Raw genomic sequence first — 113981 nt, forward strand, 5'->3', positions numbered from 1 at the left:
TCAAGGTCGTCACGCGCGGTGACTTCGCCGGGTACCTCGACCGGTTCGACCACCGGCCGAGCCCGCTGGAGCCCGTCGTGCTGACGGACTTCGCCGACGGCGCCCAGGGCTGGGGTCCCATCGGTGAGGGCACGGCCACCGGCACCGGGGGCACGCTGACGATCGACGCCGCCGCTCCCGACGGCGGCTGGTTCGGGTTCGGTCCGTCCGTCGGTGACTGGACCGGGCGCACCGAGCTGCGGTTCGACGTCGTGTCCACCACGGGCTTCGACACGAAGGCCGCTCTGCAGGTGGGCTCCTCGTGGACGTGGTGCGAGACGTCGCAGGTGGGGTGGATCTCCGCCCCGACGTCCGACGTGCTCGTCGACCTGGCCACGCTGAGCGCCGAGTGCGGTGCGCAGCTGGCCGACGTGAAGAAGGTGAACCTGTACTTCAACGCAGGCACCCACGTGATCGACGACGTCGAGCTCCGCTGACGGACCACGCGTGGGCCTGCTCCTCCGCTCCACGGGGCCCGCGCGTCTCTCCGCTGACGTCCGCACTCCTGAGGCCCCCTCCCCCTCGAAGTGCGGACATCAGTGCGTCCCACCCAACAACGTCCGCACTCCGGTGGGCTCAGGCCCGATCGAGTGCGGACGTTGCTGCGTCAGCTCGCCGGGAGGAGCAGGCCGTCCCGGACCAGGCCGCGGGCCGACGGGAGGACGTCCGCGGCGACCGCGTCGGCACCGACCTCCAGGAGGGCACCCAGGGCGTTGACGATCTGGCCGACCGTGAGCTCCCCGTCGCAGACGCCGACGAACCCCGCGAGGGCCGTCCCGGCCTGCACCGCGCGGCCGAAGCCGCCGCCCTGGCGCAGCAGCACGACCTGCGGGTCCGGGTCGCCCGGCGTCAGGTACCGCTCCTCGGTGACGTCGGGGGCGACGACGAGCCGCTGGTCGGCGAGGTCCTCGTCGGACATCGCGAGCCAGTCCTGGGCGGCGAGCGAGGCGGCGACGGCCGGTCCGAGCGGCTGCCTGACCGTCCCGGTGACCTCTTCCAGCCGGCGCAGCGTCGGCGTGCCGAGCGGCTTGCGCAGGGTGACGAAGCCGAAGCCGATGCCCTCGACGGCCCGGGACGCGAAGTCGTCCAGCCACTGCCCGTAACGGTCGGCCCACGCCGCCCGGTCCCGGTCGGGCGTCGTGCCGCCGTCGCGGATCCACGTCTCGGCGTACTGCGCGGGGTCCTGCAGCTCGCGCTGGACCACCCATCCGTCCAGGCCGGAGGCGTCGAGCCACGCGCCGACGCGCTCGTGCCACTCCTCGCCGCGGCGCACCTCCCAGTTGCCCAGCAGCTGCGCCACCCCGCCGGGGGCGAGCGTCGCGCCGACGCCCTCGATGAGCTCCCGCACGATCGCGTCCCCCGCACGGCCTCCGTCGCGGTACTCGTACGACGGCATCCCGGGCGTCCGGGGCGTGATGACGAACGGCGGGTTGCTGACCACGAGGTCGAACCGCTCGTCGGCGACGGGCTCGAGCATCGACCCCTCGCGCAGGTCCAGCTCCACCCCGGCGAGCGCCCCGTTGAACCGCGCGAACGCGAGCGCTCGTCGCGAGATGTCGGTGCCGACCACCCGGCGCGAGTGCCGCGACGCGTGCAGCGCCTGGATGCCGCAGCCCGTGCCGAGGTCGAGCACGAGGTCGCGCTCGTCGCGCACGGTGACCTGCGCCAACGTGGTGGACGCCCCGCCGACGCCCAGCACGTGGTCGGTGCGCAACGCCTGCCCGGTCGCCAGCTCGCCGAGGTCGGACGCGATCCACCAGTCGACCTCGCCGCCACCGTCGACGGCCGTGTACGGGCGCAGGTCCACGCGGGCGCGGACGTCGTCGCCGTCGACCTCGACCAGCCCGAGCCGCGACGCACCGTCCACCGTCAGGCTCGGGAACGCCCGCTCGAGCGTGCGCCGGGGCGTCGTCGCGCCGAGCAGGAACGTCCGGATCAGCGCCGCGACGACCTCGTCGGCAGCCGCCTCGGTCGCCCGCAGCGCCGGCACGGGCTCCTCGCGGTGCAGCGCGTCGGCGGCGACCGCCCCCAGCACCTCCTCCACCCCGGCGACGCCGTACCCGGCGGCGGCCAGGTCGGCACGGAGCGCGGCCACGAGCCGCGCATCGGTCAGAGGCGCCCCGGGCGCAGGTTCCAGAACCACGCGCCCATCATCCCCGCAACGTCCGAGCATCCGGTCGCCAGGACGCTCACTTCCTCGGACGTCCCTAGACCGACCGCAGGAGGTCCAGGTCCACGACGAGCGGGCGGTGGTCGCTGCCGACCTGGGCGGGCGGGCCGGACGGGACCCGAGCGTTTCCCGACGCCAGGTCCGGGGACCGCAGGATCGCGTCGATGCGCAGGCGCGGCTCGATCGCGGGGAACGTCGGGTCCCCCAGGGGGTCGACGTCGACCAGCACGGTGGTCAGACTCGTCCAGGTGGGCCCGCCGGGGGGCTCGTTCAGGTCTCCCAGCACGACGGTCCGCATCGTGGGCACGTGGTGGACGAGGACGTCCGACAGGTGGGCGGCGCGCTCGTCGCGGACCAGCGAGAGGTGCACGACGACGAACCGGATGCCGTCGACGGTCGCGACGGCGACGCCGCGGCCGGTGCGGCCGGACAGGTTCGGCAACCGCACCGCCGAGTGGCTGGTCACCGATCGGCCGCGCGCGACCAGCAGGGCCGTCGTGCGGGCACCGCGACCGTTCACCACGGCCCGCATCCCCACGTCGCGCGCGAACCGCCAGGTCCGGAACCAGCCGAGGGGGCCTCGCGGCGGCTCCTGCAGGCCGAGCACGTCCGGCGCGGCAGCCCGCACGACCTCGACGACGTCGGGCCGGGAGAGCTGCAGGCCCTTGACGTTGTACGTCATGACCCGAAGGCGGTCCGCGCGGGAAGCCGTGGTCACGTCACCCTCCACACGACGTCCGCACCCGTACGCGCGGCAACCCACCGGAGCGTGGGCGCCAGCCGGCCGCGATCGCGGACGTCCGCGTTTGTGCGGGTCGGAGCCGGTCGGAGTGCGGACGTCGTCATGTGGACATCTTCGCGCGGGAGCGGGTGGTTCAGGGGCTGAGCAACCAGCGGACCTCGCGGCGGAGCAGGTCGACGCGCGACGGGGAGTCGTAGGAGCGGACGTCGTGACCGAGGGCGTCGTAGACGATCCGGCCCGGTCCGGGCGCGACCCACACGACGGGGTGCGCGGTGCCGTCGTGGTCGGCGACGAGGAGCACCTGGACGTCGGGCGACACCCGCAGGGAGAGGTACTGCTCGTCGTCGGCGGTGACCTCGGCCAGTCCGGCGGTGATCTCGTGGGAGCCCACCACCCGGAAGGTCGCGGTGCTGTGCGGGGGGTGCCAGGTGGTGCCCTCGACCCAGCGCCCGCCGAGCAGCGGCTCCCAGGCGGGTGCGTCGAGGAACGTGTTCGTCGCCTGGTGCAGCCCGAGCACGGGTACGCCGGACGCCACGAGTGCGGAGAGCCGCGCGTGGAACGGGAGCCAGTCGTCGTCGGTACCGTCGAAGTCGGGGTCGGGCCGGCCCCGGCCGGACGCGACGACCACCAGGTCGGGCTCGATCCCGTCGAGGGCAGCGGGCAGCGTCCCCCGGATCGTCACGTCGACCCCGTCGTCGCCCAGCAGCTGCGCGACGCGGTGGGCGATCGCGGCCGTGTCGTGCCAGGGGTCCTCGTACCGTCCGTGCCCGGCGAGCACGAGCGCGTGCGTCATCAGTCCTCCTGGGGGGTCAGCGCGTACCGGGCGTTCGACCACACCACATAGAGCAGCGGCGCGCACGCGATGAGCACCCCGATGCCGGGCTTGACCAGGAGGACGGCGACGAGGACGGCGAGCACGAGGACGTTGAGCGCCGACAGGTACCACCGCCGCAGCGCCACGACCGCGGCCACCCGCAGCGACGCACCGGCCAGGGCGTAGGGCAGGACCGCGACGACGAGCACCGCGAGCACGACGAACATCGGCAGCAGCGGTCGGGCGAACGCGATCTCGCCGGCGAGCGCACCGACGACGTTGACGGCGAGCACCCCGAGGATCGCGGCGCCGCCGGCCCAGAGCGCGAGCCCGCGCCGGAAGCCCTGGCGGTACGCGGCCACGAACGCGGCCGCCGGCCGGTCGTCGGCGGCGAACGCCCCGAACGCCCCGAGCAGCGCCGGACCGCAGACGCACGAGAGCACGGCGAAGAACGGCAGCGCCGCCAGCGGGTCCTCCACCAGCATGAGCGCGAGCAGCAGCGGCGCGCACGCCACCGCGAGGAGCAGGTTGACGACGAGCCCCGTCCAGAGGCCACGGAACCCGCGCTCGTAGGTGGTGACGGTCAGGGTGCTCATCCCTTCAGCCCGCTCGTCGCGATGCCCTGGATGAAGTACTTCTGCCCGATCAGGAAGATCACGAGGATCGGCACGACGGAGATCACGGAGCCGGTCATGATCATCGCGTAGTCGCCGTCGAAGAGGCCGACGAACGACTTGAGCCCCAGCTGCACGGTCCACAGCTCGTTGCTGGTCAGGTAGATGAACGGCCCCATGTAGTCGTTCCAGGTGGCGACGAACGTGAGCAGCGCGAGGCTGGCGAGCGCCGGCTTGGACAGCGGCAGGATGATCCGCCGGTAGATGCCGTACTCGGACAGGCCGTCGATGCGGGCGGCCTCGCAGAGCTCGTCGGGGATGGTCAGGTAGTACTGCCGCAGCAGGAACACCCCGAACGCGCCGAACGCCTGCAGCAGGATCAGCGACCAGAACGTGTTGACCAGCCCGGCCTTCTGCAGCATCACGTACTGCGGCACCATGTACGCCTGCCACGGCACGGCGATGGTCGCGATATAGGCGACGAACAGGGCGTCGCGCCCGCGCCAGCGCACCTTGGAGAACCCGTACGCCGCGAAGCTGCCGGTGAGCACCTGCAGGAACGTGATGACGAGGGACAGGAACAGCGAGTTGCGCAGGTACGTGGTCATCGGGATGCGCGACCAGATGTCGACGTAGTTGTTCCACTGGAAGTCGCGCGGGATCCACTGCGTCGGGACGGTGAAGACCTCGTTGTTGTTCTTCAGCGAGGAGGAGACCATCCAGACGAACGGCACGAGGACGCCCAGCGCGATGACCGTGATGAGCACGTACATGACCGCGGTCCGCACGGGGTGCCGCTCCGGGCCGACGGGTGGGACGGACGGCGGGTCCAGGGACACCGTGGCCGTGGGGGCTTCGACGACGCTCATCAGCGGTCCCTCCGCTCACCGAGGCGGAACTGCAGCACGGTCACCAGCAGGACGATGACGAACAGCACCAGGGAGATGGCCGACGCGTACCCGAACTCGCCCTGCGCGATGCCTTCCCGGTAGATCAGCTGCGAGAGCACCAGGGTGGCGCGACCAGGGCCGCCGTCGGTCATGACGACGATCAGGTCGAAGACCTTGAACGAGCCGACGGTCAGCAGGATCAGGACGAGGAATGTGGTGGGGCGCAGGGTCGGCAGCGTGATGTGCCAGAACCGCTGCCACGCGTTGGCGCCGTCGACGCGGGCGGCCTCGTAGTACTCGACGGGGATGGTCTGCAGGCCGGCGAGGAACAGGATCATGTAGTAGCCCATGTCCCGCCAGACGCTCGTGATGATGACGGCGGGCATGGCCCAGTCGGAGCTGGAGGTCCAGCCGGGCGGGTTGGCGACGCCGAGGGTGGTGAGGAGCTGGTTGACCGGACCCATCGTCGGGTTGAAGAGCATGTTCCAGACGACCGCGACGGCGACCAGCGAGGTCACGTACGGGAAGAACGCGGCGGTCCGGAAGAACCGCACGCCGCGCAGCTTGCGGTTGAGCACCAGGGCCAGCCCCAGCGAGCACAGCAGCGTCAGCGGGACGTGGCCGATGCCGTAGTAGAGGGTGTTGCGCAGCGCGATCCAGAACGTGTCGTTGCCGAACATCTTCTGGAAGTTGTCGAGGCCGACGAACTCGGCGGGGTTGTACGAGTCCCACTCCATGAACGCCAGCCCGAAGGCCGCGACCACGGGCACCAGCGTGAGCAGGGCGAAGCCGAGGAAGTTCGGCAGGATGAAGCTGATGCCGATGAGGGTGTTGCGGCGGGACTGCCGCCCGGTGGTGCCGGACCCCGCGGACGACGCCGTCGGCGCAGTCGGTGGCGCTGCGGTGATGGCCATGGTGCTCCTTCGCCTGCTCGCGCGGGCCGACCCGTGGGAGTCGGCCCGCGCGGACGGCTGCTAGTCGAGGACGTCCTGCTTGACGCGGCTCTCCATGGCCGCGATGCCGTCGTCGACGGACTTCTCGCCGACCATGATCAGGTCGTGCTCCTCGTTGAGGATCACGTCGACGTCGGCCGTGATGTCCGACGGAGCCATCTCGAGGGCGACGTCGTCGGGTGCGAAGGCCTCCTTGGACAGGTCGTCCGTGGGCATGCCCTCGAGCGCGAAGTAGGCGGCGGTGACGTCGTCGCTCTGCAGGGCAGGCACGACGCCGATCGCGGAGATCGCCTCCGCACCCTTCAGCGACGCCGCGAACGCCAGGAACTTCTTGGCGGCGTCCTTGTTCTTCGCGGCCTTGTTGACCGCGAACGCGGTCGGTCCGCCGAAGGTCGTGGTGGTGTCGCCGTCGTCGACCTGCGGCATCGGCGCGATGCCCCACTCGACGGTGGACTTGGCGTCCTTCTTGGCCTGCAGGATCCCGGAGATGTACCAGGTGCCCATCGGCATCATCGCGGTGGCCTGCGTCTCGAACATCGTCCGGTAGCTGACCTGCTGGGTCTTGGCCGTCGAGTAGTCGAGGGCGTAGCCGTCCTTCTGCAGGCCCACGTTCAGGTCGTACTGGTCCGTGAGGAACCCGTAGTCGCCGCTGAGCAGGTCGCCGTCGTTCTGCGCCTGCGCGATCGCCTGCGTCACTGAGCGCCAGACGTGGTTGTACGTCCCGTAGACCTTCTGCCCGGCCGCGTCGGTGCCGGTGAGCTTCTGCGCCAGGTCGGCGTACTCGTCCCACGTGACGTGGTCGGGGTAGTCGAGGCCCGCCGCGTCGAACAGCGCCTTGTTGTAGTACAGGACCCAGAAGTCCTGCCGGTACGGGACCGCGAAGAACTTCCCGTCCTGGTCGTACCCGTCCGTCCCGGCCAGCTTGCCGTCCGGGTAGTCGGTGACCAGGTCGGTGACGTCCTCGAGCTGGCCGCGGCCGGCCCAGCGCGAGTAGTCCGTCAGGGTCTTCATGGTGAGGACGTCGGTGGTGTCGCCACCGGCCAGCATCGTCGTGACCTTCTCGGGGTAGTCGTCCGCGAGGATGTCGACGGGCGTGATGGTGATGTCCGGGTACTCCGCCTCGAACGCGTCGAAGAGGGCCTGGAACTCCGGCGTCTGGTCCATGCTCCAGACGGCGACCGACAGGTCCACCGGTCCGGACTCGGTGGCCTCGTCGTCGGGTGCGTTCCCGCTGCCGCTGCCGCACGCCGCGAGCGTCAGCGAGAGAGCCGCGGCGGCGCCGATGGCGGCCAGGGCCTTCCTGTTCATGGTGCTCTCCTCTTCGGTCAGGTCACGTCGGGCGCCGTCGCCCGCGTGCTACTGCTGGTGGGGCAGGGTGCAGGTGGTCGTACGGCCGTCCGGCCACACGACGGTCAGCTGCTGGTCGACGACAGCAGCGGTCGGGGGACTTCCGGGGTGCTCCGCCAGACCGACGACGGTGAGCCACCACGCGCCGAGGACAGCGGGGGTCGACGCCCACGGTGTCGCGGTCCAGATGCCGAGCGGGCTGGCATCCCTGTCCACCCGGACCTCCGTGGTGGCCCCGTCGGCGACGAGCACCGAGGTGAGCGCACCGCTGCGGACGCCGTCGGGCAGGAACGTCGGCTCGCCGGAGACGGGCCAGCCGGCGCTGCGGAGCGTCAGGCTCGGGTCGGCGTCGTCGACGCGGACGACCCGGACCTCCCACGCGCCGCGCGCGACGGACACGGTGGTGAGGGTGCCGACCACGACGGAGGTGCCGACGAGGCCGGAGCCGTGCGTCGCCACCGTCGGGTCGACGTCGACGCGGTGCGCCTCGCTGCGGGAGGACACGACGCCGACGCCGTCGACGACCTCGCAGGTCAGCACGGTCATCCCCGACCGGTGGGTGGACCGCCCGTCGGCGTCGACCAGCACGACGGACTGGTCGAACGGCTCGGCCCACGCCTCGTCGTCGAGCAGCGGCGCGGTCGCGGTCGAGTACCCGAGCCGCGCGTACAGCGGCGAGTCGCCGTCGAGCGACCCCTCGAGCGCGTGGTCGGTGCCGTGGTTGACGACGCGCACGATGCCGTCGTCGTACGTCCCGCTGACGATCCAGCCGGGAGCGGCGACGGCGACCAGGTCGTCCGCCACCTCGACCGGCAGCGGCTCCTCGGCGGCGGTCCACACGGGGTGGTCGGCCGGCAGGGCGAGCCCGAGCATCCCCTTGGCCGCCCAGTACGGCGACCCGGTGCCGGAGTAGCTCTGCGCGAGCGGCCGCCAGGGCCCGTGCCAGCCGAGGGTCAGCAGCCCGTCCTCGTCGGGGGCGCCGTGCTGCACGAAGTGGGTGACGATGCTGGAGGCGGCCCGGCGCAGCTGCCCGGGTGACGTGCTGGGCACCTCCGCGATCGCGCCCGCCCAGTAGGGTGCCGCGGCCGCGAACCTGTACGTGAGGCTGCGGCCCTGGATCAGCGGGCTGCCGTCCGCGCCGACGAGGCGGATCGCGTCCTGCAGGTAGCGGTCGAGGCGCGCGACGTCCCTCGCCTGCCGGTCGGGCGCGACCGACGCGCCCTGCATCCGCGCCCAGAGCACGGGGTACAGGTGCATCGCCCAGCCGACGTAGTGGTCGTAGGAACGCTGGTCGCCGTCGGAGAACCAGCCGTCGGCACGCGCGAAGGACTCGTGCAGCGCGAGGTCCTCCTCCAGGTCCTCGGCGGACCACGGCCCGCCGAGGGACCTCAGGAACGTCTCGACGACGACCCGGAACCAGAGCCAGTTGTTGCGGGGGTACCCGCGGTCACCGACGACGGACGAGAGGTAGTCGACGACGCGCTCCTGCACGCCGGCGTCGAGGCCGTCCCAGATCCACGGGCGCGTCAGGTCGAGGATGAGCGCCAGCGACGCGGCCTCGACCTTCGCCTGGCCGTGCTCCTCCGGCCGCACCCAGCGCTCCGGCGACGACGGGTCGGTCCCCGCGGCGAGACCCGAGGCGTAGAGCTCCGCGAGGTTCAGCGGGTCGGCGCCGCGCTCCCCCGCGAGGCGGAACCCGGCCAGCAGGAACGTCCGCGCGAAGCCCTCGAGCCCGTCGACCGCGGTGCCGTACCCGCCCGGCGCCCCGGGCAGGGTGATCAAGGCGTGGCTCGGCGACGCGTACGGGCGGACCGCGAGCAGCATCTCGTCGGCGAGCGCCGCCCACTGCTCGCGGCTGCGGATCTCCCGCGCGCTCATGCGCCCACCACCAGGTGCTCGCGGGTCACCGGCGCGAGCACGGGACGTCCGAGGATCAGGCGCTCCAGCTCGTCGAGGGTGTGGTCGCTCATGCGCCGCGCCTCCGAGCCCAGCGACCCGGCGATGTGCGGCGTGAGCATGACGTTGGGCAGGTCGTAGAGGATCGAGGTGGCGGGCAGCGGCTCCGGGTCGGTGACGTCGAGGATGGCGGAGAGCCGTCCGCTGACCGCCTCGCTCTCGAGGGCCGCGGTGTCGACGAGCACGCCGCGCGCGGTGTTGATCAGGGTCGCGCCGTCGGGCATCAGGGCCAGCTCGGCGGCGCCGAGGAGGTGGCGCGTCTCCTCCAGGGCGGGCGCGTGCAGGCTGACGATGTCGCTGCGGCGCAGGAGCTCGGGCAGGTCCACCAGCTCCGCACCGGTGCCCACCAGGTCGTCCGCCGTGATCGTGGGGTCGGCGACCAGGACGGCGTCGGTCTCCAGGACGTCGAGCAGCTCGACCGTGCGGCGACCGATGCGGGACCAGCCGACGATGCCGACGGTCCGGCCGCGGTTGCTCAGGTGGCTGAGGTTGCCGTGCTGGTCGGCGAACGACCAGCGGTCGCGACGGGTGCGGGCCTCGGCAGCGAGGAACGGTGCGCGCTTGCCGGCCAGGATGATCGCCGCGAGCGTGTACTCGGCGACCGGCCGCGCGTTCTCGTCGGCGGCCGACGTCACGACGATCCCCCGCGCCCACGCCTCGTCGGGCACCAGGCCGCGCACGGTGCCGGCCGCGTGCAGGATGGCGCGCAGGCGGGGTGCGGCGGCGAGGTCTGCCGGCGTGATCGGCGGTGCACCCCAGGACGTGATCACGACGTCGGCCTCGGCCAGCCGCGCGCGCGCCGCCGGGCTCTCCAGCTCGTCGAGCCGCAGTGGCTGTCCGACCTCGGCGAGCTCGTGCAGCCGGTCGACCTGCTCCGCGTGGAACTGGAGCTCGAAGGTGCCCTCGCTCATGAGCAGCAGGACGTGGGGTCGCGCGGCTGCGGGGGTGCTGGGGTGCGTCACGCGTCGTCCTTCCTCATCGAAGTCGCGTCCGGGTCGATGTCGTCTTTGATCGGTTCGACCCGCGTGCAGGAGTTAAACGCACATAATTGATCCTCGTCAAGCGCTTCCCCGCCAGGTTATGATCATTTTCGATCAGCGCCGATCCGGATCGAGGAGTCATGACGACAGCAGTACGCGGCGGGCTCCCTCTGCCGACCGACCGCACCTTCTGGGCAGCCGTCGACGACCGTGGCCTCGTCTCGCGCGCGCAGGCCGAACGCGGGACGTCCTGGCCGCAGCCGCTGGCCAGCCAGTACGCCCGCTACCGCCGCGACGGCGACCGGGTCGAGTACGAGGCGCAGGTCTTCGGCCGCGAGGACCGGCTCACCCGGGCGGTCGTCGCGGCACTCGTGACGGACGACCGTGCATGGGTCGACGAGGTGGCGGACGGTGCCACCCTCCTGTGCGAGCAGAGCTCCTGGTGCTGGCCCGCGCACGACGTCGCGGCCGCCGCCCTGGGGGCGGTCGTCCCGGTGGTGACCGAACCGGTCCTCGACCTCGGTGCGGGCGAGGTGGCCGCGCGGCTGGCGTGGATCGACCACGTGCTGGGCGACCGGCTCGACGACCGCGTCCCGGGACTGCGCCGCCGGATCCGGCACGAGGTCCGCACGCGCGTGCTCGACCCGTTCATGGCACGCGACGACTGGGGCTGGCTGGTACCGCCGCTGAGCAACTGGACCGCGTGGATCCACGCCAACGTGCTGACGGCCGCCCTGGCGTTCCTGGAGCCGCCGGAACGCGACGCGGTGGTGGCGCGGGTGGCCCGCGGGCTCGGGGACTACCTGGCATCCCTGCCGGGTGACGGCGCCATCGACGAGGGCTACTCCTACTGGTGGCAGGGCGCCTGCCGCGCGCTCGAGGCCCTGACCCTGCTCGAGCACGCGACCGGGGAGGACGCCTCGACCTGGCCGGTCGTGCGCGCGATGGTCGACTACCCGCACACGATGCACCTGGGCGGGCGCTGGTACCTCGGCGTCGGCGACGGCACCGCGACGCCCCCGACCGACGTCCCGTGGCACGTCCTGCACGCCTGGGCGCTGCGGACCGGCTCGTCGGCCGCCGCCGACCACGCGGCGGCCGAGCACGCCCGCGCGGCCCTGCCCGTCCGCGGCGGCATCGGTCGCACGCTGGAGGCGCTGGTCTACGACGCCTGGCCGTCGTCGACCCCGGGCTCCCCGCTCCCCGCGCACGTGTGGTTCCCGAGCACGCAGGTCGGGCTTGCACGCGAGACAGCCGGGTCGGCGCACGGGCTGACGGTGACGCTGAAGGGCGGGCACAACGCCGAGTCGCACAACCACAACGACCTGGGCGCCGTCGTCGTCGCGGTCGACGGCGTCCCCGTCGTCGTCGACCCGGGCCGCCCCACGTACACCGCGCAGACGTTCGGCCCCGACCGGTACGACCTGTGGACCATGCAGAGCTCGTGGCACTCCGTGCCGGAGGTCCGCGGCATCCCGCAGCACGACGGCCGCCAGGTCCGGGCCACGGACGCGTCCGCCGACCGCGACCGCATGCAGCTCGACCTCGCGGCGGCCTACCCGACCGACGACCTGACCCGCTGGACCCGCACCGTCACGCTCGACCGAGGGACGTCGCGCGTCCACGTCGCCGACGACTGGGACGTCGCACCCGGTCCCGGCGGGAGCGTCGTGCACTGGGTGCTGGCCGGCACCGTGGAGGCCACCGCACCGGGACTCGCCACGATCCACCCGCTCGATGGCGCGCGCCCGACCCGCCTGACCTGGGACCCTGCCACCGTGACCTCGACGCTGACCGTCCGGCCGCTGGACGACCCGATGCTCTCCGACGTGTGGGGCGACCACCTCACCCGCCTGGACCTCGCCGTCGACGACTCCGCAGGGCACGGCTCGCTCGTCGTCACGGTCGAGATCGCTGCGGAGGCAGCCCGATGACCTCGCTGCCGGTCACGCGCCGCGACCAGCTGCTCGACGTGCTCCGTCGCGAGGGCACGGTCCGCATCAGCGACATCGCCTCCGCGCTCGGCGTCACCCCGGTGACCGTCCGCCGCGACATCACGCAGCTGGCCAGCGAAGGGCTGGTGCGCCGGGTGCACGGCGGCGCGACCCTGCTGTCCACCCCGGACAGCGAGGAGGGGACCCCCGTCGTCGCGACGCTCGGCATGGTCGTCCCGTCGCTCGACTACTACTACCCCGGGGTGCTCCAGGGCGCCCGCGAGGCCGCCGCGCGCCTCGGGGTCCGGCTGGTGCTGCGCGGGTCGTCCTACGAGGTCGAGGACGACGAGAGGCAGGTCACCGGCCTGGTCGAGACCGTCGGCGTCGACGGGCTGCTCATCGCCCCGAACCTGTCCGGGGCGGGTGGCGACGCCCTGCTGGCCAGGCTGGCCGGGCTGGACATCCCCGTGGTCCTGCTCGAGCGCACGGCGACGGTCCCGCCGCACGGCGCACCGATGGAGTCCGTCGTCTCCGACCACGCGCTCGGGGCGAGCATCGCGGTGCACCACCTCGCCGCCCTGGGACACCGCCGGGTGGGGCTCGCGTACTCGCAGGCCAGCCCCACCGCGCCGAAGGTCCGGACGGGCTGGCTGAGCGCGTGCGAGACGCTCGGGCTGGACGCCGCACCGGACCTGTCGATGGTGAACTACCGCGACCCGCTGTGGCGCGCGGAGGTCGACCGCATCCTCGACGCGTGCCTCGCGGCCGGCACGACGGCGCTACTGGTGCACTCCGACCCGGAGGCGATCTCGGTGGTCGAGCGGTGCGAGGAGCGCGGCATCCACGTACCGGGGCAGCTGTCGGTGGTCGCCTACGACGACGAGGTCGCCGGGCTCGCGAACCCGCCGCTGACGGCCGTCCGCCCCCCGCGACGCTCGATCGGCCGGACAGCCGTCGAGCTGCTGGTGGACCGGTTGGGCGAGCCCGCCCGGGCCGTGCACCGGGTGACGGTCACGCCCGAGCTGATGATCCGCGAGTCGACCGCTCCCCCGTCGTAGGACGACGGGGGAGACGGTCGAGCTCTGCCGGACACGTCAGGCGAGCGCCTTCTCGGCCTCGCGCGTCAGGTCGTTCTTGTCCGCACGTGCCGCCCGGAGACGGGACGCCACGACCGCGCCACCGGCGACGAGCGCGGCGACGACCGCGATCGACAGGCGGACCGTCTGGTTCGCCTCGTCGCCCACCGAGATGGCGACGACGGCCGGCGCGATGAGCAGGGCCACGAGGTTCATGACCTTGATCAGCGGGTTGATCGCCGGACCGGCGGTGTCCTTGAACGGGTCGCCGACGGTGTCGCCGATGACCGCCGCCGCGTGGGCGTCGGACCCCTTGCCGCCGAAGTTGCCGTCCTCGACGATCTTCTTCGCGTTGTCCCAGGCGCCACCGGAGTTGGCCAGGAAGACCGCCATGAGCACGCCGGTCGCGATGGCCCCGCCGAGGAACCCGGCGAGCGGACCGACACCGAGACCGAAGCCGACGGCGATCGGCGCGAACGCCGCCAGCAGACCGGGGGTGGCCAGCTCGCGCAGGGAGTCCCGGGTGCAGATGTCGACGACCTTGCCGTACTCGGGACGCACCTCGTACGTCATGATCCCGGGGTTCTCGCGGAACTGGCGCCGGACCTCGAACACGATGGCTCCGGCAGCGCGGGTCACGGCGTCGATGGCCAGGCCCGAGAACAGGAACACCGTCGCGCCACCGAGGATCACGCCGACGAGGGTGACCGGGCTGATGATGCTGTAGCTCAGCATCGCCTGGGTGAGCTCGTCGCCCGCCTCGCCCGCGGTCTGCAACGCGTTGAACACCGCGTCCGCGTACGAGCCGAACAGCGCGGTCGCGGCCAGCACGGCCGTCGCGATCGCGATGCCCTTGGTGACCGCCTTCGTGGTGTTGCCGACGGCGTCGAGGTCCGTGAGGATCTGCGCGCCCTCGGGTGTGACGTCGCCGGACATCTCCGCGATGCCCTGCGCGTTGTCGCTCACCGGCCCGAACGTGTCCATGGCGACGATGACGCCGACCGTGGTCAGCAGGCCGCAGCCCGCGAGCGCGATGAGGAACAGGGACAGCGACACCGAGCCGCCGGCCAGCAGGAAGAGCCCGCAGATGGCCGCCGCGATGATGCCGGCGGTGTAGACGGCGGACTCGAAGCCGACCCCGATGCCGGACAGGACCGTGGTGGCCGCACCGGTCAGGGTGGTGCGGGCGACGTGGAGCGTCGGCTTGCTCGTCGTGCCCGTGAAGTACCCGGTCACCCAGAGGATGACACCCGCCAGGACGACGCCGATGGCCACGGCGACCGAGGCGATCACCCGCGGGTCACCGCCGTGGGTCGCCAGCGCGTCGCTGACCCCCGTGATGCCCGCGAAGGTCGACGGCAGGTAGACGAACGCCGCGATCGCGGAGAGTGCGACACCGACGAGCGCCGAGATGTAGAACCCGCGGTTGATCGCCGCCAGACCGCTCTCCGCGCCCCGCACCCGCGTGATGAACACGCCGAGGACGGCGACGACGGCTCCCATGGCCGTGACGATGAGCGGGAACACGAGCCCCTGCTCACCGAACGCGGCCTTGCCCAGGATGAGGGCCGCGACGAGCGTCACGGCGTAGGACTCGAACAGGTCCGCCGCCATGCCCGCGCAGTCGCCCACGTTGTCGCCGACGTTGTCCGCGATGGTGGCCGCGTTGCGCGGGTCGTCCTCCGGGATGCCCTGCTCGACCTTGCCGACCAGGTCAGCGCCGACGTCGGCGGCCTTGGTGAAGATGCCGCCGCCGACCCGCATGAACATGGCGAGCAGAGCGGCGCCGAAGCCGAAGCCCTCGAGCACCGCGGGCGCATCCGCCCTGTAGATCAGGACGACCGACGCGGCGCCGAGCAGGCCGAGGCCCACGACGCTCATGCCGACGAACCCGCCGGTCCGGAACGCGATGCGCGCGCCCTCTGCACGCCCTCCCGGCTCCGACGCGGCTGCCGCCACCCGGACGTTCGCCCGCGTCGCGAGCCACATGCCCAGATACCCGATCGCGGCCGAGAACGCCGCCCCGAGCAGGAAGAAGACCGACCGGCCCAGCTTCACTCCACCGTCACCGGGCAGCAGGAACAGCAGGGCGCAGACGACGACCGCGAAGAGGGCCAGGGTGCGGAACTGCCGGCTCAGGTACGCCGACGCCCCTTCCTGGACCGCGCGCGCGATCTCGCGCATGGACTCGGTCCCCTCACCGGCCGCGAGCACCTGGCGGCGCAGCACTACGGCGATGAGCAGGGACGCGACCGCAACGGCCGCGATGACACTGACGATCGTGATGCTCGTGGACCCGAGCTCGACCATGCATCCTCCTCGGACATCAGCGAGGCCCCCCTGACCACGCCTGTCATGCAGCCCCGTTGCTGCGCGACTGGGTGAGTCTAGCCAGCAGATGTGACGTGGATCGCACCACGACGCGGGCGTGACCTCACGCGCCGACCGCGGGACGATCAGGAGACCCCAACCGTTCGCGCCCCGGGTGCGTCTGAGCAGGTGAGGGCAGTTCGCAGCGACCGAGGGGGACGACGATGAGCTGGGAGGCGGATCTCGACCGGCTGGTCTCCGAGCGCGGCTCGGCGCTGGTCGCGTACGCGTACCTGCTCGTCGGCGACATGGCGTCGGCCGAGGACCTGGTGCAGGACGCACTGGTCCGCACCTACTCGCGGCGCCGCACCGAGGAGATCACGTGGGTCGAGGCCTACGTGCGGCGCACGATCCTGCACACCTACCTCGACGGCTACCGGGCCCGGACCCGCTTCGCCGCGGTCACCCCGCTCGTCGCGACCCCCGACGCGGTGGACGACGACGTCGCGGCGGCCGGTGACCGTGCCGACGTCGCCCGGGCGCTGACCGTCCTGTCCCCCCGCGAGCGCGCCTGCGTCGTCCTGCGGTTCTACGACGACCTCACGCTCCCCGAGATCGGTCTGCGCCTCGGTGTCTCCCCCGGGGCCGTGAAGCGCTACCTGTCCGACGCCCGGCACCGGCTGGAACCGCTGCTCGGCCCACAGCCGGGGCTCGGCACCGAGGACGTCGCCACGATCACGAGGGGAGGTGCGCGATGAACCGCGACCTCGAGTCCGCACTGGGCGAGCTGGCGGACCGCGTCGAGCAGAGCCACCGCTCCGGGCGCGCACCGCTGCCGCTCGACCTCATCGCGGCACGCGCCCGCCGGCACCGCCGGACGCGCGCGGCCCTGGTGGCCACCGGCGCGGCGGCCGCCGTCGTCGTCGTCGCCGGAACCGCGTTCGCGGTGCTGCCCGACCGCGCGCCGGCACCCCCGGCCCACACGCCGACACCCACCGTGACGACGTCGCCCACGCCGACGACGACCCCGACCCCAACCCCGACCCCGACCCCGACCCCGACGGTCGCGCCCGTCGTCCTGCCCACCGGGAACCCCGCGCTGCCGTTCGGTGCGTGCGGCGCCCTGGCGGATGCCGCACCGGCGTACCCGGTCGACGACCGGGTGGTCGCGCGGGTGGGACCCGACGCCGCCGCGCTCGCCTCGGGTGCGTTCCTGGCGGCCGGGGGCGTCGTCGACAGGGACCTCGACGGGGACTTCCTCGCGTATGCCGTCCCCGACGACGGCCCGCGCGTCGCAGTCGTGCAGGACGGTGTGGTCGTCGGTACCACCGGCTTCTCCCCGGAGCCTGCCGACGTGATGTCCGGGCGCAGCGGCAACGACGGCGAGACCACGTCGTTCCGGGGGCTGCTGGACCTCACGGTCTGCGACCCCGGCGACGGCGGTCCGGCGACGGTCGGACGTCCGCTGCCCGCGGGGACCTACGAGCTGCGACCGTGGGCGAGCGTCGTCACCTACGACGGCCGCCAGGAGGCTCCGGCGGAGCTCTTCGCGGACTCCCTCACGCTCGACCAGGCAGCCGCGCTGGGTGGTGACCGGGCGACGGCGGTGGGCGAGCCCACGACCGTGACGGTGACGGGTGAGGCCGAGACGCAGCTCCCCCTGCCCGGCGCGGACGTGCCGCTCGACCGCACGACGTCCGCCGGACCTCCCGCGTGCGGCGCGCCGGCTCCGGCCGCGCCGGTCCGCGGGGCGATGCTCGACCTGCAGGTGGCGCCCGTCGCGACCACCCTCGCATCGGGTGCTCCCCTGACCGCGACGGCCACCGTGGAGTACACCGGCCCCGGCAGGCTGCGGGTGTTCGGCTACTACGCGGTCGAGTACTGGATCGTGCAGGACGGGGTCGTCGTGGGTACGACGGTCCAGGCGAACGACGCGTTCAGCCGGCTCGACCTCGGCGCGGGCGCGCCGCTCGGGTTCGCCGCGGACGGCCGCGTCCTGACGTCGTGCTTCGACGACGGAGGATCGCCGCTGAGCACCGGCGACCCGCTGCCGGCCGGCGAGTACACCGTCTACCCGGCATGGATCTTCTCCGACCCGGTCGCACGCACCGCGACCGAGACCGTGGAGCTCCCCCGACCGGGCGACACCTACTCCGTCACGCTGGGTACCCCCATCCCGGTGACACTCACCTGACCAACGGTTCGCACCTCCCGGTCGTCCAAGAAGATGACGGCACCACTCAGGAGGTGGCATGACGGCCTGGGAACAGGTTCTGGACGAGCTCGTGCGGGCTCGGGGGCGTGCGCTCGTGCGGTACGCGACGCTGCTCACCGGCGACGAGCGTGAAGGTGAGGACCTGGTCCAGGACGCGCTGGTGCGCTGCTTCAGCCAGGGCCGCCCTCTGCGGGAGACGGCCGCGGCCGAGTCGTACGTGCGGCAGGCGATCCTCACGATCTTCCTGGACGCCTACCGTCGCCGGGCCCGGTGGACCGCGGTCCGCCACCTGCTCGCGCGGGAGGACGACACCGCCGACCACGGCCCGTCGAGCACGGCCCGGCTCGACGTGCGGACCGCACTCCTCACGCTCCGGCCTCGGCTGCGTGCCTGCGTGGTGCTGCGGTTCTACGACGACCTGACCGTGCCCGAGATCGCCCGCCGGCTCTCGATCTCCGACGGCACCGTCAAGCGGTACCTCTTCGACGCGATCGGCCAGCTCGAGTCCTTGCTGGGACCGCTGCCCGACGCCCACACCATGGACATCCAGCTCGTCCCGACAGGAGTGACCCGATGAGCCCCGACCTGACCCGTGCCCTGCACGACGCCGTCGACACCGGCCCCGACGACTCGCCGTTCTCGGTCGACGCCCTCACCGGCCGCATCCGGCGCCGCCGCACGGTGCGGGCCGCGAGCCGCGGCGGCGTGGCGGTGGGGGCGGCCGGCGCGGTGGCGCTCGGCGCCGTCTGGATGGGTGGCCGCGCACCCTCGTCGGCCCTGCCTGCGGCGCGTCCCGATGCCGCGCAGGGCACCTGCGGATCGCCCGTGGCGGCGTTCCCGCCGGCGACCGGGAGCCCGGTCACCTTGCTGCCCGGCACCAGCGACCCGTTCGCCTCGGTCGGCGCCCTCGCACCGGGCGAGTCGGCCGCACGGCTGACCGGGCGCACGTTCGTCGGGCAGGTCGCCGTCGCGCTCTCGCCCGAGCAGTCCTTCAACGCGAGCGCAGTTGCCCAGGGCGAGACCGAGGCGGCGCTGCAGCAGCTGCAGGCTGCCCTGGCGCTCGCGCGGCGGCAGGCCGCCGCGGGACGCCCGACCCTGGACGCCCAGGGGATCGCGGAGCTGGAGGGCCGCGTCGCGCGGGCCGGCGAGGCCAACGCGGACGCCTCGGCGGTGCTGCAGATCGTCGGTCCCGACGCGATCTACCGGCGCGACCTGCAGCTGCTCCTGGCGCACGGCTCGACCGTCGTCGCGGTCGGCGGCCACGAGAACGACGACGGCGAGATGTTCGTCCAGGGCGAGACGGCGCTGCGCACCCTCGAGCTCGGCCTGCAGGGGTGCGACGAGAGCGGCGACCTCCCGCCCGGCACCTACGACCTCTATGTCGCATACGACACCGACTCCGCCGGTGGCGCAGAAGCCGATCGCATCCCCGAGGACCGTGCCCTGGCCGGACCGTGGACCGTAGACCTCCTCGCGGCGGAGCCGCAGCCCACCGGCCTTCCGTCCGAGTTCCCCACCGACGAGCTCCCTCTCGCCGGGGGGCGCCTCGTGTCCGCGGAGCGCCTCTCGCCGTCGCCCACCAGCGGCTGGCGCGTCGTGGTCGAGGTGGACGGGGACGACGCCCTGCGGCAGTCCGTCGAGCTGCTGGCCCTGCCCGGCCACGACACCACGCGGACGGTCGAGCAGGCGGTGGACGGGGCGACGGCGACCACCTCGCTCGAGGGATCGATCGCGGGGTGGGACGTCACGATCGCGGCCGAGCTCACCGAGGCCGGCGACCAGTCGATCACCTACACGTTCGTGCCGACTACGCGCTGAGTGCCGCCTCGATCGTGTCGTGCACGGTGAACACCTGGAGCAGCGCGGTGATGCGGAAGACCTTCAGCAGCCGCTCGGAGTCGATCACCAGCTGGAGCTGACCGCCCGCGAGCCTGACCTTCTTCAGCGTGCCGACGAGGACGCCGAGGCCCGTCGAGTCCATGAACCGGACCGCACGCAGGTCGATGACCAGATCGGTCCGGTCCCGTTCGAGCAGCTCCGAGAGCTGGTCGCGCAACGCGTCGGCAGACGACACGTCGATCTCGCCGTCCACCTCCACGACGGTCCGGGAACCGACATCCCGGCTGGTCACGCGCACATCCATCGGGTCCCTCCCTCCGTGCATTCAAACAGACGCGCGCCCGTTGACGAAGGACACGCGGTCTCCTGGCCTGACCTGCGCGAGCCTGCCGTGCGCGAACCGGCGGACCACCGCGACCACCGGGTACCCGCCCGTGACGGGATGGTCGACGCCGAACACGACCGGCTGCCCGTCGGGCGGCACCTGCACGGCGCCGAGGACCAGCCCCTCCGACGGCAGCTCGCGCCCCCGGTGCTCGGGGGTGCGCGCGAGGGCCGGACCCGCCAGGCGGACCGCCACCCGGCTCGTCGCCGGGGTCACGCGCCAGTCGCTCGCCTGCAACCGCCCCAGCACGTCCTCGAACCAGTCCGCGTGCGGGCCCGGCACCACCGGCAGCTCGACGCGGTCCGGCGGGGCGGACACCGGCGCGAGGTCCACGACCGGCCAGTCCGCCGGTGCCGGGCCGACCGCCAGGACGTCACCCGCCCGCACCGGATCCGGCCCGAGCCCGGCGAGCTGGTCCGTGGACCGGGAGCCCAGCACGGTCGGCACGTCGATCCCGCCGCGTACCGCGACGTACGTGCGCAGGCCCGACGTGACCGTGCCGAGCCGCAGCTCCGCACCCGACCGCAGCTCCAGCACGGCCTCGTGCCCGACCGGCCGGTCGTCCAGCCACGCCGGCCCCCGCGCTCCCGCGAGCGCCACGGTCACGTCCCCGACGGCCCGCAGCCGCAGCCCGCCGAGCAGGACCTCGAGCCCCGCGGCGCCCTCGTCGTTGGCGACCAGTCGGTTGGCCAGCCGCAGCGCGCCCGCGTCGGCGGCGCCCGACCGGCCGACGCCGACGTGCGCCCAGCCGGGCCGCCCCAGGTCCTCGACGAGCGTGAGCAGGCCCGGGTCGAGCACCTCCAGCGCGCCCGTCATGAGGCCGTGAACCGCACGTGCGTGCCGGGCTGGAGCAGCGCCGGCGGATCGCGGTCGACGTCGAAGAGGGTCTGCCCGCACCGGCCCAGCAGCCTCCAGCCCCCCGGGGTTGCCGCGGGGTACACCGCGCTGTACTCGTCGGCGATCGCCACCGAGCCCGCCGGGACGCGCTCGCGCGGGCTGTCCAGCCGCGGGACGCGCAGCACCGGGTCCAGGCCGACGAGGTACGCGAAGCCCGCCATGAACCCGCCGAACGCCACCGTGTACCGCGCCCCCGTGTGCCGCGCGACGACCTCGTCGACCGTCAGCCCGGTCAGCCGCGCCACGTCGGCGAGGTCGGGGCCGTCGTAGTCCACCGTCAGGCGGACCTCCGCGGCCGTTCCCTCCACGACCCGGGCGGTCCGCGCACCCCACCAGCGCGCCACCGGCAGCACCCCCGGGTCCACGCCCTCGCGCACCCGCAGCAGGAGCGTCCGCGCCGCCGGGACCTGGTCGACGACGCCCGCCGCGTCCGGGTCCGACACCCGCGCCGCACGGACCGCGTCGTCGAGCGCACGGACCTCCGCGAGCCCGGCGAGCTCCACCAGGACGGCGTCGTCCCCGTAGGGCACCACCCGGGGTGCGCGTGCATCGGTCATGGAACGATCCTGCCGGACCTACGGCACGACGACGCCCCGGCGGAGCTCCGCGACCGCGGTGGCGTTGGTGGGCAGACCGACGCCGGTGTCCGCACCCGCGGTCGCGATGGTGACGACGGCATAGCCGGTGTAGGTGCCCGCAGGCAGCGCTCCTCCGTCGCACGACGTGCGGTCCGACCTGAGCGACAGGACGTGCGCGGCACCGGGCACGAGGGACGAGATGCTCCTCTCGCGCACCATCTCCCGCGCCATCGTGTCGAGCGCGATCCGCCCGGTGGCGTCGTCGACCAGGATCACGCGCTGGTCCATCACCTGCGCCGTCGCCGAACCGGACCAGACGGCCTCGAGCTCGACCGACAGCTCGCCGGGGTCGCTCACCACGCCCCCGGTCAGGGCGACCCTGGGGTCGTTCGTACCCATGACCGACTGGTCGGCGTGGCACCACACCTCCCGCGCGTTCCCTGCCACGACGAGCGGCTCGCCCGGGCTCAGCGCGACGACGTCGCCGGTCACCGGGTCGGTGACCACCGCGTACACCGTGTACGTCCCGTCGGGCAGGGCCTTGAGCGCGTCAGGGCCCCCGCACGCGACGGTGCTCAGGTCCGCACCGGCCCAGCCGAGGGCGTGCTCCTCGAAGAACACCGGATCTGCGGCCGCCACGACCACACCGTCCCGTGCGGCGACCACACGGACCGGTTCCAGCGGCCTGGACGCCTCGCCCGGCCAGGACTCGACCGACACCGCGACCGGGCCGTGGGTCTCCGCGGAGTACTGCTCGAATGCCACCCCCAGCTCCGATCCGAACGGCGTCGACGGACGCCGCACCGTCCAGCCGCACTCGCCAGGGGCGGCGGCGGCATCGGCCGTGGGCAGGACCGTCGCCACCTGGTCCGCGGGGAGTCCCACGGGAGGCGGTGGGGCTGCCGGACCTTCTCGGCGCAGGACACCCGGGGCCTGCGTCGCGACGACGGCGATCGCCCCGGCGAGGCCCAGCCCCACCGCCGAGCGCGCCGCCGTGCGACCGGCACGACGTCGACGGATCCGACGGCCGAGCCCTGTGGGCTCGAGAGTGCCGAGGGGAGCGTGCTCGGCTACGTCGCGCAGGGCCGAGGACAGGTCGAGGCTCATCGGACGCTCCTGGTGGTGATCGGGTGGGACTCGGACGACGGTCCGGCGACCGGGCCCAGGACCCGTTCGAGCGCGTGCACGCCGTCGCTGAGGTACCGCTTCACGGTGCCGTCGGAGAGCTGCAGGCGGTCGGCGATCTCCGCGACCGTGAGGTCCTCGAAGTACCGCAGGACGACGCACGCGCGGACCCGCGGGGCCAGCCCGGCGAGCGCTGCGACGACGTCCCGCCGAGCGTCCACGCCGTGCCGGTGGTCGTCGGTCACCTCCGGGGACGCCACCAGGTGCCGCAGCCCCAGCCAGCGTCGGCGGCGGCGGTATCCGTCGATGTAGGCCGACAGCATCGTCTGGCGGACGTACCCCTCGACCGCAGCCGGTTCGCGCAGACGCGCACTGCGCGCGAGCACCGACACCAGTGCGTCCTGCACCAGCTCCTGCGCGTCGGTCTGGTCGCCGGTCAGCAGGTACCCGTAGCGCAGCAGCGCAGGCCCGCGGTCCCGGACCAGCGTCTCGAGCACGTCCTGCCAGTCCACCCGGGTGCCCGCCTCGCTGCTCGGTCCGTGCCGGCCGATGCGCCCGACACCGACCATGACGGACGGGCGTGCCGTTTCGTTGGGGCCGGATCCTCTCAGGCCACGAACGGCAGGACCGCCACGCCGTTCTCGGCGAGGGCCGCCCTCACCGTGCGTGCCAGCGCTGCGGCCCCCGGGGTGTCGGAGTGCACGCACACCGACTCGGCGTCGACGCGCACGTCCGCCCCGTCGACGGCCCGGACCACGCCCTCGGTCGCGAGCCGCACGACGCGTGCGGCCACCTCGTCCGTGTCCGTGACCAGCGCACCCGGCTCCGAGCGCGGCACCAGCGTCCCGTCGGCGCAGTAGCCGCGGTCGGCGAACGCCTCCGTGACCGCGCGGAGCCCCCGTGAGGTCGCCGCGGCCAGCACCGCGGACCCGGGCAGCCCCAGCACGGGCAGGTCCGTGATCGCGGCGACGACCGCCCGCGCGTGCTCCTCGTGGTGCACCACCGTGTTGTACAGCGCACCGTGCGGCTTCACGTAGGCCACGCGCGTGCCCTCCCGGAGCGCGATCGCCTGCAGCACCCCGATCTGCTGCGCCACGTGGGCCTGCAGCACGTCCGCCGGCACGTCGAGGAATCGGCGACCGAAGTTCGCACGGTCGAGATAGGACACGTGCGCGCCGACGGCCACGCCCCGGACCGCCGCCGCCCCGCAGACCGCGGCCATGATCCGCTCGTCGCCCGCGTGGAAGCCGCACGCCACGTTCGCGCTGGTCACGATGTCGAGCAGCTGCGTGTCGAGCCCGTCGACGCCGGGCGCCCAGGCGTCGAGCTCCTCGCCGAGGTCGCAGTTGAGGTCGATCCGGTCCGCCATGCACCGATCCTGCCTCCTCGCGGCGGCCGGGGTCAGGCCGGGTCGCCGCGGTGGGTCGCCCGCCGGGTGGCCAGGTCGACCGCGTGCCGGGTCTCGCCGGGCTCGTGCGGCTCGATGTCGAGCGCCCGGTGGATCGTCAGACCCTCGATGAGCGCGTCCAGGAGCCGCGCGGTCGCGGGGTCGAAGTGCCGCTCCAGAGCGTGCCGGCTGCGGGCCATCCACTCGTGGGTCAAGCGCCGGTAGCGGGGGTCACGCGCGGCCAGCGTGTACAGCTCGTGGGTCAGGACCAGCTCCTGCGGGTCGACGAGCACGTCGCTGTCGATGAGGTCGACCACGGCCTGACGGGCCTCGTCGACGGTGCTCGCCCGGGCCATGTGCTCCTCGAACCGGTCGCTGACCCGGTGCGCGAACCGCTCGAAGGCTTCCCGCAGCAGCTCGTCGGCGTCGGCGAAATGGTAGGTGATCGAGCCCAGCGGCACGTCCGCGGCCGCGGCGATCCGCCGGGTCGACGCACCCGCGACGCCGGCCTCTCCGATCACCTGCAGACACGCGTCGATGATGCGGTCGCGCCGCGCGGGGTCGTACCGGCGCCGTCGTCCACCCGATGTCTCGCCGTCCACGTCAGCGCACCGAGCCGATCTGTCGCTCGCCGGAGCCCACGAACTCATGCATGTGGTCGATCGTACACATGCAGTGTACGATCGACCACATCCCACCCGCTCGGAGCCTGGTCCAGCCACGCTCACTCCCTCGCCGGAGCACCATGTCCTCCTCCTCCTCCGTCGCGCCCGTCGCACGCCGCGCCCGCGCCGCCGTCTCCGCGGTCTTCCTGGTGAACGCGGTCCTGTACGCCAACCTCGTGCCCCGCCTGCCCGAGGTGAAGGACGAGCTCGGGCTGAGCAACGCCGCCCTCGGCGCGGCCATCGCCGCGATGCCCCTGGGCGCCCTGATCGCCGGCCTGCTCGCGCCGCTGCTGATCCAGCGCCTCGGGTCGGCTGCCGTCGCGTCGTTCGGCCTCGTCGCCCTCGCTGTGGCCGTCGCCGCGATCCCGTTCGCGGGCGGGTGGCCCGTGCTCGCCGCACTGTTCCTGCTGGCCGGTGCGCTCGACGCGATCATCGACGTCGCCCAGAACGCGCACGGCTTCCGCGTGCAGCGTCTGTACGGGCGCTCGATCGTCAACGCGTTCCACGGGCTGTGGAGCGTCGGCGCCGTCCTGGGCGGCCTGGTCGGCTCGGCCGCAGCGGGCCTGGCCATCCCGCTCCCCGCACACATCGCGACCACGTCGGCGATCTTCGGCATCGTCGCCGTCGTCGCCTACCGGTTCCTGCTGCGCGGCCCCGAGGACGCCGAGCGGGCCGAGGCCGTCGCCGACGGGACCGCCCCCGGGTCGCGGGCGCTGCGGCACGTCGCAGGCCGCACCGTGCTGATGCTCGCCGTGCTCGGCCTCCTCGCAGCGTGCGGGGCCTTCGTCGAGGACGCCGGCTCCTCGTGGGGTGCGCTCTACCTGCGCGGGGAGGTCGGCGTCGGGGCGGCCGCCGCGGGACTGGCCTTCGTCTCCCTGCAGGTCGCCATGACGATCGGACGGCTCACCGGTGACCGGGTGGTCGACCGGTTCGGGCAGCGCCGCGTCGCGCGCATCGGCGGTGTGGCGATCGCGGCGGGCATGGGCCTCGCGCTCGCCGTCCCCTCGCTGTCCACCACGCTGGTCGGCTTCGCCCTGGCGGGCCTCGGCGTCGCCACCCTCGTGCCGGCCGTCATGCACACGGCCGACGAGCTGCCCGGGCTTCCCGCCGGGGTCGGACTGACCGTCGTGAGCTGGCTGCTGCGGGTCGGCTTCCTCGTCTCGCCCACCGTCGTCGGGCTCGTCGCCGACGCCGCAAGCCTGCGCGTCGCCCTGCTGGGCGTCGTCGCCGCGGGTGTCGTCGTCGCGATCGTCGGCCGCGTCCTCGTCGCAGGCGCCTCCACCGAACCCGCGGACGAACCCGTCGCGGCCCCGAGCGGCCTGCCGCGGGCCTCCTGAGCGCGACCGTCGACGCCGGGCGGCGCGAGCACTCGGCGACCTCCCGTGTGCGCAGGCCGTCGGGATCGCGGACCCGACGGTGTCGGCACCGGCCACGCCGTCGTCCCGCCGGTCCGACCCGATGCGGGCGTGACGCCCGACGCCGGTGCAGCGGCCGGCCGGCGGCGGGGCCGGTGCGAGGATGGGCGCGTGGTGGAACCCGGCGCGCTGCTCGACGTGCTGCTCGCCGCCGGGGGCCGCTCGGACCGGATGACCCACGTCCGGCACCTGCCCGCGCGGGCGGGCACGCAGGCGGACTGGCCGGCCTGGGCGGACGCCGACCTGGTGCAGGGCTACCGCGCGCTCGGCGTCGACCGCCCCTGGCTGCACCAGGTCGAGGCGGCCGACGCCGCCTGGTCCGGCCGGCACACCGTCCTGGCCACCTCGACCGGGTCCGGCAAGTCCCTCGCACTCTGGTTGCCCGCCCTGTCCACGGCACGCGCCGTGAGCGCCGGGTCGCTCCTCGACCCCGGCCGGATCGAGTCCGTGACCCGGCGCGCGACGACCCTCTACCTGTGCCCGACCAAAGCGCTCGCCGCCGACCAGCTCGCCGCCCTCGACCGGCTCCTCGTGGCCGGCCGCACCCGCGACGTCCGGGTGTCCACCTGCGACGGCGACACCTCGCTGGAGGAACGCCGCTGGGTGCAGGAGCATGCCGACGTCGTCCTGACCAACCCGGACTTCCTGCACTTCGCGCTCCTGCCCCAGCACCGGCGGTGGGCCCGGCTGCTCGGGTCGCTGCGGTACGTGGTGGTCGACGAGTGCCACGCGTTCCGCGGGGTGTTCGGCGCGCACGTCGGGCTGGTCCTGCGTCGCCTGCGCCGGCTCGCCGCGTCCTACGGTGCGACGCCGACCTTCCTGCTCGCGTCGGCCACGACCTCCGACCCCGCCGCGAGCGCCGCGCGGCTGATCGGTGTCGACCCGTCCGAGGTCACGGCCGTCACCTCCGACGCCTCCCCCGCCGGGCGCAAGACCTTCGTCCTGTGGCAGCCGCCCGAGCTGCCCGGCTCCGACGCCCCGTGGTCCGCCCTCCTGCCGCAGGACGACCCCTGGGCCACCCCGATGGCGCTCCCCCGCCACGTGACCCGCAGCGCCGATGACCTGAGCCCTCCCGGCCCGGACGACATCTGGGCGACCGGCGCGGACCTCGCGACGCCGTCCCCCGCGTTCCCCGGCGCCGAGGACCCGGTCGCCCTGTCGGATGCCCTTGCCGGTCTGCTGGGTGCCGTCGAGGGGTCCGGTCCGCTCGGGACGGGCGAGCGGGTCGTCGCGGAGCCTTCCGACCGGCCGCGCCGCACCGCGACGGCCGAGATCGCAGACCTCCTGGCCGACCTCACCGCCGCAGGCGCCCGCTCGCTCGCCTTCACACGGTCCCGTCGCGGCGCGGAGTCCGTCGCCGCCACCACCCGAGCGCACCTGCTGGAGATCGACCCGACGTTCGCGACGTCGGTGCAGGCCTACCGCGGCGGCTACCTCCCCGAGGAACGCCGCGCGCTGGAGGCCGCGATCCGGTCCGGCGCCCTGCGTGCCCTGGCGACGACGAACGCGCTCGAGCTGGGTGTCGACATCTCCGGGCTCGACGCCGTCCTCATCGCCGGCTGGCCCGGCACCCGGGTGTCGCTGTGGCAGCAGGCGGGCCGCGCCGGACGCGCCGGCACCGACGGGCTCGTCGTCCTGGTCGCCCGCGAGGACCCGCTCGACACGTTCCTGGTGCACCACGCCGAGGCCATCTTCGACGCACCCGTCGAGGCGACCGTCTTCGACACCACCAACCCGTACGTGCTGGCGCCCCACCTGTGCGCCGCAGCGGCCGAGCTCCCCCTGCGGCACGAAGAGCTGGACCTCTTCGGTCCCCGCACCGCCGACCTGCTCGCCGAGCTCGTCGAGCGCGGGACCCTGCGCCGGCGTCCGTCGGGCTGGTACTGGACCCACAACGAGCAGGCCAGCCGCCTGACCGACCTGCGCGGCTCCGGCGGTGACCCCGTACGCGTGGTCGAGTCCGTCACCGGCCGCCTGCTCGGCACGGTCGACGCCGCCTCCGCCGACTCCACCGTCCACGACGGTGCCGTCTACGTGCACCAGGGCGCGTCGTTCGTCGTCGACGAGCTCCGGCTCGAGGACGGCGTCGCCCTCGTGACCCGTCGCGACGTCGACTACGGCACGTGGGCGCGCTGGGTCACGACGACGGAGATCCAGTCCGTCGACGCCGAGGTGCCCTGGGGGCCGGTCACCTGGGGGTTCGGGTCCGTCGACGTGACCACCCAGGTCCTCGGGTACCAGCGCAAACGCATCCCCGACCTCCAGGTGCTCGGCACCGAGGAGCTCGACCTGCCCGCCCGCACCCTGCGCACGACTGCCGTCTGGTGGACGGCCCCCGCCGAGGTCCTCCTCGCCGCCGGGGTCACCGTCGAGGCCACCCCCGGCGCCCTGCACGCCGCCGAGCATGCGTCCATCGGCCTCCTGCCCCTGCTCGCGACGTGCGACCGCTGGGACCTCGGCGGGCTGTCGACCGCGCTGCACGTCGACACCGAGCAGGCCACCGTCTTCGTGCACGACGCCTACCCCGGCGGGGCCGGCTTCGCGGAGCGTGGCTTCGCGCTCGGCGCGACCTGGTTGCGGGCCACCCGAGACGCCATCGCCGCCTGCCGCTGCTTCGCCGGGTGCCCCGCGTGCGTGCAGTCGCCGAAGTGCGGCAACGCGAACAACCCGCTCGACAAGGCGGCGGCGATCCGCCTGCTCACCGCCGTCCTCTCCCACGCCCCGACCGCCTGACCGTGCCCGGCCGACCGTCACCGGCGGGCCGATGCCGGGCCGGCCCGCGCGGACGCGGTCGCCGACCCCGCCGCACCAGACACCACCACGCGCACCCTGACGACACCGCCACCCTCGTCCGTGCAGGACGAGAGCCTCGCACCGTTGCGGCGGACGGCCTCCGCGACAGTCACGCACGGGTCGCCCGGCTCCCCGGCCAGCAGCCGGCCCGCCCCGGCGAGCGCGCCGAGGTCCGCAGCCGTCTGCGCGTGCCCGCGACCGAGCTGCGCGGAGGCCAGCAGCCCGAGCATCGCCGCGACCACCAGCGCGACCGCGACGAGCGCGAGCAGCAGCACGGTGCCCGACCCCTGATCGTCCCTGCGCGCGAGGGGCAGCCGACGCCAGATCGTCACGGTTCCACCCGCGCCACGGCCGTCGCTCGGGCGCGCAGCGGCGAACCGCCCCACGACGCCACACCGACCGGCGACGACACCTCGACGGTCACCCACTCGTCGGCACGTGCCACGGCGATCCCCGCGTCGGCACCGGCGAGGCGCCGCGCGGTCGTCACGACCTCCCCGTCCGACTCCCCGAGGGCGGCGGCACGGGCCCCCGCCCGAGCGGCGTCGGTGCACCGCGTCTGCGCGATCGCCGCCGACGCGACCGTGAGCAGCGCGACCAGCAGCAGGGCGACCGCGGGCAGCCCGATCGCGAGCTCGGCGGTGACGCTGCCGCGATCCCGCCGGCTCGCGTTCGTCACAGCGACAACGCCTGCCGGATGATCCCGAGCAGCAGACCCTTGACCTCGTTCCCCTTGAGGATCACGACGAGCAGCCCCGCGAAGCCGACCGCGGCGAGCGTCGCGATGGCGTACTCGGCGGTCGCCATCCCCGCCTCCGCCAGCCCGGCCCGGCTCCGCCGACCCCGTTCGTGCCACGCCAGGACGGCCCGCCGGACCCGTCGGCGGCGGCGACCGGCCGGCGAGCGCCGGACCTCGGGCAGGGCCCGGCGACCGGCCGACGAGCGTCGGACGTCGGGCAAGGCGCGCACGGGCCGCGTGGAGCCGGGCCGGCTCGCCGGGCAGGTCGCGTCGGGGCCCGCCGAGCAGCTCGAGTCGGGGCCCGCCGGGCAGGTCGCGTCGGTGCCTGCCGAGCGGCTCTCGTCGGGTCCCGCTGGGTCCCTCTCGTCGAGTGCGGTGCCGGGTGGGCGGGCGAGCCGCAGCGCCGCGCCCCCGGGCGTCGGGTCGTCGTCCTGCGGGTCCGTCCGGACCGCCTCCTGGTCCGTGGTGTGGTGCGTCATGGCCTCTCCTCTCGCGTGGGCGCCGCTGTCTGTGCGGTGCCACGTCAGCGTCGACCGCGGGGCTGTGGCGCGGGCGTGGCCGAGGCACATCGGTGGGACGGGTACCGACCCGCCGGGGCTGTGGACGTCTCGAACGACGACGACACACCGACGACGGAAGCGTCCCGAGACGCGGCGGCCACGCCTCACCGGAACGGTGCCTCTCGAGGCACCGGCGGGGACGAGGGCGGCTCCGCCGGGAGTGTGTCGGACGTGCCCTCTACAGTGCAGAAGATGGGAGAGACCGGGACGGACTGGCGGGTGCTCGATGGCGTCACGACGGCGTGGTTCGATGCGCCCTCGCTGACCGAGGGGGCCGCGCTGGCCGGGCGCATCGTCGAGCTCTCGGCCGAGATCGTCGTCGACCTGCGTGCTACCGGCATCCGGGTCCGCCTCGACTCCGACGAGCACGCCGAGGCGGTGTCGACGGCCGCGCGGGAGCTCGGGCTCCCCGCGAACCCTGGCGCGCTGCAGGCCCTGAGCGTCGTGCTCGAGTCCACGGACCCGCCGGTGGTGACGCCGTTCTGGCAGCGCGCACTCGACTACGCGCCCGGGCAGGACGGCAGTCTGGTGGATCCGGTGCGGCGCGACCCTGCGCTCCTGATCCGGCAGTCGATCGAGCGACGCCCGTTGCGCAACCGCATCCACCTCGACGTGGTGCGACCGCCCGCGGGGGTCGAGCAGGCCGGGCTCGGTGAGGCGTTCGGCGCGTACGGGCTCTGCCACGCCGACCCCGACGGCAACGAGGTCGACCTGGTGCCGGGCGACGCGCTCAGCGAGAGGACCGAGACGTCCGACTGGCACGCGGTGTTCAGCGCGGTGGCGTGCTACCGGGCCACCTCACCGACGCAGCAGCGCGACCTGACCGTCGCGGCGGCGGCGCTCGCCGACGACGCCGGCTTCCCGTTGCTGGTCGACCTCCGTCCCGGGCTCGTGATCCTCGACAGCGGCAAGGACCAGTGGGTCGACGACGCTCACGGCCTCGACCTCGACTTCACCGACCTCGCCGCACACCTCCAGACAGCTGCGCGCGACCTCGGGGCCACGGCGGACCACGGGCTGCCGCGCTTCGTGCAGCTCTTCTTCGACGCTGCCGACGTCGCCGCCGTCCGCGCGTTCTGGGTCGCCGCGCTCGGGTACACCCCCGACCGCCGAGACTGGAACAGCGACATCAACGACCCGCGGCGATTGAACCCGGAGCTGGTGTTCCAAGAGATCGACACGTCGGAGACGGAGCGGCGCCGGCAGCGCAACCGCCTCCACGTCGAGCTCGCCGTGCCGTCGGACCTCGCCCAGGCCCGCCTTGCCACGACCGTGGCGGCCGGTGGCCGGCTCCTGGACGAGTCGGAGGGCCGCTGGCGCGTCGCCGACCCCGAGGGCAACGAGCTGGTGGTCGTCAGCGGGCCCTGAGCGCGCGCTCGACCGAGCTCCGCGCTCGCGGGTGCCGGGAGCCGGGTGCCGTCCGGCTCGCCGTCACCGGAGCAGGTCACCCGCGAGGCTGAGGATCATCGGGACGAGCCCGAGCAGGACGAACGCAGGTAGGAAGCACAACCCGAGCGGCAGGACGAGCTGCACGCCGAGCGCACCGGCGGCGGTGTGCGAGCGGGTTCGGCGGTCCCGGCGGAGCTGGTCCGCGCGCCCGCGCAGGGCCGGACCGGGTGCGGTCCCGGTGCTCCAGCTGGGTTCGAGTGCGCCGACGACATCCGTCAGGACCGAGCCCGCCCACGCCGACTGCCACGATGCTCCGAGCAGCAGCGCCGACCCACCCCGCGCCAGCTCCTCGCCCTGCTCACCGCCCACGGCCGCGCCGACGGCCGACAGCGCCCGTGGCAGGGACGTCCCCGTGCCGATCGCGACGTCGAGCAGGTCCAGCAGCAGCACCCCGTCGATCGCCCTGGCCGCGACCACGGGACCTGCCGGTCGAGCCCGCTCTCGCGAGGCCGATGCCCCACGGACCCACCACCACGGGCTGGTCGCCGCACCGCACGAGAGGGTGACGAGCACCGCGAGCTCGACGGGCGTCACGAAGGTGTCCGTGCGACGGCGGGCGAGCCGGGGGCACGCGTGCGAGCCCGTCCCGGTCGAGGCGAACCGGCGGGGTCGTCACCGGCGCGACCCGCCCGTGAGAGGAGCGCGGACGTCCACCAGCGCCCCGACACCAGCAGGGCGACGCCGAGCACCGCCGACAGCGTCCCGAGGCCACCGGAGAGGACCACACCCACGGGGTCGGCGCCCAGCAGAGCGCCCAACGCCACGCCGAGCAGAGGGAGCCAGGCGAGCACCTGCGCCGTGGAGCGCGGTCCGGACAGGGCCGCGCGGCGTTCGCCGTCGGCTTCCTCGTCGGCCGCGACGGCGGAGGCGATCCGTTCGAGCACGCCTGCCAGCGGCGCACCGAGCTCGTCGGAGAGCCGGGCGGCGGCGAGCACCGCACGGGCGCGCTGCACCGCCCCGTCATCGCTGCGTCCGCGCACCCTGCTCCGGCCGCGTCGACCAGTGACTGTGCGGACGTGGCGGGTCCCCACGCGTGGGCGAGCCCGTGTCTGCGCCGCTCCGGACGTCGCCGCGAGCAGCGCGTCGATGCTCGGCCCTGGTCCGTCAGCCACCGTGCCGAGCGCCCGCGACCACGCCTCCGCCGGTGCCGCCCCGGCGCGGAGCTGCGCGCAGACACCGAGCAGCACGGCTGCCAGGTCGGGTACCGCCGGCGAACGCGCGGGCCTGTCGACGGGCCGCTCTCGCGCCCCAAGCCCGACGCGGCGACCACCGAACCCCGCCGTCACGACGACCGCGAGCACGACGAGCACCCCGACCACGACGCTCACCGGGGCCGTCCGAGCTCAGCGCGCGACACCGGAAGGCCGAGACGGCCCGCGAGCGCCGGCCATGCCGACCCGGACGTGGTGGCACCCGACGCGTCGACACGGATCGCGCACGCGACCTCGAGGTCGCCGGACGCACCCCGTCGCACGACACCGACCTCGGCGACATACCGCCGGTTTGCCCGGCGCAGGTGTAGCACGGCGTCGAACGCACTCGCGGCCTGCGCAGCGACAGCCTCACGGGACATCCCGGCCAGCGCCGCGAGCGCCTCGAGCCGCGCCGGCACGTCGGCGGCGGCATTGGCGTGCACCGTGGCGCACCCGCCGTCGTGGCCGGTGTTCAGCGCGGCGAGCACCTCCCGGACCTCGGCGCCACGGCACTCCCCGAGCACGATCCGGTCGGGTCGCATGCGCAGCGCATGCCGGACCAGGTCGGTCAGGTCCACCCGCCCGGCGCCGTCGACGTTCGCGTGCCGCGCGAGCAGCCGGACGACGTGCGGGTGTGCTGGAGCCAGCTCGCCCGCCTCCTCGACGACCACGAGGCGTTCGTCGTGCGGGACGAGCGAGAGCAGCGCGGCGAGCAGGGTCGTCTTCCCGGAGCCGGTCGCCCCCGAGACCAGCAGGTTCGCCCGGGTCGCGACGAGTGCGCGGACCACGGGCACCAGCGCGGGTGCGAGCGTCCCCGACGCGACGAGCTGCTCCACGGTGAACGCGCGGCTCCGGACCACCCGCAGGCTGATCAGTGCGCACGCGCCCGCGACGGGAGGCAGCACCGCGTGCAGCCGGGTGCCGTCCGGCAGCCGGGCGTCGACCGCGGGCGAGGCGTCGTCGAGCCGCTGCCCGCCCGCAGCCGCGAGCCGGACCGCGAGCGCTCGGACCTCGTCGGCACCTCCGAGGTCCACGTCGACACGGCTCAGCCGGCCCGCCCGCTCCACCCAGACGTCGCGCGGCCCGTTGACGAGCACGTCGGTGACGTCGGGGTCGTCGAGGAGCACCTGCAGCCGACCGGCTCCGAACAGCTCGTCGCGCACGGTCCGGGTCACGGAGCGCAGCGCGCTGGAGCCGAGCACCGCTCCGGCGTCGCGCGCTGCCGCCTCGACGGCGACGCCGAGGGCACCGTCGGACGCGGTGGGGGAACCGAGCCGGGTCCGGACCGCGTCGAGGAAGTCCGGTCCGACGCCGCGGACGAGAGTGCTCACGCCAGGTTCCCGTGCAGGGCTGCGACGATGCGAGCGGCGGAGCGCGCCGTCCGGCCGGTGTCGGGCACCCCGCCGCGCTCGAGGGCAGACCTCAGCGCGCGGTCCGTCGGAACACTCAGGAGGACGGGGAGGTCGACCGCCTCGGACAGCTCGGTGGAGCCGAGCCCGCCGGGCGCCGGGCCGCGGACGAGCAACCATGTCGGGACGATCGGTGGGCCGAGGTGCGCACGCATCGCCAGGACGCCGGCGACCGTCCGCAGGTCCCGCGGCGCCACGACGAGCACCGCGTCGCACGCACCTGCGAGCGACTCTCCCGCCACGACCGCGGCGCGGTCGAGGTCGAGCACGAGCGCCCCTGCCTCGGAGGTCAGCGCGTGCAGGACGTCGGCGACGACAGCCGGTTCGGGCGCCCCCGGCCGGGCACGGTCCGCGCTGAGGACAGCGCACGCACCCCACCGCGGCAGCAGCGCGAGCACGTCCGCCCCGGACACCTCGCCGCGCGCGTCCGCCAGGTCGGGCCAGCGGACTCCGTCGGCGGACTCGAGCCCGAGGAGCACGTCGATCCCGGCGGACGCCCGGTCGAGGTCGACCAGCACGGTCGCCGTCCGTCGGGCGAGACGACGGGCGACGGTCGCGGCGAGCGTCGACGCGCCGGCGCCTCCACGCCCACCCACCACCCCGACGACGAGTGCGCGCTGCGGGGTCGAGGCAACCGACGGCCAGGTCGGGAGGACGGGACGGGCACCGGCGAGGGGGGTCATCGGTGCCTCCTCTCCGTCGGTGCCGACCTGACCGCCGGCGCACCCCGAACACTGCCGCGCGTCGCGGCGCCGACTCCGCCGCTGCCGCGTTCTGTGGACGCCGATGGGGTCGGCGGGGCTGTGGTCGGCTCGGGAGGCGCCGCGCCACGTCGCCACTCGTCGGCCATCGCCCGGCGCGCTTCCCCCCGGCCCGCCTCGTCAGCCGCGCCATGTCGGCCCCGCCCACTAGGCTCACCGCGAGCCGCCAGGCACCCGGACACGGGGCCGCCGACATCGACGACGACCACCGCGGAGCAGCATGGACGAGGACCCGACGCAGCCTGACGTGCTGCGCGAGGCCGCCTTCTTCGACCTCGACAAGACGATCATCGCGACGTCGTCCGCCACGGCCTTCTCCCGCCCGTTCCTGGCCCAGGGCCTGCTCACGAGGCGCTCGGTGCTGCGGACGGCGTACGCGCAGCTGCTCTACCTGGTCGGCGGCGCGGACGAGGACCAGACGGAGCGCCTGCGCGCGCAGCTGTCGCGGATGGTCGCCGGGTGGGACGTGTCGCTGGTGTCGTCGATCGTGGCCGAGACGTTGCACGAGTCGATCGACCCGACCGTGTACGCGGAGGCGGTCGCGCTCATCGAGGCGCACCACGCGGCCGGCCGGGACGTGGTGGTGGTGTCCGCGTCGGGCGCCGAGGTGGTCGAGCCGATCGCCGCGATCCTCGGTGCGGACCACGTCATCGCGACCCGCATGAACGTGGTCGACGGCCGGTACACGGGCGAGATCGACTTCTACGCCTACGGGGAGAACAAGGCGTCGGCCATCCGGGACCTCGCGCTGGTCGAGGGCTACGACCTGCAGTCCAGCTACGCGTACTCGGACTCGATCACGGACGCACCGATGCTCGGTGCGGTCGGCCATGCGTTCGCCGTGAACCCGGACCGGGCGCTGCGCCGGCTGGCGGTCGAGCGGGGGTGGGGGACGTTGTCGTTCGTCCGGCCGGTGCCGCTGTTCCCGCGGCGGGCACGTATCGCGACGGCGGGCGTCGTGACCGTCGTCGTGGTGGGTGTCGTGGTCACGTGGATCGCGGTGCGCCGGCGTCGCCGGACCCGCTGAACGCGTCCCGCATCACGGACAGTCGTCCCAGCATCCGGCGTCGGGGTCGGCGTGGCCTGCGGCGTCGTCGCCACGGGTTCCGCTGGTCCGGGATGTGAGGTACGACAGGTCTCACAACTGCATGACCGTGAAGGTACCCACGCGCAGGAGAGCCCACCTATGGGCAGGTCGACCGGGCTGGACCCGTCGCGACCGACACCGGTGCACGCTTGATCACCTTTTCGGTCGGCTGTTGGCGACGGCGCCCCCAGGGGCGCCGTCGTTCGTCATGACGTCGGCAGGGAGCCCGCCAGCACGCCGTCCGCGATCACGCGCGCCTCGGCCGCGCCGGCCGACACCGCCTGCCCGTACGCGCGCACCCAGGCAGCCACCCCGGAGGGCGTCCCCGTCGCGAAGCCCGCTGCCGCACCCAGGTACGGGTTGAGCGCCGCGGCCCAGGCGGTCTCGGTGACGAGCGACCCGGTCGGGTCGAGGCCCCGCGCGGTCAGCAGCAGCCGCGCCACCGCGCGGGCGACGACCCCGTTCGCGGCGGCGAACGGTCGCAGGGTGAGGAGCTCGCCGTGCACGACGGCCGCGAGGACGAGCGCCGGGGCGGTGGACTCCTGCACGGTCCGGCCGAGGAGCTCGACGCGGGCGGCGAGCTCCTCACCGACCAGCCCTGGCCCGAGTCCACGCAGGTCACCGGGCTGCTCGGTCGTACGCAGCCGGCCGACCGACGCATCGGGAAGCCACCCACCGGTCGCGGCGACGTGCACCTGCGCGAGCAGCTGGCCCAGGGGCGGGAGCGCGACGGAGCCGCGGTCGCCGAGTGCCGGCATCCAGCGCTCCACGAGGGCGGTCGCCCGGAGCGCACCGACGACCACGGGTTCGCTCCCGCCCTCGGTGGCCAGCGACCGCACCAGCGACAACGGCACGCGGACGCCCTCGATCTCGCACGACGCGCGGGTCGCCCGCAGCCCTGCCTCGGCCCGCACCTCGCGCCACCGGCGGCGGTAGGCCTCGTGCCAGCGCAGCTCCTCGCACGCGACCCGGGCGTGGTCGACGGCGGCGGCAACCCCCGGCAGGGCGAGCAACGGGGCAAGAGTCACGCCGTCACCCTAGTAAGCGCGGCACAATGTCCGGATGGTCTCCCCGAGCGTCTCCTCGTCCATCACGGCGCGCCTGGAGGTCCAGGCCCGGCCGACCGCCGTCAGCGAGCTCACCACGGCGATCGAGAAGGCCGGCGGCATCGTCACCGCACTGGACGTCACGGCGTCGGGGCACGAGCAGATGACGGTCGACGTCACGTGCGCGACGCGCGGCGAGCAGCACGCCGCGGACATCGTCGAGGCGCTGAAGAACCTGCACGGTGTGGTCGTCGACCGCGTCAGCGACCGCACGTTCCTCATGCACCTCGGCGGCAAGCTGTCGATCGAGTCGAAGGTGCCGCTGCGCAACCGCGACGACCTGTCGATGGCGTACACGCCGGGGGTCGCGCGGGTGTGTGAGGCCATCGCGGCCCACCCGGAGGACGCGCGCCGCCTGACCATCAAGCGCAACACGATCGCGGTGGTCACCGACGGGACCGCGGTGCTGGGGCTCGGCAACATCGGGCCGCTGGCCAGCCTGCCGGTGATGGAGGGCAAGGCGGTGCTGTTCAAGCGGTTCGCGGGGATCGACGCGTTCCCGATCGCGCTGGACACCACGGACGTGGATCAGATCGTGGACACGATCTGCGCGATCGCGCCGGTGTTCGCGGGGATCAACCTGGAGGACATCTCGGCGCCACGGTGCTTCGAGATCGAGCGACGGCTGCGGGAGCGGCTGGACATCCCGGTGTTCCACGACGACCAGCACGGCACGGCGATCGTGGTGGTGGCAGCACTGACGAACGCGCTGAAGGTCGTCGGCAAGGACCTGGAGACGGTGCGGATCGTCCTGTCGGGTGCAGGTGCGGCGGGCACCGCGGTGCTCAAGCTGCTGCTCGCGGCGGGCGCGAAGGACGTCGTCGTCGCGGACATCGAGGGTGTCGTGCGCGCGGACCGGCCGGGGCTGGACGAGTCCCTGTTCTGGACGGCGTCGATGACGAACCCGCGCGGCATCTCGGGCAGCATCCCGGACGCGCTCCGGGACGCCGACGTGTTCATCGGGGTGTCCGCCCCGGACGTCATCACGGGGCACGACGTGTCGACGATGGCGACGGACGCGATCGTGTTCGCGCTGGCCAACCCCCGGCCCGAGGTCGACCCGGACGACGCGGCGCAGTACGCGGCGGTCGTCGGCACGGGTCGCTCGGACTTCGCCAACCAGATCAACAACGTGCTCGCGTTCCCGGGTGTCTTCCGCGGTCTGCTGGACGCGCAGTCGCACCGGATCACGAGCGCGATGCTGCTGGCGGCGGCGTACGCGCTGGCGTCGGTGGTCACGGACGACGAGCTCAACCCGACGTACATCGTGCCCAGCGTGTTCAACCCGGAGGTCACGACGGTCGTCGCGGCCGCCGTGACGAAGGCCGCGCAGACCCCGATCGAGGTCTAGACCCGTCGGGTGAGCTCGACGGCGGCCCGCTGCGTCGCCCGCACGAGCCCGTCGGGCACGTCCCCGTCGGCGAACGTGACCGCGAGCCCGGCGATGGGGTGGCCGGTGTGGTCGCGCACCACCGACGCGACGGACGCGAACCCGGCGGTGACGTCCCCCCGCTCGGACGCCCAGCCGAGGCGGCGCACGTCGGTGAGGATCGCGCGCAGCTCGGACAGCCGTCGCGGGCCGACGCCCGTGCGGTCGACGAACGCCTCCCGCCCGGGGAACAGCGCCCGCACCTGCGCCGGCGGCAGGTGCGCGAGGATCGCGCGCCCGCTCGCTGTGAGGTGCGCGGGCAGCCGCACGCCGACGTCCGTGACGAGCGACGGCCGTCCGGCGGCGCGCTCCTCGACGACGTAGAGGACGTCGCGCCCGTGCAGGACGGCCAGGTGCGCGCTCTCGCCGACCTGGTCGACGAGGCGGGCCAGGACGGGTCGTGCGGCGCGGGCCAGCGGCGCCTGTCGGGAGTACGCGGAGCCCAGCTCGAACGCGCTCAGGCCGAGACCGTACCGGTGCTCCTCGGGCAGGTGGACGACGAAGCCGTGCTCGGTCAGCACCGTGAGCAGGTGGTAGGTGGTCGACCGGGGCAGGTCGAGCGCGACGGCGAGCGCGGCGGCCGGCAGCGGGCCGGTCCGCGAGAGGTGCTGCAGCAGCCGGAGGGTCGCGTCGGCCGCGGGGACGCTGGGCATAGTGTCTGGGATACCAGACAGAATCGCTGGGGACACCCTAGGAGCCGCAGGCGCGACGCGATGTCATGGGGCATGAGCGCCACCGTCGTCGTCGGCACCGGTCCCGTCTCCCTCGCGGAGGTCGTGGCCGTGGCCCGGCACGGCGCGGGCGTCCGACTGTCCGACGACGCCCTCGAAGCGATCGCGACAGGTCGGGCCGTCGTCGACGAGCTCGCCGCCGACACCGCACCGCACTACGGCATCTCCACCGGCTTCGGGGCGCTGGCCACCCTGTCCATCCCCGCGGAGAAGCGCCGAGACCTGCAACGCAGCCTGGTCCGCTCGCACGCGGCGAGCACCGGCCCGGAGGTCGAGCGCGAGGTCGTCCGTGCGCTCATGCTGCTCCGCCTCTCGACGCTCGCGACGGGCCACACGGGCGTCCGGCCGGAGACCGCGAGCGCGTACGCCGCCCTCCTCGACGCGGGCCTGACGCCGGTGGTCCGCGAGTACGGCTCGCTCGGCTGCTCGGGCGACCTGGCGCCGCTGGCCCACTGCGCGCTGGCGCTCATGGGCGAGGGCGAGGTCCGCGATGCCACGGGTGTGCTGATGACCGAGCCCCGAGAGGTGCACACCCTGACCGAGAAGGAGGGTCTGGCCCTCATCAACGGGACGGACGGCATGCTCGGCATGCTCGCGCTGGCGCTGCACGACCTGGCGATCCTTCTGGACACGGCCGACGTCGCCGCGGCGATGAGCGTGGAGTCGCTGCTCGGCACGGACGCGGTGTTCGCCGCCGACCTCCAGGGCCTGCGCCCGCACCACGGCCAGGCGGTGTCGGCCGCGAACATCCGGGCGGCCCTGCGCGGCTCCGGGATCATGGCCAGCCACCAGACCCCCGAGTGCACCCGCGTGCAGGACGCGTACTCGCTGCGCTGCGCCCCGCAGGTGCACGGCGCCGCCCGCGACACCGTGGCGCACGCCCGGGCGGTCGCGGAGCGCGAGCTCGCGGCCGCGATCGACAACCCGGTGATCACCGACGACGGTCGGGTGGAGTCGAACGGGAACTTCCACGGCGCACCCGTCGGCTACGTGCTCGACTTCCTGGCGATCGTCGTCGCCGACGTCGCGAGCATGTCCGAGCGCCGCACCGACCGGTTCCTCGACGTCGCCCGCAGCAACGGCCTGCCCCCGTTCCTGGCGCACGACCCCGGGGTCGACTCCGGCCTGATGATCGCGCAGTACACGGCCGCCGGGCTCGTCTCGGAGCTCAAGCGGCTGGCGGTCCCGGCGAGCGTCGACTCGATCCCGTCGTCGGCCATGCAGGAGGACCACGTGTCGATGGGCTGGCACGCGGCGCGCAAGCTGCGTCGCGCCATCGACGGTCTGACCCGGGTGCTCGGCATCGAGGTGCTCACGGCCTCGCGAGCGATGGACCTGCGCGCCCCGCTGCAACCGTCACCGGTCACCGGCGCTGTCCGCGACCTCCTGCGAACGCGCGGCATCCCCGGCCCCGGTCCCGACACCTACCTCTCGCCCGACCTCGAGACGGCGGCGGACGCCGTCCGAGAAGGAGCGATCGCCGCACAGCTAGGAGCCCGCTCATGACCGGTCCCCGCCCCGTCCGCGCACCCCGCGGCAGCACGCTCACGGCGCGCAGCTGGCAGACCGAGGCCCCGCTGCGCATGCTCATGAACAACCTCGACCCCGACGTCGCGGAGCGGCCCGACGACCTGGTCGTCTACGGCGGGACCGGCAAGGCGGCCCGGTCGTGGGACGCGTACGACGCGATCGTGCGGACGCTGACCACGCTCGGCGACGACGAGACGCTGCTGGTCCAGTCGGGCAAGCCCGTCGGCGTGCTGACGACGCACGAGTGGGCGCCGCGCGTGCTGATCGCCAACTCGAACCTCGTCGGGGACTGGGCGACGTGGCCGGAGTTCCGTCGGCTGGAGCAGCTCGGGCTGACGATGTACGGGCAGATGACGGCCGGCTCGTGGATCTACATCGGGACGCAGGGGATCCTGCAGGGCACCTACGAGACGCTCGCCGCGGTCGCTGCGAAGCGGTTCGGCGGGACGCTGGCCGGCACGCTCACGGTGACCGGCGGCTGCGGCGGAATGGGCGGGGCGCAGCCGCTGGCGGTCACGCTCAACGGCGGCGCGTGCCTGATCGTCGACGTCGACGGAGACCGGCTGCACCGGCGGGTCCGCGAGCGCTACCTGGACCGGGTGGCGGGGAGCCTCGACGAGGCGGTCGCCCTGGTCACCTCCGCACGGGCTGCGCGCGAAGCCCTGTCCGTCGGCGTCGTCGGCAACTGCGCGGAGGTGCTGCCCGACCTGCTGCGCCGAGGCGTCGAGGTCGACGTGGTCACCGACCAGACCTCCGCGCACGACCCGCTGTCCTACCTGCCGGCCGGGGTCGACGTCGCCGACTGGGCGTCCTACGCCGCCGCGAAGCCGGAGGAGTTCACTGACCGCGCGCGCGAGTCGATGGCCCGACACGTCGAGGCGATGGTCGGGTTCCAGGACGCGGGCGCCGAGGTGTTCGACTACGGCAACTCGATCCGCGACGAGGCCCGCCAGGGCGGCTACGACCGCGCCTTCGACTTCCCGGGCTTCGTGCCCGCCTACATCCGGCCGCTGTTCGCGGAGGGCAAGGGCCCGTTCCGCTGGGCTGCGCTGTCGGGCGACCCGCGGGACATCGCGGTGACCGACCAGGCCGTGCTCGACCTGTTCCCCGACGACGACCACCTGCACCGCTGGATCCGCGCGGCGCAGGAACGGGTCGCGTTCCAGGGCCTGCCCGCGCGCATCTGCTGGCTCGGGCACGGCGACCGCGACCGCGCGGGGCTGCGGTTCAACGAGCTCGTCGCCGACGGTTCCGTCACAGCCCCGCTCGTCATCGGGCGCGACCACCTCGACGCCGGGTCGGTCGCGTCGCCGTACCGGGAGACGGAGGGCATGGCCGACGGGTCCGACGCGATCGCCGACTGGCCGCTGCTGAACGCGCTGGTCGCGGCGTCGTCGGGGGCGACCTGGGTCTCGATCCACCACGGCGGGGGCGTCGGGATGGGCCGGTCCATCCACGCAGGGCAGGTGTCCGTCGCTGACGGCACCGACCTCGCCGCCCGCAAGCTCGCCCGCGTGCTGTCCAACGACCCGGGCATGGGGGTGCTCCGGCACGTCGACGCGGGCTACCCGCGGGCCGACGAGGTCGCGACGGCCAACGGCCTGCGGGTGCCGATGCGCGAGGGCGATGCATGAGCTTTCACGGCATGTGGGACGACCTCGCGCCCGTCGGCCGCGCGTCCGACGGTGGCTACCGCCGGTTCGCCTGGACGCGTGAGGACCACGTGCTGCGCGAGTGGTTCGCGGGCGAGGCGGCGGCGCGCGGTCTCGCCCTGACGACCGACCGTGCCGGCAACCAGTGGGCGTGGTGGGGCGACCCGGACGCGACACCGGGAGTCGTCACCGGCAGTCACCTCGACTCGGTCCCCGGCGGCGGGGCGTTCGACGGCCCGCTCGGTGTGGTCAGCGGGTTCGCGGCCCTGGACGTGCTCCGGGCGAAGGGCGTCGCTCCGAGCAGGCCGCTCGGCATCGCGAGCTTCGTCGACGAGGAGGGCGCCCGGTTCGGTGTCGCGTGCGCTGGTTCCCGCCTGATCACCGGTGTCCTCGATGCCGACAAGGCCCGCCGCCTCCGGGACGTCGACGGCGTGACGATGGCCGATGCCCTGACGACCGCGGGCCGCGACCCGAACGCGTTGGGCAGGGACGACGAGACGCTCCGCCGCGTCGCGTCCTTCGTCGAGCTGCACGTCGAGCAGGGCCGCGGGCTGGTGCACACGGGCGACCCGGTCGGTGTCGGCCGGATGATCTGGCCGCACGGCCGCTGGCGCGTCGAGCTCCGCGGTGAGGCCAACCACGCGGGGACCACGCCGCTGGCCGACCGTCGCGACCCGATGCTCGACCTGGCGGCGTTCCTCGCGCACGTCCGCCGGGCGGCCGACGAGGCCGGTGCGCTCGCGACCGTCGGCAAGCTGCACGTCGACCCGAACGGCGTGAACGCGATCCCGTCCCAGGTCACGGCGTGGCTGGACGTCCGTGCGGAGGACGAGTCGGCGGTCCGAGCGGTGCTCGCGACGCTCCACGACTATGCGCCGGCCGAGGAGTCGTGGACCCCGGTCACCGTCCTCGACGCCGACCTCGCGGACGTCGTGTCGGGCGTGCTGGACGACCCCCCGCGCCTGGGCACCGGCGCCGGCCACGACGCCGGGATCCTCGCCGCCGCGGGAGTCCCCACCGCGATGCTCTTCGTGCGCAACCCGTCGGGCATCTCGCACGCCCCCGCGGAGGACGCCGACGAGGCGGACTGCCTGGCGGGCATCGACGCGCTGGCGACCGTGCTGGAACGGTTGCTCACGTGACGACCTACTGGGCCGCGCACGCGTGGCTGCCGGGCGGTCTGGCGGACGACGTCCGGATCACCGTGGCCGACGGGCTGATCACCGCCGTGACCACCGGGCCGGCGGAACCCACGGACCACCGCCTGCCCGGAGTCGTCCTGCCGGGCTTCGCCAACACGCACTCCCACGCGTTCCACCGGGCGCTGCGGGGGCGCACGCACGACGGCGGCGGCACGTTCTGGACCTGGCGCGAGCGCATGTACGCGCTGGCCGCGACGCTGACCCCGGACACCTACCTGGACCTGGCACGCGCCGCCTACGCCGAGATGGTGCTGGCGGGCGTGACGGCCGTCGGTGAATTCCACTACCTGCACCACGGCCCGGACGGCACCCCCTACGACGACCCGAACGTCATGGCCGAGGCCCTGCGCACCGCCGCGCACGACGCGGGCCTGCGGCTCACCCTGCTGGACACGGCCTACCTGACGGGGGGCATCGACGCCCCGCTCGCGGGCGCCCAGCGCCGGTTCGGCGACCACGACGCCGACGCGTGGGCCGCCCGCGTGGCCGCGATCCGGTCCGACGGCACCCTGACGGTCGGCGCCGCGATCCACTCGGTCCGGGCGGTCCCGCTCGACGCGATCCCCGTCGTCGCCGCGCACGCGACGGGACGCCCGCTGCACGTGCACCTGTCCGAGCAGCGCCTGGAGAACGAGCAGTCGCTGGCCACGTTCGGGGTCACGCCGACCCGGCTCCTGGAGGACGCCGGCGCCCTCGGTCCGGACACCACGGCGGTCCACGCGGTCCACCTGACCCCGGAGGACGTCGCGATCCTCGGCTCGACCCGCACCGGGGTGTGCCTGTGCCCGTCGACCGAGCAGGACCTCGGCGACGGGATCGCCCCCGGTGCGCTGCTGCACGCGGCCGGTTCGCGCCTGAGCGTCGGCAGCGACCAGCACGTCCGCACCGACCTGCTCGCCGAGGCGCGGTCGGTCGAGCTGCACGAGCGCCTCGCGGGCGAGGAGCGCGGCGTGTTCACCCCCGCGCAGCTGCTCGACATCCTCACGTCCGGCGGCCACGCGAACCTGGGCGACCCGACGGGCGGCCGTCTGGAACGCGGCGCCCCGGCCGACCTCGTCGCCGTCCGCACGGACACCCCGCGCACCGCCGGTGCCGACCCCGCGCAGCTCGTCCTCGTCGCGGGCGCAGGCGACGTCGACACGGTCGTGGTCGGCGGCGTCGTGCGGGTCGAGGGCGGGCGGCACGTGCTGGGCGACGTGGGCGCGATGCTGGGCACCGCGATCCGAGCCGCGTGGGAGGGGACCCGATGACGGCGCACCTGGTCACCGGCATCGGCGAGCTGGTCACGCACGACCCCCGGTTCGGCGGCCCGCTCCGCGACGCGGCGCTCGTCGCGCAGGACGGCGTCGTCGTCTGGGTCGGACCGTCCGGCGAGGAACCGGCCGCCGACGCCCGCACGGACCTGGGCGGCGCCGCGGTGGTCCCCGGTTTCGTCGACTCCCACACGCACCTGGTCTTCGCGGGCGACCGCGCGGCCGAGTTCGAGGCGCGCATGTCCGGCCTCCCGTACACGGGCGGCGGCATCGCGACGACGGTCGCCGCCACACGCGCGGCGTCCGACGACGACCTGCGCCGACGTCTCGCGGCCCTCGTGGCCGAGGCGCGCGCGCTGGGCACGACGACGGTCGAGGTCAAGAGCGGCTACGGCCTCGACGTCGACACCGAGCAGCGCCTGCTCCGGCTGGCGCGCGAGGTCACGACGGAGACCACGTTCCTGGGTGCGCACGTCGTCCCGCCCGGCACCGACCGCGCCGAGTACCTCGCCCTGGTCACCGGCCCGATGCTCGCCGCCTGCGCGCCGCTCGCGCGCTGGGCCGACGTGTTCTGCGAGCCGGCGAGCCCGATCGCGTTCGACGGCGACGAGGCCCGGGAGGTCCTCGAGGCCGCCGCGCGGGCGGGGCTGGGCCTGCGCGTGCACGGCAACCAGCTCGGCCACGGGCCGGGCGCACAGCTCGCGGTCGAGCTCGGTGCCGCGAGCGTCGACCACTGCACCTACCTCACCGACGACGACGTCAGCGCGCTGGCCGGCTCGGGCACCGTCGCCACCCTGCTGCCCGGCGTCGAGTTCTCCACCCGCTCGCCGTACCCGGACGCCCGCCGCCTGCTCGATGCCGGGGTCGAGGTGGCCCTGGCGAGCGACTGCAACCCCGGCACCTGCTTCTCGACGTCGATGCCGCTGATGATCGCGCTCGCGGTCCGCGAGATGCGGATGACCGTCACCGAGGCGCTCCGCGCGGCCACCCTCGGCGGCGCCCGCGCGCTGCGTCGTGACGACGTCGGCCACCTGCGCCTCGGCGCCCGGGCGGACCTCGCCGTGCTCGACGCCCCGACCCACCGCCACCTGGCCTACCGCCCGGGCGTCCCCATCGCGCGGGGTCTGAGGCTCTAGGCCCAGGTGGCCCGCGCGTACTGCGGCTGCCACGAGCCGAGGTCCGTGACGCCGAGCTCGTGCGCGGCGCGCAGCGGCCAGAACGGGTCGCGCAGGCCCTCGCGGCCCAGCAGGATCGCGTCCGCCGACCCGTCGGCCAGGACCGCCTCCGCCTGCGCCGGGTCCGTCAGGAGACCGACCGCGGCGACGGGCAGCGCCGACGTCTCGCGCACCTCGCGCGCGGCCGGGACCTGGTAGCCGGGGCCGACGGGGATCTCCGCGGGCGCGTTGCCACCGGTCGAGACATCGACCAGGTCCACCCCGTGGCCACCCAGCTCCTTGGCCACCTGCGCGACCTCGTCGACGGTGAGCCCGCCCTCGACCCAGTCGGTCGCGGACAGCCGGACGAACAGCGGCTTGTGGTCGGGCCACACGGCCCGGACGGCGTCGGTCGTCTCGACGAGCAGGCGTGCGCGGTTCTCCAGCGAGCCGCCGTACTCGTCGTCGCGCTCGTTGGACAGCGGCGAGAGGAACTGGTGCAGGAGGTAGCCGTGCGCGGCGTGCAGCTCGACGACGTCGAACCCGGCGTCGTCGGCCCGTCGGGCGGCAGCCGCGAACGCCCCGGGGATGCGCGCGATCTCGTCGAGCGTCAGCGCGTGCGGGGTCGCGAGGCCGGGGAACGCGGTGGCCGACGGGCCGACGGTCGTCCAGCCGCCCTGGTCCACCGGCACGGAACCACGTCCGGCAGCGAACGGGGAGAACGTCGACGCCTTGCGGCCCGCGTGCGCCAGCTGCACCCCGACCAGGGTGCCGCGCTCGTGCACGAAGTCGGTGATCCGGCGCCACTCCGCGATGTGCAGGTCGTGCCACAGCCCGGTGTCCTGCGGCGAGATCCGCCCCTCGGGCACCACCGCGGTGGCCTCCGCGATCAGCAGCCCGAACCCGCCGGCCGCCCGGGACCCGAGGTGCACCAGGTGCCAGTCGTTCGGGCTGCCGTCGACCGCCGAGTACTGGCACATCGGTGCCAGCCAGGCACGGTTGGCGAACGTGGTGCCGCGCAGGGTCAGCGGCGAGAAGAGGAGGGTCACGTGCGGTCGCAACCGCGGCGGGCCGTCACGGATTCCCGGGCCCTTCGGCCCTCCCCGCGGCCGCGGGCCGACGCGACGATGAACGGGTGCTGAGCATCCCCGACACGGTCGACGCCCAGGCGGTCGCCGCGCGCCACAAGGTGGACCTCCTGGCCACACCGGGCCTGTTCCTGGTGCGGACCATGCTCGCCGGGGCGTACATCGGCATCGGCGTCCTCATCATGGCCACCGCGGGAGGTCCGCTGGCCGTGGCCGGGTCGCCGTTCACGCCGCTGGTGCAGGGCCTGGTGTTCGGCGTCGCGCTCACCGTGGTCCTGGTCGCCGGGGCCGAGCTGGCCACCTCCGCGATGATGACGCTGACCCAGGGCGCGCTGCGCGGCGTCGTCACCTGGGGGCGCGCGGGGCTGACCCTGCTCGCCTGCCTGGGCGGGAACCTGCTCGGGGCCCTGCTGTTCGCGTTCCTCGTGCACCTGTCCGGGGTCCTCGCGCCGGGCACGCCCGGCGGGACCGTCCTCGCGGGGATGGTCGAGCACAAGGCCCACACGACGTCGGTGCAGCTGTTCGTCCGCGGGATCCTGTGCAACCTGCTGGTCTGCCTGGCCGTCTGGGGTGCGGCCCGGCTGCGCAGCGAGGGGGCCCGCCTCGTGGTCGTCTTCGGCTGCGTGATGGTGTTCATCACCTCCGGCTTCGAGCACGTCGTCGCCAACATGACGACGTTCTCGCTCGGTCTGTACGGCGGCCTGCCGGGTGCCGACGTGGTCGAGATGGCCCGGAACCTCGCGCTCGTCGGGCTCGGCAACCTCGTCGGCGGCGCCCTCCTCGTCGGCGCCGCGTACGCGTACGGCAGCCATCCCGCGCAGACACCTCGTCAGCCGGTCGCCGCCGCCGCGCCGGTCGACCTCCGTGCGTCCTTGTCCTGATCGCGCCCGTTGTGCCAGGGTGTGCGCGCGTCGGCGGACGCCGACGTGGGGCTCGATCATCAGGGGTGAAGATGCACGTCACGAGCAGAATCGATCGTCCAGCAGGCGTCGGGTCGAGGGCGGTGCGTCGAGTCGGAGTCGCCTCGGCGACGTTGGGTCTCGTCCTGGCGTCGGTCGTCGTCACCGCAGTCCCGGCGTCCGCGGCGTACTCCCGGTGCGACAGGCTGTCGACCGTCTCGATCCGCGGCCAGTGGGTGGATGCTCCGGCGTTCTACAACCCCAACACCGGCGCGACGACGACCACGTGCTCGCTCTGGCAGACGACTCGGTACAGCCACGTCGTCCAGGAGCTCCAGTTCCACCTCGCCAACTGCTACCCGGCCCCGGTGGCGCAGGACGGGTACTACGGCCCGCAGACCGTAGCCGCGGTCAAGGCCGTGCAGCGCGAGCACGGGCTGGACCCCGACGGGGTGTACGGCCCGAAGACGCGGGACGCCATGCGGTGGAAGAAGCAGCCGGTCCACATCCCCGGCTGCATCTGACCGGTCTCGTCCGCGGTGCCGTCCTCGTCGGCGCCGCGGACGAGGACGGCACCGCGGACGAGACCACATCGGACATGTCCGGCTCGGGCGCGCTGCCCAGCGACCGGGACCCGCTGGCAATACGGTGACTCGCAACAGCGGCGTCACCCGACGCCGCCCGACCTCGCCCGCACAGGCCCCCTCCGAGGAGCACGCATGAGCACCTCCGACCCGCACCGCCCCGGCGGCGCAACAGACGGACCCGACGAGACGACGGACACGGGCACGGACGCGACGCCCGAGTCGTCCACGTCCGTCGAGGAGACGACACCCGCCGCCGACGACGCCGGCAGCCACGAGGTCGCGCCGACCGTCGAGACCCTGGACCCGCCCACGCCGGACGAGCCGGACCCGACGCCCGCCACGACACCTGAGCCCGCGAAGGCTCCCGAGCCGGTGACGCCCGCCGAACCCGTCGCAGGCACGATCGACGCCGACCTGCCGTCGGACACGAGCACGACCTCGACCACCCCCGTGACCGCGGCGACGGCTGCCGGTGCCGCGGCGACCACCGCCCGGACGCCGACCACGACCACGACCGAGCCCGGCACGGACACCGGTCGGCACGCGATCGTCCGACCTGCTCCCACCCCTCCCGACGAGCCGGGTGCGGACACGGCGGCGCCCGTCGAGCCTCCCCCGGACCCGGTCACGTCCTCGACGCCGACGCCGACGCCGACGCCGGACCACGACACACCCGAGCCGGTCGCCACGCCCGCTGCCGCACCTGTCGCCGCCCTCCCCCCGGCCTCCGCGCCGACACCGGCGACGACCGCCGCACCCGTCGCCGGAGAGGACGACCGGCTCTTCCCCGACCCGAGCGCACCGCGCAGCACCTCGGTCGGCTCGCACGTCCTGGGCGTCATCGTGGGCCTGGTCCTCGCCCCGATCGGCGTCGCGGTGCTGCTCCTGGGCGAGTCCCGGATCCTGCAGGCGCAGGTCAGCGGCTGGGACGCGTCCACCGAGGTCATGGGCATCGTGCTCGTCTCGCTCGGCCTGCTGCTCCTCGGCTGCGTGCTGCTGCTGGCGCTGTGGACCCCGGCGGTCCCGATCACGGGCGGTGCCGTGCTGACCCTCGCGGGCATCGTCTACCTGTACCTGCCGTCGGTCGCCCGCGAGCAGACGCTCAACCTCCTCACGTCGTCGGGCTGGCGCCTCACGGTCACGCAGGTGACCGTCGCAGGGACGTCCGGCATGGTCCTCGCGGTCGGCTTCCTGCTCCTGCTGGCGGGCATCGTGGCGGGGTCGGCCCGCCGTCGCGGGGTCCGGCTCGGGGAGTTCCGCGAGCGTCACCGCGTCTGAGCCGGGAGCATGGGCAGGCCGGGTCTCCGGCTAGAGTGCGGTCCGGACCCCGGTCCACCTGCATCGACGTCGCTGCACAGGAGGTGGTCCTCGTGACCGACACCACGCCCGAGACCCACGAGCCCGGGCTCGAGAACCTGCTCACGGAGGACCGCCGGTTCCCACCGAGCGCCGAGTTCGTCGCCCAGGCCAACGCCCAGCGGGGGTTGTACGCGTGGGCCAACGCCGACCGGCCCAGCTTCTGGGCGGAGCAGGCGCGTGAGCTGCTGACCTGGGAGAAGCCGTTCGAGGAGGTCCTCGACTGGTCGAAGGCGCCGTTCGCGCGCTGGTTCGCCGACGGCACGCTCAACGCGGCGTACAACGCGGTGGACCGGCACGTCGAGGCGGGCAACGGCGACCGGGTCGCCCTGCACTTCGAGGGTGAGGGTGGCGACACCCGCACGGTCACGTACGCCGAGCTGCAGCGCGAGGTGTCCCAGGCGGCCAACGCGTTCACGGCGCTGGGGGTGGGCACGGGTGACCGCGTCGCCATCTACCTGCCGCTGATCCCCGAGGCGGTCGTGACGATGCTGGCGTGCGCGCGCATCGGCGCCCCGCACTCGGTCGTGTTCGGCGGGTTCTCCGCCGAGGCTCTGAGCACACGGATCAACGACGCGGAGGCCAAGCTCGTCGTCACCGCGGACGGCGGGTACCGCCGCGGGTCCGCGAGCGCGCTGAAGCCCGCCGTCGACGAGGCGTTGACCAAGGGCACCCCGTCCGTGGAGCACGTGCTCGTCGTGAAGCGCACCGGTCAGGACGTCGCCTGGAACGACGAGGTCGACGTGTGGTGGTCCGACGTCGTCGACACGGCGAGCGACCAGCACACCCCGGTCGCGGTCGAGGCCGAGCACCCGCTGTTCATCCTCTACACGTCGGGCACCACCGGGAAGCCGAAGGGCATCTTCCACACCACCGGCGGCTACCTGACGCAGGCGGCGTACACGCACCGCAACGTGTTCGACCTCAAGCCCGAGACGGACGTCTACTGGTGCACGGCCGACGTCGGCTGGATCACCGGGCACACGTACGTCGTCTACGGGCCGCTGATCAACGGCGCCACGCAGGTCATCTACGAGGGCACTCCCGACACCCCGCACCGGGGCCGCTGGTGGGAGATCATCCAGAAGTACAAGGTCTCCATCCTGTACACCGCCCCGACGGCCATCCGCACGTGCATGAAGTGGGGCGAGGAGATCCCGAACCAGTTCGACCTGTCGAGCCTGCGCGTGCTCGGGTCGGTGGGTGAGCCCATCAACCCCGAGGCGTGGATGTGGTACCGCCGGGTCATCGGCGCGGACCGCACCCCGATCGTCGACACGTGGTGGCAGACCGAGACGGGCGCCATCATGATCAGCCCGCTGCCGGGCGTCACGGAGACCAAGCCGGGCTCCGCGCAGGTGGCCCTGCCGGGCATCGCGGCGGACGTCGTCGACGACGAGGCGCAGTCGGTGCCCGACGGTGGCGGCGGCTACCTGGTGCTCACCGAGCCGTGGCCGTCGATGCTGCGCGGCATCTGGGGCGACCCGGAGCGCTACGTCGACACGTACTGGTCCCGGTTCCAGGGCCTGTACTTCGCGGGCGACGGCGCGAAGAAGGACGCCGACGGCGACATCTGGCTGCTCGGGCGCGTGGACGACGTGATGAACGTGTCCGGTCACCGGCTGTCGACCACCGAGATCGAGTCGGCGCTCGTGTCCCACCCGTGGGTCGCGGAGGCGGCCGTCGTCGGTGCGGCCGACGAGACCACCGGTCAGGCGGTCGTCGCGTTCGTCATCCTGCGCGGGGACGCGGGCGGCGGTGACCAGGAGGCCGACACGGTCCAGACCGAGCTGCGCAACCACGTCGCCAAGGAGATCGGCCCGATCGCGAAGCCGCGGCAGATCCTCGTCGTCGCGGAGCTGCCGAAGACGCGGTCCGGCAAGATCATGCGCCGCCTCCTGCGCGACGTCGCCGAGAACCGTCAGGTGGGCGATGCGACGACGCTCGCGGACTCCTCGGTCATGGACCTGATCGCCCAGGGCCTGTCCGCTCCGGGGGCCAAGCAGGAGGACTAGGCCGGAGCCGGCTCCGATCTCGGAGCCGGCTCCCCCTCCGCCGCCTCGTTCGCCGGGCTCATCGCGAGCACGACGCACCCGGTGATCGCGAGGACGAGCCCGACGAGCACGCCGGGCAGCATGCCGTTCGCGACGGTGTCGCCGAGCACCAGCACCCCGACGGCGCCGGGCACGACGACCTCGATCACCGACAGGATCGCGGCGCTGGGCCCGGCGGCCAGCCGCTCCAGGGCACGCAGGTACCAGAGCGCGCCGACGATCCCGCCGACCACGATGCAGGCCGTCATGGGCTGCCAGAGGGTCGCCCAGATCCCGTCGTGGTGGTGCGACGCGCGCGCCGCGATCGCGGCTCCGGAGAAGCCGAGCCCGGCGATGGCGGCGAGCAACCAGCCGGGTCCCGACCGGTAGGACACGAGGGCGACGGCGACGAGCGCACCGGTCGCGACGAGCATGGCCCGCTCGAAGGACTCCGGGGGTGCGACCGCCGGCTGCTCGCCGGAGCCGAGCGCGATGAGCACGAGCGCGACGATGACGACGACGACCGCCGCGACGTCCAGGCGGCGCATGCGCGCGTGCAGGAGGAACCGGGCCCCCACGACGACCACGACGAGCATCGACGCCATGATCGACTGCACGACGAACAGCGGCAGGGTGTTCAGCGCGAGGAGCGAGAGCACGAACCCGACGCCGTCCACCACGAACGCACCGATGACCAGCGGTGTCAGGACGGCGGCGAGGCCGCGCGCCCGTCGCGTCGCGACCGCCTGCATCAGGGTGCTGGCACCGTAGGCGAGCGCGGACCCGATGGCGCACAGGAGCGAGACGATCACGGTGCGGAACCGATGTTCCCGAGGAAGCGCCCGATCACGGGTATCTCCGTGACGCCTTCCGCACCGGCCAGGACGAGGGCCTGCGTCGCGACGAGCTCGACGGAGTCCAGCACCACGTACCGCGGCACCCAGCCGGGGTCGAACTTCTCGTTGAACGTCGAGAGCGAACCCATCTGGGTGCCCTGCGACAGCCGCTGGAGGATGGGGCGGGTCAGGGACTCGATGCGGGAGCTCTCGGCAGGGTCACCCTCGAGGACCTCGCGCATCATCGCGAAGTTCAGCCCGAGCCCGCGCAGACCGGTGTCGGCCAGGTGCGCGATGGTCGCGACGATGTTCGCGTCGATGAGCCCGTTGGGCAGCCCCTCCGTGTCGGTGCGTCGCCGCATGACGTCGAGCGACCAGCCGCCGATCGCGGTCGCGGGGACCCACTGGCAGAACGCGTCGACGCGTCCCGCGGGATCGCGCGTGACGGAGAGCAGCAGGCCGGTGTCCTCGGGCTGGAACAGGCGCGAGAGCGTCATGGAGAAGCCCCGCTCGGTCTCGCCGTGCCGGGACTCCTCGCTCATCTGCTCGATCTGCGTGCGCAGGTCGGGCTCGATCGCCGACGGGTCGTGGAAGGTCGTCGTGTAGCCCGCGCGCTGGATGCGGTTGACCGCCTGCCGCAGCGACTTGTGCGACCGGCCCTCGAGGCTGAAGGTCGGGCAGTCGACGATGGCCTCGTCGCCGAGGTACACGGTGCGCAGACCGCTCGCCTCGTAGTGCGGGAGCCAGTCGGCGGCGGCCCCGATGACGGTCACGGACCAGCCGAAGTCGTCGGCGAAGTCGAGGAACTCCGCCCAGACGAGCCCGCGTTCCCCGGGCGGCCCGATCGGGTCCGGGGACACGAGGCACACTCCCCCGCGCACCGAGTGGGCGACGACGGACGATCCGGTGAAGAACCAGTCCTTGTCGTCCCGCAGCGCGAAGTAGTCGAGCGTCCCGTCGCCGTGCTCCTGAATCAGGAGCCGTGCCCGCTCACGCTCGTCGTGGTGGTCCTGGGGGCTGAGCCGGCGCGGTTGCCGCGGGGAGAGCAGGGACCAGAGCAGCGCGGCGACGAACACCAGGACCAGCGCGTAGGTGAAGGGGGCGACGATCTGCCCGAGCCGCTCGATCTGCGCGTCGGACGGGCCCGTGGTGACGGCCCAGACGGCCAGCGCGACGACGAGCACCCCGACGAGCACGACGACGGCGACCGTCGAGATCACGGCCCACCGGACGGCGCGGCGCGTCGGCAGCACGGGGAACGCGTCGCGCTGCGCTGCGAGCCACACGATGCCGACGGCGATCACCAGTGCGGGGACGAGCTCGGGTCCTTTGGCGAGGTGGATGGCGACCGAGACGGCCAGCGTCGCCAGGGTGCCCAGCCAGGCGAGCCGGTTCCCGCGCCGCAGCCCTCGGGCGGTGAGCAGGAGGACCACCGAGACCAGCGCGAGGGCGGGCCGCGCGGTGTGCACGGCCAGCTCCGGGACGAGGTCGCGGACGAGACCCATCCGCTCCCAGAGCGGCTCGATCGCCGCCGACAGCAGGCTCAGCACGGCCAGGACCAGCACCGCCCGGGAGGCGATCTCCCGCACCCGGCCGCGCCTGCGCTGCTCCTCGATCGCCGACGCCCCCGTCGTGGGTGGTCGCTGGACGACGCTGCTCCCCCTCATCCGTCCAGTCTGCCCGTTCCGTGCACCGGGGCGAGGCGACACCCTGGCGACAAGTGCGGAGGTCAGGGGCGGGGTCGCGTTCGGTGTGAAGCGTTTCGGGCCGTGGAGAGCGCCTCCCCGACCTGGTTGTGTGACCACGCACCCGCCCGTCGGCCGGCCGGCGGAACGGCGGGCGGGTGCTTCCACTCCAGAACCCCTCGAGGCTGCCGCGTGCCCGCGGCCGGCCCGATGCCCCAGGAACGAGGAAGTCCCATGAGGTCTCGACTGTCCAAGTTGTCCGGCGCCGCCCTGGCTGCCGCGGTCGTCGCGCTCGGCGCGACGTCGCTGATCTCGTCGTCGGCGCAGGCCGCGACGCCGCCCGGCCTGCACGTCTCCGGCACCCAGCTCGTGGAGAAGGACGGCACCCCCTTCATCGCCCGCGGCGTCAGCCACGCCCACACCTGGTACACGTCCCAGACCCCGACGGCGATCCCCGCGATCCGTGCAGCCGGCGCGAACGCCCTGCGCGTGGTGCTCTCCGGCGGTGACCGCTGGACCAAGAACGACGCCGCCGACGTCGCCAACGTCATCAGCCTCTGCAAGGCCAACAAGCTCATCTGCATGCTCGAGAACCACGACACCACGGGCTACGGCGAGCAGAGCGGCGCGGTCACGCTGGACACCGCCGCCAACTACTGGGTGAGCATCGCGTCGGCCCTCAAGGGCCAGGAGGACTACGTCCAGATCAACATCGGCAACGAGCCGTTCGGCAACAACGCCACGGAGAACGCCAAGTGGGCGTCCGCCAGCTCGGCCGCGATCATCAAGCTCCGCAACGCGGGCCTGCACCACAACATCGTCATCGACGCCCCGTCGTGGGGTCAGGACTGGGCCGGGATCATGCGGGACAACGCCGCGACGGTGGCCGCGTCGGACCCCGACAAGAACGTCCTGTTCTCCGTGCACATGTACGGCGTCTACAACAACGCCTCGACGATCAACGCGTACCTGGACGCGTTCAAGTCGAAGGGCCTGCCGCTCGTCATCGGCGAGTTCGGCTTCGACCACTCCGACGGCAACCCCGACGAGGACACGATCATGTCCGAGTCGGTCAAGCGCGGTCTCGGCTACTACGGCTGGTCCTGGTCGGGCAACGGTGGCGGTGTCGAGTACCTCGACATGGTGACGAGCTTCAACCCGTCGCAGCTCACCTCGTGGGGCACCCGCATCTTCAACGGCTCCAACGGCATCAAGTCCACGGCCGTGACCGCGAAGATCTACGGCGGCGTCCAGCCGACCACCCCCGCCCCGACCACGCCGGCACCGACCACGCCCGCGCCCACCACGCCGGCGCCCACGACCCCGGCGCCCACCACCCCGGCGCCGACGACCCCGCCGCCCTCGGACAAGGGGTGCACCGCTGCCCTCACGGTCAGCAACACGTGGCCCGGTGGCTACCAGGCCGCCGTCACCGTCAAGAACGGCAGCACGATGATCAGCAGCTGGAAGACGTCCTTCACGCTGCCCTCGGGTGGCGCGGTGGCGAGCGGCTGGTCCGGCACGTACTCGGCGTCCGGCTCGACCGTCACGGTGTCCAACGCCGCCTGGAACGGTCTGCTCGGCTCCGGCGCGTCGACCACCTACGGCTTCGTGGGCAGCGGCACGGCGCCGAGCTCCTCGACCACGGTGAGCTGCACCGCCAGCTGATCGCGCACTGATCGGACGCAGGAGGCCGGGGTCACGACGACCCCGGCCTCCTGTGCGTCTCAGGGGTGTCTCACGGGGTCCATGCCGGGGAGCGTCCGAGGTAGCGCAGCAGCACCTCGACCGGCCCGTCGCCCTCCTCGGCCGGCAGGACGGGTGCGTAGGCGAAGGCGCGCAGGGGCTCGACGAACTGCACCGCGGCCTCGTGCAGCGCGGCGGCGAGCTCGGGTGTGAGCGGGGAGGGCTGGCCGGTCGCCACCGCGATGTCCCAGGCGTGGACGGCTGCGTCCAGCGCGCACGCGGCCGCCCCGACCCACGGCGCGAGCGGGCCGACGGGCAGCGGCGTCGTGACGTCCGGGCCGTCTGCCGGGACCGTCGACCAGGCGAGGGCGGCGGAGCGGGTGGCGGACTCGACGAGGGCCACCGGGTCGCCGGTCAGGTGCCCGGACGGTTCGAAGGGGTTCTCCGTGGGCCACCCCTCACCGGTGATCGTGGCGGCATACCCCTGCTGGTCCCCTGCGGCGTGCTGCAGCACCTGCGCGACGGTCCACTGCGCGCAGGGCGTCGGGCGGTCCCAGGCGTCGGGCGGCACCGACGCAGCCACGTCGCGCAGCGCCCGGTGCGCCTGGTCGAGGACTGCCCAGCTGGTCGCGTTCTGCTCGGTCATCGTCGTGCCTTCCGTCGGCGGGTCGATGGTTCCACCCTACCAGAACGGAATGTTCCATTCCACTATTTCCAGAGCCTCCGGAGGTTGCGCGTCGCCTCGCGGCCCGCACGGTTGGCGCCGACCGTCGAGGCGCTCGGGCCGTACCCCACGAGCTGGACCCGGGGGTCGGCGACGACCTGCGTCCCGTCCATCACGATGCCGCCACCGCGGGCGCGCAGCCCGAGGGGTGCGAGATGGTCGAGGGCCGCCCGGTACCCCGTGCACCACAGCAGCGTGCGCGCCTCGACGTGCGCCGGGCCGCCGACCCAGCCCTCGCCGGGGCTGTCGGGAGCGTCCCACTCGACGCCGTCCGCGGTGATGCGGTCGAACATGGGCCGGGCGCGCAGGACCCCCGCGGTGATGCCGGTGCGGTACGCCGGCGTGAGCGGCAGGCCGGTCACGCTCACGATGCTCTCCGGCGGCAGCCCGGCGCGCGTGCGGTCGTCGACCCGCGCGACGGCGTCCCGGCCCACCTCGGGGGTGAAGCTCTCGTCGCGCCAGGCAGGGGGACGACGGGTGACCCAGGTGGTCGACGTGACGCGCGCGAGCAGGAGCGTGAGCTGCACGGCCGAGGTGCCGCCCCCGACCACCACCACGTGCCCGTCGGCGACGTCGGCGGGCAGCCGGAAGTCATGGGCGTGCAGCTGGCGCCCGCGAAACGTCCCGCGGCCGGGGTACGCGGGCCAGAACGGCTTCTGCCAGGTGCCCGACGCGTTGATCAGCCCGCGGGCGCGCCAGACGACGGACTCGTCGGGGCGCTCGACGCTGCGGGACCGCACCAGGAGAAGGTCCCCCTCGGACTCGACCCGCTCGACCCGCACCGGGCGCTGGACGCGCAGCTCGAACGCGTCCTCGTACTGCGCGAAGTAGTAGGGGACGGCGAACGCCGCCGGTTCGGTCGGGTCACCGACGACGAGAGGCATCCCGGGCAGCTCGTGAACCCCGTGCGCGTCCGCCATCGTCAGGTCCGGCCACCGGTGCTGCCACGCACCACCCGCCTGCGCACCGTCGTCCAGCACGACGAACGTCGCCGCCGCCTCTTCCCACCCGCGCTCACCGACCGCGACGAGCCCTGCCCGCCGCAGGTGGTACGCCGACGAGAGCCCCGCCTGACCCGCACCGATCACGACCACCGTGACGTCGACCGGGGTCGTCGTGCCCGCCCGTCGCGCCCGCCTCGACCGGCGGGTGTCCTGCGGGCGGTCGTCGAGCGGCAAGGCGTTCCCCGAGGCATCCATCGCCCGCCAACGTACCCGCTCACCCGACCGGCACCGTCCGGCTGAGGCTCTCTCGTGGTGGGATGGAGCCATGCTCGACGACGTGTCCATGCAGGTCATCCTCAGTGCGACGGCCGGCCCGCTGCCCGCCGCCTCCGCCGGCGCCGTGCGCACCCTCGCGGACCGGGCCGCCGCGGTCGACGGGGTCCCTCCGCTCTCGGAGCAGCCGTTGCTCTGGCTGAGCGCCTCCGAGGCGCCGGTGATCCACCTGTGCGCGTCCGTCGGTGCCGACCTCGTCGGCTACGCGCAGCTCGACGTCGGCACCCAGTCGTCGACGAAGGCGGAGCTGGTCGTCGATCCCGCGCACCGCCGCGCCGGGGTGGGCCGCGCGCTCCTGACCCGCGCGCTCGCCGAGACGGCGGTCGTGCCGGGGCGCACCCTGCGAGTGTGGGCGCACGGGGACCTGTCGGCGGCGCGACGGTTCGCCGAGGACCAGGGCATGGTCGTCGTGCGCGAGCTGCTGCAGATGCGCGTCGACCTGACGACGCGACCGGCGACCACCCCCGCCCTGCCGACGGGGGTCACGGTGCGGTCGTTCGAGCCGGGGCGCGACGAGGACGCGTGGCGCCGCGTGAACTCCCGGGCGTTCGCGTACCACCCGGAGCAGGGGCGGATGACGTCGGCGGACCTGCGCGCCCGGGAGCAGGAGCCGTGGTTCGACCCGGAGGGCTTCCTGCTCGCGGAGCGCGACGGGATCCTGCTGGGCTCGGTGTGGACGAAGGTGCACCCCGCGGGCGAGCACGGTGCGGAGCCGGTGGGCGAGATCTACGTGGTCGGGGTGGACCCGGACGCACAGGGACTGGGCCTGGGGCGTGCCCTGACGGCGCTGGGCCTGGACCACCTGGCCGCCCGCGGGCTGGGTGCGGCGATCCTCTACACCGGCGCGGAGAACACCGTCGCGGTGCACACCTACGAGCGCGCGGGCTTCGTCCGCTCGGCCGTGGACGTGATGTTCGGTTCGGATACCCCGAGTTCACCTGCGGGTGTCACGATGGGCGCATGACGGACGCCACCGCCCTCGACCCCGCCCTGGCCGCGGCCATCGCCGAGCACATGGCCCAGAGCGACATCGCGGAGCACATCGACAGCGCCGAGCCGCTGCCCGACGGACGGTTCCTCGATCGCGAGCTCTCCTGGCTCGCCTTCAACCAGCGCGTGCTCGAGCTGGCGGAGGACGAGGCCATCCCGCTCCTGGAACGCGTGCGGTTCCTGGCCATCTTCGCGTCCAACCTCGACGAGTTCTTCATGGTCCGGGTGGCCGGTCTCAAGCGGCGCATCGCGACCGGGATCGCGGTCACGGCCGCGTCGGGTCTGTCTCCGCGGCAGGTCCTGGAGGCGATCAGCGAGGAGGCGCACAAGCTCACGGCCCGCCACGCCGCGGTGTTCGCCGAGCAGGTGCAGCCCGCGCTCGCGAACGAGGGCATCACGCTGGTGCGTTGGGACGAGCTGGGCGAGAGCGAGCAGGACCGGCTGCGCAAGTTCTTCCGCCGGCAGATCTTCCCCGTCCTGACGCCACTGGCGGTGGACCCGGCGCACCCGTTCCCGTACATCTCGGGGCTGTCGCTGAACCTGGCCGTCGTGGTGACCAACCCCGCGACCGGCAAGGAGCACTTCGCGCGCGTCAAGGTACCGCCGCTGCTCCCCCGGTTCATCGCGGTCGACGCGTCGGGCCGGCCGAGCGCACCGGACGTCCAGGCGGCTTCGCCCGAGAAGGGCCCGATGTCGTTCGTGCCCGTCGAGGACGTCATCTCCGAGCACCTCGAGCAGCTGTTCCCCGGCATGGTCGTCCAGGAGCACCACACGTTCCGGGTGACGCGCAACGAGGACGTGGAGGTCGAGGAGGACGACGCCGAGAACCTCCTCAAGGCGATGGAGAAGGAGCTGCTGCGCCGCCGCTTCGGGCCGCCGGTGCGTCTGGAGATCGCCGACGGCATCAGCCCTCGCATCCGCAACCTGCTCATCCGGGAGCTCGACGTCGCGGAGGACGAGGTCTACCAGCTGCCCGCCCCGCTGGACGCGACGGGCCTCAACCTCATCGCCGACCTCGACCGCGCGGCCCTGCAGTTCCCCCGGTTCATCGCCTCCACCCCCCGTCAGCTGGCCGAGGTGGAGAGCGCGACGCCCGCGGACATGTTCGCCAAGATCCGCGAGCGCGACATCCTCCTGCACCACCCGTACGACTCGTTCTCGACGTCGGTGCAGACGTTCCTGCAGCAGGCCGCGGCGGACCCGCAGGTGCTGGCCATCAAGCAGACGCTGTACCGGACGTCGGGCGACTCCCCCATCGTCGACGCCCTGATCGACGCCGCCGAGGCCGGCAAGCAGGTGCTGGCGCTGGTGGAGATCAAGGCGCGGTTCGACGAGCAGAACAACATCTCCTGGGCGCGCAAGCTCGAGCAGGCCGGCGTGCACGTCGTGTACGGCATCGTCGGCCTGAAGACGCACTGCAAGCTGTCGCTCGTGGTGCGCCAGGAGTCCGACGGGCTGCGCCGGTACTGCCACATCGGCACCGGCAACTACAACCCGAAGACGGCGCGGCTGTACACGGACCACGGGCTGCTCACCAGCGACCCGGAGGTCGGCCAGGACCTGACCCGCCTGTTCAACCAGCTCTCCGGCTACGCGCCGAAGTCGCGGTTCCACCGGCTGCTCGTCGCCCCGCGCTCCGTCCGGGCCGGGCTCGTCGAGCGCATCGACCGGGAGGCCGACGCGGCACGGATGGGCCAGCCCGCGTGGATCAAGATCAAGGTCAACTCAATGGTCGACGAGGCCACGATCGACGCGCTGTACCGCGCGTCGCAGGCGGGCGTCCCGGTCGACATGGTGGTCCGCGGCATCTGCGCGCTGCGGCCGGGGGTGCCGGGCCTGTCGGAGAACATCCGGGTGCGCTCGATCCTCGGGCGGTTCCTGGAGCACTCGCGCATCTTCGCGTTCGCGCACGCCACGGCGCAGAGCGACGCGGGGTTCGAGGGTCCCGAGGTCTACATCGGGTCCGCCGACCTCATGCACCGCAACCTCGACCGACGTGTCGAGGCGCTGGTCCGCATCGCCGACCCCGACCAGGTCAGCGAGCTCATCGAGCTCATGGACGAGTCGACGGACGACGGCACGTCCTCGTGGCACCTCAACCAGGACGGGACGTGGCAGCGGCACCACCTCGGGCCGGACGGACCGCTCGTGGACCTGCAGGCCGCGTTGATCTACCGGCAGCGGCGCCGGCCGGGCACGGGACGGTGACGCCAGCTCACGCACCGGTCGTCGTCGAGGCGGCCGGGGCCCTGGTGTGGCGCGTCCGGCTGGGCACGCTGCAGGTCGCCCTGGTGCACCGCCCGCGCTACGACGACTGGTCGTGGCCGAAGGGCAAGGTGGACCCCGGGGAGACGATCCTCGCGGCGGCGACACGTGAGGTCGCGGAGGAGACCGCGCACGACGTCGTCCTCGGCATCCCGCTGCCCGGGCTCGAGTACGCGCTGTCCGATGGACGCCGCAAGCGGGTGCACTACTGGGCCGCCCAGGTGGCCGGGCGCCCCGACGCCGCCGCGCTGCGCGCCCGTGCGCCGGTCCCGCCGGTGTCGCCGAAGGAGATCGACCAGCTGCGCTGGTTCGACGTGGTCACGGCCGCCAAGCGGCTGACCCGCGACGACGACCGGGAACCCCTGGCGGAGCTCGTCGAGGCGTACGAGAAGGACCGGTTGGACACGCGCGCACTCGTCATCGCCCGGCACGGCACGGCTCGGCGGCGCGCGGACTGGAAGGGCACCGAGCTGGACCGCCCGCTGACGCCGGAGGGGCAGCGCCAGGCGCGCGCTCTCGTGCCCGTGCTGTCGACGTTCGGCGTCGCTCGCGTGGTCACCAGCGCGTGGGCGCGCTGCGTCAGCACGGTCGCGCCGTACGCCGCGGCGGCACAGGTCGCCGCCGAGGTCCTGCCCGTGCTCACCGAGGCGGAGCACTCGACGTCACCGGCCCGGGTGGCCGCGGAGGTCCTGCAGCTCCTGGAGCAGACCGGGGACGCCGTGCTGTGCACGCACCGGCCGGTGCTCCCGACGGTCGTCGACGTGCTGGCGCAGCACGCGCGCCGCAGCGTGGCCGACGCGCTGCCCGCCACGGACCCGTTCCTGCACCCCGCCCAGGTGCTGGTCGCGCACGTCGCGCAGACCCCGAAGGGCCCGCGCGTGGTCGCGACGGAGACGCACCGCCCGGGCGAGGCGTAACCGGACGAGGCCCGGGGGTGACATCCCCCGGGCCTCGTCCGTGCTGTGGATCAGCCGATCGAGCAGCTCACCGGTGTCGACGTGGTCGGTGCGGTGCCCGCGCCGTTCCAGCCGAACGCGGCGCTCGCACCCGCTCCGAGCGCGCCGTTCCAGGCCGCGTTCGAGACGGTCAGGGTGCTGCCGGACAGCCCGAACGTGCCGGACCAGCCCTGCACCGACCCGCTGCTGGGCAGGGTCAGCGAGGTCCTCCACGAGCTGATGGCGCTGGATCCGGCCGTGACCGTCACCGCGGCCGTGTAGCCGCCACCCCACGAGCTGACCTCGGTGATCCTGGCCGTGCACGCACCGGTCGACGGCGTCGACGTCGTCGGCGTCGGCGTGGCCGTGGAGGTCGGCGTGCTGGTCGGCGTCGACGTCGGTGTGGACGTCGGCGTCGGCGTCGGCTCCGTGGTGGTGCCGCCGAAGGTGATCTTCAGTGTGCCGTCGGCGTAGAACGACCACCCGAGCACCCCGGCGTACGTGCTGCAGGCCGGGCTGTTCGAGCCGGACCACCACGCGTTGTTGCCCCTGTCGGTGCCGATGATGCGGTCGGTGGACCCGCTGGAGCAGGACACGTTCCCGCTGAACACCGACGTGCCCCCGTCGAAGTTGAAGTTCCGCTCCGCGTTGCCGACGCTGACGTTGTTGGAGATGGTCATCGAGCCCGGGTTGCTGTTGAACGTGAACCCGTGCTTGCCGTTGTCGACCGCGTAGCTGTTCTTCACGACGTGGTCGACCTTGATGTCCTCGCCACCGAGCTTGAACCCGTTGCGGTCGCCGGCGCCGGCCTGGCCACCGTTGCTGAGCGTGCCGTTCTCGTACGCCAGCGAGTGCTCGATGGTCACGGCCCCGATCGCCCCGGTGTCGGACTTGGTGTACAGGTCCCAGCCGTCGTCGATGTTGTTGTGCGCGACGGTGTCCCGGAACACGTTGCCCGGGCCGGACGTGAGCTTCGCGGCGAAGCCGTCCGCGTCCTCACCGTCGGAGTCGACGTTGTCGTGCGACTCGCTGCTCACGACGAGGTTGTTCGACGGCCAGTCGGACTGGGGCGTGTCGGAGGCCATGCGCGAGATCTGCAGGCCGGTGTCCCGGTTGTTCCGGGTCACGACCCGCTCGATGACGTTGTTGCTGCCACCGAGGGAGATCCCGTTGTCGCCGGCCTTCTGCACGACGATGCCGTACACGTGCCAGTAGTCGGCATTGAGGGACAGGCCCCGGTTGGTGGTCGCCTCGCTCTGGGCGGAGAAGTCCAGCACGGGGGTCTCCCCCGGGTACGCGGACAGCAGGGTGCGGTTGCCCGACGTGCCGTCGTTGCCCGGGGCGATGACGATCGTCTGCGACAGGCTGTAGGTGCCACCCCGCAGGAAGATCTCGCCACCGGAGGCGACCCGGCTGATGGCCGAGGCCAGCGTCGTCGGGCTCGAGATGCTGCCGGCGGCGCTCGCACTGCCGGTGGGTGAGACGTACAGCGTGTCGGCACCCGGCTGCGGCTCACCCGTGGGGTCCGGCGTCTGCGTCGGGTCCGGCGTCTGCGTCGGGTCCGGCGTGGAGGTCGGGTCCGGTGTGGGGGTCGAGCCCGCGTACGTCTCGATCTCGGCGATCTGCGGTGTGCTGCTCGCGCTCGAGATCACCAGGCTGAGCTTCTTCAGGCTGGTCGACGAGAAGCTGACCGGACCGGCACCGCTGCCGGTCTTCAGGACGCTGCCGTTGTCCGCGTTGACCAGGCTCCAGGAGCCGAGCCGGCCGGTCGCGCCGGACGCCTCGACGATGACGGCCGACGAGACCGTCGTCGCCGACGACCACTTGACCGAGATCGTGCCGGTGGTGCCGCTCGGCGACCAGTAGGTGCTCGTCTTGCCGTCGACCACGTTGCCGTAGGAGGTACCGCTCGCCTTGCTCGAGCCGTCCGCGCCCGCTCCGATGCTGAGGTTGGTGCCGCTCGGCGCGGTCGATGTCGCGGTCGGGGTGGGGTTCGAGGTGGTGGACGTCGGGTTGGGGGTCGTCGGGTTCGCCGTCGTCGGGTTCGACGTCGGTGTCGTGGGCGTGCAGGACCCGTCGGAGACCTTCAGGCCGGTGTTGGCGCCGGCGGTCTGGGCGACGACGTTGGGCACGCAGCTGGCACCGTCGAGGCTGTAGGAGTACGGGATGGACACCGACGTCGTGGACGTCACGTTCGGCCCGGCCGGGNTGTTGGCGCCGGCGGTCTGGGCGACGACGTTGGGCACGCAGCTGGCACCGTCGAGGCTGTAGGAGTACGGGATGGACACCGACGTCGTGGACGTCACGTTCGGCCCGGCCGGGTTGTTGTCACTGCTCTTGGACGACCAGGTGATGTTGTCGAAGATGTTSCCCGCGACCTGCCASGTSCCSGCCTCGTCGGTGTAGAACGTGCCCAGCACGTCCTTGGAGTCCTTGAAGTAGTTGTTCTCCACCTTCGCCTTCGCACCCGCCCGGGAGTTGATCCCCGACTCGTGCAGGTTCACGTAGGAGTTGTTGTAGATGTGCGCGACCCCGCCGCGCAGCAACGGGGTGCGCGAGTCCAGGTTCGAGTACAGGTTGTGGTGGAACGTGATGTTCCCGCTGCCCGTGTCGGTCTCACTSGASCCGATCAGCCCACCACGACCCGAGTTGCGCAAGATGCTGTAGGACAACGTCACGTACTCGACRTCGTTCTTCAGGTCGAACAGCCCGTCATAACCCTCCGACTCCCCACCCGAGGCCTCCAGGGTCACGTGGTCGACCCACACGTTGCGCACGGTCGACTCCATGCCGATCGCGTCACCACCGTTGGACGTCGGCGAACCCGACTTCTTCACGTTCTTGACCGTGACGTTCTGGATGATGATGTTCTTCGAGTCCCGGATGTGGATCCCGATCTGGTCGAACGTGGCCCCACCACCCACCCCGACGATCGTGACGTTGCTGATGTTCTTCAGCTCGATCACCCCCGACGCCGTCGAGCAGCTGCCCGAGACCTGCGAGGTGTTCCCCACCGTGATCGTGCCCGAGACCTGGATCGTGATCGGSGTGCTGKTGCTCGCCCGACCACACAACGCCTGATGGATCGCCGTCCCGGTCGACGCCGTCACGGTCGCACCACCGGCACCACCGGTCGTGCCACCGTTCTGCGTCGCAAAACCGGTCACCCCACCGGTCGCCGCCTGCGCGCGTCCCGGTCGACGCCGTCACGGTCGCACCACCGGCACCACCGGTCGTGCCACCGTTCTGCGTCGCAAAACCGGTCACCCCACCGGTCGCCGCCTGCGCCGTGGACATCGAGATCGCGGTGACGCCGATCGTGGCCGCCATGGCCAACGTGGCCACCGCCGCCAGGGGGCGTCGTGCTAGTGCTCGTCTCATCGTTGCCTCGTCTTCGTCATTGGAGTAGGCCGCTGCCTCGACTCACGGAGTCAGGCGTCCGGTTCGTCGGAGCGTGAGCAACCGGTTTCTCGATGCTAGGAGATCGCTTTCCGTCCACCGAGTGCCTAAACGATTCGGCACCCTGTTTCTCATTCGGGCGCCACGTACGGTCCAGGCAGCCAGGTCCTCACCGACCTCGGGCGATGTCCAGTCATATCGCCGGAGCCCACGAGTCACACGGTGGGGCCGTCAGCCCGCCTCCGTCACAGGCTGGCGCAGGATCGTGCGCTGCTTCTCGGGCGCGACCCGGCGGCGGTCGCTCAGGTAGACCTCGTGGTGCGTGCCCACCATGCGCAGGCCGTTGCCCGGGATGAACTCGTCGTGCAGCCGCGCCAGGACGCCGGACTCGTCGTCGAACGAGCCGACGTGCAACGTCTGCACGCACAGCCCTTCGGACAAGGTCTCCAGCCGCACGTCCGCTGCGCCGACCTTCTCGACCGCCGCAGCGACCATCCCGGCGTCCAGCCAGTCCGGGACCAGGATCATCAGCGTCCAGTCCCACCGGGACTTGTCCCGTGCCGCCGTGAACGCCTCCATGTCCTCGGCCCACCACAGGCCCTCGAGCGGCGGCACGACGTAGTCCCGGCCGAGCTCACTCCTGCTGGCGAACTTGAGCGTGTACGCCACCGGGTACAGCACCTCGACCGCACGGGCGAAGTCGGGCGACGAGTTCGGGTCCCCGTGGCCGTCGACCATCAGGTACTGCAGGTCGGGCACGTCGAGGAGCCGGAACTGCCCCTGCCGCGCCTGGTAGATGTCGAGCGACTTCTTGACGTCGACCTTCTCCGTCACAGTGCTCTCGCGACGACCGTCGCGGTCCCGCACGCTGCGCAGACCACCGCGTCCTGGACCAGGTGGAAGCTCGCGCACTCGGGGTTGGTGCACGTGCGGGTCTCGGTGCCGGCCGGACGTGGGTGCGGCTCCGGGTGACCCTTGAGCGGCATCGGCGTCGAGTAGATCGGAGCGATCGGGCCCCCGCCCGGTGGCGGTACGCGCAGGACCGTCCAGACCGTCGGCCTCCCGCACACGGGACACGTCGTCGCCGTCTGCACCTTCCCGTTCGCGGCGCACCCCTCGGTGGTGCACCTGCGGGCCACGTTGGACATGGCAGCTCCCTTCGCGGTCAGGCGGTCCGTCGACGCGCCCGGACGATCAGCGGGATCCCGACGCCGAGACCGGCGACGAGGAGAGCGACCAGCCACCACACCCACGCCGGGGTGCCGTCGGCCGACTCGGCCGGCTCGTCGGTCGACGCGGACGGTGACGGTGCGGGGTCCTCGGTCGGCGTCGGGGTCGGGGTCGGGGTCGGCTCCGGGGCCACCGCGGTCTCGGTCGCGGGCGGCTCCGGTGCGACCGTCGGCTCCGGTGCGACCGTCGGCTCGGGTGCGGCCGTCGGCTCCGGCGCCGGTTCCGGTGTGGGGGTCGGCTCGGGTGCCGTCTCGGTGGCCGGCGGCTCCGGAACCACCGCGGTCTCGGTCGGGGTGGGAAGGACGGGCAGCGTCGGCACCGGGATCGTCGGGAGCGTCACCGTCGGCGTCGGCAGCGTCGGGAGCGTGATCGTCGGCGTCGGCAGCGTGAAGGTCGGGGTGGGAAGGCTCACCCCGCCGTCGCCGCACGACGCCAGCAGGACCATCGCCACGAGCGCGCCGGCGACTCCCGACGTCCGACGGACGAACTTCCGTGGTGCGTCCACCCCAGGCCCCTCTCGGAAGCTGCTCGACCGCGCACGACGATGCGGACATCTGACCACACTCCGCCGCTCGGCAGGGGCCGGAGGGCAGAGGAGCACAGGTCGAGGCCGAGTCCCACGATGACGCGGTCGAGGCCCGTCGGGTGCCGCGCCGGGCGGTCACGACGGGGGCGTGCAGGAGCGCGACGTCGAGGATCCGGTTCGCGAGTCAGCGTCGTCGCTGCACCCGTGCGGATGCCAGGAAGACGAGGCCGATCACGACAAAGGCCACGCCGCCGTCCCCGGGCCCGAGGAACAGCCCGGTCCCGACCACGAGGAAGAGGATGCCGATCGCCAGCAACGCGCGGTTGCTCGTCGCCGGCTCGCCTCCCTCCGCGGCTTCGGTCACCGGTCGTTCCTGCTCGTCCACGCGACCCTCCGTCCGAGGCACCCCACAGCGCCGCGGACGACCCTAGCGAAAGTCCAGGCACCCTGCGGACAACCCGGACATCCCGGTCACGCGAGACCCTCGACGCGAGTGCGCGCCGCGGTGGAATGCGCTCTCCGAAACGATTCAAGGTCCTGCGGTCACGCAAGCTGCGCCCCTAGCGTGCGAGAGCCGACCGGCCGGAAGCGTCCAACGGAGGGCGCCCGCACCGACGCCGGTGGCGCCTCTGAAAGGTGCCCGCATGACCACCGAACCCCTCGCACCCCGAACCCGGCGCACCCGGGCCCGCGCCGCGTTCGCCGGGCTGGCAGCCGCCGCGGTCGCCGTGACGTCCCTCGTCCTCGCTCCACCCAGCCATGCCGCACCAGGCACGAGCTGTACGGGCTCGACCGTCCACGGCTCCGCGGTGCAGGACGGCAGCACCTGGCGCGCGTACCGCGGCAGCACCCAGGTGTGGAGCGGCTCGGACATGCTCACCGCGATCAACACCGCGATCGGCGCGCTCGACGCCGGACGCACCAGCAAGCAGCGCGTCGTCGTCAACGGCTCGGGCACGATGAGCGCCAACGCCCGCATCACCCTGCCCAGCTACACGACGCTCGAGTCGTGCGGCACCATCCACGTCAGCGGCAGCGGGTCCGGCAACGTCGCCGGTGTCTACGCCCGCGGCGCCACGGACGTCGAGGTCGCACGCCTCGCGCTGACCGGCACACCCGTCTACGGGATCTTCCTGCGCAACGTCGACAACGTGCGGCTGCGGGACATCGACATGAGGCTGTCCGGCGGCGGGATCGGCATCCGCGTCGACAACCACGGCGACACCAGCCGCTACGTCCGCAACATCACCATCAACAACGCGTACGTGTCCGGTGCCGGATCCCACGCCGTCGAGACGTACGGCGTCGACGGCCTCACCGTCGGCACCATCACCGCCCGCAACGTCGGCGAGTCCGGGCTCCTGCTGAACGCGACCATCAACGCGACCATCAGCCTCGTCGACGCCCAGAACGCCGGCAGCGGCACCGGTTACGCCGCGTTCCGCATCGCCAACCGTGCGGGGCGCATCGGCTCGTCGTACCCCACGAACATCGAGGTCGGCACCGTCAAGGCGAGCGGCGGCGGGCGTGGCGTGTTCTGCGTGTCCGAGAGCGGCGGCCTGCGCATCAACAAGGTCGAGCTCTACCGGACAGGCAACAACCCGGTCCTCATCGAGAACTGCACCAACGTCAGTCTCGCCACCTCGGGCGGCACCATCCAGGGCGGCGACGTCCGGCTCGCCGCCCGCTCCGACATGTCCGCCACCCGGGACATCACGCTGCGCAACCTCAAGCTCACCGACGGGGCCCGCATCGTCGAGAAGCCCTGCGTCTCGAACCTCGTCATCTCGAACGTCAGCGGCACGGTCGTCCGCTGCTGAGCCCGGTCGGCCCGCACCGCACTCAGTGCGGTGCGGGCGGCGCGCTCCCGCGACCCAGCAGCGCGGGCGCACCGACGAGCGCCGCCGCGAGGAACGCGCCTGCGAGCACCAGGTACGCCGCACGGATGCCCCACGTGTCCGCGACCGCGCCGAGGGCGACTGCCGTCACGAGCCCGCTGCCGGGCAGCGCCGCCGTCCACGCCCCCATCACCCGGCCGCGCAGGTGCGGCGGCGACGTCAGCTGCACCAGCGTGTTCGCTGCTGCGACGAACCAGATCGACACGAACCCCAGCAAGGCCGCGGCGACCGCCGCCACCACGAACCCGGGGGCCAACGCGAGAGGCACGATCGCGAGACCGGTGCCGAACGCGAGGACAAGCACGATCCGCCCCGTCGGTGCGGCCCGGCCACCCGCCGCCGCGATCGCCCCCGGCAGCGCGCCCAACCCGAACGCGGCCATGAGCGCTCCGAAGCCCTGCGGGGGCAGGTCGAGTGCCTCGGTCGCGAGGACGGGCACCAGGATCCCCTGATTGAAGATCATGGTGCTGGCCGCCGCGAGCAGCAGGCACGCCCGGATGACGGGGTGCCGGAACGCGAAGGCCAGGCCGTCGCGGAACGACACGGCGGGTGCGTCGGAGGGCGACGCGGGGGTCGCCGGCCGGACGCGCAAGGTGATCAGCACCCCGAGCGGCAGCAGGTAGGTGCACGCGTTGAAGGCGAAGCACGCGGCAGGCCCGACGAGCGCGAGCAGCAGCCCGCCGACTGACGGCCCGACGACACGCGCCGCGTTCATCACGACCTCGTACAGGCCGACGGCGCTGGCCAGCCGCTGGCGGCCGACGAGGTCCAGCACGAACACCTGCCGGGCGGGCCCGTCGACGGCGGCGACGACCCCCGACACGAACGCGATCACGAGCACCATCCACAGGGTGATCGCACCGGTGGCCGTGAGGGCGGCGAGCAGGAGGCCGATCGACAGCAGGAGGACCTGCGTGACGAGCAGCAGCCTGCGGCGGTCGAACCTGTCGACGAGCATCCCGGCCGGCGCCGAGCCGAGGAGGATCGGCAGCATCGCCGCCGTCGTCACCAGCGCGAGGTCGACCGCCCGCCCGGTCATGCTCAGCACGAGCCACGCCAGCCCCGCCGCCTGCGTCACGTGCCCGGACGACGAGAGCACCTGACCGAGGAACCACCACCGGTAGCGCGGGTCGCGCAGCGACGAGAACGCCGCCCTCGTCCGGTCGACCCCGGCGCGGAACCCACTGGTGCTCGCCGTCGCGAGGTCGTCGGGTGCCTGGGTCGGGGTCTGCGTCACACCGGCGGATCCTGCCAGCACGTACGCCCGGGGCCGACCGATTAGTCGCTCGTGCAGCCCGGGCAGCCGCGCTTCAGGTCGATCTCCGTGTCGACCGTTGCCGACGCGTCGTCGAACCCGGTGCTGACGAACTCACCGGTCGCTCAGCCCAGCGGAGCCTTCGTCGTGCAGTCGATCTTGGTGTAGCGCCGACCCTTGTCGTCGAGGGAGGTCCCGCCCGACCCGTACGCACGGCACCCCGTGTAGCTGTCGACCGGAGGAGCGGCGGGTGCGACCGGAGCCGCGGGGGCGGGGGCAGGTGCTGCCGGCGTCCGCTTCCGCGCCGCGGCCTTCACGGCCCGTGCCGCCTCCGCCTGTGCCGCCGCAGCCACCCGCTCCGCCTCGGCCTGGGCAGCAGCAGCCTGCTCCGCCGCGACGCGCGCAGCCTCCGTCGCCCGCCACGTGGTCGTCTCGCCGACGCGCACGGTGACCGCGGCCTGCGCTGCAGCCGTGCGGGTGCTCAGCGTCCGGATCCGGCCCACGTTCAGACCGAGAAGTCGGTGGTCACGCGGGTCGGCAGCGAGGACCGCGCTCACGGCCGCACCGGTAGCAGCAGCCACCGTGAGCTGGGCGGCGTAGGCGTCGAACGCCTCGACCCCGGCTCCGGCGGCCGGCGGCTGACCCGCGAGCGTCGCCGCGGACTGCTCGAACGCCGCGACCTGACCGGGAACCGTGCAGGGCACCGACTCGGCGTAGAGGCCCAGCTTCGCCGCCCGGGCCGACCTCTGCGCCGCGAGGACGTCGTCGTAGAACCTGTCGTTGCCGCCGATGACGAGCGCGTCCGCCAGCCCGGCGCGGGCGATCTCACCGTTCACGAACGCACCGCCGACGTACACCGCGGCCAGCTCACGGCCGTAGCGGTCGTGCTTGATCCGGTCGTGCACCAGCTTCACCGTCGTGCCTGCGGGGAGCCGGGTGCTCAGGAACGTCGACGCCTCCGGGCCGAGGCACTCGACAGGGCTCGCGGGGTCGACCGACTCGGGCGTGTCGATGTTGAGCAGCCGGACACGGTGCTCGCCGGTGGAGTCCCGGACGACGACCGTGTCCCCGTCGACGACCCGGACCACCCGGGCCGTCCGGTCGACCAGCTCAGCAGCGCGGGCGCGGTCGGAGGCGGTGGCAGGCACGGCACCGGCGACGACGAGGACGCCGGACACGACGAGGGCAGCAATGACCTTCATGACGAGAACTCCTACGACGGTGACCACACACCGGCAGGAGTGGGACGACACGGGCTGGAACGGGTGGATCGGACATGGTCCGGACATGGAACGAGCCGGAGACCTTGAGGTCTCCGGCTCGTTCACCTGTGCGCGAGGGGGGATTTGAACCCCCACGCCCTTTCGGACACTGGCACCTGAAGCCAGCGCGTCTGCCGTTCCGCCACTCGCGCGCGCCGCAGAACACTAGCACGATGCCAGGGCTGGTCCTGAACCGTCAGGGAGGCCCGAAGGGACGCCGCGCGCACATCACCCTGCTTCCGACCCCGTACCGGCGCGTCACAGATACGATCAAGGCGGATTGCGGGTAGGGCAGCTGCACGCAGACGCGCACGAGGGACTGGGGAGGTGGGCGTGGGCATCCTCGACAGGTTCGAGAACGGCGTGGAGCGGGTGGTCAACAACGCCATCGCCAAGGCCTTCAAGAGCGAGCTCAAACCGCTCGATCTCTCCAGCGCGCTGCGCCGCGAGGTGGACGACCGGGCCGCCGTCGTGGGGCGGGATCGCACGGTCGTGCCCAACGAGTTCACGATCGAGCTCGCGACTGCCGACTACGACCAGGTGGAGTCGTGGGGTGCGGAGGCGTTGGCGGACGAGTTCGCCAACAACGTCACCGACTACGCGGCCACGCAGCGCTACGCGTTCGTGGGGCCGGTGACGGTGTCGTTCAGCGAGGACAGCGAGCTGGAGGCTGCGCGGTTCCGGGTGCACAGTGCGACGGTGCGCGGTGCGGTCGCGCCCGCGTCGGCGTCGTCGGCGCCCAGCGCGCGGCACCCGTTGGTGGACATCGACGGTCAGCGTTACATCCTCACCGGCCCGGTCACGGTCATCGGGCGCGGCTCGGAGGCGGACATCATCGTCGACGACCCGGGCGTCTCGCGGCGGCACCTGGAGATCCGGGTGACGGGTGACGGGGTCGTCGCGACGGACATGGGATCGACCAACGGACTCTTCGTCGAGGGCCACCAGGTTCCGGCCGCGACCCTGCTGGACGGCAACACGCTGACCATCGGGCGCACCCGGATCCTGTTCTGGACAGGCGGCGAGCCGGACCTGGACGAGTGACGCCGGCACATGAGTGAACTGACGATCACCCTGCTGCGGCTGGGGTACCTGGCCCTGCTGTGGGTGCTCGTGCTCTTCGCCATCGGTGTGCTGCGGCGGGACCTGTACGGGACGCGGATCACGGACCGGCGTCGCCGCAAGGCGGCCGTGCCCGCTGGGTCGGCCGCTGCGGCGGTCGCGACGGAGCCGACGAAGCCGGAGACGGCCCCGACCCGCATCCCGCGCTCGGCGCGCAGCGGGAGCGGCCCGGGTCGGCTCGTCGTGACCGAGGGCCCGCTGCGCGGCACGATCGTCCCGCTGGGCACGTCGTCGGTCCTGATCGGCCGCGCGCCCGGCTGCACGCTCGTCCTGGACGACGACTACTCGTCGTCGCGGCACGCCCGGATCTTCCCGCAAGGCGGCCAGTGGTTCGTCGAGGACCTCGGCTCGACGAACGGGACGTACGTGGCGGACCAGCGCGTCGAGGCTCCGACTCCCGTCCCGACGGGTACACCCGTCCGCGTGGGCCAGAGCGTTCTCGAGCTGCAGAGGTAACCCGGTGTCCGTCGCACTCAGATATGCGGCGCGGTCCGATGTCGGACTCGTGCGCTCCAACAACCAGGACTCGGCCTACGCCGGTCCGCACCTGCTGATGGTCGCGGACGGCATGGGCGGGCACGCGGGCGGTGACGTCGCGTCGTCGGTGGCGGTCGCCGCGTTCGCGCCGTTGGACGGGGAGTCGCACGGTCCCGACGACGCGCTGGACCAGCTGGAGACGGCCCTGGCCGACGCGCGCGACGAGATCATCGCGCGCAGCGACGCCGACCCGGAGCTGAGCGGGATGGGCACGACGGTGCTCGCCATCCTGCGCGCCGGCAACAAGCTCGCGATGGTGCACCTGGGCGACTCGCGCGGGTACCTGATGCGCGACGGCATCCTCACGCAGGTCACCACCGACCACACGTTCGTGCAGCACCTCGTGGACATCGGCCGGATCACGCCGGAGGAGGCCGAGCACCACCCGCAGCGGTCGGTCGTGATGCGGGTGCTGGGCGACTTCGACCCGGAGGTGACGCCGGACCTGTCGGTCCGGGAGGCACGCAAGGGCGACCGTTGGCTGCTGTGCTCGGACGGCCTGTCGGGCTTCGTGAGCGCGGAGACCATCGAGGAGACGATGGCGACGATCGCCGACGTCGACGCGTGCGCGGACCGGCTGGTCCAGCTCGCGCTGCGGGCGGGCGGCGGGGACAACATCACGGTCGTGCTCGCGGACGTGGTCGAGCTCGACGACGTGGCCGACGGGCAGGGGCCGACGACGAACGCCACCGTCGTCGGCGCCGCTGCGCTGAGCCGCAACGACCCGACGTCGGCCGCCGACGGGCCGGCGGCGCGGGCCGCAGGTCTGGCCCGGGCTGCGCAGGTGGTGGACGAGGACGCGCCCGAGACGGCTCCGGCCGAGGGCGCGACGGACGAGGACGACGAGCCCGCTCCGGCACCACGCCGCTGGCGGACTGTCGTCACGTGGCTGGGTATCGCCGCCCTGGTCGTCGGGGCGGCCGTGATCGCGTACGGCTGGACGCAGACGCAGTACTACGTGGGGGTCGACGACGAGGAGGTCGTGATCTTCCGCGGGCTGCCGCAGACCCTGGGCCCCGTCGCGCTGTCGTCCGTCGTCGAGCGGACCGGCACGTCGCTGGACGAGCTCGGCTCGCGCTACCTGCGGGAGCGCGTCGAGCAGACCATCCACGCGGACTCCCTCGACGACGCCCGCGGCCTGGTCGCCATGCTCGAGGAGGACACGGTCACGCCCCCGCGGCCGACGCCGACCGCGACGCCCAGCGCCACGCCCAGCGCCTCGCCGTCCGTCCCCTCCGGGACGGCCACACCGTGAGCCGCGCGTGATGGCTACCGTCCAGCCGCACCGGGTGCGGGCGGGCCGGGGTGTCGAGCTCGGCCTGCTGCTGCTCGCCCTCGCCATCGGCGTCGCGTCGTACGCGCTCGCCGGCATCGGCACCACCGACGAGGTCCCACCCGACGTGATCGGCTACGGGCTCGGCATGGCAGCCCTCGCGATCGGCATCCACCTCGTGCTGCGGTGGCGTGCACCGTTCGCGGACCCGGTGATCCTGCCGATCACCGTGGCGCTGAACGGCATCGGGCTCGCGATGATCTACCGGATCGACTTCGCGTACGCGGCACGGGGCCGGGAGGACGGGTTCGCGCAGCGCCAGCTGGTGTGGACGGCGGTCTCGGTGATCCTCGCGGCGGCGGTCATCATCCTGCTGCGCGACCACCGCACCCTGCGCCGCTACACGTACACCGCGATGATCACCGGTCTCGTCCTGGTGCTGCTGCCGCTGGTGCCCGGGCTGGGCCGGACCATCAACGGCGCCAGCATCTGGGTGCGCGTCGGCGGGGTCGGCTTCCAGCCGGCCGAGTTCGCCAAGATCGCGTTCGCCGTCTTCTTCGCGGGCTATCTGGTCACCCATCGCGACACGTTGGCGCTCGCCGGACCGAAGGTGCTGGGCCTGCAGCTTCCCCGTCCGCGGGACCTGGGGCCGATCCTCATCGTGTGGGGGGCGTCGGTCGCCGTCCTCGTCCTGGAGCGCGACCTGGGCACGTCGCTGCTGTTCTTCGGTCTGTTCGTCGCGATGCTCTACCTGGCCACGGAACGCCTCAGCTGGGTCGTGATCGGCCTGCTGCTCTTCGTCGCCGGCGCAGTCGTCGCGGCCGGTGCGTTCTCGCACGTGGGCGCGCGGTTCGACGCCTGGCTCAACGCCTTCGACCCGGCCGTCTTCGACCAGAGCCCGGGCGGTTCCGGGCAGCTGGTCCGAGGGCTGTTCGGCATGGCCAGCGGCGGCCTGTTCGGCACCGGCTGGGGGCAGGGGCGGCCGGACCTGGTGCCGTTCGCCGAGTCGGACTTCATCGTCGCGTCCCTCGGTGAGGAGCTGGGCCTGACCGGTCTGCTCGCGATCCTGCTCTTCTTCGCGATCCTCACCGAGCGCGGCATGCGCACCGCGATCGGGGTCCGCGACGGCTTCGGCAAGCTGCTCGCGGGCGGCCTCGCGTTCATCGTGGCGCTGCAGACGTTCGTCGTGGTCGGCGGCGTCACCCGGATCATCCCGCTCACGGGCCTGACCACACCGTTCATCGCGTACGGAGGCTCGTCGCTCGTCGCCAACTGGGTCATCGTCGCGCTGCTGCTGCGGATCTCCGACGAGGCCCGCCGCCCGGCACCGTCGATGAAGCCGTCCCTGACGCCCATCGCGGGGACTCCGGTCGTCGGCGGCAGCAACGAGGATGACCAGCCGACCGAGATCATGCGGGGGGTGCGATGAACACCCCGCTCCGCCGGCTCGCCACCGTCGTCCTCGTGATGTTCGTCGGCCTGATGGCCAGCGCCACCTGGGTGCAGTACGTCCAGGCGGACCGCCTGAACAACGACAGCCGCAACGTCCGCACCCTGTACCGCGAGTTCGGCAACGCGCGCGGGCCCATCGTCGTCGCCGGCGAGGCCATCGCGCTGTCCACGAAGGTCGAGGACCCCTACGGCTACCAGCGGTCGTACACGAACGGCGACCTGTACTCCGCCGTGACGGGCTTCTACTCGGTGGTGAACGGCCGCTCCCAGCTCGAGCGGGCCGCGAACGAGGAGCTGACCGGGCGCGGGGACCGCCTGTTCTTCTCCCGCATCCGTGACCTGATCACCGGGAGCCAGCCGGAGGGCGCTGCAGTCGAGACGACGATCAACCCGGCGGCGCAGCAGGCGGCGTTCGACGGCCTGGCCGGCCAGCAGGGTGCGGTCGTCGCGATCGAGCCGTCGACGGGCAGGATCCTCGCGCTCGTCTCGACGCCGGGCTTCGACCCGAACGCCCTCGCGACGCACGACATCACGGCCGCGAGCGCCGCCTACCAGGCGCTGGACGTCGCCCCCGGCAACCCGCTGCGCAGCAACGCGACGGAGGAGCGCTACCCGCCGGGGTCGACGTTCAAGCTGGTCACGGCCGCGGCTGCGCTCGAGAGCGGCCAGTTCACGCCCGAGAGCACCCTGCCCGCCCCGGTCCGGCTCACGCTGCCGCAGACGTCGTCGACGATCGGCAACTTCGGCGGAGGGGGCTGCGGCGCCGACCCGATCTCGCTGGCCGACGCGTTGCGCATCTCCTGCAACACGTCGTTCGCGCAGCTGGGCATGGACGTGGGCTCCGACGCGCTGCTCACGCAGGCGGAGCGGTTCGGGTTCAACGACCCCGACCTGACGATCCCCATGCTGGTCGCCGAGAGCGTGTTCCCCGAGGAGATGGACGCGCCCGTCACGGCGCAGTCGGCCATCGGGCAGCGCGACGTGCAGGCGACCCCGATACAGATGGCGATGGTGTCCGCCGCGATCGCGAACGGCGGTCAGCTGATGACGCCGTACCTCGTGCAGACCGTCCGCTCGGCCGACCTGCACCGCGTCTACGAGACGGAGCCCGAGCTGTACTCGACGGCCACCTCGCCGGGGACCGCCGCGTCGCTGCGGGACATGATGGTCGGTGTCGTGGAGAGCGGGTCGGGCACCTCCGCGCAGATCCCCGGGGTCCAGGTCGCGGGCAAGACCGGCACCGCGCAGACGGCCGACGGGCAGGCGCCGCACGCGTGGTTCACGGCGTTCGCGCCGGCCGACGCCCCGCGCGTCGCGGTCGCGGTGATCGTGGAGCACGGCGGGAACGCCGGGAACGAGGCGACCGGCGGACGGATCGCCGCGCCCATCGCGAAGGCCGTCATCGAGGCGGTGCTGGGCTCATGAAGACGACATCGGGTCTCCTGCTCGGCGAGCGCTACCGTCTGGTCCGGCAGATCGCCGTCGGCGGCATGGGCGAGGTGTGGGAGGGGTACGACGACGCCCTCGCCCGCCCGGTCGCCGTCAAGGTGCTGCGCTCGGAGTTCGCCGGCGACCGCGGCTTCCTCGAGCGCTTCCGCACCGAGGCGCGCAACTCCGCGTCCCTGTCGCACCCGAACATCGCGCAGCTGTTCGACTACGGCGAGCAGGAGGGCTCCGGCTTCCTGATCATGGAGCTCGTCGTCGGCGAGCCGCTGTCCGACCTGCTCGAACGTGAGCCCGTGCTGCCCACGCGTCGCCTGCTGCCGATCCTCGCGCAGACGGCCCGTGCCCTGCACGCGGCGCACCTGGCGGGTGTGGTGCACCGGGACGTCAAGCCGGGCAACATCCTGCTCGGACGCGGCGGGCGCGTGAAGATCACCGACTTCGGCGTCTCGCTGGCCCGCAACCAGGTCACGATGACGGCGACGGGCATGGTGATGGGCACCGCCCAGTACCTGTCCCCGGAGCAGGCCGTCGGCAAGCCCGCGACGCCCCTGTCGGACCTGTACTCGCTGGGGATCATCGCGTACGAGGCCCTCGTCGGGCACCGGCCCTTCACGGGTCCGACGGCGGTCGACATCGCCGTCGCCCACGTCAACAACGCCGTCCCGCCCCTGCCGGCCAGCGTCGACAAGCCGCTGGCCGCCCTCGTGCTGCGGCTGCTGTCCAAGGAGCCGACCGCGCGGCCCGCATCGGGCGAGGAGCTGGCGCAGCTGCTGGACAAGCTGGTCCCGCGCACGCCGCCCTCGGGCATCCCCGTGCTGATCAGCAAGCTGCAGCGCACGCCGGACACGTTCGCGACCGCGTCCACGTCGGTCGAGCCGCCGGCCGGTCCTCCGCCGTCGTACCCCCCGCGCCGGACGCGCCGGTCCGAGGAGCCGACGGGTCGCGCGGCCGCGCGGCGCGCGTCGACGAGCACCGGACAGCGGGTCGGCCCGTCCGGCCGCCTGACGTGGCCCTTCATCGCTCTCGCCCTGCTGCTCATCGGCCTGCTCGGGGCGGCGCTTGCGACCAGGATCACCAACGCCGACGGACCTCCGGTGGACGGAACCCGGCTCACGGCCTCGGAGGCCCACTACCCTCGTGCCGATGCCCCGGATGGGATGATCACGGACAACGGGTCCGCGGCGTTCGCCGCAGACCCCGCATCGACGGAAGCAAAGGACGCCTAGTGGTGGACGACGGATCCCGCACCCTCGCCGGAAGGTACGAGGTCGGCGAGCTCATCGGCCGTGGTGGCATGGCCGAGGTGCACATCGGCCACGACACCCGGCTCGGCCGCACGGTTGCCATCAAGATCCTGCGCTCCGACCTGGCCCGGGACCCCTCGTTCCAGAACCGGTTCCGACGCGAGGCGCAGTCCGCCGCCGCGCTGAACCACCCCGCGATCGTCTCGGTCTACGACACCGGTGAGGACGTCTTCACGGAGCCGACGGGCGTCGTCGCCCACGTCCCGTTCATCGTCATGGAGTACGTCGAGGGCCACACCGTCCGCGACATCCTGCGGGACGGTCACGCGGTGCCCATCGAGGAGGCCGTGGAGATCACCTCCGGCGTCCTGTCCGCGCTCGAGTACTCGCACCACGCGGGCATCGTGCACCGCGACATCAAGCCTGCGAACGTCATGCTCACCCCGACGGGCGCGGTCAAGGTCATGGACTTCGGCATCGCCCGCGCGATGGCCGACTCCGCCGCGACCATGACCCAGACGCAGGCCGTGATCGGCACAGCGCAGTACCTGTCGCCGGAGCAGGCGCGCGGAGAGACCGTGGACGCCCGCTCCGACCTGTACTCCACCGGCTGCCTGCTGTTCGAGCTGCTCACCGGCCGCCCGCCGTTCACCGGCGACTCGCCCGTGGCCGTCGCCTACCAGCACGTCCGCGAGGCCGCGCCGATCCCGTCGACCTTCGCGTCCGACGTGCCCGACTCGCTCGACCGCATCACGCTCAAGGCCCTGGCCAAGGAGCGGGACTCCCGGTACTCCAGCGCCGCCGAGTTCCGGTCCGACCTCGAGGCCGCCGTGCGCGGCGGTGCCGTGGGCGCGCCGGCGGTCGGGGCGCTCGCCGCCGCGGCGCTGGTCGCGACTCCCGCGACCGAGGCCACGCAGCTCATGGCTCCGCCCGTCGCGACCACGCAGGCGATGCCGCCGGCCACGTCGCCGTGGGCGTCCACCGGCGCCGCGGTGGCGACCACGCCCGGTCTCGACGACGAGGAGGAGAACAAGCGGCCGTGGCTGCTGCCCCTGCTCATCGGGATCGCCGTGCTCGCCGTGGCGGGGATCGTGGCGCTGCTCATCTCGGTGCTCGGGCAGGACCCACCGGCGACGACCGTGCAGGTGCCGGCGGTCGTCGGCCTCACCGAGGCGGAGGCCAAGGAGCAGATCACCGCGGCGAACCTGCTGTACGAACGCGGCGAGGAAGCGAACGACACCGTCCCGTCGGGGTCCGTGATCAAGACCGAACCGGTGGAGGGCACCGAGGTCGAGCCCGAGTCGGTGGTGAAGGCCATCATCTCGACCGGACCGTCGACCCTGGCCGTGCCCGACGTCGCCGGCATGACCGAGCAGGAGGCGACCGACGCGCTCACGAACGAGGGCCTCGTCGTCTCGGCGAACCGCGAGGACGAGGACAACCCGAACTTCCCCCAGGGCCAGGTCACCAAGACCGAGCCGGCCTCGGGCACGTCGGTCAGCGCCGGATCCACCGTCACGCTGTTCGTCTCCACCGGCAACGTGCTGGTGCCGAACGTGGTGGGCATGACGACGGCCGACGCGACGGCTGCCCTCAACGCGGCCAAGCTGCAGGTCAACAGGTCGCCGGTCGAGTCCACCAACACCCCCGACACGGTGGTCACCCAGGACGTCCCGGCGGACACCCCCGTCAAGCAGGGTCGCGTCATCAACCTGACGATCGCCCAGGCACCGACCACCGCGACCATCCCGAACGACCTCGTCGGCAAGACGTACGACCAGGCCGTCGAGCAGCTGCGGGCGCTCGGACTGACCAATGTCAGGAGGGTCGACGACCCCTCCGAGGAGCCGGTCGGCAACGTGCTGCGGACGGACCCCAACGCGGGCGACGAGGTCCCGATGGACCAGCAGATCGACATCCACGTGTCGAAGGGTCCGGGTGGGGCGACGACCGCCCCGCCGGGCAACGACGACTGACGCGGACATGCGAGAGGGGCGCTCCCGGTGGGAGCGCCCCTCTCGTGCTCTCAGAGGCGGACGAGCGGGTGCAGCCCCTCGGACCGCGCCACGGCCTGGTCGTCGCCGCAGAGCTCGAGCCAGTTGGCCAGCAGGCGGTGGCCGCCCTCGGTCAGCACCGACTCGGGGTGGAACTGCACACCGTGCAGGGGGAGCGACACGTGCTGGAGCCCCATGATGATGCCGTGGGCGGTCGCGGTGACCTCCAGCTCGTCGGACACGGTGTCGTTGACCACCGCGAGCGAGTGGTAGCGCGTCGCCGTGAACGGGTCGGGCAGCCCTGCCAGCACGCCCTCGCCCTTGTGCTCCACCTGGCTGGTCTTGCCGTGCATGAGCTCCGGGGCGTGCGTGACCGTGCCGCCGAACACCTCGCCGAGCGCCTGGTGGCCCAGGCAGACCCCGAGCATCGGCAGCCCGGCGTCGGCGCAGTCGCGGATGACCTGCATGCTCTCGCCCGCGTCGGCGGGGGTGCCCGGTCCGGGGCTCACCAGGACGCCGTCGAATCCGGACCGCTCCGCGACGGGCGGCACGGCGTCGTTGCGGGCCACGACCGTCTCGGCGCCGAGCTGGTTGAGGTAGCCGACGATCGTGTAGACGAACGAGTCGTAGTTGTCGATCACCAGGATTCGCGTCACGTCACTCACCCACCGTGGTCTCGTTGAACGGCATGAACGGGGCGATCGCCGGGAACAGCCACAGGAAGCAGGCCGTCAGGACGGCCAGCGCGGCGAGCGTGAGGATCAGCGCCCGCACGGCAGCGGGTCCGGGCAGCCGGTGCCACAACCATCCGTACATCAGCGTCCTCCGTCCCGCGTGCAAGTGACCATCATGCGCCACCGACCAGCTCGGCCGGGATCCCGTCCGACGTGGGTGCCCAGTAGTCCAGGACGCCGTGCACGATGAACCGCTCCCGGGCGGAGAACATCGGGTGGCAGGTGGTCAGGGTGATGAAGCGTTCCGTGGGCACGGCGCCGGGGTCGTCGGGCACAGGCGCGATGACGTCGATCGCGGACGGAAGCACGACCTGCGTCGACGTGACGCGGTAGACGTACCAGATGTTGTCCGTCGTCCGGACGACCAGCGGGTCGCCGACCTGGAGCTCCTCGACCCGGTTGAACGGCTTGGCGTACGTCGTCCGGTGTCCGGCGACCGCGAAGTTGCCGATGTCGCCCGGCATCGCCGTGCCCTCGTAGTGTCCCGCGCCGAGCACGTCGAGCACGGTCGCCCGGTCGGTCCCCTGGCTGATGGGGCGTTCGGGCTCACCCACCCAGCGCGGAACCTGGATCGTCGCGAACGTCGTGCCGTGCGCCGGCTCCGCCATCACGGGTGGTGGCTCGTCGCGCCGCGGCTCGGCGATGACCGGTCCGGCGGGCACCCCCGCGCTGGGCGTCGCCGTCGGCACCGGCTCGAACGGGAGCTCCGCCACGATCTCGGCCTGCACCCGGTTGCCGACGACGTCCGTCCACCACAGCTGCCACAGCAGGAACGCGAAGAGCAGGACGCCGAGCGTGATGAGCAGCTCACCGATGACGCCGACGATGGTGTAGACCACCTCACGGGCGTGGCTGCGCCCGGCCCTGCGCCGCTCCCGGCGGGTGAGGGGAGCCGGCTCGGTCGTCGTCTCGCTGCTCACTGCTTGTCCTCGGGTCCGACCGTCGTGGCGGGCCCGGTGCTGGCCCGCTGCGCCTCCTCGGCAGCCTCGAGACCCGGCAGGATCTCGACGCCGTCGGGCACCGTCGCGGCCGTCAGCTCGGTGGCACCGGAGTACGCGGCGAGCTCGAGCGGCTGGTCCGCATCCGTCACGGACCAGCCGAGCCCGACCTCCGCCGCGTCACGCACGTACAGCTGGACGGCCGGGGACGCGTTCAGGCCCCTGCGCAGCTCGTCGGGGTTGCCGATCGCCCGGACCACGTACGGCGGCGAGTACACCCGGCCGTGCAGCTTCAGGACGTTGCCGACGCACTGGAACGCGCTCGTCGAGATCACCCGCTGGTCCATCAGCGACATCGCCTCGGCGCCCCCCGCCCACAGGGCGTTGATCACGGCCTGCAGATCCTGCTGGTGCACGAGGAGCGAGTCGAGGTCGGCGTCCTCGCGTCGCGGCGAGTCGGTCGGTGCGTCCTCGAGCCGGACGGTCACCCCCGGACCCGCGACGGGCAGGATCCCGCCCTCGATCTGGTACGCGGTGCTGGGCTCACCCACGGGCGACCCGGCGTTCTCCGCGGCGGTCAGGTCGTCGACGACCGCCCGCAGGGAGTCGACCTCGGTGGACAGCCGCGCCACCCGGTCCGTCTCGGCCTGGGTCAGCTCGCGCAGGTCCTGCGGGTGGCGGTCGCCCGATGCCCGCGCGAACTTGGCGTTGGCCGCGAAGAGTGCACCCGAGAGAGCCAGGACGAGCGCGACCGACAGCGTCCCGCGCGCGACGACACGACGCGCGCGGTGCGGGTGGTCGGTCACAGGACAGCTCCTCGGGCGTGGTGGACGGGTGCGGTGACGGGCGTGCTACACGCGGGCACTACGCTAGGTCACGAAGCGAGGGGTCCGTGACGAAGCGGCCTCGTCGCGACAACATCGACCGCCCGCCGACCACGACATCACCCGCGTGGTCCCCCGAGGCCCGAGGGCCGCATCGCCGCAGGACAGGAGCACGGACGTGCCTGAGTCGAAGTCGCGCAAGAAGGCGACGTACACACCGCCGCCCGCCAAGTCGACGGGACCCAAGGTCAACGCGCCCTGGTTCCTTCCCGTGATGCTCGGGCTGATGATCCTCGGACTGATCTGGATCGTCGTCACGTACCTCACGCAGTCGCAGTACCCGATCCCGGGCATCAACCAGTGGAACCTGCTCATCGGGTTCGGCTTCATCATCGCCGGGTTCGGCATGACGACGCGCTGGCGCTGACGCCGGTCGCAGTCCCGTCCGAAGGCGCCGTCCGCACTCGCGGGCGGCGCCTTCGTCGACCCCGGTACCCCGGCCGTGGCCGGGCGGTTCGTCCCCATGTCCACCCACGGGCGCCATCCACAGGCGAGCGTGTTGACCTGCACGAACATCGGCTCTGTCAACAGTGGTGCACAAGTCTGTGGATAACTACACGGTTGTAGTTCCACAGGTGTGAACAACGATGGGGACGGCGCCGGGGTCGTCGAAACCGGCTCTCCACACGATCGTGAGCGGCGCGGGACGCGCCGGACGAGCGTCAGGCGGAGAAGGCGCCGATCGAGGCGTACGTCAGCAGCGTCGCGCCGAGCAGCAGGGCGCCGAGCGTCACCGGCGCGAGGACCGCGACGAGCTGGCGTCGCGCGGGCGGGGCGTAGGCGTACGCCGCGGCGAGGAGCCCCCCGGTGACCAGTCCGCCGACGTGCGCCTGCCAGGCGATGTTCGCCATGACGAACCCGAACGCCAGGTTGATGCCGATGAGCACGAGGATGCCGCGGACGTCACCGCCCAGGCGCCGGCTGACCACGAGGATCGCGCCGAACAGGCCGAACACTGCGCCGGACGCACCGACGCTGCTGGTCGCCCAGGTGTCCGTCGCGGTGGCCAGCAGCACCGAGCCGACGGAACCGCCGATCGCGGACATCAGGTAGAGGGTGATGTAGCGGGCGCGGCCGAGCGTGTTCTCGAGCGTGGGCCCGATCCACCACAGGGCGAGCATGTTGAACACGATGTGCAGGTACTGGCCAGGGGAGTGCAGGAACGCGGCGGTGAGGAAGCGCCACGGCTCGTAGAAGGCGACGACCGGGTGGAAGAGCCACCGGGTGGTCCAGTCCGGCAGGACGAGCTGCAGGACGAAGCTGACGACGCACAGGCCGATCAGCGTGAGCGTGACGATCGGCCGACCTTCGTGCCGGACCCCGCCGAGGGCGGTCCTGGTGGTCGGCAGCGCCCGGGCGGCCTCGGCGACGCAGTCGACGCAGTGGATGCCCACGGCGGCCTGGCGCTGGCACTCGGGACAGGTCGGCCGGCCGCACCGCTGGCACCGCACGTACGACACCCGGTCCGGGTGACGAGGGCAGACCGGCGGCGCGACCGGCGCGCCCGGGTCAGGACTCGTGCTGATGGTGGTCTCAGTCCTCGATGGTGATCGAGTTGATGACGATGTCCTCGACGGGACGGTCCCCGGGACGGACGCGGGTCTTCTCGATGGCGTCGACCACGGCGCGGCTCTCGTCGTCGGCGACCTTGCCGAAGATCGTGTGCTTGCCGTTGAGCCACTCGGTGGCCGCCACGGAGATGAAGAACTGCGAGCCGTTGGTGCCGCCGACCTTGCCCGTCGTGGGGTCGAGACGCTTGCCGGCGTTGGCCATGGCGAGCAGGTAGGGCTCGTTGAACGACAGCTCCGGGTGGATCTCGTCGTCGAACGTGTAGCCCGGGCCGCCGCGGCCGGTGCCCAGCGGGTCCCCGCCCTGGATCATGAACCCGGAGATCACCCGGTGGAACACGACGCCGTCGTACAGCGGGTCGGTCCGCTCCTCGCCCGTGGTCGGGTCCGTCCACGGGGTCGATCCTGTGGCCAGCCCGGTGAAGTTCTGCACCGTGCGGGGCGCGTGGTTCGGGTAGAGCTCGATCCGGATGTCTCCGGCGGTCGTGTGGAGGGTCGCAAACATGCGAGAAGTCTCGCACGCGACCCTGAAGAGCACCTCAGATCACACGGTTGCCCAGGCCACAGCCTCTGCACTAGCCCGCGCACGGTGGCAGAGTGGGTGGTCAAGTGCAGCCGAGCAGCCGGGAGCCGAGAATGCCGTTCACGAAGAGCCGCCCGAAAGTCGACATCGACACGGAGAAGCTGAAGGACCAGGCGGCCGACCTGGGCGCGACGCTCGCCGACGCCGCGAAGAGCGCGAAGGAGACCGCCGGGACCGCCGCGACGAAGGCCGGGGACGCTGCCACCCAGGCCAAGGACTGGACCACCCCGAAGGTCGAGCAGGCCATCGACTGGCTGCTGCCGCGGGTGGAGCACCTGTACAAGGAGAGCGTGAAGGCGGCCGCCCCGAAGGTGGAGAGCGCCGCGGAGAAGGTGTCGCCCGCCATCGACACCGCGCACGACAAGCTCGTCGACGACCTCCTGCCCAAGCTCGTGGCCGCGATGAACGAGGCCGCAGTCCGCGCGGGGGCCGCGGTCGAGCAGGCCGCCGACGGCGCTGCCAGGGGTGGCAAGAAGCAGGCCGCAGCTCTTGCCGCCGCGGCGGCGGAGGCGTCCGGCAAGAAGAAGCACACCGGCGCCAAGGTGTTCTGGCTGCTCGCCGCCCTCATCGGCATCGGCGCCGGGGTCGCCGCCTGGACGCGTTCGCGGTCGAGCGTCGACCCGTGGGCCGAGCCGTGGGAGCCGACGGACGCCGGCAGCGCGCACACTCGCGTGGGCGATGCGGCCGACGCGGTCGGGGAGGCGGCCGGCAGCGCCGTCGCCAAGGGCCGGGACGCCACCCGCAAGGCCGCCGAGAAGGTGACCGCTGCGACGGACGCCGCCAAGGAGAAGGTCGCCGACGCCTCCGAGAAGGTCGCCGAGGCGACGGACGCGGCCAAGGAGAAGGTCGTCGAGGCCACGGAGGCCGCGAAGAAGGCCACCACCCGCCGGACCTCCGCCAAGCCCGTCGACGGTGGGACGCCGGACCCGGTCGTCGATGGCGACAAGCCCGTCTGACCTGCACCACCTCGCACGGCCCCCGGTCCTCACGGACCGGGGGCCGTCGCCGTCTACCGAAACGTTTTGGCCGTTGACCCTCAGGCCAAGCCCTCTGCACGATGCGCCAGGCGCGTCGTGCCGGGGCCGCAGCGAGGCGACGCCGGGGCCTCCCGCCGACCCCTGTTTCTCCCGTGCCGTGGAAGAGGACCCCATGCCCCGCCCCAGATCCCGCGGTCGCGTCGCGATCGCGTGCACGACCGCGTTGACCGTCGCCGCCGGGCTCCTCGTAGCCCCGCTGGCCAGTGCCGCCACGGCGGCGGACCCCGCGTACAACTACGCCGAGGCCCTCCAGAAGTCGATGTACTTCTACCAGGCGCAGCGCGCCGGTGACCTGCCCGCCGACAACCCTGTCTCGTGGCGCGGCGACTCGGCGCTGACCGACGGCGCCGACGTCGGCAAGGACCTGACGGGCGGCTGGTACGACGCCGGCGACCACGTGAAGTTCGGCCTGCCGATGGCATTCAGCTCGACCATGCTCGCGTGGGGCGCCATCGCCGCACCGCAGGGCTACACCAAGGCCGGGCAGCTCGACGAGCTCAAGGGCAACCTGCGCTGGGTCAACGACTACTTCATCAAGGCGCACACCGCGCCCGACGAGCTCTACGTCCAGATCGGCGACGGCGAGGCCGATCACAAGTGGTGGGGTCCCGCCGAGGTCATGACGATGGCGCGGCCGTCGCACAAGATCACCGCGTCGTGCCCGGGCTCCGACGTCGCCGGCGAGACCGCGGCATCGCTCGCGTCGGCAGCCATCGTCTTCAAGACCGACGACCCGACGTACTCCGCCACGCTCCTCACGCACGCCAAGCAGCTCTACTCGTTCGCGGACACCTACCGCGGGAAGTACTCGGACTGCGTCACGGCGGCGTCGGCCTACTACAAGTCGTGGTCCGGCTACCAGGACGAGCTGGTCTGGGGCGCCTACTGGCTCTACAAGGCCACCGGTGACGCCACCTACCTGGCCAAGGCGGAGGCGGAGTACCAGAAGCTGAGCGTCGAGAACCAGACGTCGACCCGGTCCTACAAGTGGACCGTCGCGTGGGACGACAAGTCGTACGCGATGTACCCGCTGCTGGCCATGGAGACCGGCAAGCAGCAGTACGTCGACGACGCCAACCGGTGGCTCGACTACTGGACGGTCGGGTTCAACGGCCAGCGGATCCCGTACTCGCCCGGCGGTCAGGCCGTCCTCGACTCGTGGGGGTCGCTGCGCTACGCCGCGAACACCTCGTTCGTCGCGCTCGTCTACTCCGACTGGATCACCGACACCACGCGCAAGGCGCGGTACCACGACTTCGGTGTGCGCCAGATCAACTACGCCCTCGGCGACAACCCTCGCAAGTCCAGCTACGTCGTGGGCTTCGGCGCCAACCCGCCGCAGAACCCGCACCACCGCACCGCGCACGGCTCGTGGCTCGACTCGCTGACCCAGCCCGAGAAGACGCGACACGTCCTGTACGGCGCACTCGTCGGCGGACCCAGCGGTCCCAACGACACCTACACCGACCTGCGGTCCGACTACACCGCCAACGAGGTGGCCACGGACTACAACGCCGGGTTCTCCAGCGCGCTCGCACGGCTGACCCAGGAGTACGGCGGCACCCCGCTGAGCGGGTTCCCCGTGGCCGAGCAGCCCGACGGCGACGAGATCTTCGTCGAGGCGATGCTGAACCAGCCGGCCGGCGGCACGTTCACCGAGGTCAAGGCCATGATCCGCAACCAGTCGGCTTACCCGGCACGGGCGCTGAAGAACGGCACGCTGCGGTACTGGTTCACCCTCGACTCCGGTGACTCGGCGGCGAACCTCACGCTCTCGGCCAACTACAGCGAGTGCGGTCCGCAGACCGCCAAGCCCGTCAGCGCCGGTGGCACGCTCTACTACGCCGAGCTCACCTGCGTCGGGCAGAACATCCACCCCGGCGGGCAGTCGCAGCACCGGCGCGAGCTGCAGTTCCGCGTCACCGGTGGTTCCACGTGGAACGCCGCCAACGACCCGTCGTTCGCCGGCCTCGGCACCGCTCTGGCCAAGACGAAGGCCATCACGCTCTACGACGGCGGCAAGCTGATCTGGGGCACCGAGCCGACCGGCACGGTCACCGACACGACCGCGCCGACCGTCCCCGGCACCCCCGTGGCGTCCGGCATCACCTCGACCGGTGCGTCGCTGAGCTGGACCGCGTCCACGGACTCGGGCAGCGGTGTGGCCGGGTACGACGTCTACCGGGTGCAGGGTTCGACCTCCACCCTCGTCGCGTCGACCACGTCGGCGTCGACGATCCTCTCGGGCCTCACGCCGAGCACCGCGTACTCGTACACGGTCAAGGCGAAGGACGTCGCCGGGAACGTCTCGGCCGCGTCGTCGGCCGGCACGTTCACGACAGCGGCCCCGCCCGACGGGGTCATCCCGCCGACCACGCCGGGGACCCCGGTCGCGTCGTCCGTCACCTCGTCGGGGGCCACCCTGACCTGGACGGCCTCCACGGCCGGGACCAACCCGCTGAGCGGGTACGAGGTGCTCCGGGTCAGCGGGTCGACGAGCACCGTCGTCGGCACGGCCACCGGCACGACGTTCGCGCTCACCGGCCTCACCGCCGGGACCGCGTACACCTACGCCGTGCGCGCCAAGGACTCGCTCGGCTACACCTCGGCGCCCTCGACCGCGGTCACGTTCACCACCACGACCGCCGCCGACACCACGGCACCCACGGTGCCCGGCACCCCAGCGGCCTCGTCGGTCACCCAGACCGGCGCAACCCTGACCTGGGCCGCGTCGACCGACACGGGCGGCAGCGGGCTGGCGGGGTACGACGTGTACCGGGTCCAGGGCTCGACCTCGACCCTGGTGGCCTCGCCGACGTCGGCGTCCACGACGCTCACCGGCCTCACGGCGAACACCGCGTACACCTACGCGGTGCGCGCCAAGGACGGCGCCGGCAACACGTCGGCGGCGAGCTCGTCGGTGACCTTCACGACCCTCCCGACGACGTCCACCAGCAGCTGCGCCGTGAAGTACTCGGCCAACAGCTGGAACGTCGGCTTCACGGGCAGCGTGAAGATCACCAACACGTCGACCTCACCGCTGACGTGGAGCCTCGCGTTCGCCTTCCCCTCGGGCCAGCAGGTGACCCAGGGGTGGAGCGCCACGTGGTCCCAGACGGGGTCCGCCGTGACGGCGACCGGGCTCGGGTGGAACGCCACCCTCGCCCCCAGCGCCAGCACGGACATCGGGTTCAACGGGTCCCACACCGGCACCAACACGGCCCCGACCGCCTTCACGGTGAACGGGGCGACCTGCACGGTCGCCTGACCGACGGGACGCCGAAGGGCGCTCACCCCGCTGACCGGGGTGGGCGCCCTTCGGCGTACGTGCCGGAGTCAGTCGGCGCTGTGCACCGGGCGCACGCGCTCGCCCAGCTCGGCCAGCTGCGCCTTCATCTCCCCGACCGTGAGGGTGTGCTCGACGCGCGGCGAGTAGAGCATCGAGCTCGTGATCGCGCCCGTGGCGCCGATCCGGAACGCGTCCGCCACGTGGCTGACCAGCCCCGCTCCGCCCGAGGCGATGACCGGCAGCGAGACCGCCTCGGTGATCTGCTGCGTGATGTCGAGGTCGTAGCCGGAGCCTGTCCCATCGCGGTCGATGCTGTTCACGACGATCTCGCCCGCGCCGAGGTCCTGCCCTCGCTTCGCCCACTCGACCGCGTCCATGCCGGTGTAGGTGCGCGCACCGTCGATCGCGATCTCGTACCCGCTGGGGATCTTCGCGGTCTTCTCCACGCGCTTGACCTGCATGCTCAGCACGATGCACTGCCGGCCGAACTCGACCGACCCCTGCGTGATGATCTGCGGGTTGCGCACGGCCATGGAGTCGATGCTGATCTTCTCCGCACCCGCGCGCAGGACCTCGTGCATGTCCTCGAGGTGACGGATGCCGCCCCCGACCGTCAGAGGCACGAACGTGCGGTGCGCCGCCCTGCGGATCATGGCGAGGTCGATCTGGCGCTTCTGGGCGCTGGCCATGATGTCGTAGATGACGATCTCGTCGACGTCCTCGTGGTAGAGCCGGTCCGCCAGCTCGGCCGGGTCCCCCACGTCGATGTTGTCCTGGAACTGCTGTGCCTTGGTGACCCGGCCGTCCTTGACGTCGAAGCACGCGATCAGCCGGTTAGCGAGCATCGTTCACGTCCTTGATGTCGAGGTCGCAGAACGCCTTCAGCACCTGGAGCCCGGCGCGCGCGCTCTTCTCGGTGTGGAACTGCGTCGCCATGATGTTCTTGTGCGCCACGGCGGCGGCGAACTCCTGGCCGTACGTCGTCACGCCGACCAGCGCGGAATCGTCGGTCGGCTTTGCGTAGAAGGAATTCACGAAGTAATAGAATCCTCCCGGCGTGAATGACCGGGAGAACGGGTGGTCGCCACGCACCTCGACATTGTTCCAGCCCATGTGCGGCACGCGGACCTGGGAGTTGTCGAACTCGTGGACGCTGCCCTTGATCCAGCCGAGGCACTCGACGTCGCCCTCGGCCGAGTGCTCGAACAGCACCTGCAGCCCGACGCACACTCCGAGAAAGCCCTGGCCATCGCCGATGACCTTCTCGTTCAGGTGCTCGATCCAGCCCTCCTGGGCCAGTGACTCCATCGTCACTCCCGCGGCGCCGACCCCCGGCAGGATGTACTTGTCGACCTCGTCGCACTCACCCGGCTTGGCCACGAGCGCGTGCGGGACACCGAGGTGTTCGAGCGCATAGGAAATGCTCTGCGAATTACCGGTGCGGTAGTCGATGATCCCGATCACTTGCCCAATCCTACACGGAGCACATGTCTCAAATGCCGGACGTCAGTCGAGGAACAGTGCCCGCAGCCGCACGGTCGTGAACGCCAGGCCGAGGCCGATCATGACGACGAAGTAGGCCACGTGCGTGAGCATCGAGCCGTCGAGCACCCCGAGCGTCAGGCCACGGACCAGCTCCACCGCGTGCCACAGCGGCAGCGCCTTGATCAGACCCTGGATCCAGCCCGGGTACACCGTGATCGGGTAGAACGTGGCCGAGAAGAGGAACATCGGCAGCATCACGAAGTTGATCCAGTCCATCTGCTGGAAGGTCTTCATGTAGCTGGTCACCGCCATCCCGACGCTGGCGAACCCGAACGCCACGAGCAGCACCGCGGGGATGGCGAGCGCAGCGGTCCACGCCAGGTTGAGGCCCATGACCTGCATGACGGTGAGGAAGCCGATGGCGTAGACGCCGCCGCGCAGCAGCGCGTACGTGATCTCGCCGAACGCCACGTCCAGCGGGCCGAGCGACGTGGCGAGCATCCCGTCGTACAGCTTGCCGAAGTGCATCTTGAAGAACACGTTCCACGTCGAGTCGTACACCGCGCCGTTCATCGCCGAGACCGCGAGGAGCGCCGGCGCGATGAAGGCCGCGTAGGAGACGGACGTGCCGTTCGGCAGCTCGACGTCGCCGATGAACGTGCCCAGCCCGAGGCCCATCGCGAGCAGGAAGAACACCGGCTCGAAGAAGCCGGACAGCACGATGACCCAGTTGGTGCTCTTCGTCGCCTTGAGGCCGCGCGCGACGACCGACCTCGCGTTGCGCGCGTACAGCGAGCTGATCGTGGCCTTGTGGGTGGCTTCCGTCGTGGTCGTGGTCATCCCGCCCTCAGCCTCCGCACGAACGCGCGCCGCGCCAGGACCCAGCCGACCACGGCGAGGACGACGAGGATCGCCAGGTGCCAGCCGACCGGCCACGCCCCGGGCGGCGAGCCGTAGGAGAGCGTCCGGCCGATCTCGCTGGCGTGCCAGATGGGCGAGATCCAGCCGATCCACTGCAGCCAGGTGGGCAGGGTCGCGAGCGGGAAGAACGTGCCGGAGAACAGGAACAGCGGCGTGAAGATGAACCGGTTGACCAGCGCGAACTGCCCCTTGTCCTCGGTCAGCCGCGCCGAGAACGCCATGAGCGGCAGCCCGAACGCCAACCCGCCGAGCACCCCGACCAGGGGCATGAGCGCCCCGGTCAGCGGGTCACCCACCGCACCGAACGCCAGGATCAGCAGGTAGTAGACCGTGCAGGTGAACAGCATCCGCAGCACGACCGAGATCACCAGCCCGGCGGCGACCTGCGGCGGTGCGATCGGGGAGGCGTTCATGCCCCAGAAGATCCGACGCCACTTGAACCCCGCCATGATGACGAACGTGAACTCGTCCATCGCCACCGTCACCGCGGCCGTGGCCAGGAGCGCGGGCGCCACGAACCACACGTAGTCCACGAGCCCGTCGGCACCCGACGCGATGGGCTGGTCGAGGAACGCCGCCAGGCCCAGCCCGATGCCGAGCAGGTACAGCAGCGGGTTGCCGACGCTGCCGACCACGATGGTCCAGCCGTACGCCTTCATGCCGCGCAGCTGGTGCTCGGCGATGTACCACGCGCCGAAGCGTCGAGGCCTGGCAGCCGCTGCGGTGGCGACCTCCGGGAGCGTCGTCGTCATTCGATCAGGCTCCGCCCCGTGAGCCGCAGGAACACGTCCTCCAGGCTGGACCGTCGCACCAGCGACGTCGTCGGGTGCAGACCCAGGTGGGTGACCCGCTCCAGCACCGCCTCGCCGTCCTGCGCGTAGAGCAGCACCCGGTCGGGGAGGACCTCGATGCGCTCCACCAGACCCGCCATCTGCGCTGCGGCGTCCGCGTTGCGCTCCGACCCGAACCGCAGCTCGACCACCTCGCGCGTCGAGTACTGCCGGATCAGGGCCGACGGGCTGCCCTCGGCCATGATCTTGCCCTTGTCGACGACGACGAGCCGGTCGCACAGCTGCTCGGCCTCGTCCATGTAGTGCGTGGTGAGCACCAGGGTGGTGCCGCGCTCCTTCAGCCGGAACAGCCGGTCCCACAGCACGTGCCGCGCCTGCGGGTCGAGGCCCGTCGTCGGCTCGTCGAGCATGAGGATGCGCGGCTCGTTGATCAGCGCGCGGGCGATGGTCAGCCGGCGCTTCATGCCACCCGACAGGTCGTCGACCTTCGCGTTGCGCTTCTCCTCCAGCTGCGCGAAGCCCAGGAGCTCGTCGGCCCTCGTCGCGCACACCGAGCGCGGGATGCCGAAGTAGCGGCCGTAGACGATGAGGTTGTCCCGCACGCGCAGCTCGGTGTCGAGGTTGTCCTCCTGCGGCACCACCCCGAGCAGCGATCGGATCTCCGGGCCGTGCGAGTCCGGGTCGAGGCCCAGCACCGTCAGGTCCCCGGCGGTGCGCTGCGACACCGCGCCGACCATCCGCATCGTCGTGGACTTGCCCGCGCCGTTGGGTCCGAGCAGCCCGAACGACTCGCCCGGCGGGACCTCGAAGTCGATGCCGTCGACGGCGGTGAAGTCGCCGAAGCGCTTGGTGAGGCCGTGGGCGGCGATGACGGGAGCGGTCACAGCGGACCAACCTAGACGAGAGGACCGACAGCACCCAGCGCATTCGGGTTGACCAGGGCAGCGGGTGCAGGCAGCCTGCACCGATGGACGACCTCTGGCCCCTCGCCGGCCTGCGCGTGCGCAGCGGAGACCTCGAGCTGCGGTACATGGACGACGCCGACGTCCACGCGCTCGCCCGGCTCGCGGCCGACGGCGTGCACGCGCCCGAGGCGATGCCGTTCACCGTCCCGTGGACGCGCGGTGCACCGACCGAGGTGGCTCGCCGCGTGCTGACCTACCAGTGGGGTGCGCGGGTGTCCGTCTCACGGGACGCGTGGAACCTCGAGCTCGCGGTCGTGCGCGACGGGGAGGTGCTCGGCACGCAGTCGCTCACGGCGAGCGGCTTCCCGGTCACGCGCACCGCCGAGACGGGTTCGTGGCTCGGGCTGCGGCACCACGGGCAGGGCCTCGGCACCCGGATGCGGCTGATGATCCTGCACCTGCTCTTCGAGGGTTTCGACGGGCTCCGGGCCACCACGAGCGCGTTCGACGACAACGCACCGTCGAACGGGGTCACCCGGCGGATCGGCTACGCGGAGAACGGCGTCGACGTGCTGGACCGGGAGGGTTCACCGGTGGCGAGCCGTCGGTACGTGCTGGACCGCGTCGCGTGGGACGCCCGGCCGCCGGAGCTGCGGCCCGTGGTCGAGCTCGACGGGATCCCGGGCGCCCGGGTGCAGCTCGGCATCTAGCGTTCGTCGGCCGCATCGTGCACGTACCGCGCCACCTGCACGCGGTTGGTCACCTCCAGCTTGGTGAACACGCTGCCCACGTGCGTCTTCACCGTCGCCACCCCCAGGTGCAGCGACCTGGCGATCTCGGTGTTCGTCATCCCGTCGGACACCGCGTCGGCCACCTCCCGCTCGCGCTCCGTCAGACGCGCCAGCAGGATGCGTGCCTTGCGTCGACGCCCGTCGTCGGCCGGCCGGGTCACCGCGGCGATCAGCTGGGTGGTCACGCTCGGCGACAGCATCGGCTCGCCGAGAGCGACCCGACGCACCGCGACGACGAGGTCCGCCGGGGCGGTGTCCTTGAGCAGGAACCCCGCGGCGCCCAGCTGCAGGGCTGTGAGGACCATCTCGTCGGTGTCGAACGTGGTCAGGACGATGATCCGAGCGGTCGTGCCACGCTCCTTGAGCCGTCGGGTCGCCGCGAGCCCGTCCATCCGCGGCATGCGGATGTCCATGAGCACCACGTCCGGCAGCTCCCGGGCGACGACGTCGAGCGCGTCCTGGCCGTCGACCGCCTCGCCCACGACCTCCACGTCGGGTGCACCGCCCAGGATCATCCGCAGCCCGGCCCGCACCAGCGGGTCGTCGTCGACGACGACCACCCTCACGCCGGCCACGGCAGCCTCGCCTCCACGACGAACGACCCGTCGCTGGTCACACCGTGGTCCAGCTCGCCGCCGGCCAGCTCGGCGCGCTCGGTCAGGCCGGCCAGGCCGACCCCGCCCGGCCGCTCGTCGGTAGGTGTGCGCAGACTGTTGCGCACCTCGATCTCGAGCTGGCTGCCAGGGCTCCCGGCGAGGCGGACGCTCACCGACTCACCGGGTGCGTGCTTGCGGGCATTGGTCAGGGCCTCCTGGACGATCCGGAACGAGGTGCGGGACAGGGTCTGCGGCTTGGGCTCCTCCGCCAGCCCGGTCGTGTCGAGAACGACGGCCGAGCCGGCCTCCCGGGCGTCCGCGAGCAGTGCCGGCAGCTCGGCCAGGGTGGGCTGCGGAGGCTCGACGCCCGCAGCGCCGGCACCGGCACGCAGCACCCCGAGCACCTGCCGCAGCTCGCTGAGGGCGAGCTGTGCGTTGGACTGGATGGTCTGTGCGGTCTCACGCGTCTCCGCGCGGGTGAGGTCGTCGCGGTACGCCAGGGCGCCCGCGTGCAGGGCGACCAGCGAGATCCGGTGCGCCAGGACGTCGTGCATCTCCCGCGCGATCCGGGTCCGCTCGGCGTCGCGCGCCCGCTCGGTGGCGAGCTCTCTCTCCCGGTCGGCCGTAGCCACCTGCTCGTGCAGCGACGCGAGCAGCTCGCGGCGCGTGCCGATGTAGTAGCCCGTGGCCATCGTGGCGACGAAGTACGTGACCCCGATGACGCCGGCGGCGATCAGCCACGGGACGTCGGCGTCGTCCGGGCCGGGGAACGCGGCTCGGGCGTACACCTCCGACGCGACACCGACGACGAGCGAGAGCGCGCCGACGATGACGACCCAGGAGCGGCGTCGCCACGTGGCCATCGACACCAAGGCGATCGTCGCTGGACCGGCGCTGAACGTGGAGACCATCGTCGCGGTCATCGTCAGGCACGCGACCGCCAGCGGGTACCGCCGACGCAGCGGGAGCAGGCAGAGCGTCGCCAGCCCCAGGACCAGGTCGAGGAGCATCAGCACGGCGACGACGTCGTCCGGCTCGGGCGTGAAGCTCGTCCGCTCGGCCACCGTGACCGACCAGGCACCCAGCCCGACGGCGAACGCGACCAGGTACCGCCACACCCGTGACCAGCGCGACAGCGCGGCCTGCGGCGGGGTGGGGGTCGTGAAGAGCATGACGGCAGCCTAGGCAGTGCGTCGGCGCCCCTCGCCCACCTTCCGGCCGCTCCGCCTCCACCATCCGGTGGAGCCAGGGCTGACCTCATCGCCGATGTCTCGACGAGCACGGCACCGGGACTGTTGGCCTGCCATCGACCACCACCGACCCTGGAGCAGCTCCCATGACCCGACCACTCACGCTCGCGCGCACCGCGGGCGCCCTCTACCTCCTGCTCGCGGTGCTCGGCGCCTGGGCGCAGCTCGTCGCGCGGGGCAGCATCTACGTCCCGGGTGACGCGGCCGCCACAGCCGCCGGGATCGTCGAGCACGAGACGCTGTTCCGGCTCAGTCTGGCGGCGGACATCCTCATGGCGGTCGTCTTCGTGCTCCTGGGCCTGACCCTCTTCCGCCTCCTCGACGACGTCGAGCGCAGGGCGGGGACTGCGCTGCTGGTCTTCGTCGCCGTGGGCGCAGGCTCGATCCTGATCAACCTCACGTTCCAGGTCGGCGCCCTGCTCACGGCGACCAGCTCTGCGTTCGACGCGGGCACCACGCTGCTGCTCCTCGACCTGCACTCCTACGGCTATGCGCTCGGCGGTGTCTTCTTCGGTCTGTGGTTGTTGCCGATGGGGTGGGCCGCCGTCCGGACGAGCCTGTTCCCGACGTGGCTCGGTGTCCTGCTCATCACCGGCGCCGCTGCCTGGGTGGCCGATCCGGTGATCCTGTTCGCCCTGCCCGACGCCGAGGGAGCCCTGCGCGGTGTCACCGCCGCCGTCACCACCGTCGCGGAGCTCACACTCGTCGTGTACCTGCTGGTCCGGGGCGTGAGCCGGGAGGCACCGGTCCCGCAGCCGGCCCTCAGCCGCTGACGAGGTACGCGGTCGGGGCGACGCTCACCCCGCCGACGATCGCGCGCTCGTCGTCGTCGGCAGCGCTGGCGGGCCGAGGTGGGTGGCGAGCCGCCCGACGGCGTCGGCGAGCTCGGCCGGTTCGAGGACGACCACCCGGGTGGTCAGGGCGATCCGGGCGACCGTCATCGCGAGCCGGCCGAGATCCTCGCCGCGGACCTCGACGACGCACGAGTCCGCTTCGCGCGTGACCAGGGTGTGGTCGATCCACCGGAACACTCCCTCGAGCTCGTCGAACGCCGCGCCCACGGCGAGCCTCGCCGCAGAGGCACGGGGTACCGAACCGATCGAGCCGGCGACGAAGCTCGCGGCGTCGCCACCCGGGATCTCGCGGGGTGCGAACCGGCCGCCGGCGGGCGAGGGCCCCCGTAGCCGGTCCAGCCGGAACGTGCGCCAGTCGTCGCGACCCTGGTCCCACGCCACGAGGTACCAGCGACGGCCGGCGGTGACGAGCCGGTGCGGTTGGACGAGCCGTCGGCTGCTCTCGCCGTCACCGCGCCGGTAGTCGAACCGCACGTTCTCACAGTCTCGGCACGCCGCGGCGAGCACGCTGAGCGCCTCGGGGTCGACGATGTCGTCGGTCGGCCAGCGCATCGACGTGACGCTCGAGTGCAACGCCGACACCCGTCGACGCAGCCGGTGCGGCAGGAGCTGCTCGATCTTCGTGAGGGCGCGCAGCGACGTGTCCTCCATGCCGCTGATGGCCGCCTCCGCGGCATAGCGCAGCCCGACGGCGACCGCGACGGCCTCGTCGTCGTCGAGGACCAAGGGCGGCACGTGCGCGCCCGCGGCGAGCCGGTAGCCGCCGTACTTTCCCGACGCGGCATCGACCGGATAGCCGAGGTCACGCAGCCGGTCGACGTCACGACGCACCGTCCGCTCCGTGACTTCGAGGCGCGCGGCGAGCTCGTCACCACGCCACGACCGGTGCGTCTGCAGGAGCGAGAGCAGCTGCAGCGCCCGACCGGTGGGGTCCTTCCGCATCGTCCGAGTCTGTCATCGGTTGCGGACCGAACCTGTCCGCAGTGCGCTCTACGGTTCCGGCACCCGACGAGATTGCGAGAACGCACATGTCTGATGTCACGAACTTCCCGGAACCCACCAACATCTCCGTCAATGGCGTGACGCTCGAAGTCTTCGAGGCCGGTCGAGAGAATGCCGGCAAACCCGTCGTGCTCTGCCACGGATGGCCCGAGCACGCCTTCACCTGGCGCCACCAGATGTCCGCCCTCGCCGCCGCGGGCTACCACGTGATCGTCCCGAACCAGCGTGGCTACGGGAACTCGTCCCGCCCGACCGAGGTGACGGACTACGACATCGCGCACCTGTCCGGTGACCTCGTCGCGCTCCTCGATCACTACGGGTACGCCGACGCCACCTTCGTCGGGCACGACTGGGGCGCCATGGTCGTCTGGGGCCTGGCTCTGCTGCACCCGGACCGCGTGAACAAGGTGATCAACCTGAGCCTGCCCTACCAGGAACGCGGTGAGGTGCCCTGGGTCGAGCTCATGGAGATCGTGCTCGGCGGCGACTTCTACTTCGTCCACTTCACCCGGCAGCCCGGCGTCGCCGACGCGGTGCTCGACGAGAACACGTCCCAGTTCCTGCGCAACCTGTTCCGCAAGAACGAGCCCCCCGCAGAGCCCGCGCCGGGCATGGCGATGATCAACCTCGCCCGAGCGCAGACACCGCGCGGGGAGCCCGTGATGAGCGACGACGAGCTGGCCGTGTTCGTGTCCGCCTTCGAGTCGTCAGGCTTCACCGGCAGCATCAACTGGTACCGGAACCTCGACCGCAACTGGCACCTGCTGGCGGACGTGGACCCGATCATCCGCCAGCCCACCCTCATGATCTACGGCGACCGGGACCCGGTCATGAGGTCGGAGAACCTGTCGGAGTGTGTGCCGAACGTGGAGGTGGTCAGCCTCGACTGCGGTCACTGGATCCAGGAGGAGAAGCCGGACGAGGTCAACCGACTGATCCTGACCTGGCTGGGACAGCAGGACGCCGCCTGAGTCCCGCACCCTGAGGTCTCCCGACGGTCGTGACGATCGACGACGACGGAGACCTCAGGGAGGGGGCAGGTCGCCGCGAACATGACGATGCCCCCGCCCGGCTCGGACGAGGGCATGCACACCACCGGTTCGCACCATGGTGCGGGTTGGTGGAGCCAAGGGGACTCGAACCCCTAACCCCCTGCTTGCAAAGCAGGTGCGCTACCAATTGCGCCATGGCCCCGTGAGAGACCGACCCGTCTACTCGAACGTGTCGGTGACCTCTGCCCACAGGTCTCGCTCGTCACGATCCTGCGCGTACTTCTGCCACACGACGAATCCGATGGCGGCAACGGCCGCCAGGAGCAGGAGCTTCTTCATCGGTTCCCCCACGGGTCGGGAGTGGGCCTAACAGGACTTGAACCTGTGACCTCTTCCTTATCAGGGAAGCGCTCTAACCGTCTGAGCTATAGGCCCGTGCACTGCGCGCGCCTTAGTGGCGCCGGATGAGACTACCCCAGGGCGGGGGCGCTGCCCAAACCGGCAATCACTCGTCCGTCATGGTCACGTGCACGCCGCCGACGAGCGCCGCCACGATGTTGTAGAGGAACGCGCCGATGGTCGCGAGAGCCGTGAGAAGGAAGACGTCGATGACCGCGATGAGCGTCGCGCCGGAGATGATCCGCTGGAACTCGACGTACTGCAGGATGTCGATCCCGCTCTCGGTACCGGTGATCTGCGTGACCAGATCGTCCGCCTTGGTGAACACCTGGAGCCCGTTGAGCGTGAACCAGACGACGGCCGCCGCGACGACGATCATCACGCCGATGGCGACCGACAGCAGGAACGACAGCTTCATCACGGACCACGGGTCGACGCGCGAGATGGCGAGCCGGACCCGACGCGGTGCACCGTGCGACCCGACCGTCGGGATGCGCCCCGTGCTCGGCCGTGCACCCGTGAGGTTGTCGGACGAGGTCGCTGTCCGAGGGGCCGCCGGGGTGGTGGTCATGGACGGCTCCTTGGGACGGGGTCGGGTGGCCGCGGCGATCGCGGCAGACGTGGCGACTCCGGCTCTCTTGAGCCAGACGGTGGCGGTATCCACCGCAACCATCATCGGGGACGGAGGGTCGTGCTCGTCGCCAGAGGCGGAGACGGTCGTGTCACGATCCTGTGGAGATGTCGCGGTGGCCGTCCTGGTATCGGAGGGTTCCGGACGTATCGGCGCCGCCGTCCTTGCCGCCGACGTGGAGGTGCGCGTCGGCGTCACCGTCGGGGGCATCACGCTCGCGGGCACGGTGAAGGCGGTCGACCCGTTGGACCCGTTCAGGTTGGGCACGTGCGTCGCGGGGTCCTCCGTGTCGGTCCACGTCGGTCCGGTTCCCGTCCGGGGCGCGGACGTCGTCTGACGGCCGGCGGTCGTCGGAGTCGTCGGGCGCTTGCGCGGCGGGATCGAAGGGGGCGTGGAATCGGTCATGCGTCCTCCGCTGACGGGTCTGTCACAACCTCGGTCTCGGACACCTCAGCGTCGCCGGGGGCGTCCGGGACGTCCGAAACCTGGCCATTCTCAGCGCCCACGGTACCTGGCTCGTCGGCCAGGTGTCGCTCGGTGTTGCGCGCGACCGCGATGATCCGGTCCCCGTTGTCGGGCTTCGCGAAGATGACTCCCTGCGTCGTGCGGCCCGTGGCGTTGACCTCTGCGGTGGCGGAACGCACGATCTTGCCGCGCTCCATGATGACGAGGACCTCGTCGTCCGGGTCCACGACGAGCGCGCCGACCAGGTCGCCGTTGGCCTCCGGCAGGTTCGCGACCTTGATGCCCAGACCACCGCGACCCTGCTGGCGGTAGTTCTCCACGGTCAGGGCGGTGCGCTTCGCGATGCCGCCCTGCGTCACGGTGAACAGGTAGGCGTCCTCGCGCACGACATCCATCGCGAGCAGCTCGTCATCGGCCCGGAACTTCATCCCCGTGACACCGGACGTGGCCCGGCCCATCGGACGCAGCGACTCGTCGGAGGCGGTGAACCGCACCGACTGGCCCTTGCGGGACACCAGGATGAGGTCCTGGTCGGAGTCGACCAGCCGCGCCGAGACCAGCTCGTCCGGCAGCCCCTCGTCGTCCTCGCGCAGGTTGATCGCGATGACGCCGCCGGAGCGGTTCGAGTCGTAGTCGGTGAGCCGGGTCTTCTTCACCAGGCCGCGCTGCGTCGCCAGGACCAGGTACTCGGCCTTGGCGTAGTCGCGGATGTCGAGCACCTGCGCGATCTTCTCGCCCGGCTGGAACGCGAGCAGGTTGGCGACGTGCTGGCCCTTCGCGTCCCGACCGCCCTCCGGCAGCTCGTACGCCTTGGCACGGTAGACGCGACCGAGGTTGGTGAAGAACAGCAGCCAGTGGTGCGTCGTCGTGACGAAGAAGTGGTCGACCAGGTCGTCCTCGCGCAGCTGCGCACCGCGCACGCCCTTGCCGCCGCGGCGCTGCGCCCGGTAGTTGTCCGACCGGGTCCGCTTCGCGTAGCCGCCGCGCGTGATCGTGACGACCATCTCCTCCTCGGCGATGAGGTCCTCGACGCTGACCTCGCCGTCGAACGGGAGGATCGTCGTGCGGCGCTCGTCGCCGTACTTCGCGACGATCTCGCCGAGCTCCTCGGACACGATGTCGCGCTGCCGCTGCTCCGAGGCCAGGATCGCCCGGTACTCCAGGATCTCCGCCTCGAGCTTGGCGTAGCGCTCGAGGATCTCCTGGCGCTGCAGCGCGGCCAGCCGGCGCAGCTGCAGGTTGAGGATCGCGTTCGCCTGGAGCTCGTCGATGTCGAGCAGCGCCATCAGGCCGGCGCGCGCCTCGTCCGCGTCGGGCGAGCGGCGGATGAGCGCGATGACCTCGTCGAGCGCGTCGAGCGCCTTGAGGTACCCGCGGTAGATGTGGATGTCCGCCTCGGCTTCGCGCAGCTTGAACGCGGTGCGGCGGACGACGACCTCGAGCTGGTGGGTGACCCAGTGGCGCACGAACGCGTCGATGCTCAGCGTGCGGGGGACGTCGTCGACGAGCGCGAGCATGTTCGCGCCGAACGTGTCCTGCAGCTGCGTGTGCTTGTAGAGGTTGTTCAGCACGACCTTCGCGACGGCGTCGCGCTTGAGCACGATGACCAGGCGCTGGCCGGCGCGGCCGGACGTCTCGTCGCGGATGTCCGCGATGCCGGTGACCTTGTTCTCGCGGACCAGGTCCGCGATCTTCTTCGCGAGGGTGTCCGGGTTCACCTGGTAGGGCAGCTCGGTGACGACCAGGCAGATGCGGCCTTGGATCTCCTCGACCTCGACGATCGCGCGCATCGTGATCGAGCCGCGCCCCGTGCGGTACGCCTCCTCGATGCCCTTGTGGCCCAGGATCGTGGCGCCCGTCGGGAAGTCGGGGCCCTTGATGCGCAGCAGGAGCGCCGCGAGCAGCTCCTCGCGCGACGCCTCCGGGTGGTCCAGGTGCCACTGGACACCTTCGGCGACCTCGCGCAGGTTGTGCGGCGGGATGTTGGTCGCCATGCCGACCGCGATGCCGGCCGAGCCGTTGACCAGCAGGTTCGGGAATCGCGACGGCAGGACCGTCGGCTCCTGCGTACGGCCGTCGTAGTTGTCCTGGAAGTCGACGGTGTCCTTGTCGATGTCCCGGACCATCTCCATGGACAGCGGGGCCATCTTGCACTCGGTGTACCGCGGGGCGGCCGCCGGGTCGTCGCCCGGGGATCCGAAGTTCCCCTGCCCGGAGACCAGCGGGTACCTCAGCGACCAGTCCTGCACCAGGCGGACGAGGGCGTCGTAGATCGCCGTGTCGCCGTGCGGGTGGTACTTGCCCATGACGTCGCCGACGACGCGCGAGCACTTCGAGAACTGGCGGTCCGGGCGGTAGCCCCCGTCGTACATCGCGTACAGGACCCGGCGGTGCACGGGCTTGAGGCCGTCGCGGACATCCGGGAGGGCGCGGCCGACGATGACGGACATGGCGTAGTCGAGGTACGAGCGCTGCATCTCCAGCTGCAGGTCGACCTGGTCGATGCGGCCGTGCTCGATCTCGTTGCCGGTGGTCTCGCTCAACGTGGTTCCTTACTTCGGTGCGGACGGGTGGGACGGTCGGGCCTCAGATGTCGAGGAACCTGACGTCCTTCGCGTTGCGCTGGATGAACGAGCGGCGGGACTCGACGTCCTCGCCCATGAGGATCGAGAAGATCTCGTCGGCCGCCGCGGCCTCGTCGAGGGTGACCTGCAGGAGCGTGCGGTGCTCGGGCGACATCGTCGTCTCCCACAGCTCCTGGTAGTCCATCTCGCCCAGACCCTTGTAGCGCTGGATCGAGTTGTCCTTCGGCAGCCGCTTGCCGTTGGCCTGCCCGTCGGCGACGACGGCGTCGCGCTCCCGGTCGGTGTAGACGTAGTCGTGGTCGGCGTTGGCCCACTTGACCCGGTACAGCGGCGGCTGCGCGATGTACACGTGACCGTGGGTGATCAGGTTCGGCATGTAGCGGAACAGCAGGGTGAGCAGCAGGGTCCGGATGTGCTGACCGTCGACGTCGGCGTCGGCCATGATCACGATCTTGTGGTACCTCAGCTTGGACAGGTCGAAGTCCTCGCCGATGCCCGTGCCGAACGCGGTGATCAGCGCCTGGACCTCCTGGTTGCCCAGCGCCCGGTCCAGCCGCGCACGCTCGACGTTGAGGATCTTGCCGCGGATCGGGAGGATCGCCTGCGTGCGCGGGTTGCGCCCGCGCACCGCGGAGCCGCCGGCCGAGTCACCCTCGACGATGAAGACCTCGCACTCCTCGGCGCGGCTCGACTGGCAGTCGCGGAGCTTGCCCGGCATACCACCCGACTCGAGCAGACCCTTGCGGCGCGTGGCCTCCCGGGCCTTGCGAGCGGCCATGCGCGCGGCCGCGGCCTGGATCGACTTGCGGATGACGTCCCGCGCCTCGTTCGGGTGCGAGTCCAGCCAGTCGCCCAGCTGCTCGTTCACCACGCGCTGCACGAACGTCTTCGCCTCGGTGTTCCCGAGCTTCGTCTTCGTCTGGCCCTCGAACTGCGGCTCGCCCAGCTTGATCGAGATGACCGCGGTGAGCCCTTCGCGGATGTCGTCGCCCGTGAGGTTCTCGTCCTTCTCCTTGAGGATGCCCTTGTCGCGCGCGTAGCGGTTGATCAGGGACGTCATCGCGGCGCGGAAGCCCTCTTCGTGCGTGCCGCCCTCGGTCGTGGAGATCGTGTTCGCGTACGTGTGCACCGACTCGGAGTACGCGTTGGTCCACTGCATCGCGATCTCGACGGCGATCCGGCGCTCGGTGTCCTCGGACTCGAAGTCGATGATCTCCGGGTGGACGACCTCGACCTTCTTCGCGCTGTTCAGGTGCTTGACGTAGTCGACCAGGCCGTCGTCGTACTTGTACGTGACGTTCCGGAACGCCGGCGTGCCCGTGTCGGCCTCCTCGCCCTCGCCCGCGACCTCGTCATCCGTACCGAGGTGCTCGGGGCGCTCGTCGGTCAGCGAGATCTCGAGGCCCTTGTTGAGGAACGCGTACTGCTGGAACCGCGCCCGCAGCGTCTCGAAGTCGTACTCGGTGGTCTCGAAGATCGCCGGGTCCGCCCAGAACGTCTGCGACGTACCGCGCTGGTCGGTCGGTTCGCCCTTGCTCAGCTCACCCAGCGGCTTGCCGCCGTCGGAGAAGTTCTGCTGCCACACGAAGCCGTCGCGCTTGACCACCGTCTCGACGCGCGTGGACAGCGCGTTGACGACGGAGATGCCGACGCCGTGCAGACCGCCCGACACGGCGTAGCCCGCGCCGCCGAACTTCCCGCCCGCGTGCAGGATCGTCATGACGACCTCGACCGTGGGGCGCCCCTCGGTCGGGTGGATGGCGACCGGGATGCCACGGCCGTTGTCGACGACGCGCACACCACCGTCGGGGAGCAGCGTGATCTCGATGCGGTCGCAGTAGCCGGCGAGAGCCTCGTCGACCGAGTTGTCGACGACCTCGGTGACGAGGTGGTGCAGACCGCGCTCACCGGTGGAGCCGATGTACATGCCGGGGCGCTTGCGCACCGCCTCGAGTCCCTCGAGAACCGTGATCGCGCTGGCGTCGTACCCGCCGTCGCCAGTCTTCAGGGTGCTGGGCGGGGGGGTGCTCTGCTCGGCCACGGGCGGTGGTGCTCCTCAAGCTCTCACACGCGACGGAGGGCGCCGACCGAACTTCACCGGATCGGATCACTCCATGACGCTGGAGTTCCAGGCACAGGCGCGCCAGGAATGACCTTCACAGTCTACCTGGTGGACGGGCCTGGACCCTCTTTTCCCACAGGCGTCGGTGGGGTGTTCCTCGGTCAGCGGAACGTATCGCGCTCCCCGCGCCCGGCAACCCTCTTCGGACCGGTCTTGAACCGGGGACCTCCGGGGTTCAGGACAGTGATCTCCAGGACGATCCCGTCGCCGAGGTCCGCCGCGAGCCGCCCGAGCATCGCCGGTGCCAGGAACCGCAGCTGCGTCGCCCACGACGTCGAGTGCGCCCGCAGCGTCAGCGCCCCGCCCTCGAACGACACGTACTCGCAGTGCTCGGCCACCTGCGCGCCGACGAGATCCGACCACCGGTGCTTGAGCACGCCCGCGACCTGGTCCGACGGCCCGCCCAGCTGGTCGAGCAGACCGCTGACGGTCGATCCGATCAGCTGAGGGTCGCGCGCCCCCGGACCGGCGGTCCCCACCTGCACCGGGACCAGCGGTCGACGCCGCGCCGGGTCGCCCGGCCGGTAGCCGCGCTGCGCCGCCGCGGCCTTCGCACGGCCCAGCGCGCCGAGCGCCACCTGTCGGGGCGGCGTCAGCTCGACGAGGTCCCGCAACGGGGTGTCCAGCGCTCTGGGCTGCGGAAAGAGCTCCTCAGAGGACACGAGCCACCTCGCCCCCCATGACATCCACCCGGGCACCGGCCAGCGGAGCCGGGACGTCGTCGGCGACGGCCGCCGTGATCAGGACCTGCCGCGCGGGCGCGACGAGCTCGGCCAGCCGGTCGCGGCGGCGTGCGTCGAGCTCCGCGAACACGTCGTCGAGGATCAGCACCGGCTCACCGTCCGGTCCCCAGTCGCCCCCGACGCCCTCGTCGTCGCCACGCGTCAGCAGCTCGTACGAGGCGAGCCGCAGCGCCAGCGCGAACGACCACGACTCCCCGTGGCTCGCGTAGCCCTTGGCCGGCAGGCCGCCGAGAGTGAGGACCAGGTCGTCGCGGTGCGGACCGACGAGGCTGACCCCGCGCTCGATCTCCTTGCTGCGCAGCCGGCCCATCGCCTCGAGCAGCTGCGCCTCCACCAGGTCGACGCCGGCCGCGTCGTCCTCGATCTCCAGCACGGCGTCCAGCGACGCCTTGTACGTCACGATCGCGTCACCCTGACCGGCGCTGACCTGCGCATATGCCTTCTCGACGTGCGGAGCGATCGCCCGGACCAGACTCCGCCGGGCGACGATGATCTGCGCGCCGGTCTGCGCGAGCTTGGCATCCCAGACGTCGAGCGTGCGCAGGTCCGCACCTGCACCCCGGCGTGCCACGGCAGCCGACTTCAGCAACGCCGACCGCTGGCGCAGCACCCGGTCGTAGTCGGCGACCGTCCCCGCGACGCGCGGCGTCAGCTGCACCAGGAGGTCGTCGAGGAACCGTCGTCGGCCGTCCGGGTCACCCTTGACCAGCGACAGGTCCTCCGGCGCGAACAGCACCGTGCGCAGGATGCCCAGCACGTCGCGCGCCCTCGTCGGGGATCCCCCGTTGACGCGAGCGCGGTTCGCCTTGCCGGGCGTGACCTCGATCTCGACGAGGGTCGACCGGGGTCGACCGGGCTCCAGCTCGCGCACGACCTTGGCCCGGACCACCGCCCTGGTCGTACCAGCACGCACCAGTGCGGCATCCGTCGGTACCCGGTGGCTGCCGAGCGTCGCGACGTAGCCCATCGCCTCGACCAGGTTCGTCTTGCCCTGCCCGTTGGGGCCGACGAGCGCGGTGATCCCCGGCTCCAGCGGGAGCTCGACCTGCGCGTACGAGCGGAAGTCCGTCAGGGAGAGATGGGCGACGTACATCTCTTCCGGCTACAGCGACTGCGACGGCGGCGTGCCGGTGACCGGACCGGTGGTGCCGGCCGGCTTGACCGCGTGTCCCCCGAACTGCTGACGCAGCGCGGCGACGGCCTTCATCGCCGGGGACTCCTCCTGGCGCGACTGGAACCGCGCGAACAGTGCCGCCGAGATCACCGGTGCCGGCACGGCCAGGTCGATCGCCTCGTCGACGGTCCACCGGCCCTCGCCGGAGTCCTCGACCCAGTCGTCGATCTCGCCCAGGCCCGGATCCTGCCCGAGCGCCTTGACCAGCAGCTCCAGCAGCCAGGACCGCACGACCGTGCCTCGCTGCCATGCGCGCATCGTGCCGTGCACGTCCGTGACCAGGTCCTTCGCGGCCAGGAGCTCGTAGCCCTCGGCGTAGGACTGCATCAGCCCGTACTCGATGCCGTTGTGCACCATCTTGGCGAAGTGCCCGGCGCCGACCGTCCCGGCGTGCACGAACCCCTCCTCGCGCGGGCCCTCCGGACGTAGGGCGTCGAACACCGGCATGACCTTCGCGACGACGTCTGCGTCGCCGCCGACCATGAGCCCGTACCCGTTCTCGAGCCCCCAGACACCGCCGGACACCCCGGCGTCCAGGAAGTCGACACCCGTCCGCGCCAGCACGTCGGCGTGCTTCTGGTCGTCCTGGTAGTACGAGTTCCCGCCGTCGATCAGGATGTCGCCGCTGGTCAGCAGCCCGGCCAGCTCGGTGACGACCCCGTCGGTGATGACCCCGGACGGCACCATCACCCAGACGACCCGCTCACCGGCGGGCAGCGCCTCGACCAGCGCCTCGAGGGAGGGCACGTCGGTCACGTCGGGGTTCCGGTCGTACCCCGTGACCTCGATGCCCGCAGCACGAATGCGGGTGCGCATGTTCGCACCCATCTTGCCCAGACCCACCAGACCGATGTGCATGACTGTGCCTCTCTCGGATCCGCGCTCGCGCGTCCCACTGTGCCGCACGGGGCGGCGGTGCGCCGGTCAGCTGGCGAAGCGGATGGGGACCAGCAGGTACCGGTACTGCGGGTTGTCCTCACCGTCGAGCGACTCCTGGCCGGTGAACTCCACAGGCTTGTTCGGGTGGGTGAACGACAGCCGCACGAACGTCGTGCTCAGCGCGCCGAGACCGTCCAGGAGGAACTGCGGGTTGAACGCCACGGAGATGTCGTCGCCGACGAGCGTCGCCTCGAGCGCCTCGGACGCCTGTGCGTCGTCGCCCTGGCCGGCGTCGAGGACGACCTGGCCCTCGCTGAACGACAGCCGGATCGGGGTGTTGCGCTCGGCGACGAGACTCACGCGCTTGGCGGCATCCGCCAGGGCGTGCGTGCTGACGATGGCGTGGATCGGCGTCTCGTCCGGGAACAGCCGACGGACGGCGGGGTAGTCCCCGTCGACCAGCAGGCTGGTGGTCTGCCGGCCGGCGGCCTCGAACCCGATCATGTCCACGCCGGAGCCGGTGGACAGGGCGACGGTCACGGACCCGGCGCTGCCGAGCGACTTCGCGGCGTCGGACAGCGTCCGGGCACGCACGAGCGCGACGGTCGAGATGTCCGGCGACGACGGCTTCCAGGTGAGCTCACGCAGGGCGAGCCGGTAGCGGTCCGTCGCCAGGAGCGTGACCTTCTCGCCCTCGATCTCGACCCGCACGCCGGTGAGCAGCGGCAACGTGTCGTCCCGGCTGGCGGCGACGGACACCTGGGCGACCGCGTGGGTGAGCTCGTCGCCGTCGACGGTCCCCGTGGTCGGCGGCATGACCGGGAGGTTCGGGTAGTCCTCGACCGGCATCGTCAGGAGCGTGAACCGGCTCGCGCCGCACGTCACCACGACCTTGGTGCCGTCGAGCACGACGTCGACCGGCTTGTCCGGCAGCGCACGGGAGATCTCGGCGAGCAGACGGCCCGAGACCAGGACGGTGCCGGCCTCGCTCACGTCGGCGGGGATCTGCGACCGCGCAGAGACCTCGTAGTCGAAGCTCGAGAGCTGGACCGTGCCCGTGGTGTCGGCCTCGAGGCGAACACCTGCCAGGACAGGGACCGGCGGCCGAGTGGGCAGGCTGCGCGCCGTCCACGTGACGGCGTCCGCGAGAACGTCACGGTCGACCCGGAACCTCATACCTCACCTCTCGTCGAGCTGGCCTGACCGGTGTGCCGGCACGGGTTGTGCGGGGTCCGGGGTGGGCAGGCGTCAGGCGAACACTACGCGAGTGGTCCGACGCTCGGTACGGAGCATGGGGATGACAACGACAGCCGTGTCGTTCGACGCGGTGCGCCGGTCGCTCGAGCTCCTCTGGCGGTGTGTGGATCCCCCACCTAGAGAAGTGTCATCGTCGTCATCGGTCCTGTGCACTGTGTGGATCGTCGACGTCCGCGCAGGTCAGGACGCAATCTGCCTGTGCACCCGGGGTGTGGGTCGATTCGGACGTCTGGTGGACGACGGTGGACGACGGTGGTGACCCACTTCTGCGTCCACTGGTCAGGGGTGTGCCGTCCACACCCCCACCGCGTGTCATCCACCGTCGTCCACAGGTGAGTGCACAGGTGTGGAGATTCGTCCCATGCATGTCTCATCCGGAGGGTGAAGGTTCGAGTCAAGAGGCTCGTATCGTTTCGACGGTGAGAGTTGTCTCATGCCCGGAAGCCCGCAATGCCGGTTTGTGAACACAGAGGTTGGTCCCGGGATGTCCGGTTCCTGGTGTTTCTGCAGGTCAGAGCAGTGCGGTGACGCCCCTGCAGACGCCGTGCGCCGAATGGGTGAACCGCGTCACAAGTGTCCCCAGGTCCCTGTGGACGGCTGTGGATAACTCAGGCTCCGATGAGCCCGTATCAGCCTCGGTTCTGCTGCTTGATCCGGTTCGTCAGCTCGGTGACCTGGTTGTAGATCGACCGGCGCTCGGCCATCAGCTCGCGGATCTTGCGGTTCGCGTGCATGACCGTGGTGTGGTCACGGCCACCGAACGCCTGCCCGATCTTGGGCAGCGAGAGGTCGGTCAGCTCACGGCACAGGTACATCGCGATCTGACGGGCCGTGACGAGCACGCGGGAGCGGCTCGACCCGCACAGGTCGTCGATGCTGAGCCCGAAGTACGCCGCGGTCTGGCCGATCACCTGCGTCGCGGTGATCTCCGTCGTCTGGTCGTCGGTGATCAGGTCCTTGAGGACGATCTCGGCGAGTGACAGGTCGACCTGCTGGCGGTTCAGGTTCGCGAAAGCCGTGACCCGGATCAACGCGCCCTCGAGCTCGCGGATGTTCGTCGAGATCTTGCTGGCGATGTACTCCAGCACGTCCGGCGGTGCCTGCAGCCGCTCGCTGCCGGCCTTCTTGCGCAGGATCGCGATGCGCGTCTCGAGGTCGGGCGGCTGGACGTCGGTGATCAGACCCCACTCGAAGCGCGACCGCATCCGGTCCTCGAAGCCGTTCAGCTGCTTGGGTGGCAGGTCGGACGTGATCACGACCTGCTTGTTCGCGTTGTGCAGCGTGTTGAACGTGTGGAAGAACTCCTCCATCGTCTGTTCCTTGCCCTGCAGGAACTGGATGTCGTCGATGAGGAGCACGTCGACCTCGCGGTAGCGACGCTGGAACGCGCCGGCCTTGCCCTCGCTGATCGAGTTGATGAAGTCGTTGGTGAACTCCTCGGAGTTCACGTACCGCACGCGCACGCTCGGGTAGAGGTTCTGGGCGTAGTGCCCGATCGCGTGCAGCAGGTGCGTCTTGCCCAGCCCCGAGTCGCCGTAGATGAACAGAGGGTTGTACGCCTTGGCCGGCGCCTCGGCGACCGCGACCGCCGCCGCGTGCGCGAAGCGGTTCGAGCTGCCGATGACGAACGTCTCGAAGAGGTACTTCGGGTTCAGCCGCGCGGGCTCCGCGGGCATGCGCCGGTTCGCCGGGGGCGGACGGTCGTCGTTGCGGCCGCCGTACCGGCGCTCGCGCACCTGGTCGTCGCGGTCGTCCTGCCCGTCGTCCGGCACCAGGGAGAGATCGGGTCGGGCTTCCCGACGTGCGTCCGCCTCGTCGGCCTCGCGCTCGTCACGCGACTGGCTGTAGGGCTCGTGCCGCTGGTCCGACCCCGAACCGACCACACGGAGAGCCGGAGGTGCGTCCTCGGCCAGCTCCGGGTCGACGGTGATGGCGAACCGGGCCTCCCGGTCGAGTGCCGTGCTCAGTGCAGCGGTCACCTCACCCCGGACGCGCGACTCGAGGTAGTCCTTGGTGAGGTCGTTGCCGACCGCCAGCAGGAGGGTGCCGTCGAGGAGGCCCAGAGGCCGGGCCAGCCGGACGAAGGCGATCTGGCGCGGGGTGATGTCCGGACTCGACTCGAGGGTCGACACCACGTGACCCCAGACCCGGGAAAGCTCTTCGTCCTGTGACACGTGCTACCTCAGCTGTTCGATCGCGTGGGTGGTCGAGTCTCGCACGACCGTACGTTGTCCACACAGTTGTCCACACCTGTGAGCAGTGGGTCTCGCCGGTGTCACTGGTGCTCAGACACGATGAGGACGGCCTGACGAGCGCCGTTCTGTCGTCGGTGGTCGTCGCACCTGGCGGCCATCCACCACGTCGTGATCCACAGGCCGCGCCCCCCGGGCGACGATGACCGATGGTAGTGGCCCGTGGCTGGTCCGGGGAGTGCTCGGTGGGGTGACGTCCGGACACCCTGTGGGACGATCGCTCCGGCGCGTCGCGCGCATTTGACCGGCCACTACGGCGGGAAGTACGGTATTGCAGCCTTCTCGATGGCCCCTGCTGGCGCGCCCTGACGCCGCACGCACGCGATGCGTGTCCTGGGAGCAGTTCGAACTCGGCAGCCTGAACCTGGTCGCGCGGCACATGCGAGACCCACTCGATGTACTTGGAGACTCTCGTGAGCAAGCGCACCTTCCAGCCGAACAACCGGCGCCGGGCCAAGACCCACGGCTTCCGTCTGCGTATGCGTACCCGCGCCGGCCGCGCGATCCTGGCGGCACGTCGTCGCAAGGGCCGCGCGGAGCTCTCGGCCTGACACCACCGTCGGTGCTGTCCGCTGCGCACCGCATGCGCCGCGCTGCCGACTTCGAGCAGGCGGTGCGCCGAGGCGCGCGCGGCGGACGGGACACCCTCGTGGTGCACATGACGACCAGGACCGATCACTCGCCCTCCGGGCCGGTGATCGGTCTTGTCGTGTCCAAGGCAGTGGGGACCGCCGTGACGCGGAACCTGGTTAAGCGTCGGCTGCGCGAGCTCGTCCGGGTCCGGCTGGCAGCGATGCCCGTCGACGCCGGCATCGTCGTCAGGGCACTGCCGCCTGCGGCATCGCGCCCGTTCGCCCTGCTGGGAGACGACCTCGACGCCGCGCTCGAGACAGCCGCTCGTCGTGCTCGACGCCGGACCGAGGCCTAGTCATCCCATGACTATTCGGTCCATCGTCCGCGGGATCGTGCGTGCTCCCGGTCGGCTGCTCCTTCTCCTCCTCACGGGGTATCAACGGTTCATCTCGCCGATGACACCCCCGACCTGCAAGTTCTACCCGTCCTGCTCGCAGTACGCCGTCATCGCGGTCCAGCGCCACGGCGCGATACGCGGGACGGGCCTCGCCATCTGGCGAGTGCTCCGCTGCAACCCCTGGAACCTGGGTGGCGTGGACGACGTTCCACCAGCACGATCCGTCCACCACCATCACGACGTGGCTCCGTCCACGCACTGACCCCCCGAGGAGTTCTGCCCGATGGACTGGTTCGACGGTCTGCTCAAACCGATCATGGTCGTCGTGGCCTGGATCATGGTCCAGTTCCACTCGCTGTTCGAGGCGATCGGCCTCGACCCCGCAGGCGGTGCCGCCTGGGCGCTGTCGATCGTCGGCCTCGTCATCGTGATCCGGATCCTGCTGATCCCGCTCTTCTTCCGGCAGATCAAGGCGTCGCGCGGCATGCAGCTGCTCGCACCCGAGA

The 113981-nt window shown here is 72.3% G+C and carries 105 protein-coding genes, 3 tRNA genes and 1 pseudogene (2 of these 109 cut by a window edge); 44 read left to right on the forward strand and 65 right to left on the reverse strand.

Annotated features, from left to right (window positions below; all coding sequences use genetic code 11):
- On the forward strand, positions 1 to 476 hold the 3' portion of the coding sequence (locus ASF78_RS07195) for a glycosyl hydrolase (protein ID WP_056586146.1). It extends 2464 nt beyond the left edge of the window; only the last 476 of its 2940 coding nucleotides appear in the window; its start codon lies beyond the left edge, outside the window; it ends in the stop codon at positions 474 to 476.
- A 170-nt stretch (positions 477 to 646) separates the two neighbouring features.
- Here ASF78_RS07195 and ASF78_RS07200 read toward each other — a convergent pair whose 3' ends face one another.
- From ASF78_RS07200 to ASF78_RS07240, 9 genes are all read right to left on the reverse strand, one after another.
- A complete protein-coding gene (locus ASF78_RS07200) occupies positions 647 to 2212 on the reverse strand; it encodes a methyltransferase (RefSeq protein WP_056586149.1) in 1566 nt (521 codons plus the stop codon).
- Between the two features lie 34 nt (positions 2213 to 2246).
- A complete protein-coding gene (locus ASF78_RS07205) occupies positions 2247 to 2927 on the reverse strand; it encodes an endonuclease/exonuclease/phosphatase family protein (RefSeq protein WP_156374059.1) in 681 nt (226 codons plus the stop codon).
- 157 nt (positions 2928 to 3084) lie between these two features.
- The gene (locus tag ASF78_RS07210; RefSeq protein WP_056586155.1) at positions 3085 to 3744 is read right to left on the reverse strand and encodes a ThuA domain-containing protein; all 660 of its coding nucleotides are present in this window, start codon (positions 3742 to 3744) and stop codon (positions 3085 to 3087) included.
- Entirely contained in the window at positions 3744 to 4361 is a 618-nt protein-coding gene (locus ASF78_RS07215; RefSeq protein ID WP_056586158.1) for a hypothetical protein, read from the reverse strand. Before ASF78_RS07215 ends, ASF78_RS07210 begins: the two co-directional genes overlap by 1 nt.
- Complete coding sequence (locus ASF78_RS07220; protein WP_156374060.1) at positions 4358 to 5248, reverse strand: carbohydrate ABC transporter permease; 891 nt, start codon at positions 5246 to 5248, stop codon at positions 4358 to 4360. Before ASF78_RS07220 ends, ASF78_RS07215 begins: the two co-directional genes overlap by 4 nt.
- Positions 5248 to 6183 carry a carbohydrate ABC transporter permease gene (locus ASF78_RS07225; protein ID WP_056586161.1) on the reverse strand — a complete coding sequence of 312 codons (936 nt, stop codon included), beginning with the start codon at positions 6181 to 6183 and terminating at the stop codon, positions 5248 to 5250. Before ASF78_RS07225 ends, ASF78_RS07220 begins: the two co-directional genes overlap by 1 nt.
- A 60-nt stretch (positions 6184 to 6243) precedes the next feature.
- Complete coding sequence (locus ASF78_RS07230; protein ID WP_056586164.1) at positions 6244 to 7530, reverse strand: ABC transporter substrate-binding protein; 1287 nt, start codon at positions 7528 to 7530, stop codon at positions 6244 to 6246.
- 48 nt (positions 7531 to 7578) lie between these two features.
- Complete coding sequence (locus ASF78_RS07235; protein WP_056586165.1) at positions 7579 to 9447, reverse strand: DUF2264 domain-containing protein; 1869 nt, start codon at positions 9445 to 9447, stop codon at positions 7579 to 7581.
- Positions 9444 to 10487 (reverse strand): hydroxyacid dehydrogenase, encoded by a 1044-nt coding sequence (locus tag ASF78_RS07240; RefSeq protein WP_235518431.1) that lies wholly within the window; start codon positions 10485 to 10487, stop codon positions 9444 to 9446. The genes ASF78_RS07235 and ASF78_RS07240 overlap by 4 nt, the downstream gene beginning before the upstream one ends.
- 158 nt (positions 10488 to 10645) lie before the next feature.
- Between ASF78_RS07240 and ASF78_RS07245 the strand changes: the two genes are divergently transcribed.
- Together ASF78_RS07245 and ASF78_RS07250 are read left to right on the forward strand one after the other, a co-directional pair.
- A complete protein-coding gene (locus ASF78_RS07245; RefSeq protein WP_056586168.1) occupies positions 10646 to 12439 on the forward strand; it encodes a heparinase II/III family protein in 1794 nt (597 codons plus the stop codon).
- Positions 12436 to 13497, forward strand: coding sequence for a LacI family DNA-binding transcriptional regulator (locus ASF78_RS07250; RefSeq protein WP_056586170.1), 1062 nt, complete (start codon positions 12436 to 12438; stop codon positions 13495 to 13497). The genes ASF78_RS07245 and ASF78_RS07250 overlap by 4 nt, the downstream gene beginning before the upstream one ends.
- Positions 13498 to 13533: 36 nt before the next feature.
- Here ASF78_RS07250 and ASF78_RS07255 read toward each other — a convergent pair whose 3' ends face one another.
- On the reverse strand, positions 13534 to 15825 hold the full coding sequence (locus tag ASF78_RS07255) for a sodium-translocating pyrophosphatase (RefSeq protein ID WP_056586173.1): 2292 nt from the start codon (positions 15823 to 15825) through the stop codon (positions 13534 to 13536).
- A gap of 224 nt (positions 15826 to 16049) precedes the next feature.
- On the opposite strand from ASF78_RS07255, the gene ASF78_RS07260 reads away from it, so the two are divergent.
- Genes ASF78_RS07260 through ASF78_RS07275 form a run of 4 tightly spaced genes read left to right on the forward strand, consistent with a single transcriptional unit; the run spans position 16050 to position 19858 of the window.
- The gene (locus tag ASF78_RS07260) at positions 16050 to 16583 is read left to right on the forward strand and encodes an RNA polymerase sigma factor (protein WP_056586174.1); all 534 of its coding nucleotides are present in this window, start codon (positions 16050 to 16052) and stop codon (positions 16581 to 16583) included.
- Positions 16580 to 18019: a hypothetical protein gene (locus tag ASF78_RS22735; RefSeq protein WP_056586177.1), complete on the forward strand. Its 1440-nt coding sequence runs from the start codon at positions 16580 to 16582 to the stop codon at positions 18017 to 18019. The genes ASF78_RS07260 and ASF78_RS22735 overlap by 4 nt, the downstream gene beginning before the upstream one ends.
- A gap of 58 nt (positions 18020 to 18077) precedes the next feature.
- The gene (locus ASF78_RS07270; protein WP_056586179.1) at positions 18078 to 18617 is read left to right on the forward strand and encodes an RNA polymerase sigma factor; all 540 of its coding nucleotides are present in this window, start codon (positions 18078 to 18080) and stop codon (positions 18615 to 18617) included.
- Positions 18614 to 19858, forward strand: a complete 1245-nt coding sequence (locus ASF78_RS07275; protein ID WP_056586183.1) for a hypothetical protein — start codon at positions 18614 to 18616, stop codon at positions 19856 to 19858. The genes ASF78_RS07270 and ASF78_RS07275 overlap by 4 nt, the downstream gene beginning before the upstream one ends.
- Here the strand turns inward: ASF78_RS07275 and ASF78_RS07280 are convergent.
- From ASF78_RS07280 to ASF78_RS07310, 7 genes are read right to left on the reverse strand one after another with little or no spacing between them, the layout of a single operon-like run.
- Entirely contained in the window at positions 19848 to 20183 is a 336-nt protein-coding gene (locus ASF78_RS07280; protein ID WP_056586186.1) for an anti-sigma factor antagonist, read from the reverse strand. The two genes, ASF78_RS07275 and ASF78_RS07280, sit on opposite strands and share 11 nt — an antisense overlap.
- 21 nt (positions 20184 to 20204) lie before the next feature.
- The gene (locus tag ASF78_RS07285) at positions 20205 to 21080 is read right to left on the reverse strand and encodes a biotin-dependent carboxyltransferase family protein (RefSeq protein WP_056586189.1); all 876 of its coding nucleotides are present in this window, start codon (positions 21078 to 21080) and stop codon (positions 20205 to 20207) included.
- Complete coding sequence (locus tag ASF78_RS07290; RefSeq protein WP_056586192.1) at positions 21077 to 21718, reverse strand: allophanate hydrolase subunit 1; 642 nt, start codon at positions 21716 to 21718, stop codon at positions 21077 to 21079. Before ASF78_RS07290 ends, ASF78_RS07285 begins: the two co-directional genes overlap by 4 nt.
- A gap of 18 nt (positions 21719 to 21736) precedes the next feature.
- Positions 21737 to 22846: a hypothetical protein gene (locus ASF78_RS07295; protein WP_056586195.1), complete on the reverse strand. Its 1110-nt coding sequence runs from the start codon at positions 22844 to 22846 to the stop codon at positions 21737 to 21739.
- On the reverse strand, positions 22843 to 23433 hold the full coding sequence (locus ASF78_RS07300) for a sigma-70 family RNA polymerase sigma factor (protein WP_082494836.1): 591 nt from the start codon (positions 23431 to 23433) through the stop codon (positions 22843 to 22845). The genes ASF78_RS07295 and ASF78_RS07300 overlap by 4 nt, the downstream gene beginning before the upstream one ends.
- Positions 23434 to 23471: 38 nt before the next feature.
- Positions 23472 to 24233, reverse strand: coding sequence for a LamB/YcsF family protein (locus ASF78_RS07305; RefSeq protein ID WP_056586198.1), 762 nt, complete (start codon positions 24231 to 24233; stop codon positions 23472 to 23474).
- Between the two features lie 32 nt (positions 24234 to 24265).
- A complete protein-coding gene (locus ASF78_RS07310; protein WP_056586200.1) occupies positions 24266 to 24853 on the reverse strand; it encodes a TetR/AcrR family transcriptional regulator in 588 nt (195 codons plus the stop codon).
- 143 nt (positions 24854 to 24996) lie between these two features.
- On the opposite strand from ASF78_RS07310, the gene ASF78_RS07315 reads away from it, so the two are divergent.
- Together ASF78_RS07315 and ASF78_RS07320 are read left to right on the forward strand one after the other, a co-directional pair.
- Positions 24997 to 26253 carry an MFS transporter gene (locus ASF78_RS07315; RefSeq protein WP_056586203.1) on the forward strand — a complete coding sequence of 419 codons (1257 nt, stop codon included), beginning with the start codon at positions 24997 to 24999 and terminating at the stop codon, positions 26251 to 26253.
- A gap of 249 nt (positions 26254 to 26502) precedes the next feature.
- Positions 26503 to 29064 (forward strand): DEAD/DEAH box helicase, encoded by a 2562-nt coding sequence (locus ASF78_RS07320; RefSeq protein WP_082494959.1) that lies wholly within the window; start codon positions 26503 to 26505, stop codon positions 29062 to 29064.
- A 17-nt stretch (positions 29065 to 29081) separates the two neighbouring features.
- Here the strand turns inward: ASF78_RS07320 and ASF78_RS07325 are convergent, their stop codons facing one another.
- From ASF78_RS07325 to ASF78_RS22950, 3 genes are read right to left on the reverse strand one after another with little or no spacing between them, the layout of a single operon-like run.
- Entirely contained in the window at positions 29082 to 29456 is a 375-nt protein-coding gene (locus tag ASF78_RS07325) for an Rv3654c family TadE-like protein (protein WP_056586209.1), read from the reverse strand.
- Positions 29453 to 29803 carry a TadE family type IV pilus minor pilin gene (locus tag ASF78_RS07330; protein WP_056586212.1) on the reverse strand — a complete coding sequence of 117 codons (351 nt, stop codon included), beginning with the start codon at positions 29801 to 29803 and terminating at the stop codon, positions 29453 to 29455. The genes ASF78_RS07325 and ASF78_RS07330 overlap by 4 nt, the downstream gene beginning before the upstream one ends.
- Positions 29800 to 30342: a DUF4244 domain-containing protein gene (locus ASF78_RS22950; protein WP_056586215.1), complete on the reverse strand. Its 543-nt coding sequence runs from the start codon at positions 30340 to 30342 to the stop codon at positions 29800 to 29802. The genes ASF78_RS07330 and ASF78_RS22950 overlap by 4 nt, the downstream gene beginning before the upstream one ends.
- Positions 30343 to 30615: 273 nt before the next feature.
- Here ASF78_RS22950 and ASF78_RS07340 point away from each other — a divergent pair, with 273 nt between their 5' ends.
- Positions 30616 to 31791 (forward strand): VOC family protein, encoded by a 1176-nt coding sequence (locus tag ASF78_RS07340; protein WP_056588326.1) that lies wholly within the window; start codon positions 30616 to 30618, stop codon positions 31789 to 31791.
- 63 nt (positions 31792 to 31854) lie between these two features.
- Here ASF78_RS07340 and ASF78_RS07345 read toward each other — a convergent pair whose 3' ends face one another.
- From ASF78_RS07345 to ssd, 4 genes are read right to left on the reverse strand one after another with little or no spacing between them, the layout of a single operon-like run.
- Positions 31855 to 32406 carry a type II secretion system F family protein gene (locus ASF78_RS07345; protein WP_056586218.1) on the reverse strand — a complete coding sequence of 184 codons (552 nt, stop codon included), beginning with the start codon at positions 32404 to 32406 and terminating at the stop codon, positions 31855 to 31857.
- Positions 32403 to 33200, reverse strand: coding sequence for a hypothetical protein (locus ASF78_RS07350; RefSeq protein WP_056586221.1), 798 nt, complete (start codon positions 33198 to 33200; stop codon positions 32403 to 32405). The genes ASF78_RS07345 and ASF78_RS07350 overlap by 4 nt, the downstream gene beginning before the upstream one ends.
- Positions 33197 to 34396 carry a TadA family conjugal transfer-associated ATPase gene (locus ASF78_RS07355; protein WP_056586224.1) on the reverse strand — a complete coding sequence of 400 codons (1200 nt, stop codon included), beginning with the start codon at positions 34394 to 34396 and terminating at the stop codon, positions 33197 to 33199. The genes ASF78_RS07350 and ASF78_RS07355 overlap by 4 nt, the downstream gene beginning before the upstream one ends.
- Entirely contained in the window at positions 34393 to 35157 is a 765-nt protein-coding gene (gene ssd, locus ASF78_RS07360) for a septum site-determining protein Ssd (protein ID WP_082494838.1), read from the reverse strand. Before ssd ends, ASF78_RS07355 begins: the two co-directional genes overlap by 4 nt.
- Before the next feature lie 298 nt (positions 35158 to 35455).
- On the opposite strand from ssd, the gene ASF78_RS07365 reads away from it, so the two are divergent.
- Positions 35456 to 36262, forward strand: a complete 807-nt coding sequence (locus ASF78_RS07365) for an HAD family phosphatase (RefSeq protein ID WP_056586227.1) — start codon at positions 35456 to 35458, stop codon at positions 36260 to 36262.
- Positions 36263 to 36528: 266 nt separating this feature from the next.
- Here the strand turns inward: ASF78_RS07365 and ASF78_RS07370 are convergent, their stop codons facing one another.
- Positions 36529 to 37350 (reverse strand): Fic family protein, encoded by an 822-nt coding sequence (locus ASF78_RS07370; protein WP_082494839.1) that lies wholly within the window; start codon positions 37348 to 37350, stop codon positions 36529 to 36531.
- Positions 37351 to 37384: 34 nt separating this feature from the next.
- On the opposite strand from ASF78_RS07370, the gene ASF78_RS07375 reads away from it, so the two are divergent.
- Complete coding sequence (locus ASF78_RS07375) at positions 37385 to 38779, forward strand: NAD-dependent malic enzyme (RefSeq protein WP_056586233.1); 1395 nt, start codon at positions 37385 to 37387, stop codon at positions 38777 to 38779.
- Here the strand turns inward: ASF78_RS07375 and ASF78_RS07380 are convergent.
- Positions 38776 to 39510 carry an IclR family transcriptional regulator gene (locus ASF78_RS07380; RefSeq protein ID WP_056586235.1) on the reverse strand — a complete coding sequence of 245 codons (735 nt, stop codon included), beginning with the start codon at positions 39508 to 39510 and terminating at the stop codon, positions 38776 to 38778. The two genes, ASF78_RS07375 and ASF78_RS07380, sit on opposite strands and share 4 nt — an antisense overlap.
- A gap of 72 nt (positions 39511 to 39582) precedes the next feature.
- On the opposite strand from ASF78_RS07380, the gene hutH reads away from it, so the two are divergent.
- From hutH to hutI, 5 genes are read left to right on the forward strand one after another with little or no spacing between them, the layout of a single operon-like run.
- Entirely contained in the window at positions 39583 to 41094 is a 1512-nt protein-coding gene (gene hutH / locus ASF78_RS07385; protein WP_056586237.1) for a histidine ammonia-lyase, read from the forward strand.
- Positions 41091 to 42752: a urocanate hydratase gene (gene hutU / locus ASF78_RS07390; protein ID WP_056586239.1), complete on the forward strand. Its 1662-nt coding sequence runs from the start codon at positions 41091 to 41093 to the stop codon at positions 42750 to 42752. The genes hutH and hutU overlap by 4 nt, the downstream gene beginning before the upstream one ends.
- On the forward strand, positions 42749 to 43912 hold the full coding sequence (locus tag ASF78_RS07395; protein ID WP_056586242.1) for an allantoate amidohydrolase: 1164 nt from the start codon (positions 42749 to 42751) through the stop codon (positions 43910 to 43912). Before hutU ends, ASF78_RS07395 begins: the two co-directional genes overlap by 4 nt.
- Positions 43909 to 45222 (forward strand): formimidoylglutamate deiminase, encoded by a 1314-nt coding sequence (locus tag ASF78_RS07400; RefSeq protein ID WP_056586244.1) that lies wholly within the window; start codon positions 43909 to 43911, stop codon positions 45220 to 45222. The genes ASF78_RS07395 and ASF78_RS07400 overlap by 4 nt, the downstream gene beginning before the upstream one ends.
- A complete protein-coding gene (gene hutI, locus ASF78_RS07405; RefSeq protein ID WP_056588330.1) occupies positions 45219 to 46361 on the forward strand; it encodes an imidazolonepropionase in 1143 nt (380 codons plus the stop codon). The genes ASF78_RS07400 and hutI overlap by 4 nt, the downstream gene beginning before the upstream one ends.
- On the opposite strand, the gene ASF78_RS07410 is transcribed toward hutI, so the two are convergent.
- Positions 46358 to 47428: an NADH:flavin oxidoreductase/NADH oxidase gene (locus tag ASF78_RS07410; RefSeq protein WP_056586247.1), complete on the reverse strand. Its 1071-nt coding sequence runs from the start codon at positions 47426 to 47428 to the stop codon at positions 46358 to 46360. The two genes, hutI and ASF78_RS07410, sit on opposite strands and share 4 nt — an antisense overlap.
- Positions 47429 to 47514: 86 nt before the next feature.
- Here ASF78_RS07410 and ASF78_RS07415 point away from each other — a divergent pair, with 86 nt between their 5' ends.
- The 4 genes from ASF78_RS07415 to acs all read left to right on the forward strand — a co-directional run bounded on the left by ASF78_RS07415 (position 47515) and on the right by acs (position 52324).
- Complete coding sequence (locus ASF78_RS07415; protein ID WP_056586249.1) at positions 47515 to 48348, forward strand: formate/nitrite transporter family protein; 834 nt, start codon at positions 47515 to 47517, stop codon at positions 48346 to 48348.
- A 122-nt stretch (positions 48349 to 48470) separates the two neighbouring features.
- The gene (locus ASF78_RS07420; protein ID WP_200940525.1) at positions 48471 to 48890 is read left to right on the forward strand and encodes a peptidoglycan-binding domain-containing protein; all 420 of its coding nucleotides are present in this window, start codon (positions 48471 to 48473) and stop codon (positions 48888 to 48890) included.
- A 195-nt stretch (positions 48891 to 49085) separates the two neighbouring features.
- Complete coding sequence (locus ASF78_RS07425; protein WP_056586255.1) at positions 49086 to 50231, forward strand: hypothetical protein; 1146 nt, start codon at positions 49086 to 49088, stop codon at positions 50229 to 50231.
- 92 nt (positions 50232 to 50323) lie between these two features.
- On the forward strand, positions 50324 to 52324 hold the full coding sequence (acs, locus tag ASF78_RS07430; RefSeq protein WP_056588333.1) for an acetate--CoA ligase: 2001 nt from the start codon (positions 50324 to 50326) through the stop codon (positions 52322 to 52324).
- Here acs and ASF78_RS07435 read toward each other — a convergent pair.
- Both ASF78_RS07435 and ASF78_RS07440 read right to left on the reverse strand, forming a co-directional pair.
- Complete coding sequence (locus ASF78_RS07435; RefSeq protein WP_056586257.1) at positions 52321 to 53154, reverse strand: hypothetical protein; 834 nt, start codon at positions 53152 to 53154, stop codon at positions 52321 to 52323. The two genes, acs and ASF78_RS07435, sit on opposite strands and share 4 nt — an antisense overlap.
- Complete coding sequence (locus tag ASF78_RS07440; RefSeq protein WP_056586259.1) at positions 53151 to 54845, reverse strand: bifunctional lysylphosphatidylglycerol flippase/synthetase MprF; 1695 nt, start codon at positions 54843 to 54845, stop codon at positions 53151 to 53153. Before ASF78_RS07440 ends, ASF78_RS07435 begins: the two co-directional genes overlap by 4 nt.
- 252 nt (positions 54846 to 55097) lie before the next feature.
- Between ASF78_RS07440 and ASF78_RS07445 the strand changes: the two genes are divergently transcribed.
- On the forward strand, positions 55098 to 56531 hold the full coding sequence (locus ASF78_RS07445) for a cellulase family glycosylhydrolase (RefSeq protein WP_056586262.1): 1434 nt from the start codon (positions 55098 to 55100) through the stop codon (positions 56529 to 56531).
- Positions 56532 to 56601: 70 nt separating this feature from the next.
- Here the strand turns inward: ASF78_RS07445 and ASF78_RS07450 are convergent, their stop codons facing one another.
- Together ASF78_RS07450 and ASF78_RS07455 are read right to left on the reverse strand one after the other, a co-directional pair.
- Positions 56602 to 57195 carry a TIGR03086 family metal-binding protein gene (locus tag ASF78_RS07450; protein WP_056586265.1) on the reverse strand — a complete coding sequence of 198 codons (594 nt, stop codon included), beginning with the start codon at positions 57193 to 57195 and terminating at the stop codon, positions 56602 to 56604.
- Between the two features lie 62 nt (positions 57196 to 57257).
- Positions 57258 to 58472, reverse strand: coding sequence for an NAD(P)-binding domain-containing protein (locus ASF78_RS07455; RefSeq protein WP_082494842.1), 1215 nt, complete (start codon positions 58470 to 58472; stop codon positions 57258 to 57260).
- 70 nt (positions 58473 to 58542) lie between these two features.
- Between ASF78_RS07455 and mshD the strand changes: the two genes are divergently transcribed.
- Genes mshD through ASF78_RS07470 form a run of 3 tightly spaced genes read left to right on the forward strand, consistent with a single transcriptional unit; the run spans position 58543 to position 62722 of the window.
- Positions 58543 to 59514, forward strand: a complete 972-nt coding sequence (gene mshD, locus ASF78_RS07460; RefSeq protein WP_056586267.1) for a mycothiol synthase — start codon at positions 58543 to 58545, stop codon at positions 59512 to 59514.
- A complete protein-coding gene (locus ASF78_RS07465; RefSeq protein WP_056586270.1) occupies positions 59511 to 61748 on the forward strand; it encodes an RNA degradosome polyphosphate kinase in 2238 nt (745 codons plus the stop codon). Before mshD ends, ASF78_RS07465 begins: the two co-directional genes overlap by 4 nt.
- Complete coding sequence (locus ASF78_RS07470) at positions 61745 to 62722, forward strand: NUDIX domain-containing protein (protein WP_056586273.1); 978 nt, start codon at positions 61745 to 61747, stop codon at positions 62720 to 62722. Before ASF78_RS07465 ends, ASF78_RS07470 begins: the two co-directional genes overlap by 4 nt.
- Positions 62723 to 62772: 50 nt before the next feature.
- Here the strand turns inward: ASF78_RS07470 and ASF78_RS22955 are convergent, their stop codons facing one another.
- The 6 genes and pseudogenes from ASF78_RS22955 to ASF78_RS07495 form a co-directional block, all read right to left on the reverse strand.
- Positions 62773 to 63825 (reverse strand): cellulose binding domain-containing protein, encoded by a 1053-nt coding sequence (locus ASF78_RS22955; protein WP_369816318.1) that lies wholly within the window; start codon positions 63823 to 63825, stop codon positions 62773 to 62775.
- Positions 63826 to 64949: 1124 nt separating this feature from the next.
- Positions 64950 to 65907, reverse strand: a pseudogene (locus ASF78_RS22960) (polysaccharide lyase family 1 protein); the annotation flags it as partial.
- Between the two features lie 463 nt (positions 65908 to 66370).
- Positions 66371 to 66973: a GyrI-like domain-containing protein gene (locus ASF78_RS07480; protein ID WP_056586276.1), complete on the reverse strand. Its 603-nt coding sequence runs from the start codon at positions 66971 to 66973 to the stop codon at positions 66371 to 66373.
- Positions 66970 to 67287 (reverse strand): hypothetical protein, encoded by a 318-nt coding sequence (locus tag ASF78_RS07485; protein WP_056586279.1) that lies wholly within the window; start codon positions 67285 to 67287, stop codon positions 66970 to 66972. The genes ASF78_RS07480 and ASF78_RS07485 overlap by 4 nt, the downstream gene beginning before the upstream one ends.
- 17 nt (positions 67288 to 67304) lie before the next feature.
- Positions 67305 to 67874, reverse strand: coding sequence for a hypothetical protein (locus ASF78_RS07490; RefSeq protein ID WP_056586281.1), 570 nt, complete (start codon positions 67872 to 67874; stop codon positions 67305 to 67307).
- Between the two features lie 205 nt (positions 67875 to 68079).
- Positions 68080 to 68280, reverse strand: coding sequence for a hypothetical protein (locus ASF78_RS07495; RefSeq protein ID WP_056586284.1), 201 nt, complete (start codon positions 68278 to 68280; stop codon positions 68080 to 68082).
- 259 nt (positions 68281 to 68539) lie between these two features.
- Between ASF78_RS07495 and ASF78_RS07500 the strand changes: the two genes are divergently transcribed.
- Positions 68540 to 69715, forward strand: coding sequence for a hypothetical protein (locus ASF78_RS07500; RefSeq protein ID WP_056586286.1), 1176 nt, complete (start codon positions 68540 to 68542; stop codon positions 69713 to 69715).
- 22 nt (positions 69716 to 69737) lie between these two features.
- On the opposite strand, the gene ASF78_RS07505 is transcribed toward ASF78_RS07500, so the two are convergent.
- The 3 genes from ASF78_RS07505 to ASF78_RS07515 all read right to left on the reverse strand — a co-directional run bounded on the left by ASF78_RS07505 (position 69738) and on the right by ASF78_RS07515 (position 72462).
- Positions 69738 to 71030 carry an MFS transporter gene (locus tag ASF78_RS07505; RefSeq protein WP_056586289.1) on the reverse strand — a complete coding sequence of 431 codons (1293 nt, stop codon included), beginning with the start codon at positions 71028 to 71030 and terminating at the stop codon, positions 69738 to 69740.
- A 143-nt stretch (positions 71031 to 71173) separates the two neighbouring features.
- Positions 71174 to 72250: a thermonuclease family protein gene (locus ASF78_RS07510; protein WP_056586292.1), complete on the reverse strand. Its 1077-nt coding sequence runs from the start codon at positions 72248 to 72250 to the stop codon at positions 71174 to 71176.
- A 129-nt stretch (positions 72251 to 72379) separates the two neighbouring features.
- Positions 72380 to 72462: transfer RNA gene (locus ASF78_RS07515), tRNA-Leu, on the reverse strand.
- A gap of 181 nt (positions 72463 to 72643) precedes the next feature.
- Between ASF78_RS07515 and ASF78_RS07520 the strand changes: the two genes are divergently transcribed.
- Genes ASF78_RS07520 through pknB form a run of 7 tightly spaced genes read left to right on the forward strand, consistent with a single transcriptional unit; the run spans position 72644 to position 81360 of the window.
- The gene (locus ASF78_RS07520; RefSeq protein WP_056588339.1) at positions 72644 to 73354 is read left to right on the forward strand and encodes a DUF3662 and FHA domain-containing protein; all 711 of its coding nucleotides are present in this window, start codon (positions 72644 to 72646) and stop codon (positions 73352 to 73354) included.
- 9 nt (positions 73355 to 73363) lie between these two features.
- Positions 73364 to 73888 carry an FHA domain-containing protein gene (locus ASF78_RS07525; protein ID WP_056586295.1) on the forward strand — a complete coding sequence of 175 codons (525 nt, stop codon included), beginning with the start codon at positions 73364 to 73366 and terminating at the stop codon, positions 73886 to 73888.
- A gap of 4 nt (positions 73889 to 73892) precedes the next feature.
- Entirely contained in the window at positions 73893 to 75224 is a 1332-nt protein-coding gene (locus ASF78_RS07530; protein ID WP_056586298.1) for a Stp1/IreP family PP2C-type Ser/Thr phosphatase, read from the forward strand.
- A gap of 10 nt (positions 75225 to 75234) precedes the next feature.
- Entirely contained in the window at positions 75235 to 76671 is a 1437-nt protein-coding gene (locus tag ASF78_RS07535) for an FtsW/RodA/SpoVE family cell cycle protein (protein ID WP_056586300.1), read from the forward strand.
- Entirely contained in the window at positions 76668 to 78119 is a 1452-nt protein-coding gene (locus ASF78_RS07540; RefSeq protein WP_056586303.1) for a penicillin-binding protein 2, read from the forward strand. Before ASF78_RS07535 ends, ASF78_RS07540 begins: the two co-directional genes overlap by 4 nt.
- Complete coding sequence (locus ASF78_RS07545) at positions 78116 to 79366, forward strand: serine/threonine-protein kinase (protein ID WP_056586307.1); 1251 nt, start codon at positions 78116 to 78118, stop codon at positions 79364 to 79366. The genes ASF78_RS07540 and ASF78_RS07545 overlap by 4 nt, the downstream gene beginning before the upstream one ends.
- On the forward strand, positions 79366 to 81360 hold the full coding sequence (pknB, locus tag ASF78_RS07550) for a Stk1 family PASTA domain-containing Ser/Thr kinase (protein WP_056586310.1): 1995 nt from the start codon (positions 79366 to 79368) through the stop codon (positions 81358 to 81360). The genes ASF78_RS07545 and pknB overlap by 1 nt, the downstream gene beginning before the upstream one ends.
- Positions 81361 to 81410: 50 nt before the next feature.
- On the opposite strand, the gene ASF78_RS07555 is transcribed toward pknB, so the two are convergent.
- From ASF78_RS07555 to ASF78_RS07565, 4 genes are read right to left on the reverse strand one after another with little or no spacing between them, the layout of a single operon-like run.
- A complete protein-coding gene (locus ASF78_RS07555) occupies positions 81411 to 82034 on the reverse strand; it encodes an aminodeoxychorismate/anthranilate synthase component II (protein WP_056586313.1) in 624 nt (207 codons plus the stop codon).
- Between the two features lies 1 nt (position 82035).
- Positions 82036 to 82194 (reverse strand): hypothetical protein, encoded by a 159-nt coding sequence (locus ASF78_RS22750; protein WP_200940526.1) that lies wholly within the window; start codon positions 82192 to 82194, stop codon positions 82036 to 82038.
- Between the two features lie 31 nt (positions 82195 to 82225).
- A complete protein-coding gene (locus ASF78_RS07560) occupies positions 82226 to 83032 on the reverse strand; it encodes a class E sortase (RefSeq protein ID WP_056586317.1) in 807 nt (268 codons plus the stop codon).
- The gene (locus tag ASF78_RS07565) at positions 83029 to 83856 is read right to left on the reverse strand and encodes a DUF881 domain-containing protein (protein ID WP_056586319.1); all 828 of its coding nucleotides are present in this window, start codon (positions 83854 to 83856) and stop codon (positions 83029 to 83031) included. Before ASF78_RS07565 ends, ASF78_RS07560 begins: the two co-directional genes overlap by 4 nt.
- 196 nt (positions 83857 to 84052) lie before the next feature.
- Between ASF78_RS07565 and crgA the strand changes: the two genes are divergently transcribed.
- Positions 84053 to 84301 (forward strand): cell division protein CrgA, encoded by a 249-nt coding sequence (crgA, locus tag ASF78_RS07570; RefSeq protein ID WP_056586321.1) that lies wholly within the window; start codon positions 84053 to 84055, stop codon positions 84299 to 84301.
- A gap of 295 nt (positions 84302 to 84596) precedes the next feature.
- Here crgA and ASF78_RS07575 read toward each other — a convergent pair whose 3' ends face one another.
- Both ASF78_RS07575 and ASF78_RS07580 read right to left on the reverse strand, forming a co-directional pair.
- Positions 84597 to 85328 carry a rhomboid family intramembrane serine protease gene (locus ASF78_RS07575; protein ID WP_369816307.1) on the reverse strand — a complete coding sequence of 244 codons (732 nt, stop codon included), beginning with the start codon at positions 85326 to 85328 and terminating at the stop codon, positions 84597 to 84599.
- A gap of 139 nt (positions 85329 to 85467) precedes the next feature.
- Positions 85468 to 86007 (reverse strand): peptidylprolyl isomerase, encoded by a 540-nt coding sequence (locus tag ASF78_RS07580; RefSeq protein ID WP_056586328.1) that lies wholly within the window; start codon positions 86005 to 86007, stop codon positions 85468 to 85470.
- A gap of 131 nt (positions 86008 to 86138) precedes the next feature.
- Here ASF78_RS07580 and ASF78_RS07585 point away from each other — a divergent pair, with 131 nt between their 5' ends.
- Complete coding sequence (locus ASF78_RS07585; RefSeq protein ID WP_056586331.1) at positions 86139 to 87041, forward strand: hypothetical protein; 903 nt, start codon at positions 86139 to 86141, stop codon at positions 87039 to 87041.
- Positions 87042 to 87234: 193 nt separating this feature from the next.
- The gene (locus ASF78_RS07590; RefSeq protein ID WP_056586334.1) at positions 87235 to 90390 is read left to right on the forward strand and encodes a glycoside hydrolase family 9 protein; all 3156 of its coding nucleotides are present in this window, start codon (positions 87235 to 87237) and stop codon (positions 90388 to 90390) included.
- Positions 90391 to 90458: 68 nt separating this feature from the next.
- Here ASF78_RS07590 and hisF read toward each other — a convergent pair whose 3' ends face one another.
- Genes hisF through ASF78_RS07615 form a run of 5 tightly spaced genes read right to left on the reverse strand, consistent with a single transcriptional unit; the run spans position 90459 to position 94492 of the window.
- Entirely contained in the window at positions 90459 to 91256 is a 798-nt protein-coding gene (hisF, locus tag ASF78_RS07595) for an imidazole glycerol phosphate synthase subunit HisF (RefSeq protein ID WP_056586337.1), read from the reverse strand.
- Positions 91246 to 91875 (reverse strand): imidazole glycerol phosphate synthase subunit HisH, encoded by a 630-nt coding sequence (gene hisH, locus ASF78_RS07600; RefSeq protein ID WP_056586340.1) that lies wholly within the window; start codon positions 91873 to 91875, stop codon positions 91246 to 91248. Before hisH ends, hisF begins: the two co-directional genes overlap by 11 nt.
- A 42-nt stretch (positions 91876 to 91917) precedes the next feature.
- Complete coding sequence (locus tag ASF78_RS07605; protein WP_056586342.1) at positions 91918 to 92736, reverse strand: ABC transporter permease; 819 nt, start codon at positions 92734 to 92736, stop codon at positions 91918 to 91920.
- Positions 92733 to 93569: an ABC transporter permease gene (locus tag ASF78_RS07610; protein WP_056586344.1), complete on the reverse strand. Its 837-nt coding sequence runs from the start codon at positions 93567 to 93569 to the stop codon at positions 92733 to 92735. The genes ASF78_RS07605 and ASF78_RS07610 overlap by 4 nt, the downstream gene beginning before the upstream one ends.
- Positions 93566 to 94492, reverse strand: a complete 927-nt coding sequence (locus tag ASF78_RS07615; protein WP_056586347.1) for an ABC transporter ATP-binding protein — start codon at positions 94490 to 94492, stop codon at positions 93566 to 93568. The genes ASF78_RS07610 and ASF78_RS07615 overlap by 4 nt, the downstream gene beginning before the upstream one ends.
- An 83-nt stretch (positions 94493 to 94575) precedes the next feature.
- Here ASF78_RS07615 and ASF78_RS07620 point away from each other — a divergent pair, with 83 nt between their 5' ends.
- Positions 94576 to 95223 (forward strand): GNAT family N-acetyltransferase, encoded by a 648-nt coding sequence (locus ASF78_RS07620; protein WP_056586350.1) that lies wholly within the window; start codon positions 94576 to 94578, stop codon positions 95221 to 95223.
- On the opposite strand, the gene ASF78_RS07625 is transcribed toward ASF78_RS07620, so the two are convergent.
- Positions 95220 to 95879 carry a response regulator transcription factor gene (locus tag ASF78_RS07625; protein WP_255354795.1) on the reverse strand — a complete coding sequence of 220 codons (660 nt, stop codon included), beginning with the start codon at positions 95877 to 95879 and terminating at the stop codon, positions 95220 to 95222. The genes ASF78_RS07620 and ASF78_RS07625 overlap by 4 nt on opposite strands.
- On the reverse strand, positions 95867 to 97072 hold the full coding sequence (locus tag ASF78_RS07630; RefSeq protein ID WP_056586353.1) for a sensor histidine kinase: 1206 nt from the start codon (positions 97070 to 97072) through the stop codon (positions 95867 to 95869). Before ASF78_RS07630 ends, ASF78_RS07625 begins: the two co-directional genes overlap by 13 nt.
- A 164-nt stretch (positions 97073 to 97236) precedes the next feature.
- On the opposite strand from ASF78_RS07630, the gene ASF78_RS07635 reads away from it, so the two are divergent.
- Positions 97237 to 97923: a DUF4386 domain-containing protein gene (locus ASF78_RS07635; protein WP_056586356.1), complete on the forward strand. Its 687-nt coding sequence runs from the start codon at positions 97237 to 97239 to the stop codon at positions 97921 to 97923.
- 24 nt (positions 97924 to 97947) lie between these two features.
- Here ASF78_RS07635 and ASF78_RS07640 read toward each other — a convergent pair whose 3' ends face one another.
- A complete protein-coding gene (locus ASF78_RS07640) occupies positions 97948 to 98946 on the reverse strand; it encodes a YafY family protein (protein ID WP_056586358.1) in 999 nt (332 codons plus the stop codon).
- 86 nt (positions 98947 to 99032) lie between these two features.
- Here ASF78_RS07640 and ASF78_RS07645 point away from each other — a divergent pair, with 86 nt between their 5' ends.
- The gene (locus ASF78_RS07645) at positions 99033 to 99977 is read left to right on the forward strand and encodes an alpha/beta fold hydrolase (RefSeq protein WP_056586361.1); all 945 of its coding nucleotides are present in this window, start codon (positions 99033 to 99035) and stop codon (positions 99975 to 99977) included.
- 147 nt (positions 99978 to 100124) lie between these two features.
- Here ASF78_RS07645 and ASF78_RS07650 read toward each other — a convergent pair.
- From ASF78_RS07650 to ASF78_RS22970, 4 genes are all read right to left on the reverse strand, one after another.
- Positions 100125 to 100200 (reverse strand) — tRNA-Ala (locus tag ASF78_RS07650).
- Positions 100201 to 100217: 17 nt separating this feature from the next.
- The gene (locus tag ASF78_RS22965) at positions 100218 to 100337 is read right to left on the reverse strand and encodes a DLW-39 family protein (RefSeq protein ID WP_222595508.1); all 120 of its coding nucleotides are present in this window, start codon (positions 100335 to 100337) and stop codon (positions 100218 to 100220) included.
- Positions 100338 to 100359: 22 nt separating this feature from the next.
- Positions 100360 to 100433: transfer RNA gene (locus ASF78_RS07655), tRNA-Ile, on the reverse strand.
- Between the two features lie 70 nt (positions 100434 to 100503).
- Positions 100504 to 100968, reverse strand: a complete 465-nt coding sequence (locus ASF78_RS22970; protein WP_235518432.1) for a DUF3566 domain-containing protein — start codon at positions 100966 to 100968, stop codon at positions 100504 to 100506.
- Here ASF78_RS22970 and ASF78_RS22975 point away from each other — a divergent pair.
- A complete protein-coding gene (locus tag ASF78_RS22975) occupies positions 100967 to 101365 on the forward strand; it encodes a hypothetical protein (protein ID WP_235518433.1) in 399 nt (132 codons plus the stop codon). The two genes, ASF78_RS22970 and ASF78_RS22975, sit on opposite strands and share 2 nt — an antisense overlap.
- A 64-nt stretch (positions 101366 to 101429) precedes the next feature.
- On the opposite strand, the gene gyrA is transcribed toward ASF78_RS22975, so the two are convergent.
- The 7 genes from gyrA to dnaA all read right to left on the reverse strand — a co-directional run bounded on the left by gyrA (position 101430) and on the right by dnaA (position 112427).
- On the reverse strand, positions 101430 to 104036 hold the full coding sequence (gyrA, locus tag ASF78_RS07665) for a DNA gyrase subunit A (RefSeq protein WP_056586368.1): 2607 nt from the start codon (positions 104034 to 104036) through the stop codon (positions 101430 to 101432).
- A gap of 43 nt (positions 104037 to 104079) precedes the next feature.
- Positions 104080 to 106119: a DNA topoisomerase (ATP-hydrolyzing) subunit B gene (gene gyrB, locus ASF78_RS07670; RefSeq protein ID WP_056586371.1), complete on the reverse strand. Its 2040-nt coding sequence runs from the start codon at positions 106117 to 106119 to the stop codon at positions 104080 to 104082.
- 182 nt (positions 106120 to 106301) lie between these two features.
- A complete protein-coding gene (locus ASF78_RS07675) occupies positions 106302 to 106862 on the reverse strand; it encodes a DUF721 domain-containing protein (RefSeq protein WP_235518434.1) in 561 nt (186 codons plus the stop codon).
- The gene (gene recF, locus ASF78_RS07680; RefSeq protein WP_056586374.1) at positions 106852 to 108036 is read right to left on the reverse strand and encodes a DNA replication/repair protein RecF; all 1185 of its coding nucleotides are present in this window, start codon (positions 108034 to 108036) and stop codon (positions 106852 to 106854) included. The genes ASF78_RS07675 and recF overlap by 11 nt, the downstream gene beginning before the upstream one ends.
- Positions 108037 to 108045: 9 nt before the next feature.
- Positions 108046 to 108975 carry a phosphogluconate dehydrogenase (NAD(+)-dependent, decarboxylating) gene (gene gnd, locus ASF78_RS07685; protein ID WP_056586377.1) on the reverse strand — a complete coding sequence of 310 codons (930 nt, stop codon included), beginning with the start codon at positions 108973 to 108975 and terminating at the stop codon, positions 108046 to 108048.
- A 66-nt stretch (positions 108976 to 109041) separates the two neighbouring features.
- Positions 109042 to 110172: a DNA polymerase III subunit beta gene (gene dnaN, locus ASF78_RS07690; protein WP_056586380.1), complete on the reverse strand. Its 1131-nt coding sequence runs from the start codon at positions 110170 to 110172 to the stop codon at positions 109042 to 109044.
- 710 nt (positions 110173 to 110882) lie between these two features.
- Complete coding sequence (gene dnaA, locus ASF78_RS07695; protein WP_056586382.1) at positions 110883 to 112427, reverse strand: chromosomal replication initiator protein DnaA; 1545 nt, start codon at positions 112425 to 112427, stop codon at positions 110883 to 110885.
- Positions 112428 to 112918: 491 nt separating this feature from the next.
- Between dnaA and rpmH the strand changes: the two genes are divergently transcribed.
- The 4 genes in view from rpmH to yidC are tightly spaced (at most 21 nt apart) and all read left to right on the forward strand, a layout consistent with a single transcriptional unit that may run on beyond the window.
- A complete protein-coding gene (gene rpmH / locus ASF78_RS21885; protein WP_010849920.1) occupies positions 112919 to 113056 on the forward strand; it encodes a 50S ribosomal protein L34 in 138 nt (45 codons plus the stop codon).
- Between the two features lie 11 nt (positions 113057 to 113067).
- Positions 113068 to 113433, forward strand: coding sequence for a ribonuclease P protein component (rnpA, locus tag ASF78_RS07700; protein ID WP_056586385.1), 366 nt, complete (start codon positions 113068 to 113070; stop codon positions 113431 to 113433).
- A gap of 7 nt (positions 113434 to 113440) precedes the next feature.
- Complete coding sequence (yidD, locus tag ASF78_RS07705; RefSeq protein ID WP_056586388.1) at positions 113441 to 113737, forward strand: membrane protein insertion efficiency factor YidD; 297 nt, start codon at positions 113441 to 113443, stop codon at positions 113735 to 113737.
- Positions 113738 to 113758: 21 nt separating this feature from the next.
- Positions 113759 to 113981, forward strand: partial view of a membrane protein insertase YidC gene (gene yidC / locus ASF78_RS07710; protein ID WP_082494848.1) — the 5' end (the start) only. 836 nt of this gene lie beyond the right edge of the window; only the first 223 of its 1059 coding nucleotides appear in the window; the start codon lies at positions 113759 to 113761; its stop codon lies off the right edge, out of view.

Source organism: Cellulomonas sp. Leaf334 (assembly GCF_001424195.1).
Lineage (GTDB): Bacteria > Actinomycetota > Actinomycetes > Actinomycetales > Cellulomonadaceae > Cellulomonas.

Coding starts and splice junctions, on each gene's coding strand:
- ASF78_RS07200 (WP_056586149.1), bottom strand. CDS start 2,212: ATGCTCGGACGTTGCGGGGATGATGGGCGCGTGGTTCTGGAACCTGCG.
- ASF78_RS07210 (WP_056586155.1), bottom strand. CDS start 3,744: ATGACGCACGCGCTCGTGCTCGCCGGGCACGGACGGTACGAGGACCCC.
- ASF78_RS07215 (WP_056586158.1), bottom strand. CDS start 4,361: ATGAGCACCCTGACCGTCACCACCTACGAGCGCGGGTTCCGTGGCCTC.
- ASF78_RS07220 (WP_156374060.1), bottom strand. CDS start 5,248: ATGAGCGTCGTCGAAGCCCCCACGGCCACGGTGTCCCTGGACCCGCCG.
- ASF78_RS07225 (WP_056586161.1), bottom strand. CDS start 6,183: ATGGCCATCACCGCAGCGCCACCGACTGCGCCGACGGCGTCGTCCGCG.
- ASF78_RS07230 (WP_056586164.1), bottom strand. CDS start 7,530: ATGAACAGGAAGGCCCTGGCCGCCATCGGCGCCGCCGCGGCTCTCTCG.
- ASF78_RS07235 (WP_056586165.1), bottom strand. CDS start 9,447: ATGAGCGCGCGGGAGATCCGCAGCCGCGAGCAGTGGGCGGCGCTCGCC.
- ASF78_RS07245 (WP_056586168.1), top strand. CDS start 10,646: ATGACGACAGCAGTACGCGGCGGGCTCCCTCTGCCGACCGACCGCACC.
- ASF78_RS07250 (WP_056586170.1), top strand. CDS start 12,436: ATGACCTCGCTGCCGGTCACGCGCCGCGACCAGCTGCTCGACGTGCTC.
- ASF78_RS07255 (WP_056586173.1), bottom strand. CDS start 15,825: ATGGTCGAGCTCGGGTCCACGAGCATCACGATCGTCAGTGTCATCGCG.
- ASF78_RS07260 (WP_056586174.1), top strand. CDS start 16,050: ATGAGCTGGGAGGCGGATCTCGACCGGCTGGTCTCCGAGCGCGGCTCG.
- ASF78_RS22735 (WP_056586177.1), top strand. CDS start 16,580: ATGAACCGCGACCTCGAGTCCGCACTGGGCGAGCTGGCGGACCGCGTC.
- ASF78_RS07270 (WP_056586179.1), top strand. CDS start 18,078: ATGACGGCCTGGGAACAGGTTCTGGACGAGCTCGTGCGGGCTCGGGGG.
- ASF78_RS07275 (WP_056586183.1), top strand. CDS start 18,614: ATGAGCCCCGACCTGACCCGTGCCCTGCACGACGCCGTCGACACCGGC.
- ASF78_RS07280 (WP_056586186.1), bottom strand. CDS start 20,183: ATGGATGTGCGCGTGACCAGCCGGGATGTCGGTTCCCGGACCGTCGTG.
- ASF78_RS07285 (WP_056586189.1), bottom strand. CDS start 21,080: ATGACGGGCGCGCTGGAGGTGCTCGACCCGGGCCTGCTCACGCTCGTC.
- ASF78_RS07290 (WP_056586192.1), bottom strand. CDS start 21,718: ATGACCGATGCACGCGCACCCCGGGTGGTGCCCTACGGGGACGACGCC.
- ASF78_RS07295 (WP_056586195.1), bottom strand. CDS start 22,846: ATGAGCCTCGACCTGTCCTCGGCCCTGCGCGACGTAGCCGAGCACGCT.
- ASF78_RS07300 (WP_082494836.1), bottom strand. CDS start 23,433: ATGGTCGGTGTCGGGCGCATCGGCCGGCACGGACCGAGCAGCGAGGCG.
- ASF78_RS07305 (WP_056586198.1), bottom strand. CDS start 24,233: ATGGCGGACCGGATCGACCTCAACTGCGACCTCGGCGAGGAGCTCGAC.
- ASF78_RS07315 (WP_056586203.1), top strand. CDS start 24,997: ATGTCCTCCTCCTCCTCCGTCGCGCCCGTCGCACGCCGCGCCCGCGCC.
- ASF78_RS07320 (WP_082494959.1), top strand. CDS start 26,503: ATGACCCACGTCCGGCACCTGCCCGCGCGGGCGGGCACGCAGGCGGAC.
- ASF78_RS22950 (WP_056586215.1), bottom strand. CDS start 30,342: ATGACGCACCACACCACGGACCAGGAGGCGGTCCGGACGGACCCGCAG.
- ASF78_RS07340 (WP_056588326.1), top strand. CDS start 30,616: ATGGGAGAGACCGGGACGGACTGGCGGGTGCTCGATGGCGTCACGACG.
- ssd (WP_082494838.1), bottom strand. CDS start 35,157: ATGACCCCCCTCGCCGGTGCCCGTCCCGTCCTCCCGACCTGGCCGTCG.
- ASF78_RS07365 (WP_056586227.1), top strand. CDS start 35,456: ATGGACGAGGACCCGACGCAGCCTGACGTGCTGCGCGAGGCCGCCTTC.
- ASF78_RS07375 (WP_056586233.1), top strand. CDS start 37,385: ATGGTCTCCCCGAGCGTCTCCTCGTCCATCACGGCGCGCCTGGAGGTC.
- ASF78_RS07380 (WP_056586235.1), bottom strand. CDS start 39,510: ATGCCCAGCGTCCCCGCGGCCGACGCGACCCTCCGGCTGCTGCAGCAC.
- hutH (WP_056586237.1), top strand. CDS start 39,583: ATGAGCGCCACCGTCGTCGTCGGCACCGGTCCCGTCTCCCTCGCGGAG.
- hutU (WP_056586239.1), top strand. CDS start 41,091: ATGACCGGTCCCCGCCCCGTCCGCGCACCCCGCGGCAGCACGCTCACG.
- ASF78_RS07395 (WP_056586242.1), top strand. CDS start 42,749: ATGAGCTTTCACGGCATGTGGGACGACCTCGCGCCCGTCGGCCGCGCG.
- hutI (WP_056588330.1), top strand. CDS start 45,219: ATGACGGCGCACCTGGTCACCGGCATCGGCGAGCTGGTCACGCACGAC.
- ASF78_RS07425 (WP_056586255.1), top strand. CDS start 49,086: ATGAGCACCTCCGACCCGCACCGCCCCGGCGGCGCAACAGACGGACCC.
- ASF78_RS07440 (WP_056586259.1), bottom strand. CDS start 54,845: ATGAGGGGGAGCAGCGTCGTCCAGCGACCACCCACGACGGGGGCGTCG.
- ASF78_RS07445 (WP_056586262.1), top strand. CDS start 55,098: ATGAGGTCTCGACTGTCCAAGTTGTCCGGCGCCGCCCTGGCTGCCGCG.
- ASF78_RS07450 (WP_056586265.1), bottom strand. CDS start 57,195: ATGACCGAGCAGAACGCGACCAGCTGGGCAGTCCTCGACCAGGCGCAC.
- ASF78_RS07455 (WP_082494842.1), bottom strand. CDS start 58,472: ATGGATGCCTCGGGGAACGCCTTGCCGCTCGACGACCGCCCGCAGGAC.
- mshD (WP_056586267.1), top strand. CDS start 58,543: ATGCTCGACGACGTGTCCATGCAGGTCATCCTCAGTGCGACGGCCGGC.
- ASF78_RS07465 (WP_056586270.1), top strand. CDS start 59,511: ATGACGGACGCCACCGCCCTCGACCCCGCCCTGGCCGCGGCCATCGCC.
- ASF78_RS22955 (WP_369816318.1), bottom strand. CDS start 63,825: ATGGCCTCCGACACGCCCCAGTCCGACTGGCCGTCGAACAACCTCGTC.
- ASF78_RS07485 (WP_056586279.1), bottom strand. CDS start 67,287: ATGTCCAACGTGGCCCGCAGGTGCACCACCGAGGGGTGCGCCGCGAAC.
- ASF78_RS07500 (WP_056586286.1), top strand. CDS start 68,540: ATGACCACCGAACCCCTCGCACCCCGAACCCGGCGCACCCGGGCCCGC.
- ASF78_RS07510 (WP_056586292.1), bottom strand. CDS start 72,250: ATGAAGGTCATTGCTGCCCTCGTCGTGTCCGGCGTCCTCGTCGTCGCC.
- ASF78_RS07525 (WP_056586295.1), top strand. CDS start 73,364: ATGAGTGAACTGACGATCACCCTGCTGCGGCTGGGGTACCTGGCCCTG.
- ASF78_RS07535 (WP_056586300.1), top strand. CDS start 75,235: ATGGCTACCGTCCAGCCGCACCGGGTGCGGGCGGGCCGGGGTGTCGAG.
- ASF78_RS07540 (WP_056586303.1), top strand. CDS start 76,668: ATGAACACCCCGCTCCGCCGGCTCGCCACCGTCGTCCTCGTGATGTTC.
- ASF78_RS07545 (WP_056586307.1), top strand. CDS start 78,116: ATGAAGACGACATCGGGTCTCCTGCTCGGCGAGCGCTACCGTCTGGTC.
- ASF78_RS22750 (WP_200940526.1), bottom strand. CDS start 82,194: ATGTACGGATGGTTGTGGCACCGGCTGCCCGGACCCGCTGCCGTGCGG.
- ASF78_RS07580 (WP_056586328.1), bottom strand. CDS start 86,007: ATGTTTGCGACCCTCCACACGACCGCCGGAGACATCCGGATCGAGCTC.
- ASF78_RS07585 (WP_056586331.1), top strand. CDS start 86,139: ATGCCGTTCACGAAGAGCCGCCCGAAAGTCGACATCGACACGGAGAAG.
- ASF78_RS07590 (WP_056586334.1), top strand. CDS start 87,235: ATGCCCCGCCCCAGATCCCGCGGTCGCGTCGCGATCGCGTGCACGACC.
- hisF (WP_056586337.1), bottom strand. CDS start 91,256: ATGCTCGCTAACCGGCTGATCGCGTGCTTCGACGTCAAGGACGGCCGG.
- ASF78_RS07605 (WP_056586342.1), bottom strand. CDS start 92,736: ATGACCACGACCACGACGGAAGCCACCCACAAGGCCACGATCAGCTCG.
- ASF78_RS07610 (WP_056586344.1), bottom strand. CDS start 93,569: ATGACGACGACGCTCCCGGAGGTCGCCACCGCAGCGGCTGCCAGGCCT.
- ASF78_RS07620 (WP_056586350.1), top strand. CDS start 94,576: ATGGACGACCTCTGGCCCCTCGCCGGCCTGCGCGTGCGCAGCGGAGAC.
- ASF78_RS07630 (WP_056586353.1), bottom strand. CDS start 97,072: ATGCTCTTCACGACCCCCACCCCGCCGCAGGCCGCGCTGTCGCGCTGG.
- ASF78_RS07635 (WP_056586356.1), top strand. CDS start 97,237: ATGACCCGACCACTCACGCTCGCGCGCACCGCGGGCGCCCTCTACCTC.
- ASF78_RS07640 (WP_056586358.1), bottom strand. CDS start 98,946: ATGCGGAAGGACCCCACCGGTCGGGCGCTGCAGCTGCTCTCGCTCCTG.
- ASF78_RS07645 (WP_056586361.1), top strand. CDS start 99,033: ATGTCTGATGTCACGAACTTCCCGGAACCCACCAACATCTCCGTCAAT.
- ASF78_RS22965 (WP_222595508.1), bottom strand. CDS start 100,337: ATGAAGAAGCTCCTGCTCCTGGCGGCCGTTGCCGCCATCGGATTCGTC.
- ASF78_RS22975 (WP_235518433.1), top strand. CDS start 100,967: ATGGACGGCTCCTTGGGACGGGGTCGGGTGGCCGCGGCGATCGCGGCA.
- ASF78_RS22970 (WP_235518432.1), bottom strand. CDS start 100,968: ATGACCACCACCCCGGCGGCCCCTCGGACAGCGACCTCGTCCGACAAC.
- recF (WP_056586374.1), bottom strand. CDS start 108,036: ATGTACGTCGCCCATCTCTCCCTGACGGACTTCCGCTCGTACGCGCAG.
- gnd (WP_056586377.1), bottom strand. CDS start 108,975: ATGCACATCGGTCTGGTGGGTCTGGGCAAGATGGGTGCGAACATGCGC.
- dnaN (WP_056586380.1), bottom strand. CDS start 110,172: ATGAGGTTCCGGGTCGACCGTGACGTTCTCGCGGACGCCGTCACGTGG.
- yidD (WP_056586388.1), top strand. CDS start 113,441: ATGACTATTCGGTCCATCGTCCGCGGGATCGTGCGTGCTCCCGGTCGG.